This window comes from Bradyrhizobium sp. STM 3562 (genome assembly GCF_045571435.1).
Taxonomy (GTDB): domain Bacteria; phylum Pseudomonadota; class Alphaproteobacteria; order Rhizobiales; family Xanthobacteraceae; genus Bradyrhizobium.
Map to the genome: position 1 here is coordinate 4281899 of NZ_CP120694.1, position 113348 is coordinate 4395246.

The following is a 113348-nucleotide window of genomic DNA, read 5'->3' on the forward strand; positions in this document are numbered from 1 at the left end:
AGCAGATAAAGCTGCATCACGAAATCGAAGAAGTGGTTCGATTTCCATTCCGGGTCGGCGAAGCGCTTGTCGCGCGGCGAGGGGGCGATTGCCGGCGCGGCCTCTTGCCCTGCGAGTCGCCGTACCGCCGAGCCCCAGAGGTCGAGGTATCCTTTGGCGATCCTGGTCTGCAGGTCGGCGGCGCGCTCATTGTCGGCCAGCCAATATTCGGCGACCGCGGTCATCGTCCTGATCACCTCGGCAAGCTCGGTCGGCGGATTATCTTTGACCTCGCCGCTCTCGCGCGGCTTCAGATAGGCCGCCAGCGCCTTGCCGCCGCTCTCCATGGCGCGGGCCAGATTCATCGCAAAGGCCTCGGCGTCGAATGTCTTGGTCAGCCCGGTATCGATCTTCACGTCGTTCATGGGAAAGACACTACCGATTCATTTCGCTTGCGTCACCGCGAGATCGCGCTAGCAGTTTTCAAGTTAACTTTTGCGGCGTGGCGCGTGTTGCACTGCGACAATCAATCTTGGTTCCGTCACATTGCAGCCCTATCGCTCTCCTCTACTGTTTCTGGCTCTAATCGTTTCGGGCGACAATGGTTTGAGCTGCGGCAGATTGGGCGCTGCTTAAATCGGCGAAGTGGGATTGGCCAAAGCGATGTCGGTCGGACGGCACACAACCGTGCTTGCATTGGGTATGTTGGCGTTGTCGGCCTTTGTGCTGGCCGGCTGCTCCAGTCCCATTGCCGATATGCCTTCGCTCGGCACGCCGGCGGACGCCTCGGCGCATGCAAAGGACTCCGGGACCTATCTGCCCGTCCATGATCTGCCGCCGGATCGGGACGAGGCGGTGATCCCGCCGGACCAGCGCGCCAAGATCGAAGCTGAATTGATCAAAGCGCGCGACCGTCAGGCCTCGACCACCCAAAATCCCAACGCGAAGTGAGCGCTGGCGCGGGCGTCGGTCCGTGCTAAAAGAACTATGCTCAACCGCAAATCAGGGCAACTGCTTAGAATTTTGCCGCTGAATTCGTGCTAGGTTCTTGATTTGGCACGATTTTTTGGCAAGTTGGATTTCGTTTCGCAAATGCCCCATTGGGATTGCGATTCTGCCCATGCCGGTTGCCGGAGTTAAGGAGCCATGGAAGAATTTTACCGCATCCGCCGTTTGCCGCCTTACGTTTTTGAGCAAGTGAACCGGGCCAAGGCGGCCGCGCGGAACGCCGGCGCCGATATCATCGACCTTGGCATGGGCAATCCCGACCTGCCGGCGCCACCCCATGTCCTGGACAAGTTGAAGGAGACGCTGGGTAAGCCGCGGACCGACCGCTACTCGGCGTCCCGCGGCATTCCCGGCCTGCGCAAGGCCCAGGCGGCGTATTATGCGCGGCGCTTCGGGGTGAAGCTCAATCCGGAGACCCAAATCGTTGCGACGCTCGGCTCCAAGGAAGGCTTCGCCAATGTCGCCCAGGCGATCACCGCGCCCGGCGACGTCATCCTGTGTCCGAACCCGAGCTATCCGATCCACGCCTTCGGCTTTCTGATGGCGGGCGGGGTGATCCGCTCGGTCCCATCCGAGCCGACCCCGCAATTCTTTGAAGCGGTCGAGCGCGCTATCGTCCATTCCATCCCGAAGCCGATCGCGCTCGTGGTCTGCTATCCCTCCAATCCCACGGCCTATGTCGCAAGTCTCGACTTCTATCGGGACCTCGTGGCGTTTGCGAAGCGTCACGAAATCTTCATCCTCTCGGACCTCGCTTATGCGGAGGTCTATTTCGACGATCGCAACCCGCCGCCGTCCGTGCTGCAGGTGCCCGGCGCGATCGACGTCACCGTCGAGTTCACCTCGATGTCGAAGACCTTCTCGATGGCCGGCTGGCGCATGGGCTTCGCCGTCGGTAATGAGCGGATCATCGCGGCCTTGGCGCGCGTCAAGTCCTATCTCGATTACGGCGCGTTCACGCCGATCCAGGTGGCGGCGACCGCCGCGCTGAACGGTCCGGAGGACTGCATTCGCGAGATGCGCGATACCTATCGCAAGCGGCGCGATGCGCTGGTGGAATCGTTCGGTCGCGCCGGCTGGGAGATTCCGCCGCCCGAAGCCTCGATGTTCGCCTGGGCGCCGCTGCCCGAAGCATTCAAGACGCTAGGCAGCATGCAGTTCGCGACCCTGATGGTGGAAAAGTCCGGCGTCGTGGTCTCGCCCGGCGTCGGCTTCGGCGAGCATGGCGAAGGCTATGTGCGCATCGCCATGGTGGAAAACGAGCAGCGTATCCGCCAGGCCGCCCGCGGCGTGCGCCGCTTCCTTGAAAGCGGTATCGAAAGGTTGCACAACGTGGTTCCTCTCGCCAACCGGCGGTAGGCATGATCCCGAAAAGTGGCATCCGGTTTTCGGATCAGATCATGCCTGCAGCATAAAGTCTTTCCAGGTCTAGTCTGTTATGGTCGCACCCCTGAGAGTGGGTATAGCGGGGCTCGGCACCGTGGGTGCTGAGGTCGTCCGTCTGATCGAAAGCCAGGGCACTAGCCTGGCGTCGCGGTGTGGGCGCCCCGTACGTGTGGTCGCCGTCACCGCGCGATCGAAGGCAAAAAAGCGCGGCGTCGATCTGCGCGGCATCGCCTGGGTGAAGGATCCACAGGCGCTTGCGGAAAATCCTGATGTCGATTGCCTGGTCGAACTGATCGGCGGGGCCGGCGAGCCGGCGCTCTCCGCGATCGAGATCGCGCTGAAAGCCGGCAAGTCAGTGGTGACCGCCAACAAGGCGCTGATCGCCAAACATGGCCTGCGGCTCGCCAAGGCCGCCGAGGCGCACGGGGCGGCGCTGAATTTCGAAGCGGCGGTCGGCGCCGCGATCCCGGTCGTGAAGACCTTGCGCGAGGGGCTTGCGGGCACCGCGATCAACCGCGTCTATGGCATCCTCAACGGCACCTGCAATTACATCCTGACGCGGATGGAGCAGGAGGGGCTGTCTTTCGAAGAATGCCTGAAGGATGCGCAGCGGCTCGGCTATGCGGAGGCCGATCCGTCTTTCGATATCGATGGCCACGACACCGCGCAAAAGCTCGCCATCCTGGCGAGCCTCGCCTTCGGCACCAGGGTGGCGGAGAGCGCCATTTATGTCGAGGGCATTTCGTCGATTACGCCGGAAGACCTGCGCGCGGCGAGTGACCTCGGCTATCGCGTCAAGCTGTTGGGCGTTGCGGTACGCACGGCCAAAGGCATCGAGCAGCGCGTGCATCCGACCATGGTGCCCAAATCTTCATCGATCGCGCAGGTCATGGGCGTGACCAATGCGGCGACGATCGACGGCGAAGGCATCCCGCCGCTAACCTTGGTGGGGCCGGGCGCAGGCGGTGCCGCGACTGCCTCCGCGGTGGTTGCCGACATTGCCGATGTCGCCCGCGGCGTGCGGGTAAGCCCGTTCGGCCGCCCGGTCGACCGGCTCCGCGCGACCGAAAAGGCGCCGATGGAGCGGCACGAGGGCGGCTATTACATCCGCCTGATGGCGCGCGATTTCCCCGGCACCGCCGCCGCCATCGCCACCCGGCTCGCCGAGCAGAAGATTTCCCTGGAATCGATCGTGCAGCGCCACAGCAATGGTGTTGACCTTGGGCGCACGGGAGGCAAGGCTTCGCAAGTGCCCGTTATTTTGATTACCTATGCTACCCATGAGGACGCGGTCTACCGCGCCTTGAAGGCGGTCCAGCGCGACAAGGTGATCAGCGGCCGCCCGCAAGTCATAAGGATCGAAAAGAATTGACGCCAAATCGAACCGATTACGCGTTAGGTGATTGACGGCGGGCCGGAAGGCCCGTGAGATAGTTTTCTAAGGAGTGCGCCGATGTCGACCCATATTTCCGTTCCGCCACAGATGTTGCTTGAGCGCATTCTGACGCTCGAACTGGTGCGGGTGACGGAGCGTGCGGCGGTCTCGGCCGCGCGGCTGCGCGGCCATGGCAATGAGAAGGCGGCCGACCAGGCTGCGGTCGACGCCATGCGGCGCGAGCTCAACAAGCTGCCGATCGAAGGCACGATCGTGATCGGCGAGGGCGAGCGCGACGAGGCGCCGATGCTGTTCATCGGCGAGAAGGTCGGGCTCAATGCCGGCCCGCAGGTCGACATCGCGGTGGACCCGCTCGAGGGCACCACGCTGTGCGCCAAGAACATGCCGGGCGCCATCGCCACCATGGCGATCGCCGATGGCGGCACGCTGTTGCATGCGCCCGACGTCTATATGCAGAAGCTCGCGATCGGCCCCGGCTATCCGAAAGGCCTGGTCGAGCTCGATGCCTCTCCGGCCGACAACGTCAAGCGGCTGGCGAAGGCCAAGGGCGTTGACGCTTCCGCGATCACGGTCCTGGTTCTGGATCGTCCGCGCCATGCCGACATCATTCAGAGCGTGCGCTCGACGGGAGCTGCGGTGCGTCTCATCACCGACGGCGACGTCGCCGGCGTGATCCATTGCGCCGACCCCGACAATACCGGCGTCGACATGTACATCGGCACGGGCGGTGCGCCGGAGGGCGTTTTGGCCGCAGTGGCTCTGCGCTGCATTGGCGGCCAGATGCAATGCCGTCTCGTGCTCGACAGCGATGAGAAGCGGGAGCGCGCCCACAAGATGGGCATCACCGATCCCAAGATGATCTACGGCATCGAGGACATGGCGAGAGGCGACTGCCTGTTCGCGGCAACCGGCGTCACCACCGGATCGTTGTTGACTGGCGCCAAGTTCCGCAAGGACGGTGTGATCGAGACGGAGACCGTGGTGATGCGCTCGGTCACCGGCACCGTTCGTTATATCAAGGCCGAGCACCGCCAGCTCGAGAAGTTCCACCTGGATTAACCCCAAGCATCGTCCTTGGGACGTCATTCCGGGGCGCGCAAAGCGCGAACCCGGAATCCAGAGGTTGCGGCGCGAGATTCCGGGCTCGATGCTTGCGCATCGCCCCGGAATGACGAAGAACAAGACAAAGGGGAAGCGACCGTATCAGATCTTTCGGCCGTCAAAGCGCTGGTGTTCGACGTGTTCGGCACGGTCGTCGACTGGCGCACCAGCCTGATCAACGATTTCACCAGATGGGGCGAGACGCGCGGCCTCAAGGCCGATTGGATCGCGTTGGTCGACGGCTGGCGCGCGGTCTACACCGCCTCGATGGACGAGGTGCGCAAGCATCCCGAGCGCGGCTATGTGATCCTCGACGTGCTGCATCGGCGCTCCCTGGAAAAGCTGGTCGCCCAACTCGGCATCTCCGGGCTCACGGATGCCGATCTGCATCATCTCACCATGGGATGGCATCGCCTCTATCCCTGGCCGGACAGCGTGCCCGGGCTCACCCGGCTCAAGAAGAAATATGTCATCTCGCCGCTCTCGAACGGCAACGTGGCGCTGCTCACCAACATGGCGAAGTTTGCAGGCCTGCCCTGGGACCTCATCATGTCCGCGGAGTTGTTCGAGCATTACAAGCCCGACCCCGAAACCTATCTCGGCGCGGCCAGGCTGCTTTGCCTGCAGCCAGGTGAGGTGATGATGGTGGCGGCCCACAATTACGATCTGAAGAACGCGCAAAAGCACGGTCTGAAGACCGCCTTCGTGGCGCGCCCGACCGAGTACGGTCCCTTGCAGAAGGTAGACTTCGAGGCCACGGGCGATTGGGACATCGTGGCCAAGGATTTCGGCGAAATCGCCGACCGGCTCGGGTGCTGAAGCTCTGGCTTATCCAGCTCCGCTCATGATCACGCCGAACCAGCCGAGCCCTTTATACGTCTCATAGCCCGGCGTGGCGTGGAAGGCGACCAGCGCGCCGGAGCGGTCATGATAGAAGCCGCTGCGCCGGCCCTCGAGCGACAAGGTTACGCGTTCGGTGAGCAGGCCCTGGCCGTCGGAGGCTGCTATCACCCGAAAATTGGAATCGACCAGCAGCACGCGTGCCTTGTCGTCGGTGCCGACGCGCACGCCCTGCACGATGGCCCGGGCCTGCGGCTCCCAATCGAAGTGAATGGCGAGCACGCCGATCGGCTTGCCATGGGCTTTGCCGTCGGCGCGCACGCTCGCGCAATAGGTCGCGACCTGCGCGTTGCCGAGCAGGGGCTGGCACTCGACATTGCCGGCGACATAGTCGTCGCCCGAGGCGAGCCCACGCGCTTGCGCAAACCATCTGGTGGCAGCGACATTCTGGCCTTTGACGCTGAAACGATTGGGCCGCCCACTGGCGATCACGTTGCCCTCGAGGTCGCAAAGCCAGAGATCGAGATAGACGGTATAGGCCGACAGGATCACGCCGAGCCGCTCAGAGACGTGTGCAACGGCGGCCGCTTCGGGCGCCGCCGCGCATTCCACGACGGCCGAGTCGGTGGCCCACCAGCGCACGTCGCAGGTCCGCTCGTAGAGATTGCGGTCGATCAATTCGATGGCGTTGAGCGACAGGTCGACCAGGCGCTCGCCGCGCGAGCGCTCGACCATGCGCTGGATCGAGGTCATGAGATTGGCGGTGCGCTTGGTGAGCTGGGTTTCCAGCTCGCGCGCTATTCCCTCGACCTGCTGGCCGACGCCGCGCACCTCCTGCGCGACCACCGCGAACCCGGCGCCTTGCGCGCCCGCGCGCGAACTCTCGATCAGCGCGTTCAGCGCCAGCATCTTCATCTGGTTGGTGATCTGCTGGATCGATTTGGTCTTGTCGATGGCGATTTGGTTGACTTCGGCCGTGAGCCGGCCGATCAGCGCGGAAATGTCGGAATCGTCCTCTTCTGCAGCGCCCGGCTTGGCCGGCGTGTTGGCAAATGGTTTGGCTCGGTTCTGTTGAAGTGCAACAGACATTGGCGAATGTCCTCGTACCGCTGGTCCCGCAATCACAACCAGGGCGGGAATCGTGATCAAACAGCTTTTGAGTTAAATCGTCGGCGCATGGTCGCGGATGAGAGCTAACGCACATTTAATTTCACGGCGCTTTCGCCCCGTTTTAGCTGTCGGAAACTGCACGTTTATTCGGCAGTTCGCTGCTTTTTTCGGCGATTGGGGGTAACACCACGGAACCTGTGTGATTCGCAGCTCCGGCCGGTGCACGCCAAAACGCCGTCCACTACACTTCCGCGTTGCGCAGCCTGTGTGCTCATTTCCGATCTGGCATCATGAACGTTCCCGCAATCGCACTACCGATCGAATCGCCGCCGGCCTTTCTCGGCGTCAGCCAATCACTGACCGGAAAGCTCTGGCGCGACCGCCTGGACGCGCGCGGCGCGGCGCGCGCGCTTGCGATCGCGCAGCGCCATGATCTGCCGGAACTGCTGGCGCGCGTCCTCGCCGGGCGCGATGTCGATATCGACGCGGTGCCGGATTTCCTGGATCCGACCATCCGCAAATTGATGCCCGACCCCTTCACGGTGACGCAGATGGAAGCGGCGGCCAGGCGCATTGCCGACGCTGCCACGCGCGGTGAAAAGGTCGCCATCTTCGGTGACTATGATGTCGACGGCGCGACCTCGGCCGCGCTGCTCGCCTGGCACTTGCGCCATTGTGGGCTCGATCCATTGATCCACATTCCGGACCGGCTGTTCGAGGGCTATGGCCCCAACACCGACGCGGTACGCATGCTGGCGGGCAAGGGCGCGACGCTCCTGATCACGGTCGATTGCGGTACCACCAGCATCGAGCCGTTGGCGGAGGCGAAGCGCCTCGGCATGTCCGTCGTCGTCATCGACCATCATCAATGCGGGACGGACTTGCCCGAGGTGGATGCGCTGGTGAACCCGAACCGGCCGGACGATCTCTCCGGGCTCGGCTATCTCGCGGCTGTCGGATTGACGCTGGTCACGCTGGTGGCGGTCAACCGCGAATTGCGCAAGCGCAGCTTCTGGACCAGCGAAATGCCGGAGCCCGATCTGCTCAGCATGCTGCATCACGTGGCGCTCGGCACGGTTGCGGACGTCGCGCCGCTGATCGGGCTCAACCGCGCGTTGGTCGCCAAGGGGCTGATCGCGATGCGCCGGCGCGATCATGTCGGCCACACCGCGCTGATGGATGTCTCCAGGCTCAACGGTCCGCCGGAGGCGTGGCATCTTGGTTTTCTGCTCGGCCCGCGCATCAATGCCGGCGGGCGCATCGGGCGTGCCGATCTCGGCGTACGGCTGCTCTTGGAGGGCGACGTCTCGGAAGCCGCGCGGATTGCAGCCGAACTCGACCGGCTCAACACCGAGCGGCGGCAGATTGAGCAGGATGCCGAGGCGCAGGCCGAAGCTGAGGCGCTCGCCTCGCTCGGCCTCGAGGATAAGGGGTCGGTGATCGTCACCGCATCCGAGGGCTGGCATCCCGGCGTCGTCGGCCTGGTCGCCGCGCGGCTGAAGGAAAAATTTGCGCGGCCGGCGTTCGCGGTTGCGCTCGAACCCGGCGGCATCGGCACCGGTTCGGGTCGCTCCATTCCCGGCGTCGATCTCGGCAAGGCGGTGCGCCAGGCCGTCACTGACGGCGTGCTCATCAAGGGAGGCGGCCACGCGATGGCCGCGGGCGTCACGCTGCGCAAGGAAAAGCTTGCGGAGTTTCGCGCCTATCTGGAAAGCGCGCTGGCCCACGACGTCGCTCAGGCGCGGCATGTCAACGAACTGTTGATCGATGGCGCGATTTCGGCACGGGGCGTTACGGCAGAGCTCGCGAAGACGCTCGATCGCGCCGGCCCGTTCGGCAGCGGCAATCCCGAGCCGGTGCTGGCGCTGCCATCGCATCAACTCATCTACGCCGATGAAGTGGGACAGGCGCATCTGCGGCTGCGCTTCAAATCCGGTGACGGCGCGATCGTCAACGCCATGGCGTTCCGCTCGGTTGGACAAAAGCTCGGCAACGCGCTGACACAGAATCGCGGACAGCCGCTGCATGTCGCGGGCTCGCTTGCCATCGACCGTTTCCAGGGAACGGAGCGCGTGCAATTGCGCGTGCTCGACGTCGCGCTGCCCGATCAGGGGCCGAGTGTGATCAGATAGAGCATGATGCGGAAAGTGTGCAGCGGTTCTCCAAAAAGGTCGTGCTTCAAAGAATTTGGAGCGCCATGACGATTCAACCTAATCTCATCGCGCTCTAGACTGTTCAAACCAACGAAGAACAAGCAAATGGGAGGAAAAATGGCAGGGCAGGTTGCGGGCAAGGTTGCCTTGGTCACGGGCGGTGCGTCGGGCATTGGGCAAGCGATCGCCGAACTGCTGGCGCAGGAGGGCGCGTCCGTCGTTGTCACGGATATCGATGAGCTCAAGGGACCGGAGGTTGTGGCCGGCATTCGCAAGGCAGGCGGCGAGCAGGCGATATTTCTCCAGCAGGACGTGACCAGCGAACCGCGTTGGGCGGAAGTCGTGGCCGAAATCGAGCAGCGCTTCGGACGGCTGGATGTGCTTGTTGCAAATGCAGGCATCGGGATCGGCGTGCTCTCGATTGTCGAGATGTCGCTGGCGGATTGGCGGCGGCAGACCGCCATCAATCTCGACGGCGTATTCCTGTCGGTGAAGTACTGCCTGCCTCTGATGCGTAAGGGCGGCCGTGGCGGCTCCATCATCATGATGTCGTCGCTGGCTGGTCTGCGGGGATCAGCGACGCTGGCTGGCTATTCCGCAACCAAAGGCGGCGTGCGCCTGTTCGCCAAATCGATTGCGATGGAATGCGCTTCGTTCGGCGACGGCATCCGCGTCAACTCGGTGCATCCTGGAATCATCGACACCCCGATTTGGGCGAAGATTCCGCCGGGCGCCTCCAGCGGCCAGAATGCGCCGATCGATCCGCAGGAACTCGCGCGCCTTGCGACCCCATTGGGGCGTGCCGGGCAGGCGCAGGAGATCGCCCAGGGCGTGCTGTACCTTGCCTCCGACGCATCGAGCTATGTGACCGGGACCGAACTTGTTATCGATGGCGGTATGTTCGCGGGGACCGCGGTTCGCCGGTCGTGAGGGAGAGCTAGAGCGTTTCACGTTTTGATAGAAGCGTATCCGGCGTTTTCGAAGTAGTTGCTGCATTCGTTGGGCTGGATGGTTGTGACGAGGCTGCCGATATGGCGGCAAATCTCGTCGATCGTGCGCTTTTGGGCGGTGCGCATCCAATGCTTGATCTTGGCGAAGGTCTGTTCGATCGGATTGAGGTCCGGCGAGTATGGCGGCAGATACCAGAGCCTTGCGCCGGCGGCTTTGATCAGGCGGCGCAGGGCCGCCGACTTGTGGCTGCCGAGATTGTCCATGATGACGATGTCGCCTGGCCGGAGCTGGGGGACGAGAAGCTGCTGAACATAGGCACGGAAACATTCGCCGTTGATTGGGCCGTCGAACAAGCAAGGTGCGGTGAGGCGGTCGCAGCGCAAGGCGCCAAGGAATGTCAGCGTCCGCCAGTGGCCATGTGGCGTGAAGCTCCGCACCCGCTCGCCTTTTGGCCCCCATCCGCGCAGTGGGGCCATGTTGGTCTTAATCCAGGTCTCGTCGATAAAGACCAGGCGTCGGGGATCGAGCTTGGCCTGCCATGAGCGCCAGCGCTGGCGTCTACGTGCGACGTCGGAGCGAGCCCGCTCGAGGGCGAGCAGCGTTTTTTTTGAACCGCAGCCCTTCGCGACGCAGAAACAGCCAAACCGCATTGTGGGAGACCTTAACCCCTCGCGCGGCGAGTTCGTCCTTCAAGGCATGCAGCGTCAAATGCGGCGTCTGGCTAATCCGTTCCCTGATGAAGGCGCGATGCGGTTCAAGCACCGGCTTACGGTGGCCGCCTATCTTGCCAGGCGCTACCGAGCCGGTCTGGCGATGACGCTGCGACCACTTCACCACGGACGACACCGCAACGCCAAACCTCGCTGCGACCGAACGACAGCTCTCACCCTTCGCAACCGCCGCAACAACACGCTTACGCAGGTCATTGGAAATTGGTCGAACCATCGGATGCTGGCCTCCAGTCCCAGCCAGCATCTTGAATCACATTCGCCCCAAATCCGGAATCCCTCCCGATTCAATTAAGCTGTGAACCGCTCTAGCCACCCTGTCGCAAGCGCGCCAGCACCTTTAGTCCACCATAACCGTCGGCCGGCTGAATGCCCGTCTTGAGCTGGTAATCGCGGACCGCCTTCATGGTATCGTTGCCGACGCGGCCGTCGGTGCCGCCGGTGTCAAAACCGGCCTTGGTCAACCGTGTCTGCATCTCCTGCACCTCGGCTAGCGTAAGCGCGCGCTCCGAGCCCGGGAAGGGCTGGATGAAAGGGCCGGCGCCGAGAATGCGGTCGCCGAGATGGCAGATTGCGAGTGCGTAATTCATCGAGGGATTGTAGCTGCGCACGGCATAGAAATTCGGCCCCAGGAGGAAGGCAGGCCCGCCCGCCACCGGCATCCACATCTGCGCCGACGCATTGGGCTGCGGGAACGGCTGGCCGTCGGCGCGGGTAACGCCGGCACTGGCCCAGGCCGCATAGCTGCGGCTGCCGCTCATCGCGCCATCGGGACTTTTCACCTCGTAACCCCAATGTTCGCCGCGATGATATTTGCCGCGGTTGACCAGGAATTTTGCGGTCGAGCCCAGCGCATCATCCGGCTTGCCGAAGGGCGAGATCTTGCCGTCGCCGTCATAGTCGATGCCGACATGCAGCCAGACTTCCGGCATCCATTGCGTATGTCCCATGGCGCCGGCCCATGATCCTCGCATCTCCTCCGGCGTACTCCAGCCGCGATCGACGATCCGCAGCGCGTTGAGGAGCTCACTTTCCCAATAGGCCTTGCGGCGCGGCTCGTTCCAGGCGAGCGCGGCCAGCGAAGGGAATACGGGACGCATGTGGTTCTTCTGCACGATCGGATCGCCATAGGCGGATTCGACGCCCCACAGCGCGAGCAGCGTGCCGCGCTCGACGCCGAAATCTCTCTCGATTCGCGCGAACAGCGCCGCGTTTGCCGCGAGCGCCTCCTTGCCGTGGATGATGCGCCACTCCGAAACGCGGCGATTGAGGTATTGCCAGATCTGCTCGTTGAATTCCGGCTGGTTGCGGATCTCCTTGAACACGGTCATGTCGGGCTCGACATGGGCCATCGCGCGATCCCAGGTCGCCCGCGAAATGCCCGCCCCGAGCGCGCGCCGGTGGAAATTCTCGCGCCACTGCTCGAAGCCGGGCGGGGCGGCGAGCACCCCGGCGGGCAAGACCAGGGCGACGGCGGACGCGCCGGCGCGCAGCAGGGCGCGCCGCGTCGGCAGGTTCCAGGAATCAGACTGTCTCATCGGCCTAATCTAGCCTCGCGCGGGCCGCCGCAAAACCGGCTCTGCCAGGGCGTTCTAGCTCTCCTGCTGCAGGCTCACGGCAATGTTGGCGAGCCACTCCCGGATGATGCGCTCGTCTTTGGCCGTCAGGCCCGCCGCAAGCCGCTGTTCCAACGCCAGCGCCCGCTTGCGGCATTGCTCGAGCAGCGCGCCGCCGTGCGGTGTCAGCGTCCATTGCAGCATCCGCCCATGCACCGGATGCGGCGTTTTCCTGATCGCGCCGTCACGCTCGAGATTGCGGATGATGACGCCGATCGTTTGCGGCGTGAGCAAAGCGACGCGGGCGAGATCGGCGCCGGATAGGCCCGGATAGGCCTTGAGCATGGTGAGCACGACGAACTGCGGCACCGTCGCACCAAATTCGGCAAGCGAGCGCTCCAAGGCGAGGCGCGATGCTGCCTGGGCCTGCCGCAGAAGATAGCCGAGATAGCCGCTTTCGCCGCGCTTGCCTTCGCCCACCGGCGGCGGCCGCACGGAGACAGGCCGCCTCGTGACGGCGACACCTTCCTTGCTAGGAGGGGATGTTTTCGAGCGCGCTTTCGGACGTGGTTTTCGAACTCTGCCCGGCTCCTCGCGCCGCGGCTCTCGCGGCTTCATATCCAACTTGCGCATGCTATAAGAGCTCTTATAATTGATCAGAGCTCTTATAGCATCAGGTGATCAAGATGTCACACGCCCGCAAGGACTATCCGGATTTCAGGGCGCTCGCGCCCGACATCTACGAACGTGTGGCGGCGCTGGGCCAGCTCGCCGGCAAGGCCGGCCTGGAGAAGGAGCTGTTGGAGCTGGTGAAGATTCGCGCTTCCCAGATCAACGGCTGCGCCTTCTGCGTGCAGTTTCATCTCCTCGAGGCGGAGCGGCTCGGCATGTCGATCGACAAGCTCAATCTCCTGGTGGTCTGGCGCGAGGCGCCGCAATTCTCGGCCCGGGAGCGCGCCGCATTGGCGTGGACGGAGGCACTGACCTTGCTGCCAGACGGCGTGAGCGATGAGAGCTACGCGCAAGCCAGCGCGGAATTTTCGGAGAAGGAGCTGGTCTATCTCAGCTCGGCCGTCGCGGTGATCAACGTCTGGAACCGGTTCGGCGTCGCTTTTCGCTGGACGCCGCCGGCGCGACAGGCCGCGCGCGCCGCAAGCTGAGGCGGAGGGCAGGGGGAAGGACAACGATCCAGGAGAGAAACATGATATCGATCCCAACATTCGGTCTCGCGCCGGCGCGGTCCGCTGCACGGCCGATCTCGCTGTCCGTACTTGCGGGCCTGGCCTGTGCGCTCGCTCTCGGAAAGGCGCTGCCGCTGACGATGGATGCAATGTCCGGTCTCGTGGCGCCGCTTTGCGCCAGCGCCGCCGCTGCGGGATCGCCGCTCGACAAGGTCGAGCCGATCGCCTCGTATCCGCTGCCTAACGTGCCGGGCAAGCGCGTCACCATCGTACGCGTCTTCTACGGTCCCGGCGGCTTCTCGCGTGCGCATCGGCATGCCGGCTCGGTGACCGCGTACGTCACCAAGGGCGAAATTCGCTCTCAGCTCGGCGGCGGTCCGCTTGAGACATTCAAGGTCGGTCAATCCTTCTTCGAGCCGCCCGGTTCGACGCATCTTGTTTCGGCCAATGCGAGCAATAACGAACCGGCCGAGTTGATTGCCGTGTTCGTGGCCGACGAGGGCGCGCAACTCACCACCTTCATCGAGTGAGGCAAGCCGGACGGGCCTTTAGGAGGAAGCGGTCGTAGAACTCCGCGGTCAGGGATTGGCGCGGAGCGAGCGGGTTGTGGCGCCGTGCATTGCTCACCGGCTACAATCTGCTTGCCCCGCAAGTCCCGTTTCTGTCCGCTCACGAGGTCTCAATGATAGAGCGATATTCTGATCACGCCGCGAACGAGCGGACCTTTCTCGCCTGGGTCCGCACCGGCATCGCGGTCATCGCGTTCGGCTTTGTGGTCGAAAAGTTCAATCTGTTTGTGCGGACGATGGCGGAGGCGAACGCGTTCGGCACTTCGAAAAATTTGCGGCTGGAAGCGCTGTCCGGCGCCTTCAGCCATTACGACGGACTGGCGCTGACCCTCGTCGGCATCGCCATCATCGCCACCTCGCTGCTCCGCTTCGTTCGCACCAGTCGATGGATCGACGACCAGCAATCGCATTCGGCGCGCGGCGTCAGGGCCGAGCTCATTCTATCGGTGGTACTGGCGCTGATCGTGATAACGATGATCGCTTACTTTGCGCTGTATTGAGAATTTTCTCTGCCTGGCCTTGGGTCGGGCGCTCCACCTCGTCCGGGAGCGCACGCGCCATTGGGGTTTCCGTGATCTGCGATCGGAAACCGTGGCCGCGGCCGCGGATCAGGCGCTCAGTGGGATTGACCCGGATCCAGCCGCAGCCGCGCAGGCAGGAGGCGACGTAAGCCGCCGAAGCCGGCTGAGGCATACCGCACCCCGAGATTTCCGGCGTCCGAAACTTCTCGGCAGAAGGACCTATCTAGGCCGCCGACGGGAACCAAGGCGAGAGCTGCCGGCAAGTCTGCGACAAACCGGACAGCCATTCCGCCCCACCCGTGGTTCCCTGGAGCAACATCGCTCCGATATCAGTCCTTCGCGCGCTCGGCGTAGGAGCCGTCTTCGGTCATCACCACGATCCGGGTGCCGACGGTGATGTGCGGCGGCACCTGGGTGCGCACGCCGTTGGAGAGCACGGCGGGCTTGTAGGAGGAGGAGGCGGTCTGGCCCTTGGTGACGGGCTCGGTTTCCACCACTTCCAGCGTCACGCGCTGCGGGAGCTGCATAGCCACCGGGGTGGTGTCGTGCATCAACAGCTTGACCGTCATGCTTTCCTGCAAATACGGGGCCGAACTGCCGACGATCTCCTTGGGGACCTGGACCTGGTCATAGGTCTCGGGGTTCATGAAATGGTAGCCGTCACCGTCTTCATAGAGGTAAGTAAAATTGCGCTCCTCGACGGTCGCCTTTTCCACCTGGTCGGTGGTCTTGTAGCGCTCCGAGACCTTCACGCCGTCGCTGATTCGGCGCATTTCGATCTGGCTGACCGGCGTTCCCTTGCCGGGATGGATGTTCTCGGCGCTCAGAACGACATAGAGCTTGCCGTCTTGCTCGATGACGTTGCCTTTGCGAATAGAGCTGGCGATGACTCTCAAAGCTGCTTTTCCTGATATTTTGGCCCGAAACGACGACAAATGCCGGTTTGGGGGTACGAACGGTGCGGTTTCGGGCCGCAACATACTGATTTTGTCGCGGGACGCCAGCGTTTTGCCGCCAGAGGGGTGGCAAGCCTGATGGCCGAAAACGTCCCGTCTTCGCCCTGGTGGTCGACCTCACGCCACGCCGATGCGCGGCCGTTCCTGGCCGCCCGCGGTGCGGTCGCCCGCGCGTTGCGGGCCTGGTTCGAGGCTCAGGGATTTACCGAGGTGGAGACCGGGATTTTGCAGGTCTCGCCGGGAAACGAGACGCACCTGCACGCGCCGCGGACCGAGCTGACCCGCAGCAGCGGCGAGCGGTTGACGCGGTTCCTGCGCACCTCGCCCGAATTTGCCTGCAAGAAGCTGCTGGCCGCGGGCGAAGACAAGATCGTGGAATTCGCCCGGGTGTTTCGCGACCGCGAGCGCGGCGACCTGCACCTGCCAGAATTTACCATGCTGGAATGGTACCGCGCCAACGCGCCCTACGATGTGGTGATAGGCGATTGTGTCGCGGTGGTTGCAGAGGCCGCAAGGGCCACGGGGATCCGGCAATTCTCCTTCCGCGGCAGGGCTGCCGATCCCTTCGCCGCGCCGGAATTCTTGACGGTCGCAGCCGCCTTCGAGCGCCATGCCGGGATTGACCTGCTCGCGACGATCAACGGTGCCGAGGGCGATCGTGCGCAGCTCGCGGCCGCGGCGGGGCAGAAGGTCCGCCTCGCCGACGATGACACGTGGTCCGATATTTTCAGCAAAATCCTGGTGGAGCATATAGAACCCCATCTGGGGCAGGGACGTTTGACGGTCTTGTTCGAATACCCAGCCCCGGAAGCGGCGCTGGCGCGCGTGAAGCCGGACGAGCCACGCGTTGCGGAACGCTTCGAGGTTTATGCCTGCGGCGTCGAACTCGCCAACGGGTTCGGCGAATTGACCGACGCGAATGAGCAGCGCCGCCGCTTTGGGCTTGCGATGGACGAAAAGCAGCGCCGCTATGGCGAGCGCTATCCGCTGGACGAGGAGTTTTTGGCCGCTCTGGCCGAGATGCCGCCGGCGAGCGGGGTTGCGCTCGGCTTCGACCGCCTGGTGATGCTGGCGAGCGGTGCCTTGCGCATCGACCAAGTGGTGTGGACGCCGGCGGCCTTTGACAGATGAGCAGAATGAATTTTGCAACCACCCTCCGCGATGCCGGCGAACTCGTCGCACGCGGGCTTGCGCCGGAATCCGATCTTGCCGATCTGCAAAAGGTCGCGGCGCGCTATGCGATTGCCGTGACGCCCGACATTGCCGCGCTGATCGATCCCAACGATCCCGCCGATCCGATTGCGCGCCAATTCATCCCGAGCCGGCAGGAGCTGTCGGTCGCCGCGGGCGAGAATCCCGATCCGATCGGCGATGATGCACATTCGCCGGTCGCCGGCATCGTGCACCGCTATCCCGACCGGGTGCTCTTGAAGCTGGTCCATGTCTGCGCGGTCTATTGCCGCTTCTGCTTTCGCCGCGAGATGGTCGGTCCCGGCAAGGGGAGCGCCTTATCCGATGCGGCCTATGCGCGAGCGCTCGACTATATTCGCGCCCACAACGAAATCTGGGAAGTCATCCTGACCGGCGGCGATCCCCTGATGCTGTCGCCGCGGCGGCTGGCGCAGGTCATGACCGATCTCGCTCAAATCGGCCACGTCAAGATCATTCGGATTCATACCCGGGTGCCGGTCGCCGATCCCTTACGGATCAGCGATGATCTCGTGAGCGCGCTGAAAGTGGCCGGCGCCACGGTCTGGGTGGCGCTGCATGCCAATCATGCCAGGGAATTGACGGACAGGGCGCGCGCCTCTGTCGCGCGGCTGATCGACGCTGGCATTCCGATGGTGAGCCAGTCGGTGCTTTTGCGCGGCGTCAATGACAACCCCGCCGCTTTGGAGGAATTGATGCGTGCCTTCGTTGAATGCCGTATCAAGCCCTATTACCTGCATCATGGTGACCTCGCGCCCGGGACGGCGCATCTGCGTACCACGCTGGCCGAGGGTCAGGCGCTGATGAAAGGCTTGCGAGGGCGGGTATCCGGGTTGTGTCAGCCAGAGTATGTGCTGGACATCCCGGGCGGTGCCGGTAAAGCGCCGGTCGGACCGAACTATCTCGCGAGCGAAGATTCTTCTGTGAGTGAACGTGATGCAAATCGAGAAACGCGCTATCGTATCGTCGATTATTGTGGCGAAGTGCATCTCTACCCGCCCGAGCCGCGATCAAGATAGCGTGCGTTTCTCAATTCTTCGACGGAGGAGCAACATGAAGGGAAAGATTGGTTTGGTGGCGCTCATGGTTCTCCTCAGTGGGACCGCCGCCGTTGCGCAGAGCGGCAACAAGGGATCATCATCGCCGTCGGTAGGCCAGACGATCCACGGTGGCATACCCGAGGCGCCGATCGGCCATCGTCAGCCGCGGGCCGGCGACGTGCCCAGCGAGCAGAATCTGAGCAATCCGAACGATCCCGCGAACAAGGAAGACGCAGCGCTCGACAAGAAGATCAAGAGCATCTGCCGCGGCTGCTGATTCACCAGCGCTCGGCGGAGAATCTTGCCGCGAGCGTGTCGATGAACAAGCGCGTTCGTGCCGGCAGTTGCGCTACCGGGAGCCAGACTGCGCTGACCGGAACAGGCAGCGGCTCAAAATCGGTCAGCACAAGTTCGACCCGTCCATCGTCGATCAGGCGCCGTATCTGCCAATACGGGGCAAGACCAATTCCCAGACCCGCCGCAACCGCCTCGTTGCATGCGGCGGCGTCGTTTGCCGTAAAAGTGCCGCGCACGCGTATCCACGCAATTTGCCCCTCGATCGTCAGCGGCCAGGCATCCTGCTCCGGGCCGATCGTTCTCACCACGCAGTGGTGACGGGCCAGATCGGCAGGCGTGGTCGGCCGCCCGTGACGCTCGAGGTAGCCGGGCGTCGCAAACAGAACGCGCCGGAGATGGGCGAGCCCGCGCCTGCGAAGTCCGGATGAGGGGAGATCGCCGATGCGGATGGCAAGATCGAGCCGATCCGCAACCAGATTGGCAAACCCGTCATTGAGCACCAGTTCGACCTCGACGCCGGGCCACCGCTGCATGAACGTCGCCACCACGGGCACCACATAGACGGGTCCGAACAGGACCGATGCGGCGATCCGCAGCCGGCCCGAAACGACTTCGCCATACTGCTCGGCCTCCGCGCGCGCCAGGTCGATTTGCCCGAGCGCGGCCTTGATGCGATCATAGAACGCGAGTCCTGCGGCGGTGACTTCTGATCGCCGGGTCGTGCGCAAGATCAGGGGCGTGCCGAGCTCGCGCTCGAGCAATGCGAGCGAGCGGCTGATCCCCTGCAACGAACGGCCGAGGGCTCTCGCCGCCGCCGTCAGGCTGCCGTGGTCGACGGCGGCAACAAAGGCGGCGTAGTCGTCCAGATCCGCCATGGACTCCAATTCTTCCAGCTTTTGAGAGAATATATCGCATAAATCACCAATTATCACCAGATTGGCCGATGCATAGGTTCCCCGCATGCGTCGCCGCTCGCGATGCCTTTGCAATCTGGAACCCCAAGATGTCGCCAGCGTCCCCAGCACACGCCACTCAACGCTCCGCAGATGGCCGGATGTCACCCGCACTCCTTGCGGTGCTGACGTTCGCAGTCGGGCTGATCGTATTGCCGCTGTTCGCGGCTCAACCCCTCGTCGGACTGATCGGCCCAAGCCTGGGCATGCCCATCGCGCTCGCCGGCCTTGCGCCGACGCTGACGCTGCTTGGCTATGCCGTTGGGCTCGTGGCGTTTGTCCCGCTAGTCGATCTCATGGAAAACCGGCGCCTGATCATCGCAACGCTTGCCCTCGACGTCGTCGCGCTCGCCTGTGCTGCCATGGCGCCGACGCCCTCGCTGTTTCTGTTATCGGCGTTTGCCGTCGGCGTTGCGACCAGTTCGATTCAAATGCTGATTCCGCTCGCGGCTGCGATCACGCCGGAGCATCTGCGCGGCCGGGCCATCGGTACGGCTATGAGCGGATTGATGGTGGGCATTCTGCTGTCGCGACCGATCGCAAGTCTGGTGACGGAGCATTTCGGCTGGCGCCTGTCCTATGCAGTGGACGCAGCGGCGATGGCCGGCCTCGCGCTCATGCTGCTGGCGATACTTCCGCGGCACCGGCCGCCTGCAACCGTCGGCTACGGTGCGTTGGTCGTCTCGCTTTGGACACTGCTTGGGCAAGAGCCCGTTCTCCGGCGGCGTGCAGCCTATCAAGCCCTGTGCATGGCGGCCTTCGGCAGTTTCTGGACCGCCATCGCCTTGCGCCTTGCCGCATCCCCCTTCCATCTCGATCAATCCGGCATCGCCTTGTTCGCGCTTGCCGGAGCAGGTGGCGCGGTCGTCGCGCCGATCGCCGGCCGCGCTGGCGATCGCGGCTTGACCGTCCTGGCCACCCGGATCGCGCATGCGACAACGGTTGGCGCACTGGTCCTTTCGGGGGTCGCCGGAGCGGGTTGGTTCGGTTTCGAGCCAGCCCGGCATCACGGCCTTGCTCTGGCGCTCCTGTGCCTTGCCGCTTTCGTGCTGGATATCGGCGTGATCGGCGACCAGACGCTGGGCCGCCGTGCCATCAACATGCTGCATCCCGAAGCGCGAGGACGTATCAATGGCCTCTTTACGGGGATCTTCTTCGTCGGCAGCGCCACCGGATCGGCGCTGTCGGGATTTGCATGGGCGACCAGCGGCTGGTCGATGGTTTGCCTCTGCGGGCTCGTCTTTGCCGGCGCCGCCTTGCTCCTCGGCCTGCGGGATCGCAGGGCATCGACGAAAAAGTCGCTGCTGCTGGCTGAAACGAACTGTTAGTTCGGGCTATCACCGTCGATCAAATCGTCACGATGATCTTGCCGAATTGCTGGTTCGATTCCAGGAAGCGATGCGCCTCGACGATCTGGTCGAAGCGGAACGTCTTGGCGATGACCGGCCGAAGCGCACCTGATTCCAGCCCTTCGAGGATGAACGCCTTCGCGACCTCCAGCCGCGCCGGATCTCCGGTGATCTCATGGACGAGGTAGCCGCGCAGCGTGAGGCATTTGCTCAGCACCGTGAACAGCGGAAAAGGCGTCGGCTCCGGGCTCAAGCCGCCATATTCGATCAGGATGCCGCCGCGCGACATCGCGGCGGTCAAGGGAGCGAAGATCGGGCCGCCGATCGAATCGAAGACCACGCGGACCCCGGTGGTGCCGGCGATCTCTGTCAGCCGGGCTTGCAGATCTTCTTCCGCTGTCGCGATCACATGCGCGGCGCCGCAGGCGAGCAGGGCCTGTGTCTTGGCAGCCGTCCGCGTCACCGCAATCGGGATCGCGCCAACCATATTGGCGATCTGGATTGCGGCGAGGCCGACACTGCTTGATGCCGCCGTGATGAGGACATGGTCATCCTTGCCAAGCCTGCTGATCTCGACCAGCGCGCCGTAGGCCGTCAAATATTGCATCCAGACGGCCGCCGCTGCCTCAAAGCTCAGCGAGATCTCATCTCTTTGTTTGAGCATGATCTCCGCGCAAACGCGTCCTGCGTTTGTCGCGAGGAAAACCGGTTTCCACTTTTCCGGATCATGCTCCTAGGCTGAACGCTCCCGCACGTCGCCCGGCTGGCTCTGCCGTCGTGCCGCGACCGCTTCGGCCAGGAGGTTGAGGGCCGGCACCGTGGTCTCCCAGTCGATGCAGCCGTCGGTGATGCTTTGACCGTAAGCGAGCGCCGCACCAGGCCGCACGTCCTGCCGCCCCGCGACCAGATTGCTCTCGATCATCACGCCCAGGATGCGGTGCTCGCCGTCGGACACCTGGCGGGCGATATCGGCGACGACTTGCGGCTGGTTCTCCGGTTTCTTGTTGCTGTTGGCATGGCTCGTGTCGATCATCAGTCGCGGCGCCACGCCTGATCGCGCGAGCTCGGCAGCGGCCGCCTCGACGCTGGCAGAGTCGTAATTGGGCGCGCGACCGCCGCGCAGGATGATATGGCAGTCCTGGTTGCCGCTGGTCGCCGCGATCGCCGAGCGTCCGCCCTTGGTGACCGCCATGAAATGGTGGGGATGCGAGGCCGCCATCACCGCTTCCGCCGCGATGCGGACGTTGCCGTCCGTGCCGTTCTTGAAGCCGACCGGGCAGGAGAGGCCGGAGGCAAGCTGGCGGTGAATTTGGCTTTCCGTGGTCCGCGCGCCGATCGCAGCCCACGACACCAGGTCGGCAATGTATTGCGGCGTGGTCACATCGAGGAATTCGGTCCCGGCCGGCAGACCGAGATTGTTGATCGCGGAGAGCACCGAGCGCGCGAGTCGCAGGCCCTTGTTGATGTTGAAGCTGCCGTCGAGGTCGGGATCGTTGATCAGTCCTTTCCAGCCGACCGTCGTTCGCGGCTTCTCGAAATAGACGCGCATGACGATCTCGAGGTGATCGGAAAGCTGTTCGCGCATCGCGGCGAGCCGTTCGGCATAGCCGATTGCAGCCGCGGGATCGTGGATCGAGCAGGGGCCCACGATGACGAGAAGCCGATCATCGGTGCCATTGAGGATACCGTGAATGGCATTGCGCGCGGCCATGACGACGCGCGTTGCGGTCAGGGTGCGCGGGACTTCGCGCATCACCTCTTCCGGCGTACTCAGCTCCTTGATTTCCTTGATCCGAAGATCGTCTGTCGTACTCAACACGGCTGGCTGGCTCCTGTGACTCTTGATTGAGCATGATCTTCTCGGAAAGCCGGTATCCACTTTTCCGGATCATGCTCTTAAGAACCTGCCGGCAACAAAAAAGCCGCCAGGTCTGGCGGCTGTTCGGACGTCTGCTGCAATTCCTCAGATTGAGCGCGATCCTCCCGCCGCCAGCGAGCTGTCGTAGCTAAAGTACCAAAAGTAGCTGGTGGCGAAGGTGATCATGGCTGTCCTCTTAGCGCAGCAGTTACCCCTTGTCATCCAAAAAAACATCAGGCCTGCCGGGCGGCCAGCGCCATTCCGATCAGCGTGGTCCCGCCGAAGACAAGGTTAATGCCTACCAAGATCCCGATCGCCCATGCCGCCGATCCCGGCAGGCCCGAGATGATGATGAAGGCGATCACGATATCGACGAGGCCGGCGACAAGCAGCCAGCCCGAGCGCTCCGACAATTCGCGCCGATGCTCCAGCGCATACATGATGGTGGCGACACCCTCGGCGAGGAAGTAGACGCCGATCACCAGGGTGAGGGCATAGATACCCTGCGCGGGCTGTGCCAGCAGGATGACACCAGCGATGATGGCGAGGATCGCCGAGATCAGCGACCACCAGAAGCCTGGCATGGCCCGGGCCCAAAAGGTCAGCATCAGGCCGGCGATGCCGCTGATCAAGAACATCCAGCCGAGAAAGATCGTAACCGCAAGGCTGGCGAGAGGCGGCACGATGATGGCGGCAAGGCCGAGGATCACCAGCAGAATGCCCTCGATCAAGAAGGCCTTCCAATGGTCGCGGACCGCGGCCCTCATTTCGGATTGCAGCCGACGGATGTCTTCGCTGGTGTCTCGAGGAAGGGTCATCTCGGGTCTCCGGACCGACATTGCAGGCCAATCTCTGGCGTTCCTATCTCGCAATCAATCGCATTCTGAGCGAGTTCCATTTTGGTCGTTGATTGCCCATACAGCCCTTTTTTGCGTAGAATGCGCATAAAATCTTGAATAGCGCGCGATTAGCGCATAAATAATGCACGTTTGCTCGTTTTTTTGGCAGAAATGCGCAAATTGGTTGAGTGTGCGCGGTGCGCGGGAGAAAAACAGAAATGCAGCTTCCAATTAAGCGAGCGATCGAGAAGGTGCCTGGCGGGATGATGGTGGTCCCGCTGTTGGTTGGGGCGCTTATTGCGACCTTCTTTCCCGATACCCCGAAGTTTTTTGGCTCCTTCACCGGCGCACTGTTCTCTGGCGCACTGACGATCCTCGCCGTGTTTTACGTTTGCATGGGCGCAAGCATCGACTTCCGCGCGACCCCCTACATCATGAAGAAGGGCGGCACCCTGCTGATCGTGAAGGTTGGCGTTGCCGTTGTCCTCGGCCTGATCTTCGGCCGCATTTTGGGAGAAGCGCCGGTCGCAGCCGGGATGTTCGCGGGTGTCTCGACCCTCGCGATCGTCGCGGCCATGAACGACACCAATGGCGGTCTCTATATGGCGTTGATGGGCCAATATGGACGTCCGCGTGACGTCGGCGCCTATACCATCATGTCGCTGGAGAGCGGTCCTTTCCTTACCATGATTACCTTGGGCGTCGCTGGCCTCTCGGCATTTCCATGGCAGACCCTCGTGGGCGCTATCTTGCCTCTGGTGGTGGGCATGATCATCGGCAATCTCGATCGCGAGATGCGCGACTTCCTGGGCCGCGCAGTGCCTGTGATGATCCCGTTCTTCGCCTTCGCGCTCGGCGCCGGCCTCGATCTGTCGAAGGTCTGGCAGGCCGGTCTACTCGGCCTCGGCATGGGGGTGGGCGTGGTCGTTGTGACCGGCATCCCACTGTTCTTCGCCGATCGCATCACCGGCGGGAATGGCGTCGCGGGTGTTGCGGCGGCCTCGACGGCTGGCAATGCGGCGGCCGTCCCGGCGATTGTCGCCGCGGCCAATCCGGCCTATGCGGACGCGGCACGGCCTGCGACTATCCTCGTCGCGGCGTGCGTCGTGGTTACCGCAATCCTCGTGCCGATCGTCACCGCCTGGATGGCCCGCGTCATTGGTAGCGACGTCGAGCAGGCCGCAGAAGAGGACGTGGCTGCTGCCGGCAAGATGACCCTCGCAGCGCGCTCGGCCGTTGCCGAGGCAGGTCACTGAAGATGGCCCCTAAAGCGTTTTCGAGCGAAATGAGTATCAGTTCGCGTCAAGAAAATGCGTCAAGCCAGAGCTGGCTGATCGTCGCTGACGATCTCACCGGTGCCGCGGACTGTGCGATCGCCTTCGGTAGAAGGGGGCGTGCGGCTGCGGTGACGTGGGGTGAGGTGACCGACGCGTCGGGTTACGAGCTGCCCGTCCTGGCATACGATGCAGCGAGTCGCGGCCTTTCGGCCGAGGCCGCTGCAGCCCGCCATGCCGATGTGCTGGCGCGCATGTGCGAACCCGGACGTATTCTTTTCAAAAAAATTGACTCGACGCTGCGGGGGCAACCTGCGGCCGAGACTGCCGCCGCGCTTGCGCATCTCAAGTCACGGTCGGGGCCGGCCCTCGGCGTGTTCGCGCCGGCCTTTCCGGCCACCGGCCGCACTACCATTGACGGGCGCATCCTGGTCAAAGGCCGCCCTCTCGAGGAGGCCGAGGTCTGGCGGCGCGACCACACCTATCCGAATGCCGATCTTGTCGACGTTCTCGCGACCGGGGCCATTCGCGGTGAGAAGGTCAAGCTCGCTGCCGTGCGCGGTGGCGATCTCAAAGCCACGTTCGCGAGGCTCGCCGGGGAGGGCGATGTGGTCGCAGCTTGCGACGCCGAGACTGACCACGATCTGCATTTGATTGCGGAGGCGAGCCTGCATGCATCGCCCGCAACCTTCTTCATCGGCAGCGCCGGCCTCGCGCATGCGCTGGCCGGCCTCGAAGTCAGACATGCCGTCGAGCCGCTGCGCATTCCGACGAGCGCATCCGGCACACTGATCGTGGTGGGCTCGCTCGCCGGCGCGTCTCGCGTCGCCGCGCGCGAGCTGGAGGCGACCGGCACGGTGGCGCATTTGCCGATCGCGCCGGAGACGCTGCTCAACGATGGTGCCGGCCGGGCGGCGCTCGCCGCGGACGTGATGAAACGACTTGCCGGCGGCGGCGATGCATTGGTTGAGATCATGATGGATGATCACCCCGACATGTCGCTGGGCCCGGAGCTCGCTCAGGCTCTCGCCGACGCTCTGGAGGCCGTCGCACCCATGATCGGCGCCTTTGCTGCGACCGGGGGCGAAACCGCCGCGGCGATGCTGTCGCGCTTCGGCGTCAACGGCATCCGCCTTGCCGACGAAATCGAGCCGGGCGTGTCGCTCGGCCTCACTCTTGGCCGATTGTCCGTTCCGATCGCCACCAAAGCGGGCGCGTTCGGTGACGAGCAAAGCCTTATCCGCATCAGCGAGCGCCTTCGCGCCGTCCGAACCAGAGGAAGTTTCATATGACTCGTCCGACCATTGCGATCACCATGGGAGATCCGGCCGGTATCGGGCCCGAGGTGATCATGAAGGCGCTGGCGCAGCCGGAGGTGCACGCGATCTGCAATGCGCTGGTGATCGGCGATGCCAACCGTCTTCGAAACGCCGGTCAGATCGTCGGCGTGTCGCTTAAGGTCGCGGCGTTGAGCGACGCGAAGGAGGCGAATTTTGCGTCGAAGGCCGTGCAGTGCGTTGACCTGAAGCTGGTTCCGGACGATCTGCCGTTCGGCAAGGTGTCGGCGACGGCAGGTGAGGCGGCCTATCGCTATATAGAAAAAGCCGTGCAGGTGGTGCAGGCAGGGCTCGCGCAGGGCATCTGCACCGCGCCGCTCTCGAAGGAAGCGCTGCATGCGGCCGGCCACAAATATCCCGGCCATACCGAGCTCTTGGCGCATCTGACCGGCACGCCGGAAGTGTCGATGATGCTGGTGTCGCCGAAACTCCGCGTCATTCACGTGACCACGCATATCGGCCTGCTCGATGCGATCGAGAAGATCGAGCCCGGCCTCGTCGAGCGTGTCATCGCACGCGGACATGACGTGCTGGCGCGCGCCGGCATCGCCAATCCGAAGATCGGCGTCTGCGCCATCAATCCGCATGCCGGCGAGAACGGGTTGTTCGGTCGCGGCGAGGAAGCCGCGAAGATCACGCCGGCCGTGGAAGCCTGTCAGCGCAAGGGCTGGGATGTGCGGGGCCCCCTCCCTGCCGACACGCTGTTCTTCCTGGCCGGCCGCGGCGACTACGACATGGTGGTCGCGATGTATCACGATCAGGGCCATGGACCCATCAAGGTGCTCGGGCTGGAAGCCGGCGTGAACATCACTGTTGGCCTGCCTGTGATCCGCACCTCGGTCGATCACGGGACCGCCTTCGACATTGCGGGCAAGGGTATCGCTGACGAGCGCAGCCTGATCGAGGCGCTGCGGCAGGCGGTCGATCTCGCGCCGAAGAAGGCGGCTTGAGGGCGACACCCGCCATGCGGGCTCCTCAGGACGAGGAGCGAGATGTGAGTTAAGTGCTCATATTGCACGGCCGATGCATCGTGATATCCATCGGCCGTGCCGCGAGGCCGAGCTCGGCTGACCGCAATGAATCTGGGGCTGAGGTTCGATGTCGATGCGCAGCAAGGAGCGTCACGCTCGTCTGTTGGAAGCACTGAACGCGGGAGAGATCGACGTCGACGATCTCGCGCGGCGCTTCGACGTCTCCGCCTCCACCGTGCGGCGCGACCTGCAGCATCTCTCCAAGAACAATGCTGTGCGCCGTACCTATGGCGGCGCCATCCTCACCGCCCACGCGAACGAGACGACGCTCGAGCAGCGCCTTGCGGTTCAAGGCGAACAGAAGCAGGCGATCGCGCGCGCGGCGATCGATCTGATCGAGGACGGCGATACCCTGATTCTCGATGCCGGCTCGACGGTCGCAGCCTTCGGCCGACTGCTGCAGCAGCGGCGGCTGCGCATCATCACCAACAACCTTGCCCTGCTGCCCTTCCTCGCGAAGGCTCCGGCCATAGAGCTGGTTGTGCTGGGCGGCGTGCTGCGCACCAACAGCATGAGCACCATGGGGCCGCTCGCCAATGAGGCGTTGCGGCGCATGACCGCGGATCGCGCCGTCATGAGCGCCGACGGCGTGGTGAATGGCCGTGGCCTGTGCGAGGCGGATCTCGAGCAGGTCGCACTGAAGTCGCTGATGATGCAGCAGTCGAAAGAAGTCCTCGTTCTCGCCGACGCCAGCAAGCTCGGCCGAGCCGAACAAATGGCCTGGGCGCCGCTGCCGCCGCGCTGGACTCTCGTGACTGATGTCGGCGCATCTGAGGAGCAGTGCAAGGGTCTCGCCGATGCGGGAGCGCGCGTGATTGTTGCTGGCGTCCGCTGAGCCGGCATCGCAATCTTCCTCGTGATCGGAGAAAACATCCGACCGAGGTGGGGGCGCGGTAGAAAGAATCGCTGAATTAGATGGTGGTGCGCAGCCGGCTGCGACCGAGAAGATAGATCGCGGTTGTGACAACCAAAAGCGCGCTGCCGAGCAGGATGGAGGTGAACCCGACGGGTACGAGCACGATCGTCATGTTGCGCTCGGGGTTGAGCAGCCAATGGTGCACCGAGGTCAGCACGAAAGCGAGCCCGGCAAATCCGGCGCCCCCGCCGATCATCAGCAGCGCCCACATCCGCCGCAATTGGCTCAAACGCTCCCGTGCGACTTTGGTCCGGGGCGCATGATGACGGGCAACCCGCCGCACGAGGCGCGCGGCGAACGCAATCGATGAAAACCCGATCAGCATGCTCGTTGCGCCAAACCACAGCCTGGCCGACGGGGCGAGATCCGGATATTTCTGCAGCATCAGCAGCGGGAAATCGAAAGCGGCGTGCAGCGCGAGCGGTCCGATCAGCATCAGGATCCAGCTCGACATGCGCGCCCAGTCACGGTGGTAGCGGTGGGCACCGAGCGCGGTGCCGGTACGCGCGATCGCGAGATAGGCGCCGGCGATAATGCCGAGCGCGCCATGGAAGGGCACGGTGAGCACGCTGCGCAATGCCGCGAGCGAGCGCCACATCTCCGCGTGCTGCACGAGATAGGCGAGGTTTTCGTAGGCCGCAAAGCCCAGTCCGGCCGCCGCACCGTACACCACCGTGTCCATGGGATCATCGAGCGGCCGGCGTCGCGCCGAGACGGCGAAGATGACCAGGATCTTCACCGTTTCCTCCGGCAGTGCGACGCCGAACAGCGAATGCACGATCTGCGCGAGCCAGGGGTTGTCCGGCGCTATGACGAGATCCCGGAACGGTGCACGCAAGATACCCAACAGCGAAATGCTGCCTGCGCCGAGCAGAAAGGCACCCCACACCTTGGCAGGCGACCCCGGGCGCTCGCCGGCGGCGATCACGAGCCACAGGATCAGGAGCGCGGGCGCGACCGCTGCGGTACCGATGGACGTCGGGAGTGAGGCAAGTAGGTTCATATGGGTGGCAAAATAGGCCATATTTTCGGGTTAGCTACCCCGGTGGTGCGACCTTATGCCTCCGTCGGCGGTACCGAGTGCCCGACGACGGGCCGCCTTTAGCAACCGCGGCAAATATTGCGCAGTTGCGCCCTGACCTGCGCCTCGTCGTCATTTTGCGGGTCCGCATAGCCGGTCGCGTCGGGGCTACTGCTGGAAATCGGGCGCGATGGTTTCGGTAACGGAATGGGGTAGGTGGCGATCGGCGGGTTGATTTTGTCGTAACAGGTGAGTCGCAAGGCCGGATCTGTAATAGTCTTGCAGTCCTGCGTCGCGGCCTGCGCGACCTGTGAGAACGCGCAAAGCGCGATTAGCGCGGCTGGAAATCTCATCAGCGGACCTTCCTTCGGCGTCAGGCGTGCTCAAGGATGGCCGGCCGGTCGCCGAATCCTGATTAGCCAGTCAAATCAATGGTTTTGGAGATTGTTTGAAGAACAAAATGCATGACTTCGCGCGTTCTGTCTATAAGTGAATTCTTTAAGAACGCGGAACCGCGGCTCGCAGATTTGCTTTGAGCATCTTCCGAATGGCCGCGCGGCACGGACGGGTTCGAGACGTTCGTTGGTGAGCTGAACCCGATATGGATCGACGCCGGCTGATGGAGGTGCGAGCAACATCGATGCGAACGACGGCTCGCCGCTGATTGGACAACGACGATGCATTCCCTCGACATTGCCGTCATCGTCTTGGCCGGGGTCGCGCTGTTTGCGGCCTTCGTCAATGGCGCGATCGGTTACGGGTTTTCATCGCTCACGGTCCCGCTTGCGCTCATCTTCTACACAAATCGCATCCTCAATCCGGCCGTCGTGGTCGTGGAGGTGCTGATCAATTTCTATGTGCTTTTGATCAACCTGAAGGGTGTGCCGAGCGTCTGGAGACGGGTGTTTCCGATTCTGGCGGGGCTTTTGCCCGGCATTGCCGTCGGCTCCATCGCGCTTGCCTCACTGCAGCCCGGCTGGGTCAAATTCGCGACCTACACGATCTTCCTACCGCTGATCTTGATCCAGGCCGCAGGCTGGCGCCGCCCCATTCAATCGACCTGGCTGGTCGGGTTGCCCTTCGGCACGATGCTGGGCGTGCTGTATTCGGTCACGACCATCTCAGGCCCGCCGCTGGCAATCCTGTTCAACAATCAGGGCCTGGTCAAAAACGAGTTTCGGGCCGGCCTGGCCCTGGTCCGCGCCGTCGAGTCGAGCGTCACCGCGATCGCTTATTACAAGCTCGGCCTCTTCATCACCGAGAGCGCGCAACTGCTCTACGTGTTCATTCCAAGCGTTGCGGTCGGCATCCCGCTGGGCGCCCTTCTGATGCGCCGGGTTGATCCCGAGACCTTTCGGCGCATCTGCATGAGTTTTGACGCCTGGGTGGTCGGATTTGGCCTTTCGCGGACGCTGATCGAACTCAACTTGATGCAGAGCCCGTGGGCCTACGCCGTCATGCTGGCGACGATCCTGATCGACGTCTGGTTATTGTACCTGTTCTTCGCCAGGCGGGCCGCCGCCAGGAGCGCTCAGGACAAGCTGTAAGCCTTCGCGTAGCCGGAACGCGCGTCGCGAGCCTAGTGTTGTTTCTCTGACATCTGATTCACTCGGTGTCACTCCGGGGCTCGCGAAGCGAGAACCCGGGATCTCGCGCCACAACCTCTGGATTCCGGGTTCAGCCCTGCGGGCTGTGCCCGGAATGACGGAAGGGATTGTCAGAGTCACAACACTAGTTGTGGGCCGCGCCGGTCTTGGCGTTCGCCTTCGACGACTTGGCCGTAGCGGTCTTGGGGGCATCGGTCGTACGCACCGCGCCCCAGGGATCGCTTGGACCCCGGTCTGGAATATTGCCGAGAGATCGCTGATAGGCGCGATCAGCTTCTTTTTCGGCCTCGATATCGGACTGCGATCTTTCCTTGTCCGTTTCCCCATAGCGCGGAACGTGCTGCTGGGCGAAAGCCGACGTGGCCGATAGCGCGATCATCGCCGCGGCAATAAAAATGCGCATGAATGGCTCCCCCGATCCTGACCAACTCAAGCCTAGACGCGGGTTGTGTCTAAAGCACGATCACGCCAGCAGCGAAATCCCCAAAACCTACTGCCGTGCTCACCGCGGCGATTGTGCGCTGCATACAACCCTGCGTGATGGCCGGAACCCCTTATTAGACTGGCCGTTGCTCTCTCCGAAACGGGAGGGAGCCTGCCATGAACAAGTTTTCCATCCTGTGCATCGTGCTTTGCGCGAGCCTTTCGGGCGCCGCGGCGTCCGCGCGCGGGCAGGGCGGTGGCATGGGCATGCACAGTTCATCCACGTCCGGCGGTGTGTTCGGTAGCAGCGCGGCTGCGCCCGGCACCAACTCGCTGGGCACGGCGCTGCCGTCATCCGGCCGGGGCAACGGTCGGATGAAGGGGCCACCCCTTGGGACCGGCAATGCGGCTGTCGACCGCGAAGACGCCAGGGTCTCCAAGATGGTGGAATCGATCTGCCGCGGCTGCTGAGGAAAGGCTTGTCGAGAAGCCCGGTTTCTCAGAAGCCCACGTGCTCGTTGATATAGAAGGTGTTGAGGATCGTGATGCGGGGCTGATCGGTCTGGATGGTCGGACGGCCGTGCCAGCTCATTTTCTTCAACGTGTGATAGGCCTTCAGCACCACGAAGGCGTATCCGACATTGGGCAGGAACGGAATCGTCTTCACCGGCTCCAGGCAATAGGAGCCGGGGTGCAGCAGGCCTTTCAGCGAGGCTTGGTACAGCGTTGTCCCCAACGCCTGTTGGCTCGCATCGGTCGGACAATAAAGCTGCATCGTCACGACCTTCTTGCGCGTGTCCGGATGCGGCTTGATCTGATAGCCGTCCCGGTCCCGGTAGACGACCGGCTTTGCCACCAGCTTCAGCGCATCGGGACCGGCGACCTTGTCGCCGCGGGCGCGAATTTCCAGCCCGTCATGAAGCCTGGCGCGGATCGCGTTCTCGACCTCTTTCGAGGTCAGCATGGTCGAGACCGCAGCCCAGGCTTCGCGCAGTTCGGGATCGATCTTGTCGACATTGTCGCCGTAGAGCCGCAGCGCCATGCGCGTGCCGGTCCCGGTGATTGGGTCATAGCCCCGGGTGGGAATATGCCGCACCAGATCCCGGTAGAAATCGGCCGGGAAGAAGTCCCGAAAGACGATGTGCGGAAAGGGCAGGGCGAAGTGATCGGCGGCCTTGATGCTGGCAACCGCGTGCGCGGTGAGTTCGCCGGCGAGGTCGGATGGTGCCGCTTTCGCAAGTGCTGGCATGGAAATCCCCCAAAGACGCCCCCACGGCGCAGTTTGCCTTCTGGGCCGGTCGAGCGTCAACGAGCTTCGTGACGCAAGTGGATGGAACCGCTCTATAAGCGGAGCCGGGCCCGCGAGAGCGCCTCTCGGCGGTTCCCGCTCAGCCCGGCGATGAGCGGCGCAGCTATATCAGTCGCGGCGGTCCTTGTCGCCCAAGGCGAGGCCGTCCGAGATCAAATCTGGTTGCATCTTGTTAGCTTTCGCCGCTTGCGCGCTTACTTCTTGCGCCGCCTCTGCGGTCACTTGGCGAGCAGCCGCCGGCACGCGTCGACAAAGACCTGCGCGCCCGTGACGATGTCCTCGTCGGCCGTATTTTCATGCCAATGATGGCTGATGCCGCCGATCGAGGGCACGAATAGCATGCCGGCCGGCATGATGGTGGCCAGCACCTGCGCGTCGTGGCCGGCACCGCTCGGCATGCGCAAGGATTTGCCGCCCGCAAGGGCGTCGCTCGCATCCTCGATCGCCTGCTGGAAGGCGGCATCCATCATGGCAGGAGCGCCTTTGCGGATGCACTCCACCACCACCTCGCAGCGGCCCTGTGCGTTGACCTCATGGGCCATGCCGTGCAGCGCCGCCTCCAGGCGCGCGACCACGGATGGATCGTCGTCGCGAATCTGGAACAGCATTTCGGCCCGGCCCGGGATGATGCTCGGCGCGCCCGGATCGAGCGTGATGCGGCCCGCGGTCCAGACCGTGCGCGGCCCGCACAGCTTGGGAAAGCGCTCGTCGATCGCGACGCAGAACCTGGCGAGCGCCAGTCCCGCGTCCTTGCGAATGGCCATCCGCGTGGTGCCGGCGTGGTTCTGCTCGCCGCTGAAGGTGATGCGGTATTGCCAGATGCCGACGATGGAGGTGACAATGCCGATCTTGAGGCGGGAGCTTTCCAGCGTTTCGCCTTGCTCGATATGCGCCTCCAGATAGCCGATATGGCGTCCTCGCTCGGCCGTGACGAGCGCTCGTCCCGCAAGCCCGACGGCAGCAAGGGAATCCCGCATCGTGCGGCCGCTGGTGCGGTCGCGCGCGGCATCGATATCGGCTTCCGTGACGCCACCGACATAGGATCGGCTGCCGAGGAAATGACCGAAATGACCTTCCTCATCGCACCACGCCGCCACCTCGACCGCGCCCTTGATGTCAGGATCGGGATTGAGAACGCGCGCCGCTTCGAGCGCATAGACGACGCCGAGTGGTCCATCGAGCCAGCCCGCGTAATTCTGGCTTTCCAGATGCGAGCCGGCGAGCAGCTTGGCTCCGGCTTTGGCGCTGGTGCTCACCACATTGCCGATGCCGTCGATCGAAGCGGTCAAGCCCGCGGCCGGCAATTGCTCGATCAGCCAGTGAAGCGAACCCATATGCGCGTCCGAAAAGGTCGGCTTATGGACGCCGGTCTTGTAAGCGCCGATCGCGCGCAGCGCGTTGAGATCGGACAAGACGCGGGCGCCATCGACGGGCAAGGACGTGTCGGGCATGGAGGAGCACCTCTTGCAAATCGCAGGACCGGTGCAGCATTCCATTCAGACTGCGCGACAGATGGCAACCGCCATCATGCGCGATGCGCCTGGTCCCGCGCTCACTGGTGATGATGCATTCGAACCGTTGGCCGGCGCCGCGGCCCCTGGGGCGCGAAAAACGGATTGACTATGCATTGCGCCGAGCGGCCCGAGGCCGACGCTTGACACTGCGCCATCGAGGTATAGCCGCAGGCAACGTAGCCGCCATTGATGCCGTAGACCTGCAGGCAAACCGGATAGTTCGGGTCATACATCTGAGCCCGCACCGGCGCTGCGGTGGTGAGAATGGCGGTCACCAGGACCGCCACAGAAAGGATGGTCTTCACGATCTGCTCGCAGAATCGGCTGTTCGATCGACACTGAGCCTGAGTGCGAATCTCGGGCCCGCACCATCTTACGATCCTGGCTAGTCGATGGAAGCCGTTCAGGCCACGACGCTTTGGCTGGACGCGGTCTGGGTGCCGGTGCTGGCCGTCCCCTTGGCGGTGTAGCCTTGGCTGCTCGCCGTTGCGCTGGCCGTAGTTTGGACCTCGGTCGTGCCGTCGGAATAGGTGATGGTCGTGGTGGTGATGCCATTCACGGTCACCGAGACCTCGCTGACGATGGTCTTGCTTGAGGATGACGAACCTCCACCCGTCGCCCCGCTTCCAGCGGTGGATTGCGACGATGAGGCAGACTGGGACGACGCGGTTGCAGATGGGGACGATGCGGTCGCGGTTGTGACCGAACCAATGGCAGAGATGGACATAGGAGACCTCGGGGAGACCGATGAGGGGCAAGCGCGGTTTGCGATCCGCTCGATGCTTGAACGCGGATCTCCGACAAAGCAGGCGCGGCAATTGCGGGGTGACGGCGGGTTCCTCGCTTGGGCTTTCGTCGCGTTCGCATCATCTCGCGAGGGCGACCAGCCGGCGGTGTCGCTAACAACCCCGGCGGGCTGCTTTCCAAGTTTCGGCAGTCGGCGCGGGCCCGATCGTGTCAAGCGGAACGTCTTGGGCGCGCTGCATTGCAGCCGCATTACCTCCACTGAATGGTCTCGTCGAAATCAGACGCTAACCAAATTTTGCGGCTAAGAGTTTTGCTAGCTTTCACCTCTAAAGGAGTGTCCATGCGCATCCTTACGGCATCGGTGATTATTGCAGTCGTCTTCCTCGGGATACCGGCTTTCGTGCAGGCACAAGGAGTGTCCTCGCAATCGCAGGTACCGGTACCGACACCGCCTGCTCAGCCCAGCACGGTCATACGGAGCATACAGGTCGTCGATATCAAGGAACTGAAACCGGAGGTTCGCGCAAAGATCGATCAAATCGTCGCGAACACGAGTGCAGAAGATCTGCAGTCACTTCGGAAGTCCATCGACGCGACGCCGGAGGCGGCATCCGTGCTTAAGGCCAAGGGCCTGAGTTCGTCGCAGGTCGTCGCCATCAACCTTGCCGATGGGGTCCTGACGATGATTACCAAGGCAGCCTGACATCAGGTAGCTTTGGACCGGGTCGACCACCTTTCCACGGTATGAGAATTTCGTTCCGTCCAAAGCGGTCCGCCGATCTGAACCGGCGGGTTGATGCAGGCACATAGCCCCAGTCGTCATCCCTTTGCCTCATACCCGCTTATTGGAGAACACAAGCTTGATCTAATTGGCATCCCGTTCGTTGCGAGATTGCCTGCTCAACAGTCGCGCCAAGGCGGGCAGCACGCGGTAGCGGGCGATCTCGTGCGGAAACTCGCCGCGGTTGGCAAGCAGGAGCACGCCAAGCTTGCGGGCCGGCACAAGCCCCATATAGGCGGTGGCGTTGTTGAGGCCGCCGGGCTTGTCGACAATGCCGATGCCGTCCACGTCGACATTTTCCCAGGCCATGGCCTGTCCGAATTGCCCGCTGACGCGGAACATCTCCTTCTGCGTCATCCGCAAGGCCTGGCCTAGCTGCGGGTCGGCCGCGCTGCCGTCGAGGCAGGCGGAAAGGAAGATGGAAAGATCCCGTGCCGAGGAGAACATCTGCCCGGTCCCCGGAAAGTCGTAATAGCTCTGCTGACTGCCCGGCGGGCCGATCGCGGTGCCCTTGTCGGAATAGCCCTGAACGACGCGCTGCATCAGCTCCGGACCCATGATGGCACGATTGTCCGGCCCACGCTCGGGGATGAGCGTCGCCGTCATGCCGAGCGGCGTCAGGATCCGCTGCTCGATGAGCTTGCCGATCGGGAGTCCGTAGCGACGCTCCAGCGCGAGCTGGAGCAGTACGTAACCGGCGTGGCTGTAGATGCGCTGCTTGCCTGGCGCTGCGTCCGCGCCCGGCCTCCACGCATTGAGCAGGTCGAAAAATCCGGCCAGGGAGTAGGACTCATTGGGCCAGGGCGGATGGTCGGTTGGCAGCAGCAGGCCGGATGTATGCGTGGCGAGCTCGCCGATCGTGATCCGGCGCAGATCATCGCTGCGCAATTCGCCGACATATTTGCTGACGGGGTCGTCCAGGCTCAATTCGCCGCGCAGCGTGCCGAGCGCGACCAGCGTCGCCTCGAACACTTTGCGCAAGGAGGCAAGATTGAACAGCGTATCCGGTGTGACGCGCCGCCGCGCGGCCTCGTCGGCGAGACCGTAATTGAAGAAGCGCGTATGCCCGGCGGCGTAGACGGCAAAGGCGACGCCACCCGGATCGTCTTCCGTCGCCGCGGACGCGATATCGCGGGCGACGATGTCCTCGACCTGAGAGTCCAAGGCGGAATCTGCGACGGCCCCTCGCGGCAGGACAAGCAGTGGAACAAGCAGGAGCGCCAAGCTTCCGGCGGCGTAATGCCGCCACGTCATCAGAACCGGTTTCATGTACACGTCGCCCGCAGTTCGCCCACGGCTCGTCGTCCATCAGCGGATTGGAGCTGACGGTCGAGCATGAGAGGTCCGCGGTGCAGTGGTGGTTGCCCGAGTGATATTTCGGGTCCAACGCGCTAAGCGTTGTGATCGGTCCCTGCGCGCACGATTGTTTGATCAAGGCGCGTGTGTGGAGGCTCGACGCTCCCCGTCGAGCGCGTCGCCGTGGCGTCAGCCGGGCGTTATTGGTCTCGTCGAACAGGCGCTGACATTTGCGCTCCCTGCAGCTTCGAGGCGGGAGCTTGCTCGGACGTTTCCGGCAACGTCAGGGCGCGCTGGCGGATTTCCCCAACCGAAGCACATCCAACGAGGCGGAATGTCGTTTTGCTAAGTAGTTGAAATGGCTGGCGCTCCCTAGCGGAATCGAACCGCTCTCTCCACCGTGAAAGGGTGGCGTCCTGACCGATAGACGAAGGGAGCAAAACGCCCTGCCACGACGGAACGCTCGTGGCTTCGCGCAAAGCCTTGCAAACTGCCGGTAAATCGTTGTTTTCAGGCGAAGATCGACCGGGCCGGACCGGCGGAGGGCGGCTTTCGCCACGGCTCGCCGGCCGGCGAACGTATAGAGGCGTTTGCGCGGAGGGGCAAGACGGCGCGGCAACCATCTTGATCGCTGCCCACAAGGCGCTTTTTGCATTGAAAAATCAACAGTTTTTAAAGATTGCGGTGGTTAGCCCTAGCGCTTCGGGAGAGCCGGACGATGGCGCCGACGAGAAAACGAGACAGCCGCAAGCTTTTCGGGCAACCCGCCTGGATCACCCTCGAGGGCGGATTCGCGGCGCGCCAGTGCGTGATCGCCGATATCTCGTCATCCGGCGCGCGGCTGGTGCTCGACGACATCAATATCTTGCCCGCCAGACTCCGCCTGGCCTTCGCCCGCGACGCCCGCACGGGGCGGACCTGCCAGGTGGTCTGGCGCCGCGGCAAATCGGTGGGCGTCAAGTTCGTCAGGTAGCCGTAGGGCCGTCATTCCGGTGCGTGAAGCGCAGATCCGAAATCTCGAGAGTCGGGGTTCGATGCTGTCGCATCGCCCCGAATGACGGGCGATATGGGCGACCTCACGACATCGGCGGCGCGACGTATTGCTTGAACCCAGGCCGCTCGGCGATGAGTGCCAGCCAGCGCTCCAGATGCGGCTGCCCGGGCCGCGTGATGCCCTCGACCCCGAGCCAGCGCCGCGCATAAGCGCCGAGGGCGATGTCGGCGAGGCTGAACTCGTCGCCTTCGATATACCGCCGCGTCGACAGATGATGCTCGGCGACCCGCCAGACCTCGGCGGCCGCATCGGCATCCTTTTGGATCGCGGCCATGTCGCGGCTCTCCGGCGGCGTCCGCACCAGGGCCCAGAACACCGGACGATCGACCGGCTGCACCGTGGAGAGCGTCCAGTCCAGCCAGCGCTCGACCGCGGCGCGCCGTTTCGGTTCCTGCGGATAGATGGGCGTTTCCGGCCGATAGGCGAGGCAGAGATAACGCATGATGGAATTGGATTCCCACAGCGCATAATCGCCGTCGACCAGCGTCGGCACGCGCGCGTTGGGATTCATCGCGAGATAATGAGGCTCGCGCGTGTGGCCGAACTGCATGCCGGCATCGATGCGCTCGAAGGGAAGGTCGAGCTCGGCGAGGCACCACAGCACTTTCTGCACATTGACCGAATTGGCCCGGCCCCAGATCGTCAGTCCCTGACTCACGGCGCGCTCCCGTCGCATACGCTTTTTACTCGGGTCACTGTCTTAAAGCGCGCGAGGCCAAAATGCAAAAGGCCCCGCGGTTGAGGCGGAGCCTCTTGTGCCGGAAAGCGCTCGGATCTTCCGGCTGCTACCAGTGGCCGGTATTCGGCATCGATGCCCACGGCTCGGCCGGCGGCTTGGGCTCGCCCTTCTGCAACAGCTCGATCGAGTGCAGGTCGGGCGAGCGCACGAAGGCCATGTTGCCGTCGCGCGGCGGGCGGTTGATGGTGATGCCCATCTTCATCAGCTTCTCGCAGGTCGCGTAGATGTCGTCGACCTCATAGGCGAGGTGGCCGAAATGGCGGTCTTCGCCGTATTTCTCCTCGTCCCAATTGTAGGTGAGCTCGACCAGCGGCGCGCCGCGCGTCGGCGGCAGCGACTTCAGCGCCGCCTCGTCCTCGGGCGCGCACAGAAACACCAGTGTGAACCTGCCTTTATCGTTTTCGATCCGGCGGACTTCCTTCAGCCCCAGCGCATCGCGATAGAATTTCAGCGCGGCATCGAGCTTGTGGACGCGCAGCATGGTGTGGAGAAAGCGCATGTTCGTTGTCTCCCTTGAGGGCCGGTTGGTTGCGGGAGGGTTCTTAGCAGCAAAAGCATGCAAAGGGCAGGGTCGCGGACCTGCGACGGCTCGCCCGTTGCGATCAAATTCGCTCCATTGGCCGGCCTTTGCGCCGCAAGATGTGCGGAAGCTCGCCGCGGCTGATGCTTCGGTTCCTCTCCGTACTTCTCCGGATATATGTGTGCCCGGCAAAGCACAACCGGTTGGTTGCGTTGGCTTGACCGTGAGGCCGCGATTGCGGCGGAATCAACGAATCAACTAGACCCCGAGGCGGGGCTGGGAAGCGGAGAGTAACGAATGAGAGTCGCTTCCTTGGAAAGTGTATTGGCGGCGGCCACGCTGGTGTCGGCCATCGTCGTCGTGCTGTGGGGAATCAAGATTCTCCACGGCGCGTGAACTGACAGGAGCCTGCGTCGAATAAGAAGCCTCCATTCAAGAGGTCCGCGACTGAGGCGTCTTCCGCGGCGGCGGAAGCCTGCAGTTCAGGCAGAAAGACGGAGCGTTGGCAGGCGTTCGACTTTTCTTACGTCGCGCCGCGATGATCGCGTTTCCGTTTACGGCCCGGGATTCGCGCCTTCGATTTACGACCTGATTTACCATCCAGGCGCAGCACTGCAGCGTTCGGTCGCGCGGACGCGTTGCAGAAAAGAGTCACGTCGTCACGACGACAACAAAGCGGGTGAAAGTCGTTGACGACGAATCGATTGCGGCTCAAAGCTTGCGCCATCACCAATGCGTATTGTGTTCGTTGTCGGCCGCCGCTGATGCGCGCGGGCCGGAAGGAATCTTTGGTCCAAGGGTCTCATGCATTTTGGCTTCTACATGATGATCGCAGCACTCGTTCTGATGGGTCTCGAGGTCGTTTACGCGCTTTATCAATTGGCAACTTTCGTTCTCTGACTCCCGCGATCGGGGCTGCCCGTCCCGCGCCGGCATGGACGACTTCGTCGTGCAACCAGTGATGCGCGCGCCGATCGAGACCGGCCGGCGGACCTGGACCGCCCGCCGGCGAGCGGCCGGCAATCAGAGGCGCGCGGGGTCCGCTCGACGCGGCCGCCGGCCGGCTGTATGTTGTGGAGGAGAGGGGGCAACGATCCCATGCGGAACGGGCTCTATTCCATCCACATCCAGATGCTTGATGGTGTGGAGGGCCGCGACAGCGGCATCATCATCTTGCGTGATGGCAAGCTGATCTCGGGTGGCCCCTATTTCTGGTCGGTCGGCACCTATAAGAGCGGCAACGGAACCTGGAAGGGCGAACTCGCCACGAACCAGCACACGGAATTTCCGGATCCATTCGTTCGCCCGCTGTTCGGCGGCAAAGAAGTGACCAGCGGTTTTTCAGGGACCTTTTCGGACGATCATGCTGAAGTATTCGGCACGACGCTGGTGGGCACCCGCAGCCTGAGCTTTCATGCAACCTTAAAGCGCCTCGCGGATATCTGATGCGCAGCGCTGCGGTTCACCTCGGGCGGTGAGCGGTTTCGTTATCGTCGCTCGGCGGCTTGTGGTGGATCGCAAGCACGACGAAGCCGGCATAGCCGACGAGATCGATCAGGACTTCCATCCAGGCTGGCACGGGCACACTCCTAAGTTGATAACAACTGCCGAAGGTAGAGTTGGTTCCCGGTCACCCACGGATGGAAGCTGCCGCGCTTTCACATGGCGCGAGCTCTGGCTGTGGCGGCCATTCAGCGGCCATAAAAAACAACCCGCCGACATCCTTGAAAAGATGTCGACGGGCCTTCACGTGCTCTAGCCTCTCCAACAAATCGCATAACGCAGCGCGCATCGCTTCGTTCCCGGCAGCTCGATTTTTCGGATGCCTGGTGGCGTTACGGTTCCGCTTGCACGCAGCAGTTCCCCGAAACCATCGCATGCGGGTTTGCGTTGGGAGCGCAGGGCCACAAGCGAGGAGGAGAAGGGTATGAAAAGAGCTCTCGCGATCTTGGCGACCGCCGCAACGTTGGGCGCGACCACCATGGCCGCGCCGGCACAGGCGCGCGGCTGGGGTCCGGGATTGGCTTTCGGTCTCGCCGCAGGCGCCTTGACCGCAGGCGCGATCGCGGCCACCAGCCCCTATTATTACGGACCGGGTTACTACTACGGGCCGGCTCCGGCCTACTACTATGGTCCGGGCCCCTACGCCTATTACGGCGGTCCGTACTACCATCGGCACCACTACTGGCATCGCCACTACTGGTGATGCAAAGAAGCCCGGAAGCATCCGCTTCCGGGCTTTTTCAGGCGCTCAATTGCTTGGAGCGTTACTTGGCGCGCGAGGCGCGCCTCACGGCCACAAGCGTCACGGCCAAAATGAGGGGCGGCCGCCCTTGCGGGCGTTTTCCATAGTCGTCGTGAAATATTCTTCGCGCTCGCGCTCGAATTTTTCCTGCGTTGCGCGGAAGCTTGCGATGCGCGCGGCGATTTCTTCGCGTTCTTTCGCGAGGCGGTCCTTTTGTTCGGTCATGCCGATCCCTTGTTGTTGGAGTCCTCCGCGCCACGGCATCGGACTCGTGTACTCGACGAGAGTTTGAGTCGTACAACATACATTGCTTATGAGATTGGGGCGCGATTGGGGAAAGAGCGACACGGCATTGTGATGCGTGCGGACGCGATCTGCGATCTGGCGGGAGCTGCGCGCTGTTGGTGGTGGATAAGACGCAAGCCGTCCTTGTCGCAAACGTGGCTTCTCGATACGCAAAAAGATATCGCGACGCGCGACGTGGCTTTCCGCCGGGATCGAAGGGATCGCCGAAGGATCGGGAGCGTGCAATCGATCAGCGGCGCGAGGATGGCCGTTGCGTACCCTTTGCGTTCGCCAATGCATGCAAGGGTGCTGCGATGCATGACGAACAACACACGACGAACAAGAGGGGAGAGCAGATGGCAAAGATCGATCTTGATGCAATGAGCATCGAAGAACTCGCGAACCTGCGCGACCGTGCAATCGAAAAGCTCGCGGAGAAGGTCGCGGCCAGGCAAGCGGAGCTGGAGGCGGAACTCGAGCGCCTGTCGCAATACGGCGGCAAGGCGGCAAAGAAGAAGGAAGCCGCGCCTCCGGTCGCGCGTGCAAAGAAGAGCGAGAAGAGCATCGAGGCCGAGCAGGCCAAGCCGGAAGGCGAACCGCCGGTGGCCGAAGCGGCCTGATTGTGGACGGGCGCGCCCCAATCAAGACTGGCTAACCAGAAAGACGGCTCACCAGCTTTACCGACCGGGAGACTTTGCAAGGCGACGGAAGACGAAATCCTGCTGGCCGTGCTAGATTGAGCGCGGCCAGCACAATCGGTTCATCGTCTATGATCGCATCGGATCTTCGTAGCGGCGTGGAGCGGCTCGGCGAGATGATCGCCGAAGCGTCGACCATCGTTCCCTTCACTGGCGCCGGCATCTCGACGGAATCTGGCATACCTGATTTCCGTTCGCCGGGCGGGTTGTGGACCCGCAACCGGCCGATCCCCTATGAGGAGTTCGTCGCAAGTCAGGAGGCGCGCGACGAATCCTGGCGGCGGCGCTTTGCCATGGAACCGACCTTTGCCGCGGCGAAGCCGGGGCGCGGCCATCGCGCACTCGCCGCGCTTTATCGCGCCGGCAAGGTTCCCGCCGTCATCACCCAGAACATCGACAATCTCCATCAACGCTCGGGTTTCGCGCCCGATCACGTGATCGAACTGCACGGCAACACGACCTATGCCCGCTGCATCGGCTGCGGCAAGATCTATGATCTCATTTGGGTCAAGCAGCGCTTTGATGAGAACGGCGCGCCTGATTGCATCGACTGCGATGAGCCGGTGAAGACCGCCACCATCTCCTTTGGACAAGCGATGCCGGAAGATGCAATGGAGCGCGCTACCGAGCTCGCACAGGCATGCGACCTCTTTATTGCGATCGGATCATCGCTCGTGGTCTGGCCCGCCGCCGGGTTTCCAATGATGGCCAAGGATGCCGGCGCTCGTCTGATCATTATCAATCGCGAGCCGACCGATCAGGACGATATTGCGGATCTGGTGATCCGACACGATATCGGAGAAGCGCTGGGCCCCTTTGTGGGCGACTAGACCCGCGCCCGCAGAGTTGCGTTAGCGCAAGGTCGCCGCTTTAGCGCAAAGTCTAAGGCTCGAGTGATTCGGCCTGTGCAAGCTGTTCATAGGTTCCGACAATTTTGTTTTTTTTCTATGCGCCGCAAGCCGGGATGTTATCTTTTGTTTTGAGAGATTCGCGCGGGTTCATCAGAGAGAATCGTTGATGGCGCGAGTTCGGGTGCCGTCGCGGGTGGCGGACGGCGAATGTTGTGAGGTCCGGATTTATGGGGTCGGACAGTTTTGAGTCCAAGAAGGGCGGAGGTCCCCTGTCGGGTGGGACCGGGGCAAACCGGCTTGGACCGAGTGAATTTTCAAGCACTGGGCGTGACCGTGATCCGGCGATCGAGGCGATCTCCGGATTGGGCGATACCGCCAACCTGGTCGAGATCAGCGGAACCATCAAATGGTTCGACGCCTCGAAAGGGTATGGTTTCATCGTACCAGACAATGGCTGGCCCGACGTGCTTCTGCATGTCACCGTGCTGAGGCGCGACGGCTACCAGACCGCCTACGAGGGCGCTCGCCTGGTGGTTGAATGCGTGCAGCGCGCCAAAGGCTATCAGGCCTTCCGCATCCTCTCCATGGATGAGTCCACCGCGATCCATCCGGCGCAGATGCTGCCGCCGAGGACTCATGTCACGGTTACTCCGACGAGTGGGTTGGAGCGGGCGCAGGTCAAATGGTTCAACCGCCTGCGCGGCTTCGGCTTCCTCACCATGGGTGAGGGCACGCCGGATATTTTCGTGCACATGGAAACGCTGCGGCGGTTCGGCATGACGGAGTTGCGTCCCGGCCAATATGTGCTGGTCCGCTTCGGGCCCGGAGCCAAGGGCATGATGGCAGCCGAGATCCATCCCGAAACCGGCTCGCCCGCGCTGTCTTCGCATTAGTCAAATTCGCGGCGGCAATCTCGAACCGTCATCCCTGGGGCGCGAGCCACTGGGGCCGCGCGGAAGCGAGGTCCGATGACGGGGTCCGCGAGCCTGCAGGGATGAACGGCCCCGCCGCAACCATTCGGCCCGTCACCCTTTCGAGACGGCCGCAGAGCCGGCCAACGGGCCGCGATTGGCGCGGAGCGATGGCGGTCTCCTCATCAGGGTGACAGATCGAGGTAAGGGGCGGGTGGTGTCGACCGGCGAAGCTCGGGATTCAACTGCCGGACCCCAATGACCGGCTCCGCAGGATAGGATTGTGGCCTTGCTGCCGCCGCCTTGAGCGTGTATCTCGCATGGCGAGGAGCGGGGTATAGCGCAGCCTGGTAGCGCGGCAGTTTTGGGTACTGCAGGTCGTTGGTTCGAATCCAGCTGCCCCGACCAAAACCCTTTTCGTTTCAATTGATTGCAGGGTGCGTATTTGAGGGCGGATTAGTTGCGGATGTCCGCGCAGCGCCGAGACCCTCGATCACACAACACGCCGCCCTGCCTCCGCGCTCCTTGTCGGCGTGATCCGCATAGCTCGCAGGCCTTTGCAAGAAAGGTAAGCCCGACGATGACGGCAGCCACTCCAGGCCGACGCCCGTGGTCCGGCGATGCACCTGGACATAAGAGTGATTTGCGGCACCGTGGCCGCTGGCTCGTTGTTCGCGCGCGCCGGCGGTAACAAACATGCGAGGCGGTTCGAACAGCCGCCTCGCATTTCGCTTTCGACGTACGGGCCTGCGGCTTCGGCCGCGCGTGGCGGATTCGATCGTATCAACGAAGGCCGGATTGACCGACACCGGTGAGGTCGGGGCCTGCACGGCGTGACGCCGAATTGTTGGCCGCCAATTCAGACCAGGGAAGGGCGCCCGACGGCCTCTGGATGGATCGGCTCATGGCGAGAACGACCGCAGCCCCCACGAGCGCCATCAGAATCATCGGCAGCAAGCCGAGCGCAAAGCTACCCGTCTGGTCCTTGATGAAGCCGAGCAGGAAAGGCGCGACAAAGCCGGAGACATTCGCGAGCGAATTGATCATGGCGATCCCTGCAGCCTTGTTCGCGGGGCTGATCCATTCGGATACGAGAGCCCAGAACGGCCCCTTCACTCCAAAGCCGCCCGTCATCGCGACACACAGCGCGACGACCACGAGGCCAAGGTAAAAACCCGTTTCATGAGGCGCTTCAAGCTGATTTGGGCCGTCCAGTCCCCCGCGAAAAAATATTTCTCTTTCGTTTTTTTGCGAAATTGAGGGTTAATGAGCGCCGTTCCGCACCGGCAAGGGGCGTATCGCGATCGTCACGAACGTGGCGCGGAATGCGGTGGCCGCGTGAGTGCCGACAGACGAGCGGCACTATTCGCGGACGGCGAAGTCGTGTGGTCCTGGCGCGCCCATGCAGGCGTCAAGTTGGCGACGATGCTGACGCATCGCGCCGGCGACGGTGGCAATCAAGCTGGTTCACCGAGGAGAGCGCGGAGTAAGCCGTAAACCATCGCGCAGGGAAGGCCGGTGTGACACCGCCTTACCTGTGGTTACTCCCGTGTGCGCTTTTGCGCACTTTTTTGCACACGGGGCCATGGGTGTGGCGAACACCCGGTCTTCCCTGCGCCCTCTGATTTCGAAGAGGGTGGTTATGAGCAAAGCTCGGGCGAAATGCGCCGCGGGAATGCGAACGCGTATCCTGATGCTGTTTGAAAATTGCATGCGTTTACGTCGCGACCCACAGGCACAGGCCATGGCTGTTGCGAAGCTCGATGACCCATCGGCCACGGACGGAGTCCGCTGTGACGACAGGCTGGCCAAACGAAAATGGATGCCCCCGAGCGTGCCCGGGGCGTCCTCCCGGGAGCATCCTCAAGTCAAAGCGGTATTCCGGGGAAGGAACGCCCGCGTGCGGATAGAAGAAGCTGATCGCGGCCCGCCCGTCTTTGCGCTGGATCAATGACAAAGCCAGAGGGGCCTTTGGCCGGTCAATCCGCGGCTTCCGCCTGGGCGCCGCGGCCGAGCGCAAACTGGCCGACCGGACCTTCGGCGTGGAACGGCAGCCCCGTCATCCTCGCGAACAGCTCGATATTGCCGGTGCCGATGGCGCAGCCGCCGAGGCCCATATCGGTGGCGGTCAGATAGAACGTCTGCACCATTGCTCCGACGTCCTTCAGAATCAGGGAGTAGGCGATTGCGCTGTATTTCCAGGACAAGCGCCCGAACCGTGCGGCAATGGTGATCAGCACTTGCGGCAAGGTGGCTGCATCCATGGCGAATTGCGCCGCGCCAAGCATGGCCTCCAATTCTGTCGCAGCAGCCCCGATCTCGACCAGCGCATGCGCGGATGCATCATAGTGATAGAAGCCGCGCGACAGGCCGGCGCAATTGGCGACAGCGAGATAGAGCTCGAGTTCATAGGCGCTGCCGGCGGACGGGTAGGGACGAGAGGTAAAGCCGACGACCGGGCCGTCGCCCTCAAAATCGACCGGGCTCTCCCAGCGCGACAGGACGCGGGCGGTGGTGTCGAGGAATTGGCCGAGCTCGGCGAGCGTGATCGGGTTGGCCTCGTCGAAGTCCCGCACCGAGTGGCGCTCGCGCAAGAGCTTTGGCATCGGCAATGGCGCGCGTGTCGGCGGCTCGAGCCCGATCAACTCGATCCTGTTGCCCGGCCAGCTTGGCCGCTCTGCCGGCAGCGGCGGGATCAGGCCAGCGTAAGGGTAGAGCCCGCCCAGCGGATTGGCCTGCCGCCCCTCCGTCGAGCGGGTGTGGAAGAGGAGATCGTGGAAGTCCCACAGCACGAGATTGTCGTCGCCTTCCTGCGGCCGCAGGCCGTCGCCGTCCTTGGCATCGAGCGTCAGGAGGATCTGGCAATCGGCGAGCAGCGCGAACAGCTCAAGCCCCGGAAATCCGCGCTGCTGCCGCAGGGTCGCAAGCTTTTGCGGCTTCGACAGTTGGGCAAGAAAGCTCGCAACGGTCGGATCGCAGATCTGAAACAGCGCGGCGGCGCGCGGCGACTCCAGGACCAGCGCATTGCCGCGGCGGCGCAGATAGGCAAAGCGGGACAGCACGACGGTATCGCTTGCGCGCAGCTTTGCGGCTTGCGGCCAGTAATCCGCAACCTGCGGCTCGATGACGGCGAGATGCTTGTTTCCGCGCGACAGCGGGTACTCGATCAACCCGCTGCGGGCAAGGCGCCGGACCAATGCCGAAATCTCCTGGTCGAGCGGTTTGCGGGCGGCGGCGAAAGACCCAAGCGGCAGGCCGGCGCGCAATCCTGCGGCCTGCTTGATCGCTCCTGTGCTGAACGGACCAAGGTCGAGCGGATAGCCGTCGACGCTGGCGGCGAGACGGCCGTCGGCCTGCGCCTCCAGGCGGACGCGCTCGTTCAGTCTTGCGGACAGCGTCGCGCTTTGCGTCTTTCGCCCTGGTTTCTTGGAAGGAGCACGCAAGGAATCCGGCTTCCGTCAGGTGTGCGGGAGGAACGGGGTCAGCTCGCTCTCCAGGCGCGGGCGGTCGAGCAGGCCGAGCTTGACGGGGATATCGTACAGCCGGCCAGGGCCGAAGCGGCGATAGAAGTGGCGCAAGCCGGGCACGATCACGCGCACAACCGGCACGCCGACGTCGGGGCGGGTCTGGTCGAGCACCAGAAAATCGTAACCCGCTTCGCGGGCGACATCGACGCACGCCTCGACCTGGCCGCGGCTGTTATCGGCGAGCTTGAGGCCCGGCGCAGGCGGTACGACCGGATTCTCGGCCGGGAGGAGGAACGGGTAGTTCTCGAGCCGCAGCGGGGTGACGCCGTCGAGCGACGGCTTCTCGCCGCTGGCGCCGCCCATCATGCCGATGGCCAGGAACTGGTTCAGCTCGGTCAGCGCGCGCAGCAGCGCAATGCGGCGATCGAAATGCGCGCCGGAGCCGAACTCGATGTTCTCGTGACCGTCCTGGATCCAATGCATGATCGCGACATAGGTCGGCACGCCGAGATCGCTGGTGACGTCGAGCACCCAGACCTTGCGTCCGGCAGCAGCGAACTGCGATCTGAGATCGCGGACATAGGAATCGTCGAACTGGTCGAGATCAAGCTCGGCACGGCGTACCTGATTGTACCACCAGATCGCGTAGGCATCTCGTTCCACGAGCTCGAGGAAACCCTGCACGATGGCTTCCTCCAGCGTATTGCCGGCGGCGCAGCCGTTCGAATCCGTATGCGCATCGTGATAGAAGAAATACGCGAGGCCCGTCGGGACGTAGCGGAAGCGGTGATCGCGGAGCGACCAGACCGGTGTCCATTCGATCTTCTCGGATGGATCGAGCGGCGGGGGCACCGGATGCTGATCGTCCGCTTGCGGATCGAGCCGCGTCTCGAACTGCCGTTGGCTGAAGAGCTGGACGTCGTTGGGAAGGATCGCTTCGCCCGGCGCGAAGTCGGTGAAGCGCCGCTTGAACCTGATCTCGTCGCCTTGGAAAATCCCGGAATAACGCTCGATCGCTTCCATCAGCGCGCTGGCTTCGGCCTGCTCCGCGGTCGAGCCCTTGCCGAAACTGCCGCCTTGCAACCCGGACCGGAGCTGGTCGAGGCTTTGCGCGGGGGCGGAGAAATTGTGCTGGGCGAAGAAGTTGGTGTTGAGCGGCAGGTCGGCCTGGATACGCTCGAGCTTCGTCACCACGCCGGTGAGCGGGCTCACATGCCTGCGAAAGCGCGCCACCGTGGCCTGCGAGGTGACGGTGCGATAGCCGCCGCTGGTCATGACCAGTTTGGCGCCGGGCCCGAGCTCGATCGGCTTCGGGGCGCGACGCGGGTTCTGCAGCTTCCGCTCGCCGCAATCGGGACATTGCGGCCGCTTTGCCACGTAGTGTCTTGCAACCGTCGCGCCCAGAAGGTCGAAGCTTGCGATGTGATCGTTAAGATCGGTGCGGAAGCCGGAGGCGATCGCCTTGGCGATTTCGACCGCGGCGAAGTGAACAGCGTTTTGACCAAAGGGCTTGCGCACGAGCGGCGAGACCGCAACGGGCCGCGCCGGTCCGCGCTCGAGAAAACCCTTGATCTCGCGATTCCTGATCATACGGTCGAAGATACAGGTCCAGCATGCGTTCTCCGGCGGATTGAACACCGGCCCGACCAGCGGAAAGACGCCGGACGGTTGGACCAGCAACCACGGCGTCCTGTCGGTCACACGCTGCTTGTTCAGTTCAGCGAGCCGCCGCTCCAGATAGTCGTTGACGAGCGTGACGGTGAGATCGGGCGAGCGATTGACGATGTTGACGCCGAGATCGCGCAGCGCCGTGCTCAGCTCCCTGGCGCCGTCCACATCGATCGCCTCGATGCGCACGCGACACTTCTTGAGAGCCTCTGCGGCGGCGGAGGGAGGAAGGCCGAGGCTCGCCCAATAGCCGGCCACAGGAGCGGTGAAGGAATTCGAAACGGGCACGACGTAGCCGCGCTCGATCAGGCGCTTGAGCGCTTCCTCGATCTGACCGTCCGGGAATTTGGGCTTCAGCTTGGCGAGGAGCTGTTGCTGGCTCTTTCCGCGGTCGCCGATCGTCTCTGCGAGCGCGCAATAGAGCGCGCCATGAAGGAAGAATTTGCGATCCTCGGAATAGAGACAGACGACATCGCCGGGCAGCACATAGGCGGTGAAATTCGGCGCGAACTGCAGAACGGCGTCGGCCTTCTGGGTGTTGCGTTTGGCGGTCATCGTGTCAGCACACGCACTCTATCGATGAAGGTCCAGCGCCGGCGCATGCCGGCTTCCGCGGCGAGCAGGCATTCTCGTCCAGACCGCGCGCTAGCATGTTTCGCCGTGCTTGGAAATATGCTCGGTCTGCGGCCGCAGAGGCTGCCAAGTCACGAGCGGCGAGAGCGCTGTGGCGGGCACATGAATTGGCCGGGTCCCTTATCGAGCCCGGCCAATGAAATAAGCGCTCGTTGCTGCGCAATCAGAATGCGCGGCGGTTTAGCACCAACGGCAGACGCCCCAAGACGCACAGCAGGCGCCGCAACCAGCGCAGCCGCCACAACGGCAGGCCCTGCAGCCGCAGCCGCGGCAGCCACAACCGCGGCAACCGCCACAGCGGCAGCCCCAGGCCATCTGCTGCACACCACCGGTGCCGCTCTCTTTATCGAAGAGATGGAAGGTCGCGAGGCTGACGTCGGCGATTTCCTCCTCGCCCAGAACGAAGCGCTGATTCGGCACGGTGTTCAGCGATTGCGGGACGTCTGCTGTGGGCATCGTAGACGCGGATGCGCTTCCTACCATAGAAAGGCCCAGTCCAGCGGCACCCAATGCCGGCACGGCAGCAGCTTTGGTCACGCGCTTCAGTTTCGAAGCTTGCTTCACCCGTGGCATCGTCGCATCCTCCATACCTGTCAGAAGTGTTTTCAAACTCCAGCCAATAAATTCTACGCTTGGCTCGTTCGCTAGGCAAGTTAGATGGCTTCACTAACTCGTTGTAGTGTATTCAGTTCCTGTTCATCTTGATGAATCACGCGCTGAATAAAAACGTTCACAATCATGAGCGCACGCGCGACGCGTGCAAGTTGCGATGCGTTGCCGCAATTGGTTGTTGAGGCGATCGGAGAGAGTTCTGAATGGTCGATCATCCCGCGACCTTTGCCTGGTACGAACTGCTGACGACCGATTTGCCCGCAGCCCAAGCGTTCTATCGCGACGTTGTCGGCTGGGATGTGCAGGACGCCTCCACGCCACAATTCGCTTACCGGGTCTTTAGCATCGACGACATGCCGGTAGCAGGCCTGATGGAGCTGCCGCCAGAAGGACGCGAAAAAGGCGCCATGCCGCGGTGGGTTGGTTACGTCGCGGTGCAGGACGTGGACGGCGCGGTGGAGCGGCTCAGAGATCTCGGGGGTGCGATATATGTACCGCCGACCGACAGCAATATCGGCCGCATCTCGGTTGTCGCCGATCCGCAGACGGCAACGTTCGCCTTGGCCGAAGGGCTCAAATATGGCGGTGCGCGTGCTGCAGAGGCGAGTGAGCTTGGCCGCGTGGGCTGGCACGAGCTGCTCGCCGCCGATGGCAAGTCGGCATTTGACTTCTACAGCGCATTGTTCGGTTGGGAGAAAGCGCGGGCTGAAGCGGCTCCGCTCGACTCGTATCAACTGTTTGCCGCGGGCGGGCGCACGCTCGGTGGCATGTTCACCAAGTTTGCCGCCACGCCGGTGCCGTTCTGGCTCTACTATTTCGATGTCGCCGACCTCGACAACGCCATGGAGCAAGTGAAGTCGGCAAGCGGCCGGATCGCGCAGGGGCCGGTCGAACTTTGGGACGGAACCTGGATCGCCCGCTGCATCGACCCGCAGGGGGCGATGTTCGCGCTGCAGGGCAAGCGGAATCCGGACTCGTCCGGCCGGTCCGGCGAGCCAGCGTCCGATGCAACGCTCGCCTGGTCCACCGCTTGGGGCGGTATCTCTTCCCGTGGCCGGCTGATTGGCGACAAGCCCAGGGGCAGGGGACGTCGTTGAAGCGCTTCGCCACCTACAGCCTTCTACGTCGGCTTGGGGGCTGCTGCCGCGGCCTTAGCCGCCGGCTTGTCCTGCCGTTTCGACCAGGAGATGTAGTAGGCAACCGTGGTCATGATGGCGATGCCGGCGACGCTGACCAGGACCTGCGCAAGGAACGAGCCGGAGCTGAGCGTCAGCGTGAAGTGTGCGACGAAGGACAGGAAAACACCGACACAGAACACCGCCAGGGACTGCTGGCCGCAGACGATGGCCGGATCGAAAACCGGCCACTCCAGGCCCGGCCAGGTCTTCGGAATGAAGCGCACCACCAGCATCGCGATGACGATGAAATGGAGGAAGCGATAGGGCGCCATATAGGTCTTATCGTTCGGATTGAACGTCGAATACAGCCAATCCGGGAACAGCGCTCCGAAGTCCGGAAAGCGGCCGGCCATGGTCATGATCAGCGCAAAGATCAGGTAAGCGATGCCGAGATAAAGCGCAGCCTTGGAATTGATGATCCAGGCTGCCCGCTTGGCGCCGCCGAGCGCGCACCACGAGCCGAACACGAACAGCACCTGCCAAGCATACGGATCGAAGTACCAGACGCCGGCGGGATAGGCAGTGAAATTCCAGCCGAAATGCCGGGCGACCAGCCAGAGCACGATCGACGCCGCCATGGTGAGGTCGGGCTGGCGCAGCATGAACCACAGCACTGGCGGGAAGAACCCCATCAGCACAATGTAAAGCGGCAGCACGTCCAGATTGACCGGCTTGAATTTGAGCAGCAGCCCCTGGCCGAGGGTCTCCGTGGCATGGTCGACGAGGCCTGCGACATTGAACTCGTTGATCAGCTCGGAATCCATGAAGCGCCGCGCCAGAAAACTGATCGCCACGATGTAGATCACGAACAGGATGACATGGGCGACATAGAGCTGCCAGACCCGCTTGGTGAGCCGGGTCGCGCCGACGATGAAGCCGCGTTCGATCATCATCCGCGCGTACACGAAAGAGGCCGTGTAGCCCGAAATGAAAACGAACAGGTCGGCAGCGTCGGAAAACCCCCAGTTCCGGGTCGTGATCCAGTTCACGACATTATCGGGAATATGGTCCAGGAAAATCGCCCAGTTCGCGATGCCGCGAAACAGGTCGAGGCGGAGATCGCGTCCTTTTTCCGGCAGGCTGGCGTTGATCTTCATGGGCGTTTCGCGGGTAAAGTTGTTTCTTGAAATTGAAGCCGGTGGAGCCCCTTGCCGCCTCAGCTTGCCACCCTGCTGTGTCGCGATTGTCACAGCGCGACAGAGTGACTATACCGGGAGGGCGAGGGTAACGTCCCGGGTCGAGGAATCACCGCTCAAGACCACGAGCGGTGGCTCTAGCCTATCTTGGACGTTTCGACCACGCCCTTCAATACGGCTTTTTTCGAGGTCCCGACCATCCATGACTGCACGGATTTTCAAGCCCGCCAAAAACGCCATGCAATCGGGTAAGGCCAACATCTTGGATTGGCAGCTCGACTATGAGCCGGAGCAACCCCGCGCCATCGAGCCCCTGATGGGCTGGACCTCCTCGACCGACATGAAGCAGCAGGTCACCTTGCGCTTCCATACCAAGGAAGAGGCTATCGCCTACTGCGAACGCAAGGGCATTCCCTATCAAGTGATGGAGCCGAAGGAGCCGGTCCGGCGCCCGGTGGCCTATGCCGACAATTTTTCGTTCCGGCGCGGTGAACCCTGGACGCACTAGCCGTTGCGGGGGGGGCGCTGCCAACCCCGCGGGCTCGGCCCGCGCGGCCACACCGGAGTTGCCGAGGCGGCTTTGCAATGACACCTTAACGCAAGCCGCCTTCGATTGCGGCATTTCATAAATCGCGAAAGCCATGCCGCTGCATTCCAATATCGATCCCGCATCACCGGATTTCGCGCGCAATGCCGAATCCATGCGCGCGCTGGTTACGGATCTCACCGAGAAACTGACGACCGTCGCGGGTGGCGGCGGCGAGGCTTCCCGAGCCCGGCATACGTCGCGCGGAAAGATGCTCGCCCGTCAGCGCGTCGACCTGTTGGTCGATCCGGGCACGGCCTTTCTCGAATTGTCGCCGCTCGCCGCTTACGGTCTGTATGGTGGCGACGTGCACTCCGCCAGCATCATCACTGGGGTTGGACGGATTGCCGGGCGCGAATGCGTCATCGTGGCTAATGATGCCACGATCAAGGGCGGCACCTATTACCCGATGACGGTGAAGAAGCACCTGCGCGCCCAGGACATCGCGCGCCAGAACAATCTTCCTTGCGTGTACATGGTGGATTCCGGCGGAGCGTTTCTGCCTCTGCAGGACGAGATCTTCCCTGACGAACGACATTTCGGCCGCATCTTCTACAACCAGGCGCAGATGTCGGCGCTGGGCATCCCCCAGATCGCCATAGTCATGGGTTCCTGCACGGCCGGTGGCGCCTATGTGCCGGCGATGTCGGATGAGAGCATCATTGTGCGCAATCAGGGCACGATCTTCCTTGGCGGGCCGCCCTTGGTGAAAGCTGCGACCGGCGAGGTGGTCAGCGCGGAGGAACTCGGTGGTGCCGACGTGCATTCGCGCCAGTCTGGTGTCACCGATCATTACGCCCAGAACGACGCGCATGCGATCGGGATCGCACGGCGCATCGTCGGCACGCTCAAGCCGCCGCGGCACAATGTGCTGAATATGCGAGAGCCGCGCGAGCCGCTATTTCCGGCGGAAGAAATTTACGGTGTGGTGCCGGTCGACGGTCGAAAGCCGTTCGACGTACGCGACATCATCGCGCGGATTGTGGATGGCTCTGAATTCGACGAGTTCAAGAAGCTGTACGGCCAGACGCTCGTCTGCGGCTTCGCTCATATCTGGGGTTACCCGGTCGGTATTATCGCAAACAACGGCATTTTGTTCAGCGAAAGCTCGCTAAAGGGCGCGCATTTCATCGAACTCTGCTGTCAGCGTGGCATTCCGCTGGTGTTCTTGCAGAACATCACGGGTTTCATGGTCGGCAAAAAATACGAAGCCGGGGGCATTGCGCGTGATGGTGCGAAACTCGTGACTGCCGTCGCAACGGCTTCGGTGCCGAAATTCACGGTCGTGATCGGCGGCTCCTATGGTGCCGGCAATTACGGCATGTGCGGGCGCGCTTACAGCCCGCGTTTCCTCTGGATGTGGCCGAACGCGCGAATCTCGGTCATGGGCGGTGAGCAAGCGTCCATGGTGCTGAGCCAGGTCCGGCGCGACAATATCGAAGCCAAGGGTGAGGCCTGGTCGGCGGAAGAGGAGGAGGCGTTTCGTTCGCCGATCCGCGCGCAATATGAAAGCCAGGGCAATCCCTATTATGCGACCGCGCGGCTATGGGATGACGGTGTGATCGATCCAGCCGACACGCGGCTGATCCTGGGGCTCGGTCTTTCCGCCGCCGCGAATGCGCCGATCGAACCCACGAAATTCGGACTGTTCAGGATGTGACGATGGATCGTTCCAAGTTGTACCGTCGCTTCCGCACGCTGCTCATTGCCAATCGCGGAGAGATCGCAGTCCGGGTGATCCGCACCGCCAAACGGATGGGCCTGCGCACGGTCGCCGTCTATTCCGAGGCTGACCGTGGAGCCATGCATGTCGAGATGGCCGACGAGGCCGTGTTGCTCGGCCCTGCGCGGGCCCGCGACAGCTATCTCGACATCGCGCGGGTGATCGAGGCCGCGCGCAAGACCGGCGCGGAGGCCGTGCATCCTGGCTACGGTTTCCTTTCCGAGAATGCGGAATTCGCACAAGCCTGTGCGGAAGCCGGCATCGTCTTCGTTGGCCCGACCGCCGAGATGATGACCGCAATGGGATCGAAATCCGGCTCCAAGGCTTTGATGGAAAAGGCCGGCGTACCATTGGTGCCGGGCTATCACGGCGAGGCGCAGGACGAGGCGATACTCGCGAATGCCGCCAACAAGATTGGCTTTCCGGTGTTGGTCAAGGCGTCCGCGGGCGGCGGTGGACGCGGCATGCGGATCGTGCGCTCGGCAGACGAGCTTTCTGCCGCGATCGTTAGCGCCAAGCGCGAGGCCAAGGCCGCCTTTGGCGACGACCGCCTCTTGATCGAGAAATTCGTCGACAATCCCCGGCATATCGAGGTGCAGATCATCGGCGACAGTCACGGCAATCTGTTGTCGCTGTTCGAGCGCGAATGCACCTTGCAGCGGCGGCACCAAAAGGTGATCGAGGAGGCGCCATCGCCGACGCTCAACGCCACCCAGCGTGAGGCGGTCTGCGCTGCCGCGCGGAAAGCCGCGGGCGCGGTCAACTATGTCGGCGCTGGCACGATCGAGTTCGTTTCGGACGGCAAGGATGTGTTCTTCATCGAGATGAACACCCGCCTGCAGGTCGAACATCCGGTGACCGAGCTGATCACCGGCATTGATCTCGTCGAGTGGCAATTGCGCGTCGCCTTCGGCGAAAAGCTGCCGCTGAACCAGGATCAGATCAGGTTGAACGGTCACGCCATCGAAGCGCGCATCTATGCGGAAAATCCCGCCAGGAATTTCATGCCCTCGGTCGGGAAGATCAGCGCTTGGCGGCATCCCGAAGACAGCGAGGGTTTGCGCATCGATGCTGGCTATCGGGCGACCGATACGGTCTCGCCCTATTACGATGCCATGCTTGCGAAGATGATCGCCTGGGCGCCCACGCGCAGGGACGCGATCGAGCGGCTTAACCGGGGTCTGCAGGGGACCGACATCCGCGGCGTGATCACCAATATTCCGTTTCTCGCGGCATTGATCAGCCATCCGCAAGTTGCTGCCAACACGATCGATACCGGCTTCATCGAGCGCGAATTGGAGGCGTTGACGCCCGCCCCGCCACCTGCGGGCGAACTCGAACTGTGCGCGGCCGTAGCGGCGCTCCTCGGCGGGGAAGCGGAGGTGGCAAAGGCCGTGGCGCATTCGCCCTGGCAGAGCTTTGGCTGGATGCCGGTCGGCCGCCGCGAGCGGGTATTTTCGTTTCGGCAAGGCCACGGGGCTGAGCGAAAGGTGACGCTGCGCTATGGCAAGGCGCCTATGACGCTTGCGATCGACCGCCGCGAGCATACTTTTGCGTTTAGCCGAGCCGAACGCGACAGCTTCGATCTCACGCTCGACAACGTGAGAACGCCTGTGGTCGCGATGATCGACGGACATGAGCTTTACCTGCGGACCCGCAACGGGCGCTTCGAATTGCATTGGGTCGATCCGTTCGGCGGCGAAACGGAGGAGCAGACCGGCGAGGACAAGATCATGGCGCCATTGCCCGGAACGGTCGTCGCGGTACTTGCACAGGAGGGTGCTAAACTGGACAAAGGCGCCCCGATCCTTACGCTGGAAGTCATGAAGATGGAGCAGACCCTGCGGGCACCGTTTGCCGGCGTCCTGAAGGCCGTTAGGTGCAAGGTCGGCGACATCGTGCAGGAAGGCGCGGAACTTGCCGAGGTCGAGCCTTCGGGCGAATGAGCCGGACATCGAATGAGCGACGTGCGCATCATCGAAATGGGGCCGCGAGACGGCCTGCAGAACGAGAAGACGCCCATCAGCGTCGCCGACCGCATCGCCTTTGTCGAGCGGCTGGTTGATGCGGGCTTGCGTACCGTGGAGGTCGGCGCCTTCGTCTCGCCCAAGGCTATCCCGCAAATGGTGGGGTCGGATGAGGTGCTACGCGGCGTCGGCCACATTGGAAACGCCGAATTCCATGTTCTGGTCCCGAACGAGAAGGGCTACGAGGCCGCGCGTGGCGCGGGTGCCAAAGTCGTTTCGGTCTTCGCCGCGGCTTCGGAAGGCTTTTCCCGCGCCAACATCAATTGCTCGATTGCGGAATCGATCGAGCGCTTCAAGCCGGTGCTGGCCCGGGCGAAAGCTGATGGCCTCAAGGTGCGCGGCTATATTTCTTGCGTGCTCGGCTGCCCGTTTGACGGCGAGATCAGGCCGCAGGCGGTGGCCGATGTCGCAGGAAAACTGTGGGAACTCGGTTGTTACGAAATCTCGCTGGGCGACACGATCGGAGTTGGCACGCCGCTCAAAGCCAAGCAGATGCTGCGCGCGGTTGCCGATCACGTGCCTGCGGCCAACCTCGCGATGCATTTTCATGACACCTATAGCCAGGCCTTGGCGAACCTGTATGCCGGCATGGAAGAGGGCGTTCATGTGATTGACGCCGCGGCGGGCGGGCTGGGCGGCTGCCCATACGCGCCGGGAGCCACCGGCAATGTGGCGACCGAAGACGTGGTCTATATGCTCGAGGGCATGGGAATCAGGACGGGCGTCGATATGGAAAAGTTGCTGGCGGCGACCAATGAGATCAGCCGCCTGCTCGCCCGCCCGCCGGTCAGCCGCGTGGCCACGGCGCTGAATGCGAAGAAGAGACGGGCAGTCACCTAGCACGTGCTATCTCGCCCCCTCCGGCCCCATGATCAGGTCGGGCAGCCAGGTCGAAATCTCCGGCACGAAGCACAGCACCAGAACCGCGGCCATCATCAACAGCACGAACGGCAGTGTCCCCCAGATCACCTCGCGCAGGGGAATATCGGGCGCGACGTTGCGGATAACAAAGATGTTGAGCCCCACCGGCGGGTGGATCAGTCCCATCTCCATCACGATGGTCATGATGATTCCGAACCAGATGATGTCGAAATTAGCCGCCCGCAGCGGCGGCAGGATGATCGGCGCGGTCATCAGGATGATCGAGACCGGCGGCAGGAAGAAGCCAAGCACAATGACCAGCAGCAGGATCGCCGCAAGCAGCTCCCAGCGCGGCAGGTGCATCGCGACGATGGCTTCCGCCGCCGACTGCGAGATGTGCAGATAGCTCATCACGTAGGAATAAAGCAGCGACATGCCGATGATCAGCATCAGCATGGTGGATTCGCGAATGGTCGAGGTCAGGATCGGGGCAAGATCGGTCGGCCGCCACACGCCATAGATCATCGCGATCAGGCCGAGCGCTAAGATCCCGCCGAGCCCAGCGGTCTCAGATGGTGTCGCGTAACCGCCGTAGAGCGCGATCATCACGCCCGTCAACAGCAGCACGAAGGGAAGGACGCGGGGCAGGGCGCTGAACCGCTCCGCCAGCGTGAACTCGTCACGGGTGAGAATGGCAGCGGGCGGTCCGCCCTTCTTGTAGACGGCTTCGGCTGCGGCATATTCCCGGCGGAAGCGGATCACGGCATAGGCGCCGAACAGTGACACCAGCAGCAGCCCCGGCCCGATGCCGGCGAGAAACAGCCGGCCCAGCGATTTCTCCGCGGCGACCGCGAACAGGATCATGGTGATGGAGGGCGGCAGCAGGATCCCGAGGGTGCCGCCGGCGGCGATGATGCCGGCCGCGAACCCGCCGGAATAACCGCGCTTGCGCATCTCCGGGATTCCGGCCGAACCGATCGCGGAGCAGGTCGCGGGCGAGGAGCCCGCCATCGCCGCAAACAGCGCGCAGGCAAACACGTTGGCAACGCCAAGGCCGCCGGGCACGCGGTGCAGCCACGCATGCAGTGCTGAGTACAGATCCTGACCGGCACGGGACTTGCCGATCGCGGCGCCCTTCAAGATGAAGAGCGGGATCGACAACAACGTGATCGAGGCCATTTCCTCATAGACATTCTGCGTCACCGTATCGAGCGAAGCGGTGGGCATATAAATGCCCATGAACACGACGGCGACAGCGCCGAGCGCGAACGCGATCGGCATACCGGAAAACATCGCAACCAGCGTTGCGACCCCGTAACTCAAGCCAATGCCGAACACACTCATCGGCGCGAAGCCCCCGCAAGCGGCGTGATGATCTGCAGCAAGAGCTGCAGGCACAGAAGCGTCATGCCGCACGCCATCAGCGCATAGGGAATGGCGAGCGGCGGCGACCACATCGAGTTGGAAACTTGGCCGTCGACATAGGCTTCCTGCGTCAGGGTCCAGGATTTCCAGGTGAAGAAGGCGCAGAACAGGAAGCTGGCGACATCGACGAGCCAGAGGCGGATACGATTGGCGAGCGGCGAGAGCAGCCCGACGAAGGCTTCGATGCTGACATGACCGCGTTTTGCCTGCACGTAGGCCGACGTCATGAAGGTGGCGCCGACGAGCAGGAACACCGCGGCCTCGTCTTGCCAATAATTGGCGGCCTGAAACAGCGCGCGGCCGATCACGCTGTAGCTCAAGATCACGCAGGCCGCGATCAAGGCGATCGCGGCGAAAACGAGAATGACGTTGTTGAGCAGCGCGAGGCCGCGGCCGAGAGCGGCTACCAGCGCGTTGCCGGTGGCCGCCTCGGAGGCGTCCTCACGACCCGGAAGGGGACCGTGGATCATGTGTTGACGTTGGAGGCCAGTTTCAGAAGGTTGGCAGCGGTTGCGGTCTTGGCCCCATAGTCCTTCCACGCAGTGTCGCGGGCGATGTCACGCCATTTGTTGACGGTCGCGAGATCGAGCGGAGCGACCTTCGCGCCGGCCTTCTCGTAGACTTTGGCGACCTCGACATCATCCTCCTGCGCGCCCTTACGCCCGAAGGCCTCAAGCTCGCTGCCGACCGCGACGATGATGTCCTGGTGGTTCTTCGGCAGCTTGTCGAACACCGCCTTCGACATCATCAAGGGCTCCAGCATGAACCAGTAGGACGCGCCCGCGCCCGAGGTCAGCGCCTTGGAGACTTCCTCGAGCCTGAACGAGATCAGGCTGGTCGACGAGGTGATGCCGGCGTCGCAGGCGCCGGTCTGCATCGCCTGATAGATTTCGTTCGATGGCACCGACAGCACGGAGGCGCCCGCCGTCTGCAACACCATGTCCATCTCGCGTGAGCCGCCGCGCACCTTCATGCCCTTGGCGTCCTCGGGTGCGACGATCGCCCGTGACCGGCTGGCGACACCACCCGCCTGCCAGACCCAGGAGAGCAGAATGATGCCTTTATCGGCGAGAAAATCGCTCAGTGCCTTGCCGACCGGCTCCGTCTTCCAGCGCATCCCCTGATCGTAGGTTGCAACCAGGCCGGGCATCAGGCCGATATTCGTCTCCGGCAGTTCGCCGCCGGCATAGGGCATTGGATAGAGGCTGATATCGAGCGCCCCCTTGCGCATCGCGGAGAACTGCGCGTTGGTCTTGATCAGGGAAGAATTGGGATAGATTTCGGCGGAAATGTCGCCGCCGCTACGTTTTGCCACCTCAGCGGCAAACATGCGGCAAAGCCGGTCGCGGAAGTCGCCCTTGTCGATGGTGCCGCCGGGGAACTGGTGCGAGATCTTCAGCGTGGTTGCGGCCTTTGCGGTGCCAACTCCAAACCGGAGGATGGCGGGGGCAGCCAGCGCTGATGCGATGAGATGACGGCGTGTAAGCATGGAAAACGTCCCCTTTAATGCAACCGTTGAGCAGGTTTTCAACCCGGCCTTGTGCATCACCTTAGCCGGAATGCAACCCGCATTTCTCTAATCTGATAGTTGGAACCTCGCCGCGATTGGCGGCGACACTTTGTTGCGGCGCACACCCGCTCCAACCCCTGCCGATGTGCGCGCGCACTAACACGTCCATCACGGGCGAAATTGTGTCGAAGCGGCAAAACCACCCCCTGCGCCGGCCGCAAAAAAGCCCGGACTGCGAAAATTTTACAGATCGCCGCGTAACAAACCTCGCTGTGGCGGCGTCGAGCAGGGAGGCGGCGTCAGTCGCTTGCAAAAATCAGCTCTCGAAGGGATGACCATCATGACCATTTGCACTCGGATCGCGCTCGCTGTTTCGGCCGCCGTGGTGTCGCTCAGCCTGACGCTTGCTCCCGCAGCCTTCGCCGATGACACCATGAAAAATGACACGATGTCCAAGGACAGCATGTCGCATGACAGCATGAAGAAGGACACCATGTCGAAGGACAGCATGAAGAAGGGCGATGCGATGTCCAAGGACGGCATGAAAAAAGATGACGGGATGATGAAAAAGAACTGAGCGCCGCGCGCCAATTCTTCGTTCTGGCAAAAGCCAGGGCTCATATCGCGGTCAGGTTGCCGTGTTCGGTGGCAGGTCGCTGTCACGACAACCACGGCCTGTGGTCATGGGTCCTGGCTTTTCGCCATGACGACGTCGGAGAGACGTTCCGATTCAATTTTCAGACAGCGTAGGTCGCAATGGCGTCTAACGATGGAGAGACAAGAGTCCGCATTCTCGCGGCGCCGTTCGCGCCCGAGCTGTGCAAGCGTCTGTCCCTCCAAGGATACAGAGGGTGCAGGGAAGGCCGGGTGCCCGCCGCACCCGCGGCCCCCGCGCAACAAGAACGCGCGGGGCAGAAGCCACAGGTTAGGCGAAAGCAGTCCGGCCTTCCCTGCGCGAGTGGTTTACGGCTTATTTCGCGCTCTTCTCGGTGAACCGGCTTGTTTGCCACCGTCGCCCGCGCATCATCTTGCGCGGACTTGGCGCCTGCATGGGCGCGCCAGAACCACACGACTTCGCCGTCCGCATCAATGCCGCACGTCTTACGGCATATCCGCGGCCACCGCATTCCGCCCCACGTTCGTGACGACGCGTAACGCCCCTCATGTCGGCGCGGAACGGGCGTAGTAATCCTCAATTTCTGAAAAAACGAAAGCGGAATATTTTTGCGGAAGATCTTGAACGCACTGATCCGCTTGAAGTGCTTTGCGAAATTGGCTTTTACGCGCGCTGATTTTTCGGGATGTTTTTTCCGAACGATCGACGTCGCATCCGCGAAATCGAACAGATTGCGCGTCGGAGTGATTTGCCCGACGGGCTTCTCCGTTATCATTCCGGGCTCGCGCTTTGCGCGTCCCGGAATGACGGCTGCGGGACAATTCGGCCATGAACAACTCTTCCGGCCGGTCGTTGCGAACCTACTTCCGCTTGCCTCGCGCTTTACGCGCGGCGTAGCGCGCGTCGCGCTTGGCTTTCTGTTCGGCCAGAAGCGCAGCCTGCCGTGCGGCTTCTTCTTCCTTTTCCCGCGCAATGCGCGCGGCTTCGAGCGCTGCGGCCTCCTCCTCGCGGCGCTTCTGTTCCGCCTTGGCGGCCTCGCGCTCCTGTCGCACGCGCTCACGGTTGGCGGCGATCGCCGCGCGCTCGGCGCGGCGTCGCGCGACCTCGGGATCATCGGGGCCGGGCTGCTCGCGGAATCTCTTGAGAAGATTTTCCCGCGCGCGCTGCGCCGCTTTCTGCCGGTCTGCGAAACCGGGTTCTTTGAATCCACTCATCGAATGGGCCTTGTTACGTCACTCTTCGTTGTTGCAATTGGCTGTGTCGCGCACCGCGAGGTCGGGCGCGAAATCGGCAGGGATTTACCGCGTCGCGGGCTGAGAAGCCACCACCTTGCGCGCGCGTTGCCTCATCAAAATCGAACAAAAATTGCCGAATTGTGATTTCATTCACAGGTACTTGCGCGAACCCCTGCCTAAGGTGCGGCTGCTCAAAGAGGAGTAGCGGCCATGGCCGTTCCATCGCAAAATCGCAAGCCAGTTGCGTGGATCGTTTGGGTGGCGGCTTGTGCGGCAGGTATTGCAGTTGCGCTCAGCTATCCAAGGCCGGTCTCCCATCCGGTTCTCGGCGCCGGCTGGCATTGCAGCCGCACGGCTTTCCTGACGCGTTGCGTCCGAGATGACCACAAGTCGCCTGTCGTCGACAGCAGCCGCCATGTCGAGAGGGCCGTGCTTCGGCGGGTGTGAGCTCAGGCGGTAGTCCCGCCTGTTACCCTCGATTTGCTTGTGAGCTTTTCCCTCACGTAGAGCGCGATCATGCCGTTGCCGGCATTGAGACAGGGGGCGGTCCAGACCTCCCCAGTGGTGATCGTCGCTTGGCTGATGCTTCGCCGCGACAGGCGGATTGCGGAGGCGATGACTTTGCCGGCGCCGCATTCGGTGGTGCAGCCGATCGAGCGGCAATCATTGCCGTCCCGCGTCTTGGCATAAAGGCTGGCTGCGGCCGGTCCAGGTGGACCTTGGGCGCCGGTGCGTCCTGGCGACCCGGCGGGGCTGGCCGGATGGGCGGCCCCGGATCTCCCTTGTCGTCTTGAGGCCCTCCGACGCGCGCGGAGAGGGGAGCCACGATCGCGCAAAGCACCGCTAAAGCAAAAAGGCGGCGCGAATGGCATTGATGGCCTTCTCCCGGTGGCGCCCGTTTCGCATGAACCTTGCCTTGCGGGAACCGGTCGACGTGAAATCACCACAATTGCGCTGGCCGGCAAAGCGCGTACCCCTATGTTGGGCGCGGAGCAAGACGGCAGAAGGCGGCGAACGGACCATGGCTGAACCTGAACAAGGCGATAATCGCCGTGGCGCGATCGTTGGGCTCGTAATCGCTGTTCTCTTGCTTGGCGTGGGCCTCTGGCTCGCGCGCGAGCTCGGCTCGGCCAGCAAGCTGCAGGATTGCGTGATGTCGGGCCGGACCAATTGCAACGTGATCGAGCCCGCGCGATAAGGGCCTTGAGTGCGGATTCGCTAAGCGCGATCCGGCAGCCGACGACGCAAAATTGTCTTGATCTTACATATTTGTAACAAGACAAAGCGCGAGAAGCTGTCAGCAATGGAGGCGTGCCCGTCTCTTGACGTTTGAGAGCTGGGGCACGCTATGGGATTGGGCATGACTTGTTCGGAAGGCCACTATCCGCTCTTCCGGATCATGCTCTGATGAAGGGGGAATGCGAGACATGAACGCGTCCAGCCGAACAAGACTGGTCTTGCCGCTGATTTCGCTGATGGCTGTATCGGCCGTTCCGGCGCAGGCGCAGGAATCGAAATTCGGGAATCCGGGCCAGCCGCCAGCCAATCAGGCCGCGCCGGGAAGGCCGGCCATGCAGGCCCATCCTGCGCGTCCGGGCGGCGGTGTTGCGCCGGGCAGGGCCGCCGATGCGCGTTTCGCGCGCGGTGCGGTCGTGGCGCGCGACTTTGGCGGCCATGCCTATCGTGGCCGCGTCGACTGGCACGGCGGCCGCTGGCGCCATGAGATGCACGACGGCCGCATGGGCTGGTGGTGGGATGTCGGCGGCGTCTGGTATTACTACCCCGAGCGAATGGACGGGCCGCCGACTTACATCTCCGACGACTATGCCGACGACGTGGTTTATGCGGATGCGCCGCCGCCCGGCGTCTATGCGCCGCCAACTGCGGCCTATGCGCCTCCGCCGCCACCTCCACCGCCGCCCGCGCCGGATCCGGGTGCGAGCGCCCTTGGCGGCGCGATTGTCGGTGGCGTGCTGGGCGGGCTGTTGACCGGGCACGCTTCGGGTGCGGCAGCCGGCGCCGTCATCGGCGGTGCAACCGGCGCGATCGCCGGCGCTACCGCTGCGTCCCGGCCCGGCTACTATCTTGCGCAGGGTAATTGCTATTACCGCTATCCAAACGGCCAATACGTGCAGGCCGATCCGCGCTGGTGTTATTGAGCGGAAGTCACCGTTGAAATTCTGCGAAGCCGGAGCGCGCGAAAAACGCGCTCCGGCTTTCGTTTGTCCGGCGCAGGCGCGATGCACGATGAGATCATGATCCGATTAGACCGAATCGGATCATGATCTCACCTCTTTGTTTGAGCATGATCTTTTCGGAAGACCGGTTTCCACTTTTGCGGATCATGCTCTTGTCGCTGGGAACGAGGTTCGGACTGAGCAGTGTGCCGAAATTCTAGCCGCGTGTGTTAAGTGCATCACACAACGCCGCCGCGAATCGGCTTATCCTGCAGACCTTTCTCCCTGGACTGGACCCGTCGCGAATGGCGGGCCCTTTTTGATCCGGCAACTGGTCCCAGTCCGCGCCTGCTCTCCTGACATCGACGACGTCATCGCCTCGTTCGCCGCCGCGCGTTCTTTTGCACCCGGGCAGCGCATCACAAGCCTTAGGATCAATATCATTCGCGCCGAATTAATCGGGCCTGGAAGCTGCGTTCTTCTGAGGAGGTTCCAAATGTACAGGCGCGTCCCTCTGCTCACGATACCCACTCTCATTCTGGCATTTGGCGCGTCCGGTGCGATGGCACAGGACCGCATGATGCCCGCGCCAGACCAGCAACAAGTGCAATCGCACCCAATGGGCCAGGAGGGTGCCGGCCCGATGGGAGGCCAGGGAGGCATGATGCGGGAACACACGATGGGTCGGGGTATGATGGGAGCCGGCATGATGGGCCACGGCATGATGGGCCCGCCCCCGATCATGTTGCGCATCATGTTCGCCCTGATCGATACCGACAGCGACGGCACCATCTCCCTGCAGGAGTTTCAGGCGGCGCACGAACGAATCTTCAAGGCCATGGATGCCAACAAGGATGGCACACTGACCCTGGAGGAGATGCAGGCGTTCATGCACCCGCAGCATTAGAGCGAGTCTTGCGGGCCGTTCACGTTGCTGGAGATGCGGCCGCGGCCGGTGGAGTCTTGGGATCCGGAAGATGAGGTCGTAAGCGATCCCCGGGTCGCATCTGCTCTCTCTCTCTCGCCTCTCGAGCGGAGAGGCCAATGCCATCATCAAGCCGCTCGGCAGTCGCGCAGCGTGCCGCTTTATGAAAGAGCCGTGTCGCAGTGCCTTGCCCCGACTACCAAGCGTCGATCATATTTGAGTATCACTCATGCTTACGGCGGCGCTTGATCAGCCAATAGACACCGTAGCCAACTGCGAGGATCGGAAGACCTGCGCCAGCTATTGGCCCGGGGGCTCCCTTGAGATGGCCGGGGGCGTTCTCGCAATTCCCACGGTCGTTACAAGCTTTCGCGGGCGGCGCAACCATTGTCAGGGTGAGGGCCAAAAGCGCAGCGGAAATGCCAGAGCCGATTCCCATTTGATTTCTCCTTGCACTTCGAGCAAGTGTTAATAATTTAAATTAAATATACAAATAAAAATTAAACTATTTTAATTTAAATGAGGTTCCAGGCATTTTTTTGCTGGCGGTGCAATCCTTCGTCAGGATCGGGAAATTGAGTGAATACGTCTGCCAAGACGCGTCAAATCGTTGAAACCGGCCTGTTATCTCTTGCAGTTCGCAGCGCATTGACGGCCGCCGGCCCTGGTGATCATCATCTTGGCCGCGTGGTCGCCTGCTACGGCAGTGGAGGGCAGCCAATGATAAAGAATATCGTGGTCGGATGTACCATCGTGTCCTTGATGTTCATGGTGCTGCTTGCCTTCGCCCAAGAGCACCATGAGTGCTGGAACGGGCACTTGGTCAAAATATTCAAGCCCTGCGGATCGCTCAGCCCTTCGATGTGAGCGCCGAGCGTGCGGGAGCGCGCGATCGCCGCAATCACCGCCCCGCTGTCCTGATGCGCCAAATCACCGACAACATGCCCGATCGCGCAATGATCGTCGGCAAAGGGTCAGCGCGGCCAGCCGCGACCTTGCTGCGAGCAGCCTTCACCGCACCAGCGCCACCACGACAGCCACGATGAGCGCCAACATCGCAACCACGAGTGATTTGCGGGCGAGGCGCGCGGCACGACCGGCATCTGTCGCAGCGCTCACGGCCGTCATTCTTGCGAGCTCGATCCGCTCTTGTTCGAGTTTTCTGTCGCTCATTTTCGTCGTCGCCGCTGGCGCCTTGCCCGGCTCCGCATGGGCCGGACTGTCGTTTGGTCTATATGTTCCCATTTTGTTCTTATTGCAACTGGAGAATGGCCAGCGAGAGCTCAAGCGGATATGGCCTGCCCGGGTTCGCTGTCGGCGTTGGGCTGGTCCAGCCGCGAAACTGGCGAGGCGCAGGCCTCCTCGTCCGCTTGAACGGCGGGAGATGCGGCGGACCCACCAAGCGACGCTAATGGCAGCATGGAGTTCGCAGCGGATGACGCGTCGTTCACCCACCCCGCGAGCTCTGCAATGCGCCTATCAGGCGGCGAATCGTCTATGGATTTGTCCTTGCGGTTGATGCCTCACGACTGTGCCGGACCCGCAGTCTTCCAACTCGTCGGTTTGGCATCCTAAGCAGTCCCGGCTGGCCGCACCTTGACCAGATTTGACGCTCTGCTGATCCGGGGGCGCAGGGTGAGGGCGAGCATGCCTGATTCCGCCGCCGGCTCTTGGCCTCAGCCGCCTTTGGCACCGCGCGCAAACTCTCGGGATCATTGGCGATCCCAGCAGGACTCGAACCTGCAACCCGCGGAGTAGAAATCCGCTACTCTATCCAGTTGAGCTATGGGACCGTCTCAAGGCGCGCCGCCAAACCGGCAGGCGACTTTCATAGCACTGCCAATATGAAAAATCCGCAATTGCGAAAAGAGTTTTCCGAACCGGTTTCGAGGAAGATGCGACAAAGGCGGTAAGAGGTCGGCCGCCAGCGGTCCGCCGCATGTTGCGCCCGTCCGGGGGCGCCGAGGTTCCTGGTTATTCTATGTCGATTGCGCCTTTCTGCTATTCAAGTTCCCCCGCCATCAGTCCGTCACCTTTTCGCACTTCTTTTCCGGCCGCGCGGCGCAGGTCCGCGGGCCCATGGAGCTCCGTCATGATCGGTTTGGTTCGCGCCGCGGCGGTTTGCGCCACGCTGGCGTTTGGCCTGGTCTCTGCATTGGCCGCGGACAAGGCCTTCAGGCGCGACGATCTCGCGGATTCCGCCATCAAGCTGGAGGCCCAGATCAAGGGGGAGGCGGGGCCGGTCGGCAAGTCCGCGGCTGGCTTGAGGGCCGACGCGGACGCCGCCTTCAAGCGCAACGATGTCCGCTCGGGCCTGCAGATCCTCGGGCAGATCGCCGCCGTCGCGCCGGAGGATGCCGGCAACTGGCTGCGGCTGGCCCGCGTCATTTTCCAGATCGTGCCGAAAAATTCCAGCGAGCAGACCTTCCTGCTCGAGCGCGCCTCGACGGCCGCCTATATCGCCTATCAGCGCGCCGGCAATCCACAGGACGAGGCGGATGCTCTGGCCGTGCTCGGCCGCGCCCTGGCGGAGCGGCATTTGTGGCGGCCGGCGCTGGACGCGCTCAGGCTCTCGCTCGATAGCCGCGAGGTTGCCGACGTCCGTGGACGGTATGAGAGGCTGCGCGACGAGCACGGCTTCAAACTCATGGATTACAGCGTCGATTCCGATTCGGCCTCGCCCCGGATCTGTTTTCAGTTCTCCGAAGAACTCGCCAAGCGCACCGACTTCACGCCATACGTCGCGCTGGCTGGTGCCGACAAGCCGGCGCTGTCGTCGGAAGAGAAGCAGCTTTGCATTGAGGGACTGAAGCACGGCGAGCGCTACAACGTCGTCCTGCGCGCGGGTCTACCCTCCACGGTGAAGGAGACGCTGCCCAAGTCGGCCGAGTTCAACGTCTATGTGCGCGACCGCAAGCCCTTCGTGCGCTTCACCGGCCGCGCCTACGTGCTGCCGCGCACCGGCCAGCGCGGTATTCCGCTCGTCAGCGTCAACACGCCGGCGGTCGCGATCGACGTCTACCGGATCGGCGATCGCAATCTGATCAACACCGTGATCGACAGCGATTTCCAGCGGCCGATCAGCAGCTATCAGCTCTCCGATCTCGGCGATCAGCGCGGACAAAAGGTCTGGTCGGGCGAACTGACCACGGCCACCACGCTCAACCAGGAGGTCACGACCGCATTCCCGGTCGACCAGGCGCTTGGCGACCTGCGGCCGGGCGTCTATGTCATGACGGCGGCGGCCAAGGGCCCGGGTACCAGCGGCGACGAGGACAGTCAGCTCGCGACCCAGTGGTTCATCGTCTCCGATCTCGGCATCACGGCCTTCTCGGGCAATGATGGCATTCATGTCTTCGTCAATTCGCTGGCATCCACCGCGCCGGTTGCGCGCGCCGAGGTGCGACTGATCGCGCGCAACAACGAGATCTTGGCCGCCCGCAAGACCGATGACGCCGGTCATGTGCTGTTCGAGGCGGGCTTTGCGCGCGGCGAGGGCGGGCTGTCGCCGGCGCTGCTGACGGTTGCGGGCGAAAAGGCCGACTACGCGTTCCTGAGCCTCAAATCCAACCCGTTCGATCTGTCCGACCGCGGCGTGGCGGGGCGGGCGGTCCCTGCGGGCGCGGATGCCTTCGTTTACGCCGAGCGCGGCGTCTACCGCTCGAGCGAGACCGTCTATCTGACTGCGTTGTTGCGCGACGGGCAGGGCAATGCGCTCACCGGCATGCCGCTCACCCTGGTGATCGAGCGGCCCGATGGCGTCGAATTTCGCCGTGCCCTGCTGCCCGACCAGGGCGCCGGCGGCCGGAGCCTCGCCGTTCCGCTCAATTCGGCCGTGCCGACGGGCACCTGGCGCGTTCGCGCGTTCACCGACCCGAAAGGAAGCTCGGTCGGCGAGACCACCTTCATGGTCGAGGATTACATCCCCGAGCGGCTCGAATTCGACTTAAGCTCCAAGGATAAGCTGATCAAAGCGGATGCTCCGGTGCAGCTTAACGTCGACGGGCATTTCCTCTATGGCGCGCCGGCATCGAACCTGCAGCTCGAGGGCGACATGCTGGTCGCGCCCGCCGCCGAGCGGCCCGGCTTTCCGGGCTATCAATTCGGCGTCGCCGACGAGGAGACCACCTCCAACGAACGGACCCCGATCGAGGACCTGCCGGAATCCGATGCCAACGGCGTCGCGAGCTTCCCGGTGAGCCTGGCAAAACCGCCGACATCGACCCGGCCGCAGGAAGCGCAAATCTTCATTCGCATGGCGGAGAGCGGCGGCCGCGCGGTCGAGCGCAAGCTGGTGCTCCCGGTTGCGCCGACCGCGGCGCAGATCGGGGTCAAGCCGCTGTTCGGCGATCGCAATGTCGCCGAAGGCGATAAGGCAGACTTCGACGTCGTGTTCGTTTCGCCCGAGGGCAAGACGTTGCCGCGCGATGGCCTGCGCTATGAGCTGTTGAAGATTGAATCGCGCTGGCAGTGGTACCGCCAGAACTCCTCTTGGGACTATGAGCCGATCAAGTCGACCAGCCGCGTTGCCGACGGCGATCTCACTCTTGCCGCCGACAAGCCGACACGCATCAGCTTCACGCCGCAACCCGGTCGCTACCGGCTGGACGTGAAATCGAGCGAGGCGGATGGGCCGATCACCTCGGTGCAGTTCGATGTCGGCTGGTATTCCGACGGCAGCGCCGACACGCCGGACCTGTTGGAGACCTTGATCGACAAGCCGGACTATCAGTCCGGGGACACCATGGTCGTCACGGTGAACGCGCGCACGGCCGGCAAGTTCACTGTCAACGTGCTCGGCGAGCGGCTTCTGACGACGCAGACCCTGGACGTCAAGGAAGGCACCACGCAGGTCAGGATTCCCGTCGGCAAGGACTGGGGCACCGGCGCCTATGTGCTGACGACCTTGCGGCGACCGCTGGATGCGGCGGCACAGCGCATGCCGGGCCGCGCCATCGGCCTGAAATGGTTCGGCATCGACAAGACGGCGCGCACACTCGCGGTCAATTTGTCGCCGCCATCGTTGGTCCGTCCGAACGCGACGTTGAAGATTCCCGTGAAGCTGACCGGTCTCAATCCCGGCGAAGACGCCAAGGTGGTCGTTGCCGCGGTCGATGTCGGCATTCTCAACCTGACCAATTACAAGCCGCCTGCGCCGGACGATTATTATCTCGGCCAGCGACGCCTGACCGCGGAGATCCGCGATCTCTATGGCCAATTGATCGACGGCATGCAGGGCACGCGCGGCCAGATCAGGTCCGGCGGCGATGCCGGCGCCGCCGAACTGCAGGGCTCGCCGCCGACGCAGAAGCCGCTGGCGCTCTATTCCGGCATTGTCACGGTCGCTGCCGACGGCACCGCCGAGATCAGCTTCGACATTCCGGATTTCGCCGGCACCGCGCGGGTGATGGCGGTGGCGTGGAGTGCGACCAAGCTCGGCCGCGCCAGCCTCGACGTCACGGTGAGCGATCCCGTCGTGCTTACCGCGACCTTGCCGCGCTTCCTGCTCAACGGCGATCACGGCACGATGAGCTTCGATCTCGACAATGTCGAGGGTGCGCCCGGCGACTATGTCATCGACGTGAAGACATCGGGGCCGGTCAAGATCGACGGCGATCCGGCGACGACGCTGCATCTCGCGGCCAAACAGCGCAGCTCGACCACGCTGGCGCTCGATGGCGGCGGCGCCGGTCCCGCGCAGATCGATGTCGCTGTTGCTGGCCCGAACGGGCTTGCCCTGGCGCGGCACTATGCGCTCGACGTCAAACCCGCCACGCAAATCCTGGCGCGCCGCTCGATCAGGACGCTGGCGAAGGGCGAAAGCCTGACGCTGACGTCGGACATGTTCTCCGATCTCGTGTCGGGCACCGGCAGCGTGTCGCTGTCGGCGAGCCTGTCGACGGCGCTCGATGCCGCAACCATCCTGCAGGCATTGGACCGCTACCCCTATGGCTGCTCGGAGCAGATCACCAGCCGCGCCATGCCGCTGCTCTATGTCAACGAGCTTGCAGCCGGCGCGCGTCTGGCGATGGACACCGATCTCGACCAGCGTATCAGGGATGCAATCGACCGCTTGCTCGCGCGCCAGGGCTCCAACGGCTCGTTCGGGCTGTGGTCGGCCGGCGGCGACGACGCCTGGCTCGATGCCTATGTCACGGATTTCCTGACCCGTGCCCGCGAAAAGGGCTTTGCGGTGCCCGACGGGCTGTTCAAGAACGCGCTCGACCGCATCCGAAACTCGGTCGTAAACGCCAGCGAGCCGGACAAGGACGGCGGGCGCGATCTCGCCTACGGCCTCTATGTGCTCGCGCGCAACGGCGCTGCGCCGATCGGGGACTTGCGCTATCTCGCCGACACCAAGCTAAGCAATCTGGCGACGCCGATCGCCAAGGCGCAGCTCGCGGCGGCGCTGGCGCTGGTCGGCGACCGCAATCGGGCGGAGCGGGTCTATGCCGCCGCGCTCGACAGCCTCAATCCCAAACCGGCGCTGGAATTCGGTCGCAGCGATTACGGCTCGGCGCTGCGCGACGCCGCCGCGCTGATCTCGCTTGCGGCCGAAGGCAATGCGCCGAAAGCGACGATCACGCAAGCCGTCGCCCGTGTCGAGGCCGCGCGGGGACTGACGCCGTATACCTCGACACAGGAGAATGCCTGGATGGTGCTGGCCGCCCGCGCGCTCGCCAAGGAGACGCTGGCGCTCGACCTCAACGGCGAGGCGGTCAAAACCGCGCTCTTCCGCAGCTACAAGGCAGGTGAGATGGCGAACAAGCCGCTCAAGCTCACCAACACGGGCGATGCGCCGGTGCAGGTGGTGGTCTCGGTGTCAGGCGCTCCCGTCGTACCGGAGCCCGCGGCCTCGAATGGTTTTACGATCGAGCGCAATTACTACACGCTCGACGGCAAGCCGGCCGATGTGAGCAAGGCCAAGCAGAATGACCGTTTCGCCGTGGTGTTGAAGATCACCGAGCCGAAGCCGGAATACGGCCATATCATCGTCTCCGACTATCTGCCAGCCGGGCTCGAGATCGACAATCCGCACCTGGTCTCCTCCGGAGACAGCGGCACGCTGGACTGGATCGAGGACGGGGTCGACGCGGCAGACACCGAATTCCGTGATGACCGCTTCACCGCGGCGGTCGACCGCGCCAGCGACGCCAAATCGGTGTTCACTCTGGCCTATGTCGTGCGCGCGGTCTCGCCAGGGAAATACGTGCTGCCACAGGCCTATGTCGAGGACATGTACAATCCCTCGCGCTACGGCCGCACCGGCACCGGCAGCATGGAGGTGCGGGCCGCGAAATGAGTGGTGGTGAGATGAGCGAAATGCCTCCGCAACAATCGTCGTCATGCCCGGGCTCCTCGCGGGCATTCACATCTTGCTCGCGCGCCAAGGACAAGGGCCTGGATGGCCGGGACACGCCAGGCCGTGACGGTGGAAAGCGGCGAGGCGTCCTCCGCGTTGCTGTGGTCGCCTTAGCAGGGATTTGCATCGCCAGCGTCTTCACGGCCTGGGTCGTCTCGCTCGGCCCGTTGCCGCTCGATAAGGCACGCCAGGTCTCCACCACCATCGTCGATCGCAATGGCAAGCTCCTGCGCGCCTATGCGATGGCGGATGGACGCTGGCGGCTGCCGGTCGATGCGAAAAGGGACGTCGATCCGATCTATCTCAACCTGCTGCTTGCGTATGAAGACCAGCGTTTCCGCAGCCACGACGGCGTCGATCCGCTGGCGCTGGCGCGCGCGGGGTTTCAACTTGTGACCCGCGGTCACATCGTCTCGGGCGGCTCGACCATCACCATGCAGCTCGCGCGATTGATGGAGCCGCGGCGCGAGCGATCGCTTTATGCCAAGCTGCACCAGATCGTGCGCGCGATCGAGCTCGAGCACGCGCTCACCAAGGACCAGATCCTGAACCTCTACCTCGCGCTCGCGCCCTATGGGGGCAATCTCGAAGGGATCCGCGCCGCTTCCATTGCCTATTTCGGCAAGGAGCCGAAACGGCTGTCGCTGTCGGAGGCCGCATTGCTGGTCGCGCTGCCGCAGTCGCCGGAGCGGCGGCGGCTCGATCGTTATCCGGACGCAGCGCGCGAAGGACGTGATCGCGTGCTCGACCGCATGGTCGAGGAGCATCGCATCAGCAGCGACGAAGCGGCGCAGGCCAAGGCGGTGCCGGTGCCGAAGCTGCGCAAGCCGATGCCGATCCTGGCGCCGCATTCCGCCGATCAGGCGGTCGCGATCATGAAGGATGCGCCGGTCATCAAGCTGACGCTGGACTACAACTTGCAAAGGATGCTCGAGCCGCTCGCGCGCGACCGCGCCGCCGCGCTGGGGCCGAACATTTCGGTGGCTATCATCGCGGTCGATAACGAGAGCGGCGATGTGCTCGCCCGTGTCGGCTCGGCGGATTATTTCGACGATAGGCGGGCAGGGCAGGTCGACATGACGCGCGCGGTGCGCTCGCCCGGCTCGACGCTCAAGCCCTTCATCTATGGCCTCGCTTTCGAGGACGGTTTCGTTCATCCGGAGAGCCTGATCGACGACCGTCCGATCCGCTTCGGCTCCTATGCGCCGGAGAATTTCGACCTGACCTACCAGGGCACGGTACCCGTGCGCAAAGCGCTGCAACTGTCGCTGAACGTGCCGGCGATTGCGCTGCTCGACCGCGTCGGCGCGAGCCGGCTGTCCGCGCGCTTGCGGCAGGCCGGCGGCAATCTGGTGTTGCCGAAGGACGAGGCACCGGGGCTCGCGATGGGACTGGGTGGCGTCGGCGTCACCTTGCAGGATCTTGCTCTGCTTTATGCGGGGCTGCCGCGGCTTGGAACCACAAGGCCGCTCCGCGAGATCATCGGCGTCAAGGACGATGCTCGCGAGCCGCTGCGGCTGATGGATCGCGTGGCCGCCTGGGAGGTCGGCAACATTCTGTTGGGCACGCCGCCACCGGAAAATGCGCCGCATAACCGCATCGCGTTCAAGACTGGAACCAGCTACGGCTATCGCGATGCCTGGTCGATCGGATTCGACGGCCGCATGACGATCGGCGTCTGGGTCGGCCGCCCCGACGGCGCCCCGGTCCCCGGCCTCATCGGGCGCAATGCGGCCGCGCCGATCCTGTTCGACGCTTTCGCGCGCAGCGGAAAGCTGCCAACCCCGTTGCCGAAGCCGCCGAAGGGTGCTCTGGTCGCGAGCAATACCAAATTGCCGCTGCCGTTGCGGCGGTTCCGCCCCCTCGGGGAACTGGTGCGCGCCGGCGGCGGGCAGCCGCTGCATATCCAGTTCCCGTTGGACGGTTCCCGGATCGATGTGGACCGTGCGGACGGCCCGGAGGCCGCCGCGATGCCGGTGAGGGTTTCCGGCGGCGTGCTGCCGATCACCATGCTGGTGAACGGCAGGGCCGCCGGCGAGATCGACGGCCGCAGGCAGCGCCTGATCGATCCGCCGGGACCGGGATTTGCGCGTCTCACCGTGATCGACGCGACTGGCGCGGCCGACACAGTCGTCGTGAGAATCCAATAGGTCCGCCTTAAGCGGTTGTGGGGATAGCGGTTTCGGCGTATGCGGAACCCCCATGGCCGACACTTATGCCCGCCCTCGATTTGGCGCCTCGCGTGAGCCCAAAAACCTGGTCAATCCAGGGGGCCGGCTCGTCCGCATGATCGATTTCGTCACCGGCAGCCACACGCGCGCGGTGGCTTTTCTGCTGCTTTGCGGGCTGTTGTTCTTCCTGCCGGGGTTTTTCAACATCCCGCCGGTCGATCGCGACGAGGCGCGCTTTGCGCAAGCGACCAAGCAGATGGTCGAAACCGGCGATTTCGTCGACATCCGCTTCCAGGAAGACGTGCGCTACAAGAAGCCGGTTGGCATCTACTGGATGCAGGCGGCCGCCGTCCAGACCGCCTCCGCCCTTGGCCTGCCGCGTGCGGAGTTGCGCATCTGGGTCTATCGGATTCCGTCGCTGATCGGAGCGATCGGCGCCGTGCTGCTGACTTACTGGACGGCGCTCGCCTTCGTGACGCGACGCGGGGCCGTGCTCGCGGCGCTCCTGATGTGCGGTTCGGTCCTGCTCGGGGTCGAAGCGCGGCTTGCCAAGACGGATGCGATGCTGCTGCTCACGGTCGTTGCGGCGATGGGCGCCATGGCGCGGGCCTATCTGTGCTGGCAGCGCGGCGAGGATCCCGCGCATCCGCCCTGGAGTTGGCCCGCGATTTTCTGGACCGCGCTGGCTGGTGGCATCCTGATCAAGGGTCCGCTGATCCTGTTGTTCGCAGGCCTGACCATCGTCACGCTGGCGTTGCTCGATCGCAGCATCGCCTGGCTGCGGCTGCTGCGCCCCGTCTGGGGCCTGATGTGGACGCTGGTGCTCGTGCTGCCCTGGTTCGTTGCGATCTTCTGGCGCGCGGGCGATGCGTTCTTCGCCGAGTCCGTCGGCGGCGACATGTTGAGCAAGCTCGGCGCGCAGGAATCCCACGGCATGCCGCCGGGGCTCTATCTGCTGCTGTTCTGGGTGACGTTCTGGCCAGGCGCACCGCTCGCCGCGATGGCCGCGCCCGCGGTCTGGCGGGCGCGGCGCGAGCCTGGCGCGCAGTACCTCCTGGCGTGGCTGGTGCCATCCTGGATCGTGTTCGAGGCGGTGCTGACCAAGCTGCCGCATTATGTGCTGCCGCTTTACCCGGCCATCGCGATCCTGACCGCCGGCGCGGTTGAGCGGCGCGTGCTCTCGCGGTCCTGGCTGATGCGAGGATCGGCCTGGTGGTTCGCGATTCCGGCGCTGGCATCGTTGATCGCGGTGATCGGGGCGATTGCGCTAACCCGGCAGCCGGCATTCCTGGCCTGGCCATTCGTGGCGGCGGCATTGATCTTCGGTCTGTTCGCCTGGTGGCTTTACGAGGATAGCCGGGCCGAGCGCTCGCTGCTGAATGCGGTGGTTGCGGCGCTGTTTCTGGCCTTTGCCATCTACGGCGTGGTGCTGCCGTCCTTGACACCGCTGTTTCCGAGCGCCGAGATCGCGCGCGCGTTGCGCAACGTTCGTTGCGTCGGACCGAAGGCCGCCTCAGCGGGCTTCCACGAGCCGAGCCTCGTGTTCATGACCGGCACCTCCACGCTGCTGACCGATGGGTCGGGCGCGGCGGATTTCCTGAACCAGGGGAGCTGCCGCTTCGCGCTGGTGGAAGCGCGTTCGGAGCGCAGTTTTGCGCAGCGGGCCGAGGCAATCGGGCTGCGCTACAACGTGGCGAACCGGATCGAGGGCTATAACATCTCGCAAGGCAGGTCAGTTTCGATCGCAATCTTCCGCTCCGAAGGCACGGAGTGATGTCCATCTCGGTGCTCGGCGGTGAATCCCAGAACTATTTCGTGCAACTCTTTGCGCTCTCGCGTTCGTCGGTTGCGCAGCTCGTGCGTGCGCCCTCGCATGCGCGGCGAGGCGCGGCCGCGCGGCATCTTGGGCGTCAGCTCCTGCTGCTCACGGCAATCGGCGGCGCGCTCGTCGTTGTCCTCATGATCTCCTTTGATGCGACGGAGATCACATTGATGCCGCCGCGCGGAACGCCATCGCTTTGGCCAGTGCGAATTCTCACCGACTTCGGCAAGGACATCTATGTGCTGTGGGCCTTGCTGGCCGCGCTTGCGGTGATCGCATTGCTCACGCCCGCCTTGCATGGCGCCTCACGCGCCAGGGTTTTGCGCCTGGGCACACGGGTGCAGTATGTGCTGTTGGCAGTAGCATGTTCGGATCTGCTGTCCGAGATTCTCAAATACGCGATCGGTCGCGGCCGACCTTTCGTGGGCGGGAAGGCGAATGCCTTCAATTTCATGCCCTTTGCCGGAACCGAGGCCTACTTCAGCCTTCCATCCTCACATGCGGTGACTGCCTTCGCCCTGGCCTTTGCGATCGGCGCGGTCTGGCCGCGGGCTCGCGCTGTGATGTTCGCTTACGCCGTTGTCATTGCCGGGACCCGTCTGGTGCTGCTCGCCCACCATCCGAGCGATGTGGTTGGCGGTGCCATCGTCGGAATCGCCGGCGCCATGGCCGTGCGCTACTGGTTTGCCGCGCGTCGTCTCGGCTTCGCCATTCGTTCCGACGGCAAAATTGTCCCGATTTAGGCCTTTTGCCCGGACTTGATCCGTTTGGGGAAGGGCTCCCGGAGTTCTCCGGGTCACGTTCTAAAAGGGTTGCCCGCGCCGCTTCAGCCCCATAAGAAGCGGGCGCAGCAGTGTCCCGGAACCCTGCGCTTTTGTGCGGCTGACCATCTCATCTGACGAGCGTCGATTTGCCTTCTTCCGACAAACCGGTTTCTGACGGTGCCTTGGCGGTTTCCATCGTCGTTCCCGTCCGTAATGAGGCCGAAAACATCGTTCCGCTGATCGAGGAAATCTCGGCGGCGCTCGATGGCCGCTGGGCCTATGAGATCATCTACGTGAACGATGGCTCGACGGATGCGACGGCTGAGCGGCTGGCGGTCGCCATGAAACGGTGGCCGAACCTGCGGCAGCTCAAGCATGCGGTCTCGTCAGGCCAGTCCGCGGCTGTGCGCAGCGGCGTGCGGGCCGCGCGCGGCACCATCGTGGCGACGCTGGACGGCGACGGCCAGAACAATCCGGCATTCCTGCCGGACTTGATCCGGGCGGTCGAAAGGGGCGGGATGCGGGTCGGGCTTGCCGCGGGCCAGCGGGTGGGGCGCAAGGACACGGGCTTCAAGAGGTTTCAATCGCGCGCGGCCAACGCCATCCGCAGCGCCATCCTGCATGACGGCACGCGTGACACCGGCTGCGGGCTCAAGGCATTCCGACGCGAGGTGTTCTTGATGATGCCCTATTTCGACGGGCTGCACCGATTTCTCCCTGCGCTGGTGCGGCGTGAGGGCTATGACATCGCCTATGTGGACGTGATCGATCGGCCCCGCCGGTCGGGCGTGTCGAACTATGGCTTCTTCGACCGGCTCTGGATCGGGATCATGGATCTCTTGGGCGTATGGTGGCTGATCCGGCGCAAGAAGCCGACTCCTGTGGTGACCGAGGTAACGTCGACATGACCGCCCTGATCAACTACCTGCACGATGTCTTTGTCATCAAATTCGACGCCTGGGTCGTGCTGGGCTTTGTGGCGCAGGCGTTCTTCACCATGCGCTTCGTGGTGCAGTGGATCGCCTCGGAACGCGCGCGCGCCAGTGTGATTCCGGTCGCATTCTGGTTCTTCTCGATTGGCGGCGGCGTCCTGCTGTTGGTCTATGCACTCTACCGTCGCGATCCCGTCTTCATCGCTGGCCAGGCGCTCGGACTGCTCGTCTATATACGTAACCTCTATTTCATTATCCTGACCGGCCGGCAGTCGTCGAAGGCGTGATTTCGGCCTCGGGCGAACGGTCTCTTCCCCTTCGGCCGCTTCCTGCTCGTCAACCTGCGGAGGCAGCGTCCTTGTCGTCGGTTGCGCCTTCATCAGGCTCGACGACCCTCAGACGGCTTGGCCGTAGCGCGCCCGCTCGCTCCAGCACCGGATAAGCGACCGAGCAGATGTGCGAGTGGATACGCTTCAGGTCACGCAGCACGTCGAGATGCAACGAACTCGACTCGATGCTCTCGGGGCGACGCTCACGCAGTCGCTCCAAATGGCTCTCGGCGGCGGCCAATTCTGCCGTGCGCAAAGTCGCCTTCTCCGCAATGAGCTGCCGGGCGATCTTCACATCACCGGACATGAAGACACTGAACGCGAGCTTGAGGTTACTCATCACTTCCTGGTGGAAGGCCTCCAGCTCCGCAGCGCCCTGTTTTGAGAAGGCGAGCTTCCGCTTGATCTTCTTCTGGGCGAGCTCCATCAGATTCTTGTCTATGATGTCGCCGATGTGCTCGAGGTTGATGGAGAAGGCGATGATCTCCATTGCACGGTGACCGTCGCGTTCGTCCAGACTCTCTCGTGTGAGCTGCGTCACGTAGAGCTTGACCGCCTCGTCGAGCTTGTCGACCGTGTTGTCCATCCGGCTGACCTCGGCGACAAGGCGGCGATCGTCGGTCATCAGCGCCGTCATGGCCTGACGCAGCATGGTCTCGACGATGTCACCCAGATGAAGAACCTCGCGCTCCGCGCAGGCGAGCGCGACCGACGGTGTACCGAGCGCTGCCTCGTCAAGATAGAGCGGTGAGGCGGGATTGTTGGGTTTCGCACGTTCGGGCAGGAATTTCGTCAGCAGCGAAGCCAACCAGCCAAGCGGAAGAATGAAGAGGATCGCCAGCGCCAGATTGAACGCGGTGTGGAAGTCCGCGGTCATGCGCGAGGGATTGGGCTCGAGCCGGCCGAGCACCTCGGCGATCGGATGCAGGAACGGCAACACCAGGGCACAGCCGACCAAGCGGTTGAGAAGGTTGCCCAACGGCAGCCGGCGGCTGGCCGGGTTGCTGCTGTTGCTGCCTTCGATAACCGGGTTGATGGCACTTCCGAGGTTTGCACCGAGCGTCAAGGCCAGCGCCGCCACGGGCGTAATGAAGCCCGAATAGGCCAGCGACATGATCAGCAACACGACCGTGACGCTCGAATGGGCGATCCAGGTCAGCACTGCGGCCATCAGGACGCACAGCATAGAGTCGCCGGTGATCGCGGCGAGAAGCGTGCGAACCACGGGCGCATCCTCGGCCGGCGCAAGCGTATCGAGCAGGATATGCAACGACAACAGCATTAGCCCTACGCCGATGGCGACCCGGCCGAGATCGCGCGTGCGGGTCTGGCCGCCTCGCTTGAATGCGATCACGCCGACCACAAACAGCAATGGTGCCACCGCCGTGACATTGAATGATAGAGCTTGAACGATGAGCGTCGTGCCAACGTTCGCTCCCAGCATGATGGCCAGCGCGGGAGCAAGATCGACCGCGCCGCCGGTGACGAATGAGGAGGTCATCAGGCCGGTCGCGGTGCTGCTTTGCAGGAGCGCCGTGACGGCGAGGCCGGCTAGAAAGGCCAGAAATCGGTTACGCAGCGCTGTCCCGAGAAAGCGCCGCAGGTCAGATCCGAAGGCACGGACAATCCCGCTGTGGACCATGTGAAGTCCCCACAGCAGCAGCGCCACGCCGCCCATCAGGTCGAGCAGGACCATGCTTCCCATCGGCTCTCGATCCCAGCATTGCTCGGAAACATCAGGCTATCGCCAAATGGCGAGCGATCAATGGTTTTCCTGAAAACGCCGTCGGTCAAACGCTGCGTTAACGTCTCCGCCGCCTTGGCGTTCCTGATCGGAGACGGCCGTCGCTGCGCATCTAAGCTGCGTTGAACACCGCAAAACCGCGGTCGAGATCTGCCTTGAGATCTTCAACATTCTCCAGCCCGATGTGCAGCCGCAGCGTCGGTCCCCCGGGCGCCCATCGTGTTGCGGTTCGATACTCGGTGCAGTCGAAGGGAATCGCGAGGCTCTCAAAGCCGCCCCAGGAATAGCCCATGCCGAACAGTTTCAGGCTGTTGAGCATGGCGTCGACCGCGGCTTGCGGCTTTGCTTGCAGCACGATGCTGAACAATCCGGATGCGCCGGTAAAATCCCGCTTCCAGATCGCATGACCGGGATCGCTCTCCAGCGCCGGATGCAAGACCCTGATGACCTCGGGCCGGTTCGCAAGCCAGCGCGCCATCTCAAGACCTGCACGATGATGCTGCGCGAGCCGCACCGCGAGCGTCCGCAATCCACGCAGCGCCAGGAACACATCGTCGGGCCCGGCGCAAACGCCGAGCAGGCGGATGGCCTCGCTGACCCTCGGCCAAGTCTTGGCATTGGCCGAGATGGTGCCAAACATGATGTCGGAATGGCCGCCGATATATTTGGTGGCCGCCTGGATGCTGATATCGACGCCTTGCTCCAGGGAGCGGTGATACAGTGGGGTCGCCCAGGTGTTGTCGTCGATGACGAGCGCACCGCGTTCATGCGCCACGGCCGCGATGGCCAGGATGTCCGGCATCTCGAAAGATTGCGAGCCGGGCGCCTCGACCAGGACCGCCCTGGTGTTGGGCTTGAATAACTTTTCGATCGCCCCGCCGATCAAGGGATCGAAATAGGTGGTCTCAATGCCATAGCGGGCGAGCATGCCGTTGCAGAAATTGCGGGTCGGCCGGTAGGCATTGTCGCAGACGAGCAGGTGGTCACCGGTTTTCAACACCGCGAGCAGAGCGGTCGAGATTGCCGCGAGCCCGGAGGGCGCCAGGCCAACACCCGCGCATTGTGGCCCTTCCAGCGCCATCAGCGTTTCCTGCAGCGCTTTCGTCGTCGGCGTGCCATGGCGGCCGTATTGGAACTCTCCGCGATGGGCGTGCAGATCCTCCGCCGTCGGATAGAGCACGGTCGAGCCGTGCACCACCGGCGGATTGACGAAGCCCTTCTGCGCCTTGGTGTCGCGGCCGGCGGTCACCAGTGTGGTCTCGGCTTGCTGCCCGCTCGGTAATCCACTCGAAGAACCCATCTGTCAGCCGCTACCTTAAGTTTTGTCGCCGCTCGCGGCATCAGTTCGATCCGTTGGGGCGGAATTGTTAGTAACAGGACAAAGAAGAGGTGCGTCAACCCCTTGACCCGGCGCGCCAGTCGTTCTGTGATGCAGGGGAGCTATTCAGTCGCCGCACGTTGAGGGGCTTGCCGCGACCTCCGATCCATCGCTTGGCCGGTCTGCGCGTTAACCGTGTTCGGGTTAGCGTTTGCGGCAGGGATCGCCGGGTTGGCCCAATGACGTTATGCGTTGAAAAGCGAACGCCCATGAGGACGACCCCTTGAAAAGGCCCTTTGCCATGAAACGCGTACCCTTGTTGTTCACTTTTGCCCTCGCCGCCGTGTTCTCCGCCCAGGCTGCCGGCGCGGAAACGCTCAAGACGGTCAAGGACCGGGGCATGCTATCCTGCGGCGTGAGCCAGGGTCTGCCGGGCTTTTCCTCGCCGGACGACAAGGGCAACTGGACCGGGCTGGATGTCGATGTCTGCCGCGCGATTGCGGCGGCGATCTTCGATGATCCGACCAAGGTCAAATTCGTGCCGCTCTCGGCCAAGGACCGTTTCACGGCGCTGCAGTCGGGCGAAATCGACGTGCTGTCGCGCAACACCACCTGGACGCTGTCGCGCGACACCTCGCTGGGCGCCAACTTCACCGGCGTGACCTATTATGACGGCCAGGGCTTCCTGGTGAAGAAATCGCTGAAGGTGAACTCGGCGCTCGAGCTGAACAGCGCGTCCGTGTGCGTGCAGACCGGCACCACGACCGAGCAGAATCTCGCCGATTACTTCAAAGGCAACAACATGAAATACGAGGTGATCGCGTTCCAGAGCGCCGACGAGACCGTCAAGGCGTATGAATCCGGTCGCTGCGACGTCTTCACCTCCGACGTCTCCCAGCTCTACGCCGAGCGCCTCAAGCTCGCCAATCCCGCCGATCACGTCGTGCTTCCCGAAGTGATCTCCAAGGAGCCGCTCGGCCCGATGGTGCGCCATGGCGACGACCAGTGGTTCGATATCGTCAAGTGGACGCTGTTTGCGATGATCGATGCCGAAGAGCTCGGCGTGACCCAGAAGAACGTGGACGAAATGGCGAAGTCGGATAAGCCGGACCTGAAGCGCGCCTTCGGCACCGACGGCAATCTCGGCGAACAGCTCGGCCTCACCAAGGATTGGTTCTCCCGGATCATCAAGGCGGTCGGTAACTATGGCGAGTCCTTCGACCGCAATGTCGGCGCCGGCTCCAAGCTGCAGATCGCGCGAGGTCTGAACCAGCTCTGGAACAAGGGCGGCATCCAGTACGCTCCGCCGATCCGCTGATCTCCTCGACGCGAACGGCTGCGGCGATGAGTATCGACGACGTCCGGTCACCACCGCCGCAATATGCGCTCCGGCTGAAGCGGGCCCTTGGCGGCCGCGCCGGCTGGGGCGGCTTTGCGTTGCAGATCGTCTTCGTGATCGCGCTGGCCTGGATCGGCTACGAGATCGTCGCCAATGCCCGCGCTAACCTGGAGACGCAGCGGATCACCTCGGGCTTCGGCTTCCTGCGGAATACCGCGGGCTTCGACGTCAGCCAGACGCTGATTCCCTATTCAGGATCCGACACCTATACGCGCGTGTTTTTCGTCGGACTGCTCAACACGCTGCTGGTCTCGGTGATCGGCATTTTCTTCGCCACCGTGATCGGATTCATCGTGGGCCTCGGGCGGCTGTCGCCGAACTGGCTGGTGTCGCGCGTGGCCGGCGCCTACGTCGAGCTGGTGCGCAACCTGCCGCTTCTGTTCCAGATCCTGTTCTGGTACCTGGCCGTGCTGGCCGCGCTGCCCGGCCCACGGCAGAGCATCTCGCTGTTCAACAGCTTCTTTCTCTCAAATCGCGGTCTGGTGATTCCAAGACCTCTCGCCGAACCAGGGCTTGATGCCTTCCTGATCGCGCTCCTCGTCGCGATCATTGCCGCGCTGGCGCTACGTTACTATGCGCGTCGGCAATTGTTCCAGAAGGGAAGGGCGATCCACATCTGGCCCTACGTGCTCGGTCTCCTCGTCGGGCTGCCGCTGGCAAGCTGGCTTATCTTCGGCGGACCGTTCGGTTTCGAGGTGCCTGTCCTCAAGGGCTTCAATTTTGCCGGCGGGACGCGCGTCATTCCGGAGTTCGTGGCGCTCACGGTCGCGCTGTCGACTTATACTGCCGCGTTCATCGCCGAGGTCGTGCGCGCCGGCATCCTGTCGGTGCACAAGGGCCAGATGGAGGCGGGCGCCTCGCTGGGCTTGAGCCGCGGCGCGACGCTGCGGCTGATCGTGGTGCCGCAGGCGCTGCGCGTCATCCTGCCGCCGCTCACCAACCAATATCTGAACCTCACCAAGAACTCGTCGCTGGCGGTGGCGATCGGTTATCCGGATCTCGTCTCCGTCTTTGCCGGTACGACGCTGAGCCAGACCGGCCAGGCGATCGAGATCATCGCCATCACCATGGGCGTCTACCTGTTGATCTCACTGGTGACCAGCGCGATCATGAGCCTGTACGGATGGCGGCTGAGCCGGAGCCTCGGGCAATGACCGATATGACTGCTTCATCCTTTGTTCGCGGGGCGCTGGTCGCCGAGCGGCCCGCGCCGGTCAAGACCACGGGCCTTGTCGGATTCTTGCGCACCCGGCTGTTGAACTCGCCGACCAACGTCCTACTCACAATTCTCGGCATTCTCCTGCTCTGGTACACGGTCATCCCGGCCATCAGATTCATGCTGGTCGATGCAGTCTGGCAGGGCACCGACCGCAATGCCTGCCTGGAGCAGAATGCCGGCCACGCCGTCGGCGCCTGCTGGCCCTATATCGGCGCCAAGCTCGATCAGTTCATCTACGGCTTCTATCCGACGCCCGAACGCTGGCGGGTCAATCTGACCTTTGCGCTGGGCGCAGTTCTACTGCTGCCGTTGCTCGTTCCGCGCCTGCCCGGGAAAGGCATCAATGCCGGCCTGTTCTTTCTCGCGTTTCCCGTGGTCGCCTTCTTCCTGCTGCATGGCGGCGGGTTGAATGGCTTTGGCGTGAGCTGGACCACCGCCCTGCTGTCCGCCTTCGCCGACAGCATCAAAAGCGCGGGCGATGCGCTCGTGCGGGCGGGAGGGGCGATACCGGTCATCGGACCCGTGCTCTGGCTGTGCGGGCAGCTCGTCGTCGTCATCGGCGTGACGCTGTCGCTGATCCTTCTGCCGCTGGTTTGGCTGCGCGACCAGATCCAGGCCGCCGGCCGGCCGGTCTGGGTTGATTTGGCGTTGACCGCGATCATCGTCTCGGGATTGTTGTTTTGGCTGGGCGGCGGCATGCGCGCCGGTTGGCGGACGCTGGCCACGAGCCTCGCAAGCTTTGCAGGCATCGCCATCGTGATCGCCGTCATGGGGCTCGACCGCGGCGGCCTGCCCATCGTCGATACGAGGTTATGGGGCGGCCTCCTGGTGACGTTGGTGGTGTCGGTGACAGGTATCGTCACCTCGATGCCGATCGGCGTCGCGCTGGCCTTGGGCCGACGCTCGACCATCCCGTTGATCCGGATCTTTTCGATCGCCTTCATCGAGTTCTGGCGTGGTGTGCCGCTGATCACGGTGCTGTTCTTCGCCACCTATATGCTGCCACTGTTCCTGCCGGGCAATTTCACCGTGGACGGCCTGGTACGCGCCCTGATCGGCGTTGCCCTGTTCTCCGGCGCCTATCAGGCCGAGGTGATCCGCGGCGGGCTGCAGGCGATCCCGCGCGGACAAACCGAGGCGGCGAGTGCGCTGGGGCTCTCCTGGTGGAAGATGACGGCGCTGGTGGTGATGCCGCAGGCGTTGCGCCACGTCATCCCGGGTCTGGTCAACAGCTTCATCGCGCTGTTCAAGGACACCTCGCTGGTGTCGATCGTGGCCCTGTTCGACCTGTTGGGATCGCTGCGCGCCTCGTTCTCCGATCCGAACTGGGCGACGCCGACGACCGCGTTCACCGGCTTCGCCTTTACCGGAATGATCTATTTCGCTTTCTGCTTCGGAATGTCACGCTACTCATTGTTCGTCGAGAACCGCCTCAATCCTCACCGGCGGAGCTGAACCGAGATCATCATGACCGAGAACCCGATCGTCAGCATCAAAGGCCTCAACAAGTGGTACGGTGATTTTCACGTGCTGCGCGATGTCAATCTGGAGGTCGGCAGAGGCGAGCGCATCGTGATCTGCGGCCCTTCGGGGTCCGGCAAGTCGACGCTGATCCGCTGCATCAACGCGCTGGAGGAGTTCCAGGAAGGCGAGATCGTCGTCGACGGCATCGAACTGGGGCCGAACCTGCGCCGCGTCGACGAGGTGCGGCGCGAGGTCGGCATGGTGTTCCAGAGCTTCAACCTGTTTCCGCATCTGACAGTGCTGGAGAACTGCACGCTGGCGCCGATCTGGGTGCGCAACATTCCGCAGAAGGATGCGGAACTGACCGCGATGAAATATCTGGAGCGGGTCAAGATCCCGCACCAGGCTCATAAATATCCGGGCCAGATGTCCGGCGGCCAGCAGCAGCGGGTCGCGATCGCGCGCGCGCTCACCATGAGCCCGAAGGTGATGCTGTTCGACGAGCCGACCTCGGCGCTCGATCCGGAAATGGTCAAGGAAGTGCTCGACACCATGGTCGACCTCGCCAGGGAAGGCATGACGATGCTGGTCGTGACCCACGAAATGGGATTTGCGCGGGAGGTGGCGAACCGCGTGGTGTTCATGGACGCCGGCCAGATCATCGAGTCCAACACGCCGGCGAACTTCTTCGCCCATCCGCAGCATGCGCGCTCAAAGCTGTTCTTGAGCCAGATTTTGCGACATTAGCTGTTTCCCGTCATTCCGGGATGGTGCGCTAGTAGCACCAGACCTCAGATGCGCAATTGCGCATCGGGGAATCCCGAGATCCCGGGTTCGATGCTTCGCATCGCCCCCGAATAACGGCCGGGCGGCACGCTACACAAACGGCACGTCGATCTTGGTCCGCCGCTCCAACCATTCCGGCACGGGGAGGTTCTTCGACCGCATGAAGTCCGGGTTGAACAGCTTTGACTGATAGCGGTTTCCGGAATCGGCGAGGATGGTAACGATCGTGTGGCCCGGGCCGAGCTGCCGCGCAAGGCGGATGGCGCCGGCGACGTTGATGCCGGTCGAGCCGCCGAGGCAGAGGCCCTCGTGCTCGAGCAGGTCATAGATCACGGTCACGGCTTCCTCGTCCGATACCAAGAAGGCATCGTCGACCCTCGCCGTCTCGATGATCGGTGTGACGCGGCCAAGCCCGATACCTTCCGTGATCGAATCTCCTGGTGTCGATTTGACCTCGCCGTGCTTGAACAGTTCATACATCGCAAAGCCATGCGGGTCGGCACAGGCGGTCACGACCTCCTTGTTCTTCTCTTTCAGATAGCGGCTGATGCCGGCGAGCGTGCCGCCGGTGCCGACCGAGCAGATGAAGCCATCGACCTTGCCGTCGGTCTGCTGCCAGATCTCCGGACCGGTCGATTCGTAATGGGCCTTGGCGTTGTCGAGATTGTTCCACTGGTCGGCGAACAGCACGCCGTTCGGCTCGGACTGTCGCAGACGTTCCGCGAGCCGCCGCCCGACATGCTGGTAATTGTTGGGGTTGGCGTAGGGCAGCATCGGCACCTCGACGAGCTCGGCGCCGCACAGCCGCAGCATGTCCTTCTTTTCCTGGCTCTGGGTTTGCGGGATCACGATCAGCGTCCGATAGCCCCTCGCGCTCGCCACCACGGCAAGACCAATGCCCGTGTTGCCCGCGGTTGATTCCACCACGAGGCCACCCGGCTTGAGCTCGCCGCGTTTCTCCGCTTCGAGGATCATCCATTTGCCGGCGCGATCCTTGACGGACTGGCCGGGATTCATGAACTCGGCCTTGCCGAGAATCGTGCAGCCTGTCTCTTCAGAGGCTCGCTTGAGCTTGATGAGCGGGGTGTTGCCGATGGCTTGGACGACGTCGTTGTTGAAAATCATATCTTTGCAATGCCGGCCGTTTCCTCGAGTCCAGCAAAGGTAATAGGGCGATGCGGTGGCGCAAGCCAGCGGATTTATCGCTGCTTTGCGAAAACCACCTGCCGGACGTCGATGTTGCCGGAAAGGAATCCGGCCTCGCAGTAGGCCAGATAATACTCCCACAACCGCCGGAACCGATCGTCGAAGCCAAGCGGTCTCAGGCTCGGCCAGGCGCTGCGGAAGTTGTCTCGCCAGGCCGCGAGTGTCTTGGCATAATCTTGCCCGAAAATGCGTTCGCGGATGACAGGAATGCCGAACCGCTCGCCCAGCGATTTCAGGACCTGTGGCGAAGGCAGCATGCCGCCCGGAAACACGTAGCGCTGGATGAAGTCGACCTCGCGCCGATAGCTCTGAAACATGCTGTCTTGAATCGTGATAGCCTGAATGCCGGCCAGCCCGCCGGGCAGAAGGCGGTCGCGGAGCTGGGAGAAATATTTCGGCCAGAATTGCTCGCCGACGGCCTCGATCATCTCGATCGAGGCGATCCGGTCATATTGGTCGCGCTCGTCGCGGTAGTCCTGCAGCCTGATCTCGACCTTCTCGGCAAGTCCCGCTTCGTGGATGCGCTTTTGCGCAAAATCGCGCTGCTCCTTGCTGATGGTGAGCCCGACGACCTTCGCGCCAAAGCTCTTGGCGACGTATTCGGCAAAGCCGCCCCATCCGCAACCGATTTCGAGCAGCTTCTGGCCAGGCCTCAGGTCGATGGCTTCGGCAAGCCTGCGATATTTGTTCTTCTGCGCCGCCGCGAGGTCGGCGGTATGGTCCTCGAACAGTGCCGACGAATAGGTCATGCTGGGATCGAGCCAGGCCGAATAGAACGCGTTGCCAATGTCGTAATGCGCATAGATGTTGCGCCGCGCCTGCCGCCTGGTGTTGCGGTTGAACCAGTGCCGCACCATCTGCACGAGCCGCATCAGCGGCTTGTTGGCGAGCATCGCCTGGATCAGGTCGTGGTTGACGCAGAAGACGTAGAGAAACTGCGTCAGGTCCGGTGTATCCCATTCGCCGCTTAGATAGGCCTCGGCGATGCCGATGTCGCCGCCCTTGAGAAGCCGTGCCGCAAAACCGTAATCGCGGACGGTCATCTTCGCCGCCGGGCCGGGCTCGACACCCCCAAGCCGGACCACGCGACCATCGGGCAGGGTGACGTCGAGGGTGCCGCGCCTGAGCCGTGAACCAAATCCGAGTGCCAGCCGCACCAGGCGCGGCAGGTCGGAAAGCTTCGCATCCAGATTGTCAGGGGTTACGGAAATGACGTCAGACATGCAGATCCACCACTCATGTGGCCCTGTGTCCGAACGCACGTGTCTACCGGCGGGCAAGCCTCCACGCTCGCTGGACCAGAGCGCGCCCCCCGCGGGCGGTCAGCGCGGAACCACTATTAGCGTCGGTTCCATGACGAGCCAAGGCTGTTCGGCGGTTGCGCGGAGCGCTTGTTGAAGGAGGAGAGGGTGGGGCGTATAGCCGGGCCCATGTCAGATTTGAGCGAGAGCCCCGCCGGAGCGGCGCATGTGGCGGAGTGCGAGCGCTGCCAGAAGCCGCTGCCGCTCTGCGTCTGCGACAGCATCACGCCGATAAAGAACCGGATATCGCTCCTGATCCTGCAGCATCCGCAGGAGCAGGACCGGGCCCTCGGGACCGCGAGGTTGACGGCGCTGCATTTTACCGACGCGGTCGTCAAGATCGGGCTGTCCTGGCCGAGCCTTGCCAAGGCGTTGGGGCGGCCGGTCGCCGATCCCTCGCGCTGGGCGGTGCTGTATCTCGGCTCGGCGAAGGCGGCGGCGCTCGATCCGGGCAAGGAGATCGTCGCGCTCGATCGCAAAGGCGAACTCGCCGAGAACCAGCGGACGATCCTGGAGCGAATCGAGGGCGTGGTGCTGCTCGACGGCACCTGGAGCCAGGCCAAGGCGCTGTGGTGGCGAAATCCGTGGATGCTGAAATGCCAGCGCGTGATCCTTGGGCCGAAGCGGCCATCGGCCTACGGCGAACTGCGCCGCGAACCTCGCCGCGACGGGCTGTCGACGCTCGAGGCGGCGGCCCTGCTGATCGCGGCGCTGGAAAAAAGGCCGGACATCGAAACGACGTTGAACGCCGCTTTCGGGCGGATGCTGATGCGCTTTCGTGAGGTCCAGCGCACAGATCCCGAACTTGCGCCGCGGCCGAAGCCGCGAAGGAGCTGCGATTTCCGCCGGCGGAAGCGGGCCTAGCGAAAGTCGCCACGGGGGCGGGAACTCAGGCTCGCGCGCCGGATCGCATTAACGGGTCGCATTGATTGATGGAGGCCACGACCAGAATTGAACTGGTGTAAACGGTTTTGCAGACCGCTGCGTAACCACTCCGCCACGTGGCCCCATTGCGCGGGTTAGATACAGGCGATCAAGGGCCTAGGCAACCGCCCTTGCCAGATTATTGGCAGGTTTCGGGCTTCCTCGCCCAAATCAACATCTTGCGCCGAGTTTTTGAGAGGTCGGGGCAGGGCAGTGGCCCGGGCCTAGCTGGCGGCGTACCAGCCTTCAGGGAACGGGATCAGCGGCCAGGTCGTGTCGTTGTCGTTGGCCGCCTTCGGCGGCACGCGAAGGAGCGGTAGCTGAGCCAGCATTGTTTCCTCCCCTTGGGCCGGCGCAATCGCCATTCGGACCACATCCAGCATTCGTTCGAACTCAGCTTCACTCATTGCGCTCTTCCCTTTGAGGCGGCGCAACAACGTCGCAAAACTCGCTTGTTTCGCAGTTGAGCGGATCGCTCAAATTCTAACGATGCCGGCGCTTGGGCCAGCATGGTTAGCAAGCTCTTGCCGATTTCGGCCGGACCCTAGTGGATGCGTGCGCCCCCCAGTGTGAGAAAATCCACATTTGCACGGAAAAATTTCCTCCGAATCGGCAGCCTGGCGCGCCGTTTTCCATCGATGAGGCGATATCCGCCGCGTTGAATTGGGGCTGTGGACGGACTTATCCCGCCCTGTGAATTTCCGCGCAGCAAGTCGTTGTGACCAAACGGAATTTTCTCGAATCTGGCCTTGTGCAAATGCTGCGGACAACCGCAGATAAACCACCACGTTACGTTTTGGAGTTAAGGCGTCCTCCGAGGCTCCCGAGAGCTTGGAAACTCGCTAAATCCCGAGCACCCAGACGGCTACGATCGTGGCAATCACGGCGATTCCGCTGATCGTCCAACCGGTCACATAGGCTCCGCCATCCGGCTCCGGCCGGTCGACCATGGTGTCGCGCCAATGGTTCATGACAGCCTCCAAGAGCTTTCGCTTCTTCTCAGTTAGGTCCGGCGAACGGCGGGAAAGGTTCAAACACCGGTTGCAGGTGGCCGCGCTCTCGTCCCACGACACAATTTTTGGGCAGCCGGCTGCCCAAATCTTGGAGGCGCCCGATCCAATTTTTTGTGCGCCCTCGGACAAGTTTTTCCGAAAGCGTTGGCCCAGGTTTCTTCGATGTCTGGACATGGCAGGCGCCATGGCAACCTCGAAGGAGCTGGCAACATGCTGAAAGGGCTTATGACCGAACCACGGCGCGCTCGGCGCCTTCTTGCATTGGGCGCGATCGTCGTCGCGGGATTTCTCCTGAACGCGAACGCCGAGGCCGCGCCGGCGGGCTGCGCGGCGGTGCAAGCCAAATATCCGCAGTGGAAGGGCAAGACGCTGGTCAATGCGATCAATCCGCATACACCCGGCTATGAGGCGATCGATCCCAAGGACCCCAGCAAATATGTCGGCTTCGACATCGATCTCGGCGAAGCGATCGGCGACTGCCTTGGCTTCAAGCTGACCTACAAGCCCGTCGTATTCGCGGCGCTGCTGACGACGCTGGCGAGCGGCCAGGCCGATATCGTGATCTCCGACATCTACGCAACCAAGGAGCGCGCCAAGGCGGCCGACTTCATCACCTACTCGAAGGTCTTCGACGGCGTTCTCGTCGCCAAGGGTAACCCGAAGGGCATCCACGGCATCGACCTGACGCTGTGCGGCGCGGCTGCCGCTGAAAACACCGGCTTCGTCGAGGTGCCGCTGGTGCAGGAGATGGGACCCAAGTGCAAGGCGGCGGGCAAGCCCGAGCCGACGCTGCAGCTCTATGACAACAATGCCAACTGCATCCAGGCGATCCTGGCCGGCCGCGCGGACACCTACATCAACGACGTCAACACGGTGGACCAGGCGGTGAAAGCCAATCCGGACAAGCTGGAGAAGGCGATCGCGGTCACTATTCCTTACTCCGTCGGCATCGCCGTGCCGAAGGACAAGCCCGAGTTTCGCGACGCCGTGCTGGCCGCGCTGATCGAGGTACAGAAGGCGGGCATTCACATGGAGCTCCTGAAGAAGTGGGAGCTGGACGTGAACAACTTCAAGGAACCCGACATCCTCACCGCCGACTGATGTCGCTGTTCCTGCACTATCTTAGTCTGCCGTATCTGCTCGAGGGCATCGAGCTGACCTTGCAGGTCACCGCCCTCGGGCTCGCCGGCGGACTGCTCCTCGGCCTGATCCTCGCATGGATGCAGCTCAGCCGCTTTTGGCTGCTGGCTACCTTCGCGCGCGGCTACACCGTGATCTTCCGCGGCACACCGCTGATCCTGCAGATGGTGTTTGCCTATGATGCGCTGCCTCATATCGGCATCAAGCTTCCGGCCGTGATCGCGGCGGGGCTCGCGCTCGCCTGCAACGAGGCGCCTTTCATCGCCGAGATGCTCCGTGCCGGCGTGCTCGGCGTCGATCGCGGCCAGCTTTTGGCTGGCCAGGCGCTTGGCATGACGCCAGCCGTCCTGATGCGCCGGGTGATCGCGCCCCAGGCGATCCGCACCATGATCCCGGCCTTCGGCAACGAATCCGTCAGCGCGCTGAAAAATTCCTCGCTTGCCTCCGTGATCGCCGTGCAGGAGCTGACGTTGCGCAGCACCCAATTGGCGTCGTCGACTTTCGATTTCTTCTCGATCTTTTTCGCCTCGGGCCTGCTCTATCTCATGCTGACCGGGGCCGTCAGCGGCATCCAGCTCGCGATCGAATGGATGCTTGATCTCGATCGCGCGCCGCGGCAGCGCCGGCTCGCCGACTATCTCCCCTTGTCTCTGCCTTGGCGCCGCGTCGATCTCACCACGAAACTGCAGCTCGCCGAGAAGACGGCGCTGTCGGCCGCAACAGAAACGGCTGCGCCTGACATCGTCACATCCCGCGCGCGCCTGCTCACGCGTGAGGAACGCGCCAAGCGCGCCGCAACCATTGCCCGCAACAATATCGCCGTGGAGGTGAAGGATTTGCGCAAGAGCTACGGTCCGCAGACCGTGCTCGAAACGCTGAACCTGACAGTGAGGGTGGGCGAGGTCGTCGCCCTGTTAGGAGCGAGTGGTTCGGGCAAGAGCACGCTGCTCCGCTGCATCAATCATCTGGAGAATTGGGATTCCGGCATCGTGCGGGTGGGCGGCCGCCGTCTCGGGTTTCGCGATGATGGCAAACGGCTGTCGCCGCGCGACATCGCCAACGAGCGGGCGAGTGTCGGCGTCGGCATGGTGTTTCAGCAATTCAACCTGTTTAGCCATCTCTCGGCCAAGGAGAACATCGCCGGCCCGCTGCGCTGGGTGCACGGCATGAGCCGGACCGATGCCGATCGCCGCGCGCGCGAGCTCCTGGAGCGCGTGGGCTTGAGTCATCGTGCGGACGCGCTGCCGCGGCATCTGTCCGGCGGCCAGCAGCAACGCGTGGCAATAGCGCGTGCGCTCGCGCCAAATCCAAGCGTGCTGCTGCTGGACGAGCCGACCTCGGCGCTCGATCCGGAACTCGTCAACGAGGTGCTGGAGGTGATCCGCCGGCTCGCCGTCGACGACGGGCTGACCATGATCATCTCCACGCACCAGATTCGCTTCGCCGACGAGGTGGCTGACCGCGTGGCCTTCCTCAACGCCGGAGCGATCCTTGAGGAAGGACCGGCGCATGAAGTGCTCACCAATCCGCGCCATCCGCTGACCGCGCGCTTTCTCAACGTCATGGACGCGGACAGGGCGAAAGGCGCGCCGGAGTTGGTCCGATGGCGATGAACCGCTTGAGAACCGTCCGATCGCGCAAGCCGAAAGAGGCCATGACATGAGACACTTTACCCTGCCGGTGTCGCCGGCGACCGTTCACTGGGGCTATTTCAGCAAGAAGGTTGCCCCCGCGCTGACGCTGCGTTCGGGCGACCGCGCCACGATCGAGACGCTGACCCATCATGCCAATGACGATTATGAGCGCATGATCGCAGGCGATCCCGGCGCAGAGAGCGTGTTTCACTGGACGCGCGAGCACAAGGCCGTGGCGCGGCGTGGGTCCGGCCCGACGCAAGGCCCGTTCGTGCGCGGATCGGGCGAGGGGCTTGGCGTGCATCTTCTGACCGGGCCGGTGGCAGTCGAAAATGCCGAGCCGGGCGATATCCTGGAGGTCCGCGTGCTCGACGTGCGTCCGCGGCCGAGCTGCAGCGCCTGCCATGCCGGCAAATGTTTCGGCTCCAACGTCGCCGCGAATTGGGGCTTTCACTACCACGATTTGATCGAGGAGCCGAAGCCGCGCGAGGTCGTCACCATCTTCGAGCTCGACACCTCGGGCGAGCCGTTCGCGCGCGCGGTGTACAATTATGTCTGGACGCCGCAGACCGATCCCGACGGCATCCTGCATCCCACCATCGATTATCCAGGCGTGCGGGTGGATCACGGCAGCATCCGCAAGCGGGAGAACATCTTGCGCAGCGTCAAGGTGCCGGCGCGGCTGCATTTCGGCACCATGGGGCTTGCACCGTCCGAGGCCGATTTCGTCAGCTCCATTCCGCCGAGCTACACCGGCGGCAATATCGACGACTGGCGGATCGGGAAGGGGGCGCGGATGTACTATCCCGTTGCCGTGCCGGGCGCGTTCTTCTCGGTGGGTGATCCGCATGCCGCGCAGGGCGACAGCGAACTCGGCGGTACCGCGATCGAGACCTCGCTCACCGGCGATTTCGAATTCATCCTGCACAAGGAGAACGATCTCGCCGGCACGGTGCTGGAGGGCCTCGCCCATCCGATGCTGGAGACCGATCAGGCCTGGTCAGTCTACGGTTTCACCTATCCGAACTACCTCGCCGAACTGGGGGCGGCAGCGCAGACCGAAATCGCGAACCATTCGAGCCTCGATCGCGCCATGCGGGATGCGTTTCGCAAGCTGCGCCGCTTTCTCATGACCGTGCACGGGCTGAGCGAAGATGAGGCGATCTCGCTGATGTCGGTGGCTGCGGATTTCGGTGTGACGCAGGTGGTCGATGCCAATTGGGGCGTTCATGGGACGATCCGCAAGAACGTGTTCCGGTGCGACTAATGCCTTGATCAAAAGTGGCTTTCGCCAGTTCGTCGAAACGGGCGACGTTTTTGCCGTCGGCTTCTCGGCGATCGGCTTTGCATCCCTGGCACGGGGGTTGCTTGCAACCCGTGCTGGGTCGACGCATGAGCTTTCGTCCGTTCACAAGTGAATCCTATGCGCAGAACGACCGCCCAGAGGCCTGGCGGGACGTCCTGAGCGCGGTCGGCCTGAAGCCGGCAACGCCAAGCGCCTTCTATGACGGTCATGCGACGGCTTCGCACCGAAATGCCCCGGGCGTGGCCTTGACCCGGCTGGCGGCGGGAGCGCAGGCGGTGTCGCCTGACGTGCAGGCGAGCGAAGAGTTGCCGATCGTGCTCATGGCGCTGGAGGACGGCGTCGTGCTGCGGAGCGGCGGCGCGCATCGAATCATCCCCGTCGGCCACCTCTTGCTCCTGCCAAGGAGCGGCGATTGGCGGGTCGTTTTCCAACGCGACATGCGCGCGATCGTGCTGTCGGTGACCGCGGCGGCGCTGCATGGCCGCATCGCCGGCAGGTCCGGATTTGGCGAGCCGCGGGTCATGGCGCCCGGCGGCTTTGCCAACGTGTTCTCGCGAATGCTGGAGGCAACCGCGCGAACGCTCGAAGATCTCAGCGATCTCGAATGGGCCGCGGTCGCCCAAAGCTTGGTCGATCTCCTCCTCACCCTCGTACGCCGGCTACCTGCGACGACGCATGATGCCGGCCATAGCGCAACGCAGGCGGCGATCCTGCATCGCATCTGCCAGACCATCGAGCGTAGGCTGGACGACTCCGAACTGTCGCCCTCGCGCGCCGCGCAGGCCGAGGGCATTTCCGAGCGCTATTTGCAGAAGCTGTTCGAAGGCGTCGGCGACAACTTTACGCACTATGTCCGGGAGCGGCGCCTGCAGCGGGCCTGGGCCGATCTGTCCAACCCGGCCGAGGCGCATCGATCCATTTCGGAAATCGCGTTCCGCTACGGCTTCAGTGACTCCGCGCATTTCAGCCGAACCTTTCGCCAGCGCTTTGGATTGTCGCCGCGCGAATTCCGCCAGCAGGAGGCGGAACGCGCAACCTCATCCGCCGCGGCAAGAGAACAGCGCGGATGGCCGCAGGACGCACTTGCCCAGATGCGGGCGCATCACTCGGCGGACGTCAAACGGAGCTGCGCCGCACCGTCCCAGCCGATCGAGCAGGTGAGCACCGCGGATCCATCGCATCATCACATCGCGGTCGAAGCTGCGCGGGTCCATTGGGGTTATTTCAGCCGCTCTTTGCCGGCACAGGCCGAGATTGCATCCGGCAACACCATCACCATCGAAACCCTGACGCAGCATGCGTCCGATGATCCCGAATTGATGATCGCGGGCGATGCGGGTGCCGAAAGCGTGTTCGGCTGGACGGCTGACAGAAAGAATGTGGATCGGCGCGGCGCCGGCCCGATCGACGCCTCCGTGTTCGGCCGCGGCGCCGGCGAGGGATTTGGGGTGCACATCTGCACCGGTCCGGTCGCGGTCAAGGACGCGCAGCCCGGGGACGTGCTTGAGGTTCGCATCCTCGATATCGTGCCGCGGCCGAGTCGGAATCCGCGCTTTAAGGGCAGGGTGTTCGGCAGCAGCGTCGCGGCCTGGTGGGGCTATCATTACAACGAGTTTCTGGCTGCTCCGAAGCCACGCGAGGCAGTGACGATCTACGAAATCTTTGGCTGGGACGAGGCGCCGCATGCGCGAGCGCTTTATTCCTATCGCTGGGAGCCGCAGACCGATCCATTCGGCGTCATCCATCGCACTTACGACTATCCGGGTATTCCCGTCGCGCCCGGCACGGTCAAACGCCGCCATGCCGTGCTCGACGGCATCCGCATTCCGCTGCGGCCGCATTTCGGCGTGATCGCGGTGGCGCCGCGCGAGGTCGATTTCGTCGATTCCATTCCGCCGTCCTATTTCGGCGGCAATCTCGACAATTGGCGGCTCGGCAAGGGCGCGACCGTCTATCTGCCGGTCGCCGTGCCCGGCGCCCTGTTGTCGGTCGGAGATCCCCATGCCGCGCAGGGCGACGGCGAATTGAGCGGCACGGCGATCGAGTGTTCGATGACCGGTACCTTCCAGGTGATCCTGCATAAGAAGGGCACGCTCGCGGGGCAGCCGTTTGCCGATCTCAGCTATCCCCTGATCGAGACCGAAACGGATTGGGTGCTGACCGGTTTCAGCCATCCCAATTATCTCGCCGAGTTCGGCGCGCAGGGGCAGAGCGAGGTTTACGCGACGTCCTCGCTCGACCTCGCCATGAAGGACGCGTTCCGCAAGATGCGCCGCTTTCTCATGAACATCAAAGGGCTCAGCGAGGACGAGGCGATTGCGCTGATGTCTGCCGCCGTCGACTTCGGCGTTACGCAGGTGGTGGACGGCAATTGGGGCGTACACGCGATCTTAAGCAAGCGCCTGTTCGAGAGCGCGCCCTGATTCTGAAGAGAGAGGACCGACTCCGTTGAAATTTCATATGATCCCGGGCGGGCCGAGGCCCGTCGCGCCCTTCAGCCATGCCGTGGAGACCGACGGCTTTGTGTTCGTGACCGGCCAGATGCCGGACCGGCCGGAAAGCCCGGGCGTCCTGCCGGAGGGCATCGTCGCGCAAACGCGGGCGGTGATGGAGAATTTGAAGGTGGTGCTGGCGGGACTAGGTCTCGGCCTCGAACACGTCGTGATGGCGCGAATCTATCTGACGCGCTTCCGCGAAGATTATGCGGCGATGAATGAGACGTATCGCGGGTACTTTGCGCCGGATCGGCTGCCCGCGCGCACCTCCGTCGGCGTGACCGGACTTGCTTATGATGCCCTGATCGAGATTGATCTGGTCTGCCGGCGCGAATCGGTGCCGTGAGCGGTCAGCCAAGGGGAAGCTGAACACCACTTTACCGCAGAGGGGCCGCGCGGCCTCTTCCAGATGTTGCCCGCCATGCGACAAGCGGTCACAGTTGCGGCTTTCCACCACATCGCGCGTGCGGCTTTGATAAGGTGATACCCGTAGTTGTACGGGGCGCCTGTTCCTCAATACGGTTACATTCCGCTGTAACGATCTCACAATGAGCGGAGAAGCCGAGTTCGACCATCAACGGGAGGCGGAGGCTGCCATGAAGATGGCGGCCGCTACGAGCGGAGATGAGCGGCTGACATGGGTGCGGGTCGCACAAGCCTGGCATGAACTCGGTCGCGCCCGAGGGGAAGGACCGGTGTATGTTGATCGTGCCCGCAGCTCCAAAGAAACGAAATTGAAACGCTGATCCGCGCGCTGTGAAGCCAATCAAAACGCTGTGGAAGAGTCCCGCTCGATTCAGGTTTCGCTCGCCGGATTGCTCCTATCAGTCATCTTTATCCGCTACGGCATCGACCTGGGATCGGCGGTCTAGGGGCGAGGGCCCGGACCATGCTGTCGCACGCCGCCCGTCCATTGCTCGGCATCATCGCCGCTTGTCTCGCCGGCTTTATTCTTTTCTCGCGATCTCTTGAGCACGTCGGCCTGGGTTGCAGCCGAAACGCCACGGACGATCACACCGGCTCATCAAAGTCGGCAAAGCCAGTCCGCTTGTGACTGCTAGGGATTGAACATGACGCAAGCTACACAGCGGAGTTCTAAGGGACGCTTGATCAATTCAGAGAAACGTTGGCCAGCTAAATGCTGCTGGTGTAAATAGCGTCGTCCTTGTGAACCTCGCCGTGCCTTTCGGAGCTCCTGGCCGTCCCCTTGAGCGGTCCAAGGCTCGTTTGTGATCCTCGACCCAACCTGCGGGTGCGACAGGGGATCAGGCTCAGACGGTGCGGTGGAAGCTCGTGATCGCGACTTCGCGGTCCGCTCTGGATGCCCCAAACCGATTGTCGCGTGATCACCTCTGGTTTCAGCCAATCCTGTCGGCATGTCCTCAGCGTGGGCTCGTGCGCCGTCGCTCCCGAGTTGTCCGGCTGGACGGTCTTCCGTAATGGTCCGCAAGGACTTCCCTTCCTCCTCGCTTGTCGGGGGGCTGATCGCAATTTTGTCGAGCGCAGCGGGCCCGGCTGAGCCTTCGTCCGCGAGACCATCAGCTTGCGGCTGTATGGCGTCTTTCGAGAGTTGCGGCCATGGTGCGGCCTGTTCGGAAGGCTCGACAAGCCAAAGGTATCCACCCGCGAGCAAAATCCCGACGACCGCCAAAATAAAAAGGGCGCGCATCCGGAGCTCCATAGTCTCCGCAGAGGCCAGTCTGCTTACCGGAGACGCAGCCAAGGTCTGCTTGGCTCTGAGCTGTCCGGATTGAACATCCAAACCTATGTACCTGCAAGTGCTGCGAGTCCTTGCTTTGAACTTCCTCGGCATCCCGGTCTGGAAGTTCGGCGGCGCGTAAGCGCCGCCTAGCTCGCTGGCGTCTTAGAATGGGACTTAGCTGTCAGTCAGCCCTCCGGGCACGGGTTGACAGCGGCCCATCCCAGATTCGACCGCGATTGCAGCGGTGGCGCAAATCCTACACGCCCGATCACCGACGCCCGCGCGTCAAGCAACGCTAACGTCGCAATGGGTGTTCATCCAGCCCTGGAGACGATGCCGTCCCACCCGGCCATCGCGATCTCGGCTACGGCCAGGAGCTCCGCCCTATCGGCGCCGTCACGGGCCCGGATCGCCATCCCGCTCTGAACGGTTTGCAGAAACCGCGCGAGCTCGATGACATCGACGGACGTTGGCAGCTCGCCTTCTGAAACGGCCTCTTCCAAACGAGCTCTGAGCAGATCAAACGCGCTACCGCGTGCCGCACGCATCAGGTCGCTGAGTTCGGCGTGGCCGTCGCTGCCAACTGTGCCAAGCGTAACCATACATCCATGAGGCAGATCGCAATCCGACCCCGTCATGGCGGCCGCGGAGTCTCGCAGGTAAGCCAACGCCGCGTCGCGCGCCGTGGCCGCCTTACGAAACCGCCCCAGAACAAGGTCTTCATAGGTCGCGCAGTAGAACCTGAGCGCCTCGGCATACAGCTCGTCCTTCGAACCGAAGGCGGCATAGAGACTCGTCGAACCGACGCCCATCACCTCCGTTAAGTCGGAAATCGACGTCGCCTCGTACCCCTTGACCCAGAACACTCTCATTGCCTGCGCCAGCGCGGCTTCACGATCGAACGCGCGCGGCCGCCCCCGTCCACGGGGTGCCAGGCCAACGCGTTCCGATGAGCTTTGATCCTTTTTTTGCATCGATCACTACATAAAACCGTTGACACCTCTTCGCAACGGCCATAGCAAATATGTATCGATCACTGCATAAAAGATGAATCATGATCAACTTGACTGGAAAACGGGCCCTTGTAACCGGCGGCTCTCGGGGAATCGGGGCGGCCATCGCACTCGCGCTGGCTGAGAATGGGGCGGACGTCGCTCTGACCTTCCAACGTTCGAACGAGCGCGCCCACGCGGTGGTGACGTCAATCGAGCAGCTTGGCCGCCGCGCCGCGGCCATCCAGGCCGACAGCGCCGATCCGACCGCCATCAGACGATCCGTCGATGAGGCCGTCAGGGCGTTGGGAGGGCTGGACATTCTCGTCAACAACGCCGCGATCGCGCTCTACGACACGATCGCCGACTTCAAGGTGCAAGACATTGACGCGCTCCTCGCTGTGAACGTCCGCGGCCCTGTGCTGACCACGCAGGCCGCTCTCCCACACCTGGGCGCGGGTAGCCGCGTGATCACGATCGGTTCCGCCGGTGCGGATCGCATTGTCGGATCGACCGGCACCGTCTATTACATGACGAAGGCCGCGCTGCAGTCCTTCACCCGCGGTCTGGCGCACGAGCTTGGGCCACGCGACATCACGGCGAATCTCGTCCAGCCGGGCTCAACCGACACCGACATGAACCCCGCCGACGGTGAGTTCTCGGACTTCCAGCGCGGTCTCATCCCCTTGGGCCGGTTTGGCGCGCCAGCGGACATCGCCGCCACCGTTGCCTTCCTGGCAAGTCCCGCCGCCCGTCAGATCACTGGGACTATCGTGAACGTGGACGGTGGGCTGTTGGCCTGAAGGCGCGCAGACTGCCTGAAAAGGAGCAGACAGAGTCATCAACATTGATGGACACGGCGACCGCCGCACGACAGTCTGCAAACCGTGAACTAGCCTTTTCTGAGAAGACTTTCAAAACGCCGCCTCTTGGCCTCAGGCTAGGCTGACGGGTTGGCGAGGTGCATGCCTCGCCTTCCCAAACCACCTCGCCGTGGCAGCTTCACTGTCACTGCCTTCCGCCCCAACGCCCCCCAAGGTCATCGGCTGAGTCTGATTTGTCGACGTACGCGCGGGCCTGATCGCCTGGAGCATGGTGGTTGAACGCGCCGGATGTAGCGCTCGATCTTCGGTATCTACGCTACGCAGAGCACGAACAAATGTGGCCCACCTTCAAAGAGGGCGGTCGAGGCGGTGGGTCAACCAGCCCCAAATGATCCAGCAATTTCAATGAGCGCTTTAAGCGTTGGCTCCCCGGGCTGGATTCGAACCAGCGACCATCCGATTAACAGTCGGATGCTCTACCGCTGAGCTACCGAGGAATGAGCGAAACAAATGTTCGCGAGCGCGGAGCGTATAACAAAGCCTTTTCCGCTTGCATAGGAGAAATCGCGCACTTGCTTGTGAATGTCGCCAGGGGTCGAAACGCAAGGTGCCGCAATAAGTTGCCTGGCAGTTTTTCAAATCGGGGGAGGGTAGTCCCAGGTGCCGTTCGCTTCTTTTCAGTGTCGCGGGGCGGGTCCGCCGCTGCGACGCCAAATCGACTTATTTGGCCAAGAGCCTCCGGACGTGGGTTTCACGGAGGTGATTCCATGAAAGAGAGCATTGGGGCCCAGCGAACCGATTCGATGCCCTCGATTGTTCCGAGCCACGTGGTCTCGCTGACCGATGATGAATGTGTCGCTCGCTTGGCGCGCGTCATCGAAGAGCATGATTTTGGCCATTTGGACGAGATCGCTCGGCTAATCGGCCGCCTTGCTGTCACAATCGAATAAAGGCAGCCCAAAGAACCGGACTGAGAACACAGAGGGCCGGCCCTGCCGGTGCCCTCTGTGTTGCGTTTTGGCAGGGCTTGTACCAAAAGACGCGGCGTTCAGCTCCTTCCGCGGGCTTGCTCCGCTTTCGCTTCTGACAAGGTTCACCAATGTCCGGTTTTGCGACCGCGCGCCAGAAAATGGTCGATGGCCAGGTGCGCACCAATGATGTCACCGATACTCGAATCATCGAGGCGATGCTTGCGATTCCCCGCGAGCTGTTCGTCCCGCAGGACAAGCAGGCGCTCGCTTATCTCGACCTCGATCTCGACGTGAGCACGGGCGGTTCCACGAAGCGCTTCATGATCAAGCCTCAGGTCCTCGCCAAATTGCTGCAGGCGGCTTCGATCGAGGCAAGCGACAAGGTGCTGGTGGTGGGTTGCGCGAGCGGCTATGCGGCGGCGGTAGCCGCACGCCTCGCGGCCAAGGTGACCGCGACCGAAAGCGATTCGGCTTTGGTCGAGAAAGGTAATGCCATACTTGACCAGCTCGGCTTCACGAACGCGACGATCAAATCAGGAGCCGCTGCTGACGGTTATCCGGCCGATGCGCCTTATGACGTCATTATTCTCAATGGCGCCACGGAAGTGAGGCCGGAACGGCTCTTCGACCAGCTCGCCGAGGGCGGTAGGCTGGTGGGTATCTTTGCCGCGAGCAGGCCGGCTCGCGCCACGCTCGTGACCCGCTCGCACGGGGATCTCGGCCATCGTGCGCTTTTTGATGCCGCCGCTCCCATCTTGCCCGGGCTGGAGCGGCATCCGAGTTTCGAGTTCTAGGCCAGTGGCATCCCAGGGTGGGCCAATGGACATCCCGAGTGGTGTTAAAATCCCGTTTTGAATCAGAAGTGTGGCGCGGATGCTGCAGCCAAAGAGTTTCCTTTGGGTTCTGCCCGGAGGTGGTTCCGTAGCGCTTGTGCGCAGCTTATGTTGGGCGGGGCGCTGACTCTAGGGGTGGCCCGGCAAGCTGGGGCGAGCCGGTGCTAGAATGAATGGAATAACAGGAATGCATGGGGTGAAGGTCTTCACCGGAGCTGCGGCTGCGGTCCTTCTGATGGCGTGTGCTGGACCGACGCCGGTCCTTGCGGACACGATCGAGGCTGCGCTGATCCGGGCCTATCAAAGCAATCCCCAGCTCAATGCGCAACGCGCGCAGGTGAGATCGACTGACGAAAACGTGCCGAAGGCGCTGTCGGGCTATCGTCCCACGGTGAACCTCACCGCCAGTACCGGTTATCAATATACGGACGAGACGTTGAGCCAGAGTGGCGCCAAGCTCAGGGTTCATGGCACGAACATCCCCCGCAGTGTCGGTGTCACGGCCTCGCAAAATTTGTTCAACGGATACCAGACCGCCAATGGCGTGCGCGCGGCCGAAGCCCAGGTTTCGGGGTCACGCGAGGCTCTGCGTGTGCTGGAAGAGACGGTGCTCTTCAACGCCGCCACGGTGTACATGGACTATCTGCGGGATGCGGCCAATCTGGAAGTCCAGAAAAGCAACGTGCGCGTGCTGGAGCAGACGCTGAAGCAAACGCGCGATCGCTTCAACGTCGGCGAGGTGACGCGCACCGACGTCGCGCAATCGGAAGCGCAGTTGGCCGCCGGCAAGACACAGGAGCTGACCGCTGAGTCAAACCTGACGACGACGCGGTCGAATTTCCGCCGCATCATCGGCACCGAACCTACAAACCTTGCGCCGGGTTCGCCGGTCGACCGCTTCCTGCCCTCGACGTTGCAGCAGGCGGTTGACATCAGCCTGATCGAGAATCCGAATGTGACCGCCGCCATGTACGGCGTCGACGTCAACTACCTGCAGGTGAAGATCAACGAAGGCGCGCTGCTGCCAAGCGTTACGTTGCAGGCATCGGTCCAGCAAGCCAATGACCAGAGCCCGACGATCGCCCAACAGTTTACAGCGGCTGCAGTCGCGAATGTCAGGGTTCCGATTTACCAGGGCGGCGCGGAATACTCGCTGATCCGCCAGTCGAAAGAAAATCTCGCTCAGCAGCGGCTTACGTTGGAGACGACCCGCGATCAGACCCGCGCGAACACGGTCACCGCCTGGGGCCAACTGGTTGCAACCAAGGCGCAGGTGGCGTCGGCGCAAGCGCAGGTGACGGCGTCCGAGATCGCGCTGAACGGCGTGCGCGAAGAAGCTAAGGCAGGCCAGCGCACCACGCTCGACGTGCTGAACGCGCAGCAGGCGCTGGTCAATGCACGCATCGCGCTCGTGACCGCGCAACATGACCGGGTCGTCGCATCGTACAACGTACTCCAAGCGATCGGGCGACTGTCGCCGCAGGTGCTCAATCTGCGCACCCCGACTTACGATCCGAGCGTGCATTACCAGCAAGTTCGCGACAGTTGGGCCGGCGTTCGCACGCCCGACGGACGCTAATCGCGCACCATTCAGCGACGAGTCGTTTTCAAGCGCCGGAAGATCCGTTGGGTCTTCCGGCGCTTTGCTTGCAAACGCTGACGGCCATGACATAGCCTTTCTTTGGGCGACAGAGCGATTCGCGCGTCCGGAGAGTCGTCAGCCGCGACGCTTCGTTGCCCTCAAGCAAGGGGTGGGGCTTTCGCGCGAGTTGCATCGAGCGGCGCTTGATCTGGGGACAAGTGAGTCCTGGGCGATCAAATCGCCGGCTCCTCGGCCCCGGAACCGGAAAACCCGTCGTGGCTGATGTAAAACAACGCATGCGAGGGCGTTGATGATGTGGAGTCGGAAATGACGCAGCCTGCAAAGGTCCAAGAACCCTCCATGGAGGAGATTCTGGCGTCGATCCGGCGCATCATCGCCGATGACGAAGCCAAGCCGCCGGCAGCCGAAAAGCCTGTCGGTCCGCCACCGGCGCCTCCGCCGCCCGCCGCTGCAAAACCGGAAAAGCCCGCTGCGCCGCCGGCCGCCGCCAAGCCGGCAACGGCCGACGCGCCGTCGTCGAAAATCGCTGCGGCGGCGCCTGTTCCGCCAAAGGTGGCCGCGCCGCCACCACCACCGGCACCGCCCCAACCGGCACCGGCTCCTGCGGTGGCGGCCAGCAACAGCCAGGACGACATCGACGCTCTGCTGGCGGGCCTCGACGAAACCACAACGCCGGAGGAAGTGCGACCGCCGCAGCCCGATGGCGAGGTGTTCGAACTGACCGACGAGATGGCGGTGCCCGCGCCGCAAGCTTCGCCGCCGCAACCGCAGCCATCGCAAGCGTCCTTCCAGAAGGTCGAGCCCGACGACGACATCGAGTTCGCCGAATCGGCCGCTTCGCGGGCGATCCATCGGCAGCCTGCTTACGATCCGCCTCCATTTGCGGCGCCGCCGGCGCCCTCAAGGGAGATTTTGTCGCAATCGACGGTGACCGCCGTGGAATCCGCCTTCAATACGCTTGCCAACACCGTGCTCAGCAATAACGCCCGGACCCTGGAAGATCTGGTTAAGGAAATGCTGCGCCCGATGTTGAAATCCTGGCTCGATGACAATCTGCCGGGCCTGGTCGAGCGGATCGTAAAGGCGGAAATCGAGCGAGTTTCGCGCGGCCGGTAACGCCTCGGGCAGGGTTGACCACCCCCATTCAGCCATTAGCTCCGCTCTTATGCGCGATTGAACCGGTCTGTCCGGTTGACTTGGCGCGCGCGCGCGGCTTTCTAGCCTGTTCCATACCCCGATTGCACGGCCATGATCGAAAAAACCTACCAGCCTGCCGATATTGAGGGCCGCATGTCCCTCGTCTGGGAAGACGCCCGCGCGTTCCGCGCCGGCCGTCCCGATCGGCGCGATGCCAAGCCATTCACCATCGTGATTCCTCCGCCGAATGTGACGGGCTCGCTCCATATGGGGCACGCGCTCAACAACACGCTGCAGGACATTCTTTGCCGCTTCGAGCGCATGCGCGGCCGCGACGTGCTGTGGCAGCCGGGGACCGATCACGCAGGTATCGCGACGCAGATGGTGGTCGAGCGGCAGTTGATGGAACGCCAGCAGCCCGGCCGACGCGAACTGGGGCGACAAAAATTCGTCGAGCGTGTCTGGCAGTGGAAGGAAGAGAGCGGCGGCACCATCATCAACCAGCTCAAGCGTCTTGGCGCGTCCTGTGATTGGTCGCGTGAGCGCTTTACCATGGACGAGGGCCTTTCGCGCGCAGTCGTGAAAGTGTTCGTCGAGCTCCATCGGCAAGGGCTGATCTATAAAGACAAGCGGCTGGTGAACTGGGATCCCAAGCTGCTGACCGCGATTTCCGACATCGAAGTGCAGCAGATCGAGGTCAAGGGCCATCTCTGGTATCTGCGCTATCCGCTGGAGGGCAAGACCTTCAGCCCCGACGATCCCTCGAGCTTCATCGTGGTCGCCACCACGCGTCCCGAAACCATGCTCGGCGATACTGCGGTCGCGGTGCATCCGGACGATCCGCGCTATACCGACCTGGTCGGCAAATACGTGATCCTGCCACTGGTCGGACGCAAGATTCCGATCATCGCCGATACCTATTCCGACCCCGAAAAGGGCTCGGGCGCGGTGAAGGTGACGCCGGCGCATGACTTCAACGATTTCGAGATCGGCCGGCGGCACGGTCTGCCGCAAATCAATGTGTTCGACAAGGAGGCGCACCTCGCGCTCGTCGGCAACGAAGACTACTTGCGCGGATTGCCGGAAGGCTCGCAGGAATTTGCCGAAGAATTCAACGGCGTCGAACGCTTTGCTGCGCGCAAGAAGCTGGTGGCGCGTCTGGAGGATTTCGGTTTCCTCGAGCGGATCGAGCCGAACACCCATATGGTGCCGCACGGCGACCGCTCGGGCACGGTAATCGAACCCTATCTCACGGACCAATGGTACGTTGACGCGAACACTCTGGCGCAGCCGGCGATCGACGCCGTGCGCTCGGGGCGAACGGTCTTTGTCCCGAAGAATTGGGAAAAGACCTATTTCGAATGGATGGAGAACATCCAGCCCTGGTGCATCTCGCGCCAGCTCTGGTGGGGCCACCAGATCCCGGCCTGGTACGGGCCTGACGGCAAGGTGTTCGTCGCGGAGACCGAGGAAGAGGCCGTCAGTAACGCGCTCGGCTATTATGTCGAGCAGGAGGTCATCACGCCCGAGCAGGGGCGGGAGATGGCGCTCGATCGCAACAAGCGCGCGGGCTTTATCACCCGCGATGAGGACGTGCTCGACACCTGGTTCTCTTCGGCGTTATGGCCGTTCTCGACTCTCGGCTGGCCCGACGATACGCCGGAGGTGAAGCGCTATTACCCAACGGACGTGCTGGTCACCGGCTTCGACATCATCTTCTTCTGGGTCGCGCGGATGATGATGATGGGCCTGCACTTCATGAAGGAGGCGCCGTTCTCGACCGTCTACATGCACCGCCTCGTCCGCGACGAGAAGGGCGCGAAGATGTCGAAGTCGAGGGGCAACGTCATCGACCCGCTCGGCGTCATCGACGAATACGGAGCCGATGCCTTGCGTTTTGCGCTGGCGCGCGGCGCCGCCCAAGGCCATGACGTCAGATTGTCCTCGCAGCATGTGGAGACCAATCGCAACTTTGCGACCAAGCTCTGGAACGCCTGCCGCTTCGCGGAGATGAACGACTGCGTTCAGCCCGAAGGCTTTGAGCCCACCAAGGCCAAGGACACGCTGAACCGCTGGATCGCGCATGAGACCGCGCGTGCCGTGCGCGAGGTAACCGAGGCGCTGGAGGCCTTCCGTTTCAATGATGCCGCCAATGCGATCTACCGTTTTGTCTGGAACGTCTATTGCGACTGGTATCTCGAGCTCGCAAAGCCCGTGCTGAGCGGGCAGGAGGGGCCGGTGAAGACGGAGACCCGGGCCATGGTGGCCTGGGCGCGCGACGAAATCCTAAAGCTCCTGCATCCCTTCATGCCCTTCATCACCGAAGCGCTGTGGGAGACGACCGCGCGCCGCGAGACCTTGCTCGCGCTGACGCCTTGGTCGCGCAAGGAAGCGGAGCTGACGCCCGAGCAGGTTTCGGAGATTACGTTGATGACGAGCATGAGCGCCAGCGATCCGCTGGTTCCGCCCGTGCTGCTCTCCTCCTTCGATCCCTCCTTCGAGGACACGGCGGCGGAGGCCGAGATCGGCTGGGTCGTCGATCTCGTCACGGCGATCCGTTCGGTGCGCGCCGAGATGAACATTCCTCCGGCCACATTGACGCCGCTGGTGCTGGCAGGCAGCTCCGCCGAAACCAAAGAGCGCGCGCCGCGCTGGAGCGAGGTGATCAAGCGCTTGGCGCGGCTGTCAGAGATTTCTTTTGCCGATCGTCCGCCCGAGGGTGCGGTGCAGGTCGTCGTGCGCGGCGAAGTCGCGGCCCTGCCGCTGAAGGGCGTGATCGACCTCTCCGCGGAGCGTGCCCGGCTCGACAAGGAGATGGCCAAAGCCGAAGCCGACATCAAGCGCGTCGACGCAAAGCTCGGAAACGAGAAATTCGTCGCCAACGCGCCCGAAGAAGTCGTTGAGGAAGAGCGCGAGAAGCGTGAAGCAGCCGTGGCTCGCAAGGAGAAGATTCTCGAGGCACTCGAGCGACTGCAGCACGTCGGCGCCTAGTATTGGTTCAAGCCACGCTCGGAAAGGGCTTGCTTAGAAATTTCGAGCCCTTCAGTCCGTAGCGCCAGGGCAGGTCGACGGCCTTCGTAATGCCGATGCGGACGCCGGCGGCCAGCTCGGCCTTGCCGGTCCGTGCATAAAGGGCAAAGGGCGGGGCATCGAGCGGCAGGCCGTTATGCGCTTGGGTGATGCCGAGCGCCTCCGTCAGCTTGCCCGGCCCCGAACACAGCGCCCGAAGGTCCTGCAGGCCGCGCCGGCGCCGCATTGCCTCGATCCCGTGGGTCGGCTCCAGCGCGCGGATCAGGACCGCGCTCGCCGAGCCCGCCTGTTCGCACACAAAGTTCACGCACCAGTGGATGCCGTAGGAGCGGTAGACATAGGCAAAGCCCGGCGGACCGAACATCACCTGGTTGCGCGGGGTGGGGCCACGGTAAGAATGCGCGGCCGGATCGGTGTGATGATAGGCCTCCACCTCGACAATGAGGCCGCCGATGCCATTGAACAGAAGCGTCGCACCGATCAGTTCGGGTGCGACTTCGTGCACGCTGCGCCCGAAGAATGTCCGTTTGAGCGGCTTGCCGAGGATGGGCGCAGCAACAGCAGCCGGTTTCGAGTTTTGAGCCATTTTCAGGTGGGAATCGGTATGGAACAGGTGGGAAGGCTGCCAATATCCCTACCATTCTGCTAGCGTCCGGGGCAGCCGGGTTGCACGGTTCCGGCATACGGATTACCTACGGCCCATCATGGTCACCATTATCGATACCGTCTCGCCGACTCCATTGCGCCCGCGTCACCCCGAAAAGGTGAATCGGCCGGATGCGCTCTCGCCGCCGAAGCCGGACTGGATCCGCGTGCGCGCGCCGACCACCCGCGGCTATGCCGAGACCCGCAACATCGTCAAAGAGAACGGCTTGGTCACGGTCTGCGAGGAGGCCGGTTGCCCCAATATCGGCGAGTGCTGGGACAAGAAGCACGCCACCTTCATGATCATGGGTGACACCTGCACGCGCGCCTGCGCCTTCTGCAACGTCAGGACCGGCCTGCCGGATGCGCTCGATGCGGGAGAACCCGAGCATGTCGCGGAAGCGACCGCAAAGCTTGGGCTCTCGCACGTGGTGATCACTTCGGTGGACCGCGACGATCTCGCCGATGGCGGCGCTGAGCATTTTGCCAAAACCATCCGTGCCATCCGCGCGCGTTGCGCCTCGACCACTATCGAGGTGCTGACCCCCGATTTCTTGCGCAAGGACGGCGCTTTGGAGGTCGTGGTCGCGGCAAAGCCCGACGTCTTCAACCACAACCTCGAGACCGTGCCATCGCGCTATCTCAATGTGCGGCCCGGCGCGCGCTATTTCCATTCGGTGCGACTGTTGCAGCGGGTCAAGGAGCTCGACCCGACGATGTTCACCAAGTCCGGCATCATGGTGGGTTTGGGCGAAGAGCGGCACGAGGTGCTGCAGGTCATGGACGACCTGCGCTCGGCGGACGTCGATTTCCTCACCATCGGCCAATATCTGCAGCCGACCCGCAAGCATCATTCCGTGATGCGCTATGTGCCGCCGGATGAGTTCAAGGCCTATGAGAAGGTCGCCTATGCCAAGGGATTCTTGATGGTATCGGCGAGTCCGCTGACCCGTTCCTCGCACCATGCCGGCGAGGATTTTGCGAAATTGCAGGCGGCGAGGGCGGCGATCGCCCGTTGAAAACGTGAGCGGCTTGGGCATGCGGCGGCCTGGCCTGTGACCGCGAGCGATTGCTGTTTGAAGCCTGGACTTGAAGTGTCATGCCAAGATTTGCCAGCAAACGCCTCGTTCCCCACAGCGCCGAGCAGATGTTCGACCTCGTCGCCGACGTCGAGCGTTATCCCGAATTCGTCCCGCTGTGCCACTCGCTCACGGTGCGCCAGCGCACCAAGAGGCCTGATGGTACGGAGGTCGTGGTTGCCGACATGACCGTCTCGTTCAAGTTGGTACGGGAATCCTTCACGAGCCAGGTGACACTGGATCGGCCGGACCGCAAGATACTGGTCGAGTATTTGCGCGGACCTTTCCGCAGCCTCGAGAACCGTTGGACCTTCGAGCCGCGAGGCGAGGACGCCTGCGAGGTCGGATTCTATCTCGCATACGAGTTCAAGAGCCGCATGCTCGCCACGCTGATGGGCGCGATGTTCGATACCGCTTTCGCGCGATTTTCCGCCGCGTTCGAAAAGCGTGCCGACGCGATCTATGGCAGGAAGCCGGCGGTATCCTCGTGGTAGGTGGCAGCGCTAAGCCGCCTGGGCCGGCCCCAGCGTGTCCGCCATTTGCGCTCCCCTCGCTCCCATCGGCTTCGCCTGTCCCGTCGTGGTGTCGTGCGCCGTCTGGTGCTCCGTCTCGGCGTCGAGCTCGGCGCCGATCAGAACCGCGATGGCGGAAATCCACAGCCAAGTCATGAAGCCGATCGCGGCTCCCAACGAGCCATAGGTTTGATTGTAGCTGCCAAAATTCGCCGTGTACCACGAGAACAGCGCGGACGCGGCTAGCCATAGGGCGGCCGCCAATGCACTGCCCCAGCTTATCCAGCGCCAGTGCGGCATCCGCCGGCTTGGGCCGTAGCGGTAGATGATGCCCAGCGCCAGCGTCAGCACGACGAAGAGCGCGGGCCAGCGCCCGGCTCGGACCAGCAGGTCGGTGCTGCCGGAAAGGCCCAGATAGTTCAACGCGACGGGAAGCACCACGACCGCGCCAAGCGCGACCAGGGCGAAAGCAATTGCGGCGAGCGTGAACAGTAGCGAAACGAGGTTGAGCTTGATCAGGCCGCGCTTTTCTTTCTCGCCATAGACGATGTTCAAGGTGTCGAACAAAGACTTCATCGCGGCGTTGGCGCTCCACAGCGAGATCGCGAACCCAATGAGGAACGTCCAGCCGAGCGTCTGTCCGCCTTTCGAGGCCACCCGCGTGAGCTGATCGCGGGCAACATCGATGGCCCCTCCCGGCATGAACCCCGAGAGCGTGTCCAAATGCGCCGTGATCGTCGCGGGATCGGCGAAGAGGCCGTAGATGGCGACCAGCGCCGCAAGCGCGGGAAAAATGGCGAGCAAACTGTAAAACGTCATTCCGGCCGCGAGCGCTAGGATGCGATGCTCGTCGACGTTGGTGTAGACCCGGAGCAGGATGTCTTTCCAACCACGCAGCGGGATCTCGGAAGGCGTGCTCGCTGACCGCCCGCGGTGACTTTCGGCTTGGTCCTTGGGGGCGGGGGCGCGCACGCCGGCGCGAGCATTTGGCGAGGAGCCGTCCGCGATCCAGAACAGCGCCGCCATCAACGCAACGCCGAGGAGTACGGCCCAATCCGATACCGCATGCGCGCTTACCCGGCGCCTGGCTCGAACTCCAAGATGTCGCCCTTCTTGCGCTGCCGGCATTGACGACAGCCCTTCCATGCGGCCCTGGCCCAACGATTGAAGGCAACGACGCAAACCGAATCATGTTCCAGACCAGAAGAGGGGACTCGAAGGACGTCCGAAGGGCTCGTCGAGGCGCCCCAAGGGAGCACGTCGGGAAGCCCCGCTCACCCACGAACGAATGCGAGCAGGTCCGGGTTGATCATGTCGGCATGCACCGTACACATGCCATGCGGGTAGCCTTGATAGATCTTCAACGTCGCGTTCCTGATGATGCTCGCCGACAGCACGCCGGCATCCGCGTAAGGCACGATTTGGTCGTCATCGCCATGCATTACGAGGGTCGGCACCTCGATCGCGGCGAGGTCGGAATTGAAATCGGTTTCCGAAAAGACCTTGATGCACTCGTAATGGGCGTTGACGGCGCCCATCATGCCCTGCCGCCACCAGTTGTCGATCACGCCCTCGAGCACCTTCGCGCCGGGCCGGTTGAAGCCATAGAACGGGATCGGCACCTCGCGATAGAACTGGGCGCGGTTGGCCGCGAGCTGGCTGCGCAGGTCGTCGAACACCGAGATCGGCAGGCCCCCGGGGTTTTGCTCGGTCTTCAGCATGATCGGCGGCACGGCGCTGATCAGTACTGCCTTGGCAACACGGCCCTTGCCGTGGCGGGCGACGTAGCGCGCCACTTCGCCGCCACCAGTGGAGTGACCGACGTGGATGGCGTCCCTCAGACCCAGCGCCGCGGCCAATTCGGCAACATCGGCCGCATAGGTATCCATCTCGTGACCGGAGTTGGGTTGGCCGGAGCGCCCATGCCCGCGCCGGTCATGCGCGATGACGCGATAGCCGTGCTGCAGGAAGAACAGCATCTGGCTGTCCCAGTCGTCGGCACTGAGCGGCCAACCATGATGGAAGACGATGGGTTGGCCGGAGCCCCAATCCTTGTAGAAGATCTGCGTGCCGTCTTTTGTGGTGATGAAAGGCATATACTAACTCCGTGCAAAGCTGGGCTGGCGGCCGAATAGGGCAACGAAGTCGGCGCGGACGTGGCGGCGCGGCGCACGGAGGCGATTCTGCCGTGTGTTTTGGCAAATTGCTGCATCGTTACGATATTCGCCTGGCATCTTGGGGTGTCGCGATGGCCTTGCGCTCTCGCGTGGACCAAGGTTCGTGACGGCGCCAAACTAGGATCAGCCACATGCCCATGTCTTTCCCGGACCTGCTTTTGTTTTGACCGCTCTTGCGGTGAGGCTCCGAGCAGT

At 63.2% G+C, this 113348-nt stretch carries 103 protein-coding genes, 5 tRNA genes and 1 pseudogene (1 of these 109 cut by a window edge); 63 read left to right on the forward strand and 46 right to left on the reverse strand.

All coding sequences use genetic code 11. The features are described 5' to 3' along the window. Window positions 1-404, reverse strand: the start of a protein-coding gene (locus tag P6U23_RS19805) for a PHA/PHB synthase family protein (RefSeq protein ID WP_407174134.1). It extends 1402 nt beyond the left edge of the window; 404 of the gene's 1806 nt are visible here — the first part of the coding sequence; the start codon lies at window positions 402-404; the stop codon falls past the left edge of the window. Between the two features lie 238 nt (window positions 405-642). Here P6U23_RS19805 and P6U23_RS19810 point away from each other — a divergent pair, with 238 nt between their 5' ends. The 5 genes from P6U23_RS19810 (at window position 643) to P6U23_RS19830 (ending at window position 5689) form a co-directional block, all read left to right on the forward strand. Beyond that, a complete protein-coding gene (locus P6U23_RS19810) occupies window positions 643-930 on the forward strand; it encodes a hypothetical protein (protein WP_407181523.1) in 288 nt (95 codons plus the stop codon). A gap of 195 nt (window positions 931-1125) precedes the next feature. Next, window positions 1126-2346, forward strand: a complete 1221-nt coding sequence (locus P6U23_RS19815; protein WP_407174136.1) for an LL-diaminopimelate aminotransferase — start codon at window positions 1126-1128, stop codon at window positions 2344-2346. A gap of 79 nt (window positions 2347-2425) precedes the next feature. Beyond that, on the forward strand, window positions 2426-3745 hold the full coding sequence (locus P6U23_RS19820) for a homoserine dehydrogenase (RefSeq protein ID WP_407174138.1): 1320 nt from the start codon (window positions 2426-2428) through the stop codon (window positions 3743-3745). 81 nt (window positions 3746-3826) lie between these two features. Further along, a complete protein-coding gene (glpX, locus tag P6U23_RS19825) occupies window positions 3827-4828 on the forward strand; it encodes a class II fructose-bisphosphatase (protein WP_024509740.1) in 1002 nt (333 codons plus the stop codon). A 171-nt stretch (window positions 4829-4999) separates the two neighbouring features. Beyond that, window positions 5000-5689: a haloacid dehalogenase type II gene (locus tag P6U23_RS19830; RefSeq protein WP_407174140.1), complete on the forward strand. Its 690-nt coding sequence runs from the start codon at window positions 5000-5002 to the stop codon at window positions 5687-5689. 9 nt (window positions 5690-5698) lie between these two features. Here P6U23_RS19830 and P6U23_RS19835 read toward each other — a convergent pair whose 3' ends face one another. Further along, window positions 5699-6799, reverse strand: a complete 1101-nt coding sequence (locus P6U23_RS19835) for a methyl-accepting chemotaxis protein (protein ID WP_407174142.1) — start codon at window positions 6797-6799, stop codon at window positions 5699-5701. 311 nt (window positions 6800-7110) lie between these two features. Between P6U23_RS19835 and recJ the strand changes: the two genes are divergently transcribed. Both recJ and P6U23_RS19845 read left to right on the forward strand, forming a co-directional pair. After that, window positions 7111-8952, forward strand: coding sequence for a single-stranded-DNA-specific exonuclease RecJ (recJ, locus tag P6U23_RS19840; protein ID WP_407174144.1), 1842 nt, complete (start codon window positions 7111-7113; stop codon window positions 8950-8952). A 138-nt stretch (window positions 8953-9090) separates the two neighbouring features. Further along, window positions 9091-9903: a glucose 1-dehydrogenase gene (locus P6U23_RS19845; protein WP_407174146.1), complete on the forward strand. Its 813-nt coding sequence runs from the start codon at window positions 9091-9093 to the stop codon at window positions 9901-9903. A 17-nt stretch (window positions 9904-9920) separates the two neighbouring features. Here the strand turns inward: P6U23_RS19845 and P6U23_RS19850 are convergent. The 3 genes from P6U23_RS19850 to P6U23_RS19860 form a co-directional block, all read right to left on the reverse strand. After that, a protein-coding gene (locus tag P6U23_RS19850) for an IS630 family transposase (protein ID WP_407174148.1) occupies window positions 9921-10869 on the reverse strand; the annotation gives its coding sequence in 2 pieces (ribosomal slippage) (window positions 9921-10532 and window positions 10534-10869; 948 coding nt in all). Between the two features lie 91 nt (window positions 10870-10960). After that, window positions 10961-12190 carry a lytic murein transglycosylase gene (locus tag P6U23_RS19855; protein WP_407174150.1) on the reverse strand — a complete coding sequence of 410 codons (1230 nt, stop codon included), beginning with the start codon at window positions 12188-12190 and terminating at the stop codon, window positions 10961-10963. Between the two features lie 54 nt (window positions 12191-12244). Next, window positions 12245-12826 (reverse strand): MarR family winged helix-turn-helix transcriptional regulator, encoded by a 582-nt coding sequence (locus tag P6U23_RS19860; protein ID WP_407181524.1) that lies wholly within the window; start codon window positions 12824-12826, stop codon window positions 12245-12247. Window positions 12827-12894: 68 nt separating this feature from the next. Between P6U23_RS19860 and P6U23_RS19865 the strand changes: the two genes are divergently transcribed. From P6U23_RS19865 to P6U23_RS19875, 3 genes are all read left to right on the forward strand, one after another. Continuing rightward, window positions 12895-13368 (forward strand): carboxymuconolactone decarboxylase family protein, encoded by a 474-nt coding sequence (locus tag P6U23_RS19865; RefSeq protein WP_407174151.1) that lies wholly within the window; start codon window positions 12895-12897, stop codon window positions 13366-13368. 41 nt (window positions 13369-13409) lie between these two features. Beyond that, window positions 13410-13919, forward strand: coding sequence for a cupin domain-containing protein (locus tag P6U23_RS19870; protein WP_407174152.1), 510 nt, complete (start codon window positions 13410-13412; stop codon window positions 13917-13919). Between the two features lie 152 nt (window positions 13920-14071). After that, window positions 14072-14458 (forward strand): YidH family protein, encoded by a 387-nt coding sequence (locus P6U23_RS19875; protein ID WP_024509728.1) that lies wholly within the window; start codon window positions 14072-14074, stop codon window positions 14456-14458. A gap of 350 nt (window positions 14459-14808) precedes the next feature. On the opposite strand, the gene efp is transcribed toward P6U23_RS19875, so the two are convergent. Beyond that, window positions 14809-15375 carry an elongation factor P gene (gene efp, locus P6U23_RS19880; protein WP_407174153.1) on the reverse strand — a complete coding sequence of 189 codons (567 nt, stop codon included), beginning with the start codon at window positions 15373-15375 and terminating at the stop codon, window positions 14809-14811. A 138-nt stretch (window positions 15376-15513) separates the two neighbouring features. Between efp and epmA the strand changes: the two genes are divergently transcribed. The 3 genes from epmA to P6U23_RS19895 are packed head-to-tail and all read left to right on the forward strand — an operon-like array spanning window position 15514 to window position 17961. Further along, the gene (epmA, locus tag P6U23_RS19885) at window positions 15514-16566 is read left to right on the forward strand and encodes an EF-P lysine aminoacylase EpmA (protein WP_407174154.1); all 1053 of its coding nucleotides are present in this window, start codon (window positions 15514-15516) and stop codon (window positions 16564-16566) included. Next, on the forward strand, window positions 16563-17663 hold the full coding sequence (locus P6U23_RS19890; RefSeq protein ID WP_407174155.1) for a lysine-2,3-aminomutase-like protein: 1101 nt from the start codon (window positions 16563-16565) through the stop codon (window positions 17661-17663). Before epmA ends, P6U23_RS19890 begins: the two co-directional genes overlap by 4 nt. A 34-nt stretch (window positions 17664-17697) precedes the next feature. Then, window positions 17698-17961, forward strand: a complete 264-nt coding sequence (locus P6U23_RS19895; RefSeq protein WP_407174156.1) for a hypothetical protein — start codon at window positions 17698-17700, stop codon at window positions 17959-17961. Window position 17962: 1 nt separating this feature from the next. Here P6U23_RS19895 and P6U23_RS19900 read toward each other — a convergent pair whose 3' ends face one another. Next, on the reverse strand, window positions 17963-18856 hold the full coding sequence (locus P6U23_RS19900) for a LysR substrate-binding domain-containing protein (protein ID WP_407174158.1): 894 nt from the start codon (window positions 18854-18856) through the stop codon (window positions 17963-17965). A gap of 179 nt (window positions 18857-19035) precedes the next feature. Here P6U23_RS19900 and P6U23_RS19905 point away from each other — a divergent pair, with 179 nt between their 5' ends. Next, window positions 19036-20262, forward strand: a complete 1227-nt coding sequence (locus P6U23_RS19905; protein WP_407174160.1) for an MFS transporter — start codon at window positions 19036-19038, stop codon at window positions 20260-20262. Between the two features lie 19 nt (window positions 20263-20281). Here P6U23_RS19905 and P6U23_RS19910 read toward each other — a convergent pair. The 3 genes and pseudogenes from P6U23_RS19910 to P6U23_RS19920 form a co-directional block, all read right to left on the reverse strand. Beyond that, window positions 20282-20923 (reverse strand): annotated as a pseudogene (locus P6U23_RS19910) (zinc-dependent alcohol dehydrogenase family protein); the annotation flags it as partial. Window positions 20924-21016: 93 nt separating this feature from the next. Beyond that, window positions 21017-22102, reverse strand: a complete 1086-nt coding sequence (locus P6U23_RS19915) for a 3-deoxy-7-phosphoheptulonate synthase (RefSeq protein ID WP_407174162.1) — start codon at window positions 22100-22102, stop codon at window positions 21017-21019. 272 nt (window positions 22103-22374) lie between these two features. Then, window positions 22375-22959, reverse strand: a complete 585-nt coding sequence (locus P6U23_RS19920) for an HdeD family acid-resistance protein (RefSeq protein ID WP_407174164.1) — start codon at window positions 22957-22959, stop codon at window positions 22375-22377. A gap of 239 nt (window positions 22960-23198) precedes the next feature. Between P6U23_RS19920 and P6U23_RS19925 the strand changes: the two genes are divergently transcribed. The 4 genes from P6U23_RS19925 (at window position 23199) to P6U23_RS19940 (ending at window position 27457) form a co-directional block, all read left to right on the forward strand. Continuing rightward, the gene (locus P6U23_RS19925) at window positions 23199-24236 is read left to right on the forward strand and encodes a 2-keto-3-deoxygluconate permease (protein WP_407174166.1); all 1038 of its coding nucleotides are present in this window, start codon (window positions 23199-23201) and stop codon (window positions 24234-24236) included. A 29-nt stretch (window positions 24237-24265) separates the two neighbouring features. Continuing rightward, window positions 24266-25546: a four-carbon acid sugar kinase family protein gene (locus P6U23_RS19930; protein WP_407174168.1), complete on the forward strand. Its 1281-nt coding sequence runs from the start codon at window positions 24266-24268 to the stop codon at window positions 25544-25546. Continuing rightward, window positions 25543-26541 carry a 4-hydroxythreonine-4-phosphate dehydrogenase PdxA gene (gene pdxA / locus P6U23_RS19935; RefSeq protein ID WP_407174170.1) on the forward strand — a complete coding sequence of 333 codons (999 nt, stop codon included), beginning with the start codon at window positions 25543-25545 and terminating at the stop codon, window positions 26539-26541. Before P6U23_RS19930 ends, pdxA begins: the two co-directional genes overlap by 4 nt. 148 nt (window positions 26542-26689) lie before the next feature. Then, on the forward strand, window positions 26690-27457 hold the full coding sequence (locus P6U23_RS19940; protein WP_407174172.1) for a DeoR/GlpR family DNA-binding transcription regulator: 768 nt from the start codon (window positions 26690-26692) through the stop codon (window positions 27455-27457). A gap of 76 nt (window positions 27458-27533) precedes the next feature. Here the strand turns inward: P6U23_RS19940 and P6U23_RS19945 are convergent, their stop codons facing one another. Further along, window positions 27534-28541, reverse strand: coding sequence for a PrsW family glutamic-type intramembrane protease (locus P6U23_RS19945; RefSeq protein WP_407181525.1), 1008 nt, complete (start codon window positions 28539-28541; stop codon window positions 27534-27536). Between the two features lie 98 nt (window positions 28542-28639). Next, window positions 28640-28912, reverse strand: coding sequence for a hypothetical protein (locus tag P6U23_RS19950; protein ID WP_407174174.1), 273 nt, complete (start codon window positions 28910-28912; stop codon window positions 28640-28642). Window positions 28913-29236: 324 nt separating this feature from the next. Here P6U23_RS19950 and P6U23_RS19955 point away from each other — a divergent pair, with 324 nt between their 5' ends. After that, window positions 29237-30106, forward strand: a complete 870-nt coding sequence (locus P6U23_RS19955; RefSeq protein ID WP_407174176.1) for a sulfite exporter TauE/SafE family protein — start codon at window positions 29237-29239, stop codon at window positions 30104-30106. Between the two features lie 184 nt (window positions 30107-30290). Here the strand turns inward: P6U23_RS19955 and P6U23_RS19960 are convergent, their stop codons facing one another. Further along, window positions 30291-30569: a hypothetical protein gene (locus P6U23_RS19960; protein WP_407174178.1), complete on the reverse strand. Its 279-nt coding sequence runs from the start codon at window positions 30567-30569 to the stop codon at window positions 30291-30293. A gap of 197 nt (window positions 30570-30766) precedes the next feature. On the opposite strand from P6U23_RS19960, the gene P6U23_RS19965 reads away from it, so the two are divergent. Further along, window positions 30767-31060 (forward strand): hypothetical protein, encoded by a 294-nt coding sequence (locus P6U23_RS19965; RefSeq protein WP_407174180.1) that lies wholly within the window; start codon window positions 30767-30769, stop codon window positions 31058-31060. Between the two features lie 28 nt (window positions 31061-31088). Here P6U23_RS19965 and P6U23_RS19970 read toward each other — a convergent pair whose 3' ends face one another. From P6U23_RS19970 to P6U23_RS19985, 4 genes are all read right to left on the reverse strand, one after another. Beyond that, window positions 31089-31838, reverse strand: coding sequence for a hypothetical protein (locus tag P6U23_RS19970; RefSeq protein WP_407174182.1), 750 nt, complete (start codon window positions 31836-31838; stop codon window positions 31089-31091). Between the two features lie 278 nt (window positions 31839-32116). Next, complete coding sequence (locus P6U23_RS19975) at window positions 32117-33349, reverse strand: Zn-dependent hydrolase (RefSeq protein WP_407174183.1); 1233 nt, start codon at window positions 33347-33349, stop codon at window positions 32117-32119. Window positions 33350-33450: 101 nt separating this feature from the next. Beyond that, window positions 33451-33717, reverse strand: coding sequence for a DUF3551 domain-containing protein (locus tag P6U23_RS19980; protein ID WP_407174184.1), 267 nt, complete (start codon window positions 33715-33717; stop codon window positions 33451-33453). 98 nt (window positions 33718-33815) lie between these two features. Then, window positions 33816-33977 carry a hypothetical protein gene (locus P6U23_RS19985; RefSeq protein ID WP_407174186.1) on the reverse strand — a complete coding sequence of 54 codons (162 nt, stop codon included), beginning with the start codon at window positions 33975-33977 and terminating at the stop codon, window positions 33816-33818. Between the two features lie 522 nt (window positions 33978-34499). On the opposite strand from P6U23_RS19985, the gene P6U23_RS19990 reads away from it, so the two are divergent. After that, on the forward strand, window positions 34500-34862 hold the full coding sequence (locus P6U23_RS19990; protein WP_407174188.1) for a hypothetical protein: 363 nt from the start codon (window positions 34500-34502) through the stop codon (window positions 34860-34862). A gap of 162 nt (window positions 34863-35024) precedes the next feature. Here the strand turns inward: P6U23_RS19990 and P6U23_RS19995 are convergent, their stop codons facing one another. Further along, window positions 35025-36209, reverse strand: coding sequence for a serine hydrolase (locus P6U23_RS19995; protein WP_407174190.1), 1185 nt, complete (start codon window positions 36207-36209; stop codon window positions 35025-35027). A 390-nt stretch (window positions 36210-36599) separates the two neighbouring features. Then, window positions 36600-36674: transfer RNA gene (locus tag P6U23_RS20000), tRNA-Glu, on the reverse strand. Window positions 36675-36954: 280 nt separating this feature from the next. Between P6U23_RS20000 and P6U23_RS20005 the strand changes: the two genes are divergently transcribed. Continuing rightward, entirely contained in the window at window positions 36955-37209 is a 255-nt protein-coding gene (locus P6U23_RS20005) for a PilZ domain-containing protein (protein ID WP_407174192.1), read from the forward strand. A gap of 103 nt (window positions 37210-37312) precedes the next feature. Here the strand turns inward: P6U23_RS20005 and P6U23_RS20010 are convergent, their stop codons facing one another. Continuing rightward, window positions 37313-37948, reverse strand: coding sequence for a glutathione S-transferase family protein (locus tag P6U23_RS20010; protein ID WP_407174194.1), 636 nt, complete (start codon window positions 37946-37948; stop codon window positions 37313-37315). Window positions 37949-38075: 127 nt separating this feature from the next. Further along, complete coding sequence (locus tag P6U23_RS20015; RefSeq protein WP_407174196.1) at window positions 38076-38528, reverse strand: VOC family protein; 453 nt, start codon at window positions 38526-38528, stop codon at window positions 38076-38078. Between the two features lie 1119 nt (window positions 38529-39647). Between P6U23_RS20015 and P6U23_RS20020 the strand changes: the two genes are divergently transcribed. Next, window positions 39648-39995 carry a GrlR family regulatory protein gene (locus P6U23_RS20020; protein WP_407174198.1) on the forward strand — a complete coding sequence of 116 codons (348 nt, stop codon included), beginning with the start codon at window positions 39648-39650 and terminating at the stop codon, window positions 39993-39995. A 481-nt stretch (window positions 39996-40476) separates the two neighbouring features. Then, on the forward strand, window positions 40477-40755 hold the full coding sequence (locus tag P6U23_RS20025; RefSeq protein ID WP_407174200.1) for a hypothetical protein: 279 nt from the start codon (window positions 40477-40479) through the stop codon (window positions 40753-40755). 99 nt (window positions 40756-40854) lie between these two features. Here the strand turns inward: P6U23_RS20025 and P6U23_RS20030 are convergent, their stop codons facing one another. Further along, window positions 40855-41379 (reverse strand): hypothetical protein, encoded by a 525-nt coding sequence (locus P6U23_RS20030; protein WP_407174202.1) that lies wholly within the window; start codon window positions 41377-41379, stop codon window positions 40855-40857. Between the two features lie 56 nt (window positions 41380-41435). On the opposite strand from P6U23_RS20030, the gene P6U23_RS20035 reads away from it, so the two are divergent. From P6U23_RS20035 to P6U23_RS20050, 4 genes are all read left to right on the forward strand, one after another. Continuing rightward, window positions 41436-41699, forward strand: coding sequence for a hypothetical protein (locus P6U23_RS20035; protein ID WP_407174204.1), 264 nt, complete (start codon window positions 41436-41438; stop codon window positions 41697-41699). 149 nt (window positions 41700-41848) lie between these two features. Further along, window positions 41849-42607, forward strand: a complete 759-nt coding sequence (locus P6U23_RS20040; protein WP_407174206.1) for an SIR2 family NAD-dependent protein deacylase — start codon at window positions 41849-41851, stop codon at window positions 42605-42607. Between the two features lie 248 nt (window positions 42608-42855). Beyond that, window positions 42856-43521 carry a cold-shock protein gene (locus P6U23_RS20045; RefSeq protein WP_407174208.1) on the forward strand — a complete coding sequence of 222 codons (666 nt, stop codon included), beginning with the start codon at window positions 42856-42858 and terminating at the stop codon, window positions 43519-43521. Window positions 43522-43870: 349 nt separating this feature from the next. Continuing rightward, window positions 43871-43947, forward strand: a tRNA-Pro gene (locus P6U23_RS20050). Window positions 43948-44322: 375 nt separating this feature from the next. Here the strand turns inward: P6U23_RS20050 and P6U23_RS20055 are convergent. From P6U23_RS20055 to P6U23_RS20070, 4 genes are all read right to left on the reverse strand, one after another. Continuing rightward, a complete protein-coding gene (locus tag P6U23_RS20055; RefSeq protein ID WP_407174210.1) occupies window positions 44323-44673 on the reverse strand; it encodes a hypothetical protein in 351 nt (116 codons plus the stop codon). A gap of 845 nt (window positions 44674-45518) precedes the next feature. Further along, on the reverse strand, window positions 45519-46982 hold the full coding sequence (locus P6U23_RS20060; RefSeq protein WP_407174212.1) for a SagB family peptide dehydrogenase: 1464 nt from the start codon (window positions 46980-46982) through the stop codon (window positions 45519-45521). A 15-nt stretch (window positions 46983-46997) separates the two neighbouring features. Continuing rightward, the gene (locus P6U23_RS20065) at window positions 46998-49229 is read right to left on the reverse strand and encodes a TOMM precursor leader peptide-binding protein (RefSeq protein ID WP_407174214.1); all 2232 of its coding nucleotides are present in this window, start codon (window positions 49227-49229) and stop codon (window positions 46998-47000) included. A gap of 731 nt (window positions 49230-49960) precedes the next feature. Beyond that, window positions 49961-50134, reverse strand: a complete 174-nt coding sequence (locus tag P6U23_RS20070; RefSeq protein ID WP_407174216.1) for a hypothetical protein — start codon at window positions 50132-50134, stop codon at window positions 49961-49963. Between P6U23_RS20070 and P6U23_RS20075 the strand changes: the two genes are divergently transcribed. Next, window positions 50123-51016, forward strand: coding sequence for a VOC family protein (locus P6U23_RS20075; RefSeq protein WP_407174218.1), 894 nt, complete (start codon window positions 50123-50125; stop codon window positions 51014-51016). The two genes, P6U23_RS20070 and P6U23_RS20075, sit on opposite strands and share 12 nt — an antisense overlap. A 23-nt stretch (window positions 51017-51039) precedes the next feature. Here the strand turns inward: P6U23_RS20075 and P6U23_RS20080 are convergent, their stop codons facing one another. Then, entirely contained in the window at window positions 51040-52194 is a 1155-nt protein-coding gene (locus tag P6U23_RS20080) for an OpgC domain-containing protein (protein ID WP_407174220.1), read from the reverse strand. Between the two features lie 241 nt (window positions 52195-52435). Here P6U23_RS20080 and P6U23_RS20085 point away from each other — a divergent pair, with 241 nt between their 5' ends. From P6U23_RS20085 to P6U23_RS20100, 4 genes are all read left to right on the forward strand, one after another. Next, on the forward strand, window positions 52436-52741 hold the full coding sequence (locus P6U23_RS20085; protein ID WP_407174222.1) for an ETC complex I subunit: 306 nt from the start codon (window positions 52436-52438) through the stop codon (window positions 52739-52741). A 133-nt stretch (window positions 52742-52874) separates the two neighbouring features. Next, window positions 52875-54479 carry a carboxyl transferase domain-containing protein gene (locus P6U23_RS20090; protein WP_407174223.1) on the forward strand — a complete coding sequence of 535 codons (1605 nt, stop codon included), beginning with the start codon at window positions 52875-52877 and terminating at the stop codon, window positions 54477-54479. Window positions 54480-54481: 2 nt separating this feature from the next. Then, complete coding sequence (locus P6U23_RS20095) at window positions 54482-56488, forward strand: acetyl/propionyl/methylcrotonyl-CoA carboxylase subunit alpha (protein WP_407174225.1); 2007 nt, start codon at window positions 54482-54484, stop codon at window positions 56486-56488. A 12-nt stretch (window positions 56489-56500) separates the two neighbouring features. Continuing rightward, window positions 56501-57409, forward strand: coding sequence for a hydroxymethylglutaryl-CoA lyase (locus tag P6U23_RS20100; RefSeq protein WP_407174227.1), 909 nt, complete (start codon window positions 56501-56503; stop codon window positions 57407-57409). A 6-nt stretch (window positions 57410-57415) separates the two neighbouring features. On the opposite strand, the gene P6U23_RS20105 is transcribed toward P6U23_RS20100, so the two are convergent. Genes P6U23_RS20105 through dctP form a run of 3 tightly spaced genes read right to left on the reverse strand, consistent with a single transcriptional unit; the run spans window position 57416 to window position 60344 of the window. Next, a complete protein-coding gene (locus P6U23_RS20105) occupies window positions 57416-58774 on the reverse strand; it encodes a TRAP transporter large permease (RefSeq protein ID WP_407174228.1) in 1359 nt (452 codons plus the stop codon). Next, the gene (locus tag P6U23_RS20110; RefSeq protein WP_407174229.1) at window positions 58771-59325 is read right to left on the reverse strand and encodes a TRAP transporter small permease; all 555 of its coding nucleotides are present in this window, start codon (window positions 59323-59325) and stop codon (window positions 58771-58773) included. Before P6U23_RS20110 ends, P6U23_RS20105 begins: the two co-directional genes overlap by 4 nt. Beyond that, window positions 59322-60344, reverse strand: coding sequence for a TRAP transporter substrate-binding protein DctP (dctP, locus tag P6U23_RS20115; RefSeq protein WP_407174230.1), 1023 nt, complete (start codon window positions 60342-60344; stop codon window positions 59322-59324). The genes P6U23_RS20110 and dctP overlap by 4 nt, the downstream gene beginning before the upstream one ends. A gap of 361 nt (window positions 60345-60705) precedes the next feature. Here dctP and P6U23_RS20120 point away from each other — a divergent pair, with 361 nt between their 5' ends. After that, on the forward strand, window positions 60706-60942 hold the full coding sequence (locus P6U23_RS20120; protein ID WP_407181526.1) for a pentapeptide MXKDX repeat protein: 237 nt from the start codon (window positions 60706-60708) through the stop codon (window positions 60940-60942). 584 nt (window positions 60943-61526) lie between these two features. Here P6U23_RS20120 and P6U23_RS20125 read toward each other — a convergent pair. Both P6U23_RS20125 and P6U23_RS20130 read right to left on the reverse strand, forming a co-directional pair. Continuing rightward, window positions 61527-61811: a hypothetical protein gene (locus P6U23_RS20125; protein ID WP_407174232.1), complete on the reverse strand. Its 285-nt coding sequence runs from the start codon at window positions 61809-61811 to the stop codon at window positions 61527-61529. A gap of 30 nt (window positions 61812-61841) precedes the next feature. Further along, window positions 61842-62195 (reverse strand): DUF6481 family protein, encoded by a 354-nt coding sequence (locus P6U23_RS20130; RefSeq protein ID WP_407174234.1) that lies wholly within the window; start codon window positions 62193-62195, stop codon window positions 61842-61844. 886 nt (window positions 62196-63081) lie between these two features. On the opposite strand from P6U23_RS20130, the gene P6U23_RS20135 reads away from it, so the two are divergent. The 4 genes from P6U23_RS20135 to P6U23_RS20150 all read left to right on the forward strand — a co-directional run bounded on the left by P6U23_RS20135 (window position 63082) and on the right by P6U23_RS20150 (window position 66185). Further along, complete coding sequence (locus tag P6U23_RS20135; RefSeq protein ID WP_407181779.1) at window positions 63082-63414, forward strand: hypothetical protein; 333 nt, start codon at window positions 63082-63084, stop codon at window positions 63412-63414. A gap of 229 nt (window positions 63415-63643) precedes the next feature. Then, window positions 63644-64375: a hypothetical protein gene (locus P6U23_RS20140; protein ID WP_407174236.1), complete on the forward strand. Its 732-nt coding sequence runs from the start codon at window positions 63644-63646 to the stop codon at window positions 64373-64375. 514 nt (window positions 64376-64889) lie between these two features. Then, window positions 64890-65300, forward strand: coding sequence for an EF-hand domain-containing protein (locus tag P6U23_RS20145; RefSeq protein WP_407174238.1), 411 nt, complete (start codon window positions 64890-64892; stop codon window positions 65298-65300). Window positions 65301-65897: 597 nt separating this feature from the next. Continuing rightward, the gene (locus tag P6U23_RS20150) at window positions 65898-66185 is read left to right on the forward strand and encodes a hypothetical protein (protein WP_407174239.1); all 288 of its coding nucleotides are present in this window, start codon (window positions 65898-65900) and stop codon (window positions 66183-66185) included. A gap of 144 nt (window positions 66186-66329) precedes the next feature. Here P6U23_RS20150 and P6U23_RS20155 read toward each other — a convergent pair whose 3' ends face one another. Both P6U23_RS20155 and P6U23_RS20160 read right to left on the reverse strand, forming a co-directional pair. Further along, the gene (locus P6U23_RS20155) at window positions 66330-66491 is read right to left on the reverse strand and encodes a hypothetical protein (RefSeq protein WP_407174241.1); all 162 of its coding nucleotides are present in this window, start codon (window positions 66489-66491) and stop codon (window positions 66330-66332) included. 543 nt (window positions 66492-67034) lie between these two features. Continuing rightward, window positions 67035-67111, reverse strand: a tRNA-Arg gene (locus P6U23_RS20160). 299 nt (window positions 67112-67410) lie between these two features. Between P6U23_RS20160 and P6U23_RS20165 the strand changes: the two genes are divergently transcribed. The 6 genes from P6U23_RS20165 to P6U23_RS20190 all read left to right on the forward strand — a co-directional run bounded on the left by P6U23_RS20165 (window position 67411) and on the right by P6U23_RS20190 (window position 78657). Next, a complete protein-coding gene (locus P6U23_RS20165; protein WP_407174242.1) occupies window positions 67411-72621 on the forward strand; it encodes an alpha-2-macroglobulin family protein in 5211 nt (1736 codons plus the stop codon). 11 nt (window positions 72622-72632) lie between these two features. Continuing rightward, window positions 72633-74831 (forward strand): penicillin-binding protein 1C, encoded by a 2199-nt coding sequence (gene pbpC, locus P6U23_RS20170; protein WP_407174244.1) that lies wholly within the window; start codon window positions 72633-72635, stop codon window positions 74829-74831. Window positions 74832-74883: 52 nt separating this feature from the next. Continuing rightward, window positions 74884-76626, forward strand: coding sequence for an ArnT family glycosyltransferase (locus P6U23_RS20175; protein ID WP_407174246.1), 1743 nt, complete (start codon window positions 74884-74886; stop codon window positions 76624-76626). Beyond that, window positions 76626-77417 (forward strand): phosphatase PAP2 family protein, encoded by a 792-nt coding sequence (locus P6U23_RS20180; protein WP_407181527.1) that lies wholly within the window; start codon window positions 76626-76628, stop codon window positions 77415-77417. The genes P6U23_RS20175 and P6U23_RS20180 overlap by 1 nt, the downstream gene beginning before the upstream one ends. A 203-nt stretch (window positions 77418-77620) precedes the next feature. After that, the gene (locus P6U23_RS20185; protein WP_407174248.1) at window positions 77621-78346 is read left to right on the forward strand and encodes a glycosyltransferase family 2 protein; all 726 of its coding nucleotides are present in this window, start codon (window positions 77621-77623) and stop codon (window positions 78344-78346) included. Continuing rightward, the gene (locus P6U23_RS20190; RefSeq protein WP_407174250.1) at window positions 78343-78657 is read left to right on the forward strand and encodes a lipid-A-disaccharide synthase N-terminal domain-containing protein; all 315 of its coding nucleotides are present in this window, start codon (window positions 78343-78345) and stop codon (window positions 78655-78657) included. Before P6U23_RS20185 ends, P6U23_RS20190 begins: the two co-directional genes overlap by 4 nt. Window positions 78658-78706: 49 nt before the next feature. Here P6U23_RS20190 and P6U23_RS20195 read toward each other — a convergent pair whose 3' ends face one another. Both P6U23_RS20195 and metC read right to left on the reverse strand, forming a co-directional pair. Then, window positions 78707-80404, reverse strand: coding sequence for a Na/Pi cotransporter family protein (locus tag P6U23_RS20195; protein ID WP_407174252.1), 1698 nt, complete (start codon window positions 80402-80404; stop codon window positions 78707-78709). Between the two features lie 151 nt (window positions 80405-80555). Continuing rightward, a complete protein-coding gene (gene metC, locus P6U23_RS20200; RefSeq protein ID WP_407174254.1) occupies window positions 80556-81743 on the reverse strand; it encodes a cystathionine beta-lyase in 1188 nt (395 codons plus the stop codon). A 319-nt stretch (window positions 81744-82062) separates the two neighbouring features. Here metC and P6U23_RS20205 point away from each other — a divergent pair, with 319 nt between their 5' ends. The 4 genes from P6U23_RS20205 to P6U23_RS20220 are packed head-to-tail and all read left to right on the forward strand — an operon-like array spanning window position 82063 to window position 86590. Next, on the forward strand, window positions 82063-83079 hold the full coding sequence (locus P6U23_RS20205; RefSeq protein ID WP_407174256.1) for an amino acid ABC transporter substrate-binding protein: 1017 nt from the start codon (window positions 82063-82065) through the stop codon (window positions 83077-83079). A 26-nt stretch (window positions 83080-83105) separates the two neighbouring features. Beyond that, window positions 83106-84314 (forward strand): amino acid ABC transporter permease, encoded by a 1209-nt coding sequence (locus P6U23_RS20210; protein ID WP_407174258.1) that lies wholly within the window; start codon window positions 83106-83108, stop codon window positions 84312-84314. Continuing rightward, window positions 84311-85834: an amino acid ABC transporter permease gene (locus P6U23_RS20215; protein WP_407174260.1), complete on the forward strand. Its 1524-nt coding sequence runs from the start codon at window positions 84311-84313 to the stop codon at window positions 85832-85834. Before P6U23_RS20210 ends, P6U23_RS20215 begins: the two co-directional genes overlap by 4 nt. A 12-nt stretch (window positions 85835-85846) precedes the next feature. Then, a complete protein-coding gene (locus P6U23_RS20220) occupies window positions 85847-86590 on the forward strand; it encodes an amino acid ABC transporter ATP-binding protein (RefSeq protein ID WP_407174262.1) in 744 nt (247 codons plus the stop codon). A 129-nt stretch (window positions 86591-86719) separates the two neighbouring features. Here P6U23_RS20220 and P6U23_RS20225 read toward each other — a convergent pair whose 3' ends face one another. After that, window positions 86720-87754 (reverse strand): cysteine synthase A, encoded by a 1035-nt coding sequence (locus P6U23_RS20225; protein WP_407174264.1) that lies wholly within the window; start codon window positions 87752-87754, stop codon window positions 86720-86722. A gap of 74 nt (window positions 87755-87828) precedes the next feature. Continuing rightward, a complete protein-coding gene (locus tag P6U23_RS20230; RefSeq protein WP_407174265.1) occupies window positions 87829-89058 on the reverse strand; it encodes a class I SAM-dependent methyltransferase in 1230 nt (409 codons plus the stop codon). Window positions 89059-89265: 207 nt separating this feature from the next. Here P6U23_RS20230 and P6U23_RS20235 point away from each other — a divergent pair, with 207 nt between their 5' ends. Further along, window positions 89266-90000, forward strand: coding sequence for a tRNA-uridine aminocarboxypropyltransferase (locus tag P6U23_RS20235; protein ID WP_407174267.1), 735 nt, complete (start codon window positions 89266-89268; stop codon window positions 89998-90000). A gap of 69 nt (window positions 90001-90069) precedes the next feature. Here the strand turns inward: P6U23_RS20235 and P6U23_RS20240 are convergent. The 3 genes from P6U23_RS20240 to P6U23_RS20250 all read right to left on the reverse strand — a co-directional run bounded on the left by P6U23_RS20240 (window position 90070) and on the right by P6U23_RS20250 (window position 91031). Next, window positions 90070-90143: transfer RNA gene (locus tag P6U23_RS20240), tRNA-Cys, on the reverse strand. Window positions 90144-90284: 141 nt separating this feature from the next. Continuing rightward, complete coding sequence (locus P6U23_RS20245) at window positions 90285-90467, reverse strand: hypothetical protein (protein WP_407174269.1); 183 nt, start codon at window positions 90465-90467, stop codon at window positions 90285-90287. 435 nt (window positions 90468-90902) lie between these two features. After that, window positions 90903-91031 carry a hypothetical protein gene (locus P6U23_RS20250; protein WP_407174271.1) on the reverse strand — a complete coding sequence of 43 codons (129 nt, stop codon included), beginning with the start codon at window positions 91029-91031 and terminating at the stop codon, window positions 90903-90905. 252 nt (window positions 91032-91283) lie between these two features. Between P6U23_RS20250 and P6U23_RS20255 the strand changes: the two genes are divergently transcribed. The 6 genes from P6U23_RS20255 to P6U23_RS20280 all read left to right on the forward strand — a co-directional run bounded on the left by P6U23_RS20255 (window position 91284) and on the right by P6U23_RS20280 (window position 98394). Further along, entirely contained in the window at window positions 91284-92174 is an 891-nt protein-coding gene (locus P6U23_RS20255) for an ABC transporter substrate-binding protein (RefSeq protein ID WP_407174273.1), read from the forward strand. Then, entirely contained in the window at window positions 92174-93826 is a 1653-nt protein-coding gene (locus P6U23_RS20260; RefSeq protein ID WP_407174275.1) for an amino acid ABC transporter permease/ATP-binding protein, read from the forward strand. The genes P6U23_RS20255 and P6U23_RS20260 overlap by 1 nt, the downstream gene beginning before the upstream one ends. Window positions 93827-93872: 46 nt before the next feature. Next, window positions 93873-95114: an acetamidase/formamidase family protein gene (locus P6U23_RS20265; RefSeq protein WP_407174276.1), complete on the forward strand. Its 1242-nt coding sequence runs from the start codon at window positions 93873-93875 to the stop codon at window positions 95112-95114. Window positions 95115-95239: 125 nt separating this feature from the next. Continuing rightward, on the forward strand, window positions 95240-97576 hold the full coding sequence (locus P6U23_RS20270; protein WP_407174278.1) for an acetamidase/formamidase family protein: 2337 nt from the start codon (window positions 95240-95242) through the stop codon (window positions 97574-97576). Between the two features lie 25 nt (window positions 97577-97601). Further along, window positions 97602-97994 (forward strand): RidA family protein, encoded by a 393-nt coding sequence (locus tag P6U23_RS20275; protein WP_407174280.1) that lies wholly within the window; start codon window positions 97602-97604, stop codon window positions 97992-97994. 202 nt (window positions 97995-98196) lie between these two features. Beyond that, window positions 98197-98394, forward strand: coding sequence for a hypothetical protein (locus P6U23_RS20280; protein WP_407174282.1), 198 nt, complete (start codon window positions 98197-98199; stop codon window positions 98392-98394). A 1270-nt stretch (window positions 98395-99664) separates the two neighbouring features. Here P6U23_RS20280 and P6U23_RS20285 read toward each other — a convergent pair. Continuing rightward, window positions 99665-100324 (reverse strand): TetR/AcrR family transcriptional regulator, encoded by a 660-nt coding sequence (locus tag P6U23_RS20285; RefSeq protein ID WP_407174284.1) that lies wholly within the window; start codon window positions 100322-100324, stop codon window positions 99665-99667. A gap of 80 nt (window positions 100325-100404) precedes the next feature. On the opposite strand from P6U23_RS20285, the gene P6U23_RS20290 reads away from it, so the two are divergent. After that, the gene (locus P6U23_RS20290) at window positions 100405-101145 is read left to right on the forward strand and encodes an SDR family NAD(P)-dependent oxidoreductase (protein WP_407174286.1); all 741 of its coding nucleotides are present in this window, start codon (window positions 100405-100407) and stop codon (window positions 101143-101145) included. Window positions 101146-101588: 443 nt separating this feature from the next. Here the strand turns inward: P6U23_RS20290 and P6U23_RS20295 are convergent. After that, window positions 101589-101663: transfer RNA gene (locus P6U23_RS20295), tRNA-Asn, on the reverse strand. A gap of 270 nt (window positions 101664-101933) precedes the next feature. Between P6U23_RS20295 and P6U23_RS20300 the strand changes: the two genes are divergently transcribed. The 5 genes from P6U23_RS20300 (at window position 101934) to P6U23_RS20320 (ending at window position 108701) form a co-directional block, all read left to right on the forward strand. Then, entirely contained in the window at window positions 101934-102116 is a 183-nt protein-coding gene (locus P6U23_RS20300) for a hypothetical protein (protein WP_024511949.1), read from the forward strand. A 149-nt stretch (window positions 102117-102265) separates the two neighbouring features. Then, window positions 102266-102931, forward strand: a complete 666-nt coding sequence (locus P6U23_RS20305) for a protein-L-isoaspartate O-methyltransferase family protein (RefSeq protein WP_407174288.1) — start codon at window positions 102266-102268, stop codon at window positions 102929-102931. A gap of 226 nt (window positions 102932-103157) precedes the next feature. Continuing rightward, the gene (locus P6U23_RS20310; protein WP_407174290.1) at window positions 103158-104549 is read left to right on the forward strand and encodes a TolC family outer membrane protein; all 1392 of its coding nucleotides are present in this window, start codon (window positions 103158-103160) and stop codon (window positions 104547-104549) included. Between the two features lie 330 nt (window positions 104550-104879). Beyond that, window positions 104880-105689 (forward strand): PopZ family protein, encoded by an 810-nt coding sequence (locus P6U23_RS20315; protein WP_407174292.1) that lies wholly within the window; start codon window positions 104880-104882, stop codon window positions 105687-105689. A 132-nt stretch (window positions 105690-105821) separates the two neighbouring features. Next, entirely contained in the window at window positions 105822-108701 is a 2880-nt protein-coding gene (locus tag P6U23_RS20320; RefSeq protein ID WP_407174294.1) for a valine--tRNA ligase, read from the forward strand. Between the two features lie 7 nt (window positions 108702-108708). On the opposite strand, the gene P6U23_RS20325 is transcribed toward P6U23_RS20320, so the two are convergent. After that, window positions 108709-109326: a DNA-3-methyladenine glycosylase gene (locus tag P6U23_RS20325; protein ID WP_407174296.1), complete on the reverse strand. Its 618-nt coding sequence runs from the start codon at window positions 109324-109326 to the stop codon at window positions 108709-108711. Window positions 109327-109444: 118 nt separating this feature from the next. On the opposite strand from P6U23_RS20325, the gene lipA reads away from it, so the two are divergent. Next, on the forward strand, window positions 109445-110404 hold the full coding sequence (gene lipA, locus P6U23_RS20330; RefSeq protein WP_407174298.1) for a lipoyl synthase: 960 nt from the start codon (window positions 109445-109447) through the stop codon (window positions 110402-110404). 80 nt (window positions 110405-110484) lie between these two features. Then, window positions 110485-110958 carry a type II toxin-antitoxin system RatA family toxin gene (locus tag P6U23_RS20335; protein ID WP_407174300.1) on the forward strand — a complete coding sequence of 158 codons (474 nt, stop codon included), beginning with the start codon at window positions 110485-110487 and terminating at the stop codon, window positions 110956-110958. Between the two features lie 9 nt (window positions 110959-110967). Here P6U23_RS20335 and P6U23_RS20340 read toward each other — a convergent pair whose 3' ends face one another. Further along, window positions 110968-112002 carry a YihY/virulence factor BrkB family protein gene (locus tag P6U23_RS20340; RefSeq protein ID WP_407174302.1) on the reverse strand — a complete coding sequence of 345 codons (1035 nt, stop codon included), beginning with the start codon at window positions 112000-112002 and terminating at the stop codon, window positions 110968-110970. 248 nt (window positions 112003-112250) lie between these two features. Continuing rightward, a complete protein-coding gene (locus P6U23_RS20345) occupies window positions 112251-113072 on the reverse strand; it encodes an alpha/beta fold hydrolase (protein ID WP_407174304.1) in 822 nt (273 codons plus the stop codon). Window positions 113073-113348 lie beyond the last annotated feature (276 nt).

Bases quoted from the DNA above. Each gene is read 5' to 3' on its own strand.
- P6U23_RS20140 (WP_407174236.1), top strand. From the start codon at position 63,644: ATGAACGCGTCCAGCCGAACAAGACTGGTCTTGCCGCTGATTTCGCTG.
- P6U23_RS19965 (WP_407174180.1), top strand. From the start codon at position 30,767: ATGAACAAGTTTTCCATCCTGTGCATCGTGCTTTGCGCGAGCCTTTCG.
- P6U23_RS20220 (WP_407174262.1), top strand. From the start codon at position 85,847: ATGACCGAGAACCCGATCGTCAGCATCAAAGGCCTCAACAAGTGGTAC.
- P6U23_RS19920 (WP_407174164.1), bottom strand. From the start codon at position 22,959: ATGACCCTTCCTCGAGACACCAGCGAAGACATCCGTCGGCTGCAATCC.
- P6U23_RS20230 (WP_407174265.1), bottom strand. From the start codon at position 89,058: ATGTCTGACGTCATTTCCGTAACCCCTGACAATCTGGATGCGAAGCTT.
- P6U23_RS19925 (WP_407174166.1), top strand. From the start codon at position 23,199: ATGCAGCTTCCAATTAAGCGAGCGATCGAGAAGGTGCCTGGCGGGATG.
- P6U23_RS20190 (WP_407174250.1), top strand. From the start codon at position 78,343: ATGACCGCCCTGATCAACTACCTGCACGATGTCTTTGTCATCAAATTC.
- P6U23_RS20180 (WP_407181527.1), top strand. From the start codon at position 76,626: ATGTCCATCTCGGTGCTCGGCGGTGAATCCCAGAACTATTTCGTGCAA.
- P6U23_RS19930 (WP_407174168.1), top strand. From the start codon at position 24,266: ATGAGTATCAGTTCGCGTCAAGAAAATGCGTCAAGCCAGAGCTGGCTG.
- metC (WP_407174254.1), bottom strand. From the start codon at position 81,743: ATGGGTTCTTCGAGTGGATTACCGAGCGGGCAGCAAGCCGAGACCACA.
- P6U23_RS19845 (WP_407174146.1), top strand. From the start codon at position 9,091: ATGGCAGGGCAGGTTGCGGGCAAGGTTGCCTTGGTCACGGGCGGTGCG.
- P6U23_RS20100 (WP_407174227.1), top strand. From the start codon at position 56,501: ATGAGCGACGTGCGCATCATCGAAATGGGGCCGCGAGACGGCCTGCAG.
- P6U23_RS20030 (WP_407174202.1), bottom strand. From the start codon at position 41,379: ATGCATTGGCGAACGCAAAGGGTACGCAACGGCCATCCTCGCGCCGCT.
- P6U23_RS20270 (WP_407174278.1), top strand. From the start codon at position 95,240: ATGAGCTTTCGTCCGTTCACAAGTGAATCCTATGCGCAGAACGACCGC.
- P6U23_RS20020 (WP_407174198.1), top strand. From the start codon at position 39,648: ATGCGGAACGGGCTCTATTCCATCCACATCCAGATGCTTGATGGTGTG.
- P6U23_RS19975 (WP_407174183.1), bottom strand. From the start codon at position 33,349: ATGCCCGACACGTCCTTGCCCGTCGATGGCGCCCGCGTCTTGTCCGAT.
- P6U23_RS20280 (WP_407174282.1), top strand. From the start codon at position 98,197: ATGAGCGGAGAAGCCGAGTTCGACCATCAACGGGAGGCGGAGGCTGCC.
- P6U23_RS20085 (WP_407174222.1), top strand. From the start codon at position 52,436: ATGACTGCACGGATTTTCAAGCCCGCCAAAAACGCCATGCAATCGGGT.
- P6U23_RS20135 (WP_407181779.1), top strand. From the start codon at position 63,082: ATGGCATTGATGGCCTTCTCCCGGTGGCGCCCGTTTCGCATGAACCTT.
- P6U23_RS20235 (WP_407174267.1), top strand. From the start codon at position 89,266: ATGTCAGATTTGAGCGAGAGCCCCGCCGGAGCGGCGCATGTGGCGGAG.
- P6U23_RS20145 (WP_407174238.1), top strand. From the start codon at position 64,890: ATGTACAGGCGCGTCCCTCTGCTCACGATACCCACTCTCATTCTGGCA.
- P6U23_RS20310 (WP_407174290.1), top strand. From the start codon at position 103,158: ATGCATGGGGTGAAGGTCTTCACCGGAGCTGCGGCTGCGGTCCTTCTG.
- P6U23_RS20225 (WP_407174264.1), bottom strand. From the start codon at position 87,754: ATGATTTTCAACAACGACGTCGTCCAAGCCATCGGCAACACCCCGCTC.
- P6U23_RS20255 (WP_407174273.1), top strand. From the start codon at position 91,284: ATGCTGAAAGGGCTTATGACCGAACCACGGCGCGCTCGGCGCCTTCTT.
- P6U23_RS19835 (WP_407174142.1), bottom strand. From the start codon at position 6,799: ATGTCTGTTGCACTTCAACAGAACCGAGCCAAACCATTTGCCAACACG.
- P6U23_RS20250 (WP_407174271.1), bottom strand. From the start codon at position 91,031: ATGAACCATTGGCGCGACACCATGGTCGACCGGCCGGAGCCGGATGGC.
- P6U23_RS20325 (WP_407174296.1), bottom strand. From the start codon at position 109,326: ATGGCTCAAAACTCGAAACCGGCTGCTGTTGCTGCGCCCATCCTCGGC.
- P6U23_RS20105 (WP_407174228.1), bottom strand. From the start codon at position 58,774: ATGAGTGTGTTCGGCATTGGCTTGAGTTACGGGGTCGCAACGCTGGTT.
- P6U23_RS20125 (WP_407174232.1), bottom strand. From the start codon at position 61,811: ATGGCCGAATTGTCCCGCAGCCGTCATTCCGGGACGCGCAAAGCGCGA.
- P6U23_RS19945 (WP_407181525.1), bottom strand. From the start codon at position 28,541: ATGAACCTACTTGCCTCACTCCCGACGTCCATCGGTACCGCAGCGGTC.
- P6U23_RS19955 (WP_407174176.1), top strand. From the start codon at position 29,237: ATGCATTCCCTCGACATTGCCGTCATCGTCTTGGCCGGGGTCGCGCTG.
- P6U23_RS19940 (WP_407174172.1), top strand. From the start codon at position 26,690: ATGTCGATGCGCAGCAAGGAGCGTCACGCTCGTCTGTTGGAAGCACTG.
- P6U23_RS19895 (WP_407174156.1), top strand. From the start codon at position 17,698: ATGAAGGGAAAGATTGGTTTGGTGGCGCTCATGGTTCTCCTCAGTGGG.
- P6U23_RS19900 (WP_407174158.1), bottom strand. From the start codon at position 18,856: ATGGCGGATCTGGACGACTACGCCGCCTTTGTTGCCGCCGTCGACCAC.
- recJ (WP_407174144.1), top strand. From the start codon at position 7,111: ATGAACGTTCCCGCAATCGCACTACCGATCGAATCGCCGCCGGCCTTT.
- lipA (WP_407174298.1), top strand. From the start codon at position 109,445: ATGGTCACCATTATCGATACCGTCTCGCCGACTCCATTGCGCCCGCGT.
- P6U23_RS19970 (WP_407174182.1), bottom strand. From the start codon at position 31,838: ATGCCAGCACTTGCGAAAGCGGCACCATCCGACCTCGCCGGCGAACTC.
- P6U23_RS20290 (WP_407174286.1), top strand. From the start codon at position 100,405: ATGATCAACTTGACTGGAAAACGGGCCCTTGTAACCGGCGGCTCTCGG.
- epmA (WP_407174154.1), top strand. From the start codon at position 15,514: ATGGCCGAAAACGTCCCGTCTTCGCCCTGGTGGTCGACCTCACGCCAC.
- P6U23_RS20335 (WP_407174300.1), top strand. From the start codon at position 110,485: ATGCCAAGATTTGCCAGCAAACGCCTCGTTCCCCACAGCGCCGAGCAG.
- pdxA (WP_407174170.1), top strand. From the start codon at position 25,543: ATGACTCGTCCGACCATTGCGATCACCATGGGAGATCCGGCCGGTATC.
- P6U23_RS20205 (WP_407174256.1), top strand. From the start codon at position 82,063: ATGAAACGCGTACCCTTGTTGTTCACTTTTGCCCTCGCCGCCGTGTTC.
- P6U23_RS20110 (WP_407174229.1), bottom strand. From the start codon at position 59,325: ATGATCCACGGTCCCCTTCCGGGTCGTGAGGACGCCTCCGAGGCGGCC.
- P6U23_RS20215 (WP_407174260.1), top strand. From the start codon at position 84,311: ATGACCGATATGACTGCTTCATCCTTTGTTCGCGGGGCGCTGGTCGCC.
- P6U23_RS20065 (WP_407174214.1), bottom strand. From the start codon at position 49,229: ATGACCGCCAAACGCAACACCCAGAAGGCCGACGCCGTTCTGCAGTTC.
- P6U23_RS20055 (WP_407174210.1), bottom strand. From the start codon at position 44,673: ATGACGGGCGGCTTTGGAGTGAAGGGGCCGTTCTGGGCTCTCGTATCC.
- P6U23_RS20080 (WP_407174220.1), bottom strand. From the start codon at position 52,194: ATGAAGATCAACGCCAGCCTGCCGGAAAAAGGACGCGATCTCCGCCTC.
- P6U23_RS20245 (WP_407174269.1), bottom strand. From the start codon at position 90,467: ATGAGTGAAGCTGAGTTCGAACGAATGCTGGATGTGGTCCGAATGGCG.
- P6U23_RS20120 (WP_407181526.1), top strand. From the start codon at position 60,706: ATGACCATTTGCACTCGGATCGCGCTCGCTGTTTCGGCCGCCGTGGTG.
- P6U23_RS20285 (WP_407174284.1), bottom strand. From the start codon at position 100,324: ATGCAAAAAAAGGATCAAAGCTCATCGGAACGCGTTGGCCTGGCACCC.
- P6U23_RS20265 (WP_407174276.1), top strand. From the start codon at position 93,873: ATGAGACACTTTACCCTGCCGGTGTCGCCGGCGACCGTTCACTGGGGC.
- P6U23_RS19890 (WP_407174155.1), top strand. From the start codon at position 16,563: ATGAGCAGAATGAATTTTGCAACCACCCTCCGCGATGCCGGCGAACTC.
- P6U23_RS19855 (WP_407174150.1), bottom strand. From the start codon at position 12,190: ATGAGACAGTCTGATTCCTGGAACCTGCCGACGCGGCGCGCCCTGCTG.
- P6U23_RS19995 (WP_407174190.1), bottom strand. From the start codon at position 36,209: ATGAAACCGGTTCTGATGACGTGGCGGCATTACGCCGCCGGAAGCTTG.
- P6U23_RS19820 (WP_407174138.1), top strand. From the start codon at position 2,426: ATGGTCGCACCCCTGAGAGTGGGTATAGCGGGGCTCGGCACCGTGGGT.
- P6U23_RS19810 (WP_407181523.1), top strand. From the start codon at position 643: ATGTCGGTCGGACGGCACACAACCGTGCTTGCATTGGGTATGTTGGCG.
- P6U23_RS20045 (WP_407174208.1), top strand. From the start codon at position 42,856: ATGGGGTCGGACAGTTTTGAGTCCAAGAAGGGCGGAGGTCCCCTGTCG.
- P6U23_RS19960 (WP_407174178.1), bottom strand. From the start codon at position 30,569: ATGCGCATTTTTATTGCCGCGGCGATGATCGCGCTATCGGCCACGTCG.
- P6U23_RS20015 (WP_407174196.1), bottom strand. From the start codon at position 38,528: ATGCGCTTTCTCCACACCATGCTGCGCGTCCACAAGCTCGATGCCGCG.
- P6U23_RS20075 (WP_407174218.1), top strand. From the start codon at position 50,123: ATGGTCGATCATCCCGCGACCTTTGCCTGGTACGAACTGCTGACGACC.
- pbpC (WP_407174244.1), top strand. From the start codon at position 72,633: ATGAGCGAAATGCCTCCGCAACAATCGTCGTCATGCCCGGGCTCCTCG.
- P6U23_RS19990 (WP_407174188.1), top strand. From the start codon at position 34,500: ATGCGCATCCTTACGGCATCGGTGATTATTGCAGTCGTCTTCCTCGGG.
- P6U23_RS19865 (WP_407174151.1), top strand. From the start codon at position 12,895: ATGTCACACGCCCGCAAGGACTATCCGGATTTCAGGGCGCTCGCGCCC.
- P6U23_RS20305 (WP_407174288.1), top strand. From the start codon at position 102,266: ATGTCCGGTTTTGCGACCGCGCGCCAGAAAATGGTCGATGGCCAGGTG.
- P6U23_RS20005 (WP_407174192.1), top strand. From the start codon at position 36,955: ATGGCGCCGACGAGAAAACGAGACAGCCGCAAGCTTTTCGGGCAACCC.
- P6U23_RS19815 (WP_407174136.1), top strand. From the start codon at position 1,126: ATGGAAGAATTTTACCGCATCCGCCGTTTGCCGCCTTACGTTTTTGAG.
- P6U23_RS19870 (WP_407174152.1), top strand. From the start codon at position 13,410: ATGATATCGATCCCAACATTCGGTCTCGCGCCGGCGCGGTCCGCTGCA.
- P6U23_RS20130 (WP_407174234.1), bottom strand. From the start codon at position 62,195: ATGAGTGGATTCAAAGAACCCGGTTTCGCAGACCGGCAGAAAGCGGCG.
- P6U23_RS20035 (WP_407174204.1), top strand. From the start codon at position 41,436: ATGGCAAAGATCGATCTTGATGCAATGAGCATCGAAGAACTCGCGAAC.
- P6U23_RS20320 (WP_407174294.1), top strand. From the start codon at position 105,822: ATGATCGAAAAAACCTACCAGCCTGCCGATATTGAGGGCCGCATGTCC.
- P6U23_RS20340 (WP_407174302.1), bottom strand. From the start codon at position 112,002: ATGGCGGCGCTGTTCTGGATCGCGGACGGCTCCTCGCCAAATGCTCGC.
- P6U23_RS20040 (WP_407174206.1), top strand. From the start codon at position 41,849: ATGATCGCATCGGATCTTCGTAGCGGCGTGGAGCGGCTCGGCGAGATG.
- P6U23_RS20070 (WP_407174216.1), bottom strand. From the start codon at position 50,134: ATGATCGACCATTCAGAACTCTCTCCGATCGCCTCAACAACCAATTGC.
- P6U23_RS20260 (WP_407174275.1), top strand. From the start codon at position 92,174: ATGTCGCTGTTCCTGCACTATCTTAGTCTGCCGTATCTGCTCGAGGGC.
- P6U23_RS19950 (WP_407174174.1), bottom strand. From the start codon at position 28,912: ATGAGATTTCCAGCCGCGCTAATCGCGCTTTGCGCGTTCTCACAGGTC.
- P6U23_RS20155 (WP_407174241.1), bottom strand. From the start codon at position 66,491: ATGAGCGACAGAAAACTCGAACAAGAGCGGATCGAGCTCGCAAGAATG.
- P6U23_RS19860 (WP_407181524.1), bottom strand. From the start codon at position 12,826: ATGAAGCCGCGAGAGCCGCGGCGCGAGGAGCCGGGCAGAGTTCGAAAA.
- P6U23_RS20025 (WP_407174200.1), top strand. From the start codon at position 40,477: ATGAAAAGAGCTCTCGCGATCTTGGCGACCGCCGCAACGTTGGGCGCG.
- P6U23_RS20210 (WP_407174258.1), top strand. From the start codon at position 83,106: ATGAGTATCGACGACGTCCGGTCACCACCGCCGCAATATGCGCTCCGG.
- dctP (WP_407174230.1), bottom strand. From the start codon at position 60,344: ATGCTTACACGCCGTCATCTCATCGCATCAGCGCTGGCTGCCCCCGCC.
- P6U23_RS19905 (WP_407174160.1), top strand. From the start codon at position 19,036: ATGTCACCCGCACTCCTTGCGGTGCTGACGTTCGCAGTCGGGCTGATC.
- P6U23_RS20095 (WP_407174225.1), top strand. From the start codon at position 54,482: ATGGATCGTTCCAAGTTGTACCGTCGCTTCCGCACGCTGCTCATTGCC.
- P6U23_RS20090 (WP_407174223.1), top strand. From the start codon at position 52,875: ATGCCGCTGCATTCCAATATCGATCCCGCATCACCGGATTTCGCGCGC.
- P6U23_RS20195 (WP_407174252.1), bottom strand. From the start codon at position 80,404: ATGGGAAGCATGGTCCTGCTCGACCTGATGGGCGGCGTGGCGCTGCTG.
- glpX (WP_024509740.1), top strand. From the start codon at position 3,827: ATGTCGACCCATATTTCCGTTCCGCCACAGATGTTGCTTGAGCGCATT.
- P6U23_RS20165 (WP_407174242.1), top strand. From the start codon at position 67,411: ATGATCGGTTTGGTTCGCGCCGCGGCGGTTTGCGCCACGCTGGCGTTT.
- P6U23_RS20300 (WP_024511949.1), top strand. From the start codon at position 101,934: ATGAAAGAGAGCATTGGGGCCCAGCGAACCGATTCGATGCCCTCGATT.
- P6U23_RS20345 (WP_407174304.1), bottom strand. From the start codon at position 113,072: ATGCCTTTCATCACCACAAAAGACGGCACGCAGATCTTCTACAAGGAT.
- P6U23_RS19875 (WP_024509728.1), top strand. From the start codon at position 14,072: ATGATAGAGCGATATTCTGATCACGCCGCGAACGAGCGGACCTTTCTC.
- P6U23_RS20175 (WP_407174246.1), top strand. From the start codon at position 74,884: ATGGCCGACACTTATGCCCGCCCTCGATTTGGCGCCTCGCGTGAGCCC.
- P6U23_RS20315 (WP_407174292.1), top strand. From the start codon at position 104,880: ATGACGCAGCCTGCAAAGGTCCAAGAACCCTCCATGGAGGAGATTCTG.